The 113318-nt window shown below is 68.4% G+C and carries 114 protein-coding genes, 3 tRNA genes and 1 riboswitch (2 of these 118 cut by a window edge); of the genes, 70 read left to right on the top strand and 47 right to left on the bottom strand.

All coding sequences use genetic code 11. The features are described from left to right. Nucleotides 1–1498 carry the 5' portion of a metallophosphoesterase family protein gene (locus tag ABZ345_RS19650; protein ID WP_359850254.1) on the bottom strand. It extends 77 nt beyond the left edge of the window, so 1498 of the gene's 1575 nt are visible here — the first part of the coding sequence; it begins with the start codon at nt 1496–1498; its stop codon lies off the left edge, out of view. A 135-nt stretch (nt 1499–1633) separates the two neighbouring features. Between ABZ345_RS19650 and ABZ345_RS19645 the strand changes: the two genes are divergently transcribed. Next, nucleotides 1634–2104, top strand: coding sequence for a hypothetical protein (locus ABZ345_RS19645; protein WP_359850251.1), 471 nt, complete (start codon nt 1634–1636; stop codon nt 2102–2104). Nucleotides 2105–2110: 6 nt separating this feature from the next. Here ABZ345_RS19645 and ABZ345_RS19640 read toward each other — a convergent pair whose 3' ends face one another. The 3 genes from ABZ345_RS19640 to ABZ345_RS19630 form a co-directional block, all read right to left on the bottom strand. After that, nucleotides 2111–2872: a hypothetical protein gene (locus ABZ345_RS19640; protein ID WP_359850248.1), complete on the bottom strand. Its 762-nt coding sequence runs from the start codon at nt 2870–2872 to the stop codon at nt 2111–2113. Then, on the bottom strand, nt 2869–3366 hold the full coding sequence (locus ABZ345_RS19635) for a SigE family RNA polymerase sigma factor (RefSeq protein ID WP_359850245.1): 498 nt from the start codon (nt 3364–3366) through the stop codon (nt 2869–2871). The genes ABZ345_RS19640 and ABZ345_RS19635 overlap by 4 nt, the downstream gene beginning before the upstream one ends. Before the next feature lie 302 nt (nt 3367–3668). Then, nucleotides 3669–3744 (bottom strand) — tRNA-Arg (locus ABZ345_RS19630). Nucleotides 3745–3962: 218 nt separating this feature from the next. On the opposite strand from ABZ345_RS19630, the gene ABZ345_RS19625 reads away from it, so the two are divergent. Genes ABZ345_RS19625 through ABZ345_RS19615 form a run of 3 tightly spaced genes read left to right on the top strand, consistent with a single transcriptional unit; the run spans nt 3963 to nt 5966 of the window. Beyond that, the gene (locus ABZ345_RS19625) at nt 3963–4814 is read left to right on the top strand and encodes a hypothetical protein (protein WP_359850242.1); all 852 of its coding nucleotides are present in this window, start codon (nt 3963–3965) and stop codon (nt 4812–4814) included. A 10-nt stretch (nt 4815–4824) separates the two neighbouring features. Continuing rightward, nucleotides 4825–5559 (top strand): FkbM family methyltransferase, encoded by a 735-nt coding sequence (locus ABZ345_RS19620; RefSeq protein ID WP_359850239.1) that lies wholly within the window; start codon nt 4825–4827, stop codon nt 5557–5559. Then, on the top strand, nt 5556–5966 hold the full coding sequence (locus tag ABZ345_RS19615) for a hypothetical protein (protein WP_359850236.1): 411 nt from the start codon (nt 5556–5558) through the stop codon (nt 5964–5966). Before ABZ345_RS19620 ends, ABZ345_RS19615 begins: the two co-directional genes overlap by 4 nt. A 46-nt stretch (nt 5967–6012) precedes the next feature. On the opposite strand, the gene ABZ345_RS19610 is transcribed toward ABZ345_RS19615, so the two are convergent. After that, nucleotides 6013–9210 carry a penicillin acylase family protein gene (locus tag ABZ345_RS19610; protein WP_359850233.1) on the bottom strand — a complete coding sequence of 1066 codons (3198 nt, stop codon included), beginning with the start codon at nt 9208–9210 and terminating at the stop codon, nt 6013–6015. A 447-nt stretch (nt 9211–9657) separates the two neighbouring features. On the opposite strand from ABZ345_RS19610, the gene ABZ345_RS19605 reads away from it, so the two are divergent. After that, nucleotides 9658–10305 carry a response regulator transcription factor gene (locus tag ABZ345_RS19605; RefSeq protein ID WP_045311865.1) on the top strand — a complete coding sequence of 216 codons (648 nt, stop codon included), beginning with the start codon at nt 9658–9660 and terminating at the stop codon, nt 10303–10305. Here ABZ345_RS19605 and ABZ345_RS19600 read toward each other — a convergent pair. Together ABZ345_RS19600 and bluB are read right to left on the bottom strand one after the other, a co-directional pair. After that, nucleotides 10302–11801, bottom strand: a complete 1500-nt coding sequence (locus ABZ345_RS19600) for a diguanylate cyclase (RefSeq protein WP_359850229.1) — start codon at nt 11799–11801, stop codon at nt 10302–10304. The genes ABZ345_RS19605 and ABZ345_RS19600 overlap by 4 nt on opposite strands. A 44-nt stretch (nt 11802–11845) precedes the next feature. Further along, the gene (gene bluB / locus ABZ345_RS19595) at nt 11846–12478 is read right to left on the bottom strand and encodes a 5,6-dimethylbenzimidazole synthase (RefSeq protein ID WP_359850226.1); all 633 of its coding nucleotides are present in this window, start codon (nt 12476–12478) and stop codon (nt 11846–11848) included. Nucleotides 12479–12562: 84 nt separating this feature from the next. On the opposite strand from bluB, the gene ABZ345_RS19590 reads away from it, so the two are divergent. Next, complete coding sequence (locus tag ABZ345_RS19590) at nt 12563–12919, top strand: hypothetical protein (protein ID WP_359850224.1); 357 nt, start codon at nt 12563–12565, stop codon at nt 12917–12919. On the opposite strand, the gene rpsR is transcribed toward ABZ345_RS19590, so the two are convergent. The 4 genes from rpsR to rpmB are packed head-to-tail and all read right to left on the bottom strand — an operon-like array spanning nt 12867 to nt 13799. Continuing rightward, complete coding sequence (gene rpsR / locus ABZ345_RS19585; protein WP_359850221.1) at nt 12867–13097, bottom strand: 30S ribosomal protein S18; 231 nt, start codon at nt 13095–13097, stop codon at nt 12867–12869. The two genes, ABZ345_RS19590 and rpsR, sit on opposite strands and share 53 nt — an antisense overlap. Further along, nucleotides 13097–13390, bottom strand: a complete 294-nt coding sequence (gene rpsN, locus ABZ345_RS19580; protein ID WP_359850218.1) for a 30S ribosomal protein S14 — start codon at nt 13388–13390, stop codon at nt 13097–13099. The genes rpsR and rpsN overlap by 1 nt, the downstream gene beginning before the upstream one ends. Then, nucleotides 13390–13557, bottom strand: coding sequence for a 50S ribosomal protein L33 (gene rpmG / locus ABZ345_RS19575; RefSeq protein ID WP_359850215.1), 168 nt, complete (start codon nt 13555–13557; stop codon nt 13390–13392). Before rpmG ends, rpsN begins: the two co-directional genes overlap by 1 nt. Further along, on the bottom strand, nt 13557–13799 hold the full coding sequence (gene rpmB, locus ABZ345_RS19570) for a 50S ribosomal protein L28 (protein ID WP_359850212.1): 243 nt from the start codon (nt 13797–13799) through the stop codon (nt 13557–13559). Before rpmB ends, rpmG begins: the two co-directional genes overlap by 1 nt. Before the next feature lie 38 nt (nt 13800–13837). On the opposite strand from rpmB, the gene ABZ345_RS19565 reads away from it, so the two are divergent. The 3 genes from ABZ345_RS19565 to rpmF are packed head-to-tail and all read left to right on the top strand — an operon-like array spanning nt 13838 to nt 15131. Continuing rightward, nucleotides 13838–14722 (top strand): GTP-binding protein, encoded by an 885-nt coding sequence (locus ABZ345_RS19565; RefSeq protein WP_359850209.1) that lies wholly within the window; start codon nt 13838–13840, stop codon nt 14720–14722. After that, on the top strand, nt 14719–14970 hold the full coding sequence (locus ABZ345_RS19560) for a type B 50S ribosomal protein L31 (protein WP_359850206.1): 252 nt from the start codon (nt 14719–14721) through the stop codon (nt 14968–14970). The genes ABZ345_RS19565 and ABZ345_RS19560 overlap by 4 nt, the downstream gene beginning before the upstream one ends. After that, nucleotides 14970–15131, top strand: a complete 162-nt coding sequence (gene rpmF, locus ABZ345_RS19555) for a 50S ribosomal protein L32 (RefSeq protein ID WP_045311875.1) — start codon at nt 14970–14972, stop codon at nt 15129–15131. Before ABZ345_RS19560 ends, rpmF begins: the two co-directional genes overlap by 1 nt. Here rpmF and ABZ345_RS19550 read toward each other — a convergent pair. Then, nucleotides 15128–15772 (bottom strand): histidine phosphatase family protein, encoded by a 645-nt coding sequence (locus ABZ345_RS19550; protein ID WP_359850203.1) that lies wholly within the window; start codon nt 15770–15772, stop codon nt 15128–15130. The two genes, rpmF and ABZ345_RS19550, sit on opposite strands and share 4 nt — an antisense overlap. A 74-nt stretch (nt 15773–15846) precedes the next feature. On the opposite strand from ABZ345_RS19550, the gene ABZ345_RS19545 reads away from it, so the two are divergent. The 9 genes from ABZ345_RS19545 (at nt 15847) to lepB (ending at nt 23548) form a co-directional block, all read left to right on the top strand. Then, on the top strand, nt 15847–16164 hold the full coding sequence (locus ABZ345_RS19545) for an EthD family reductase (protein ID WP_359850200.1): 318 nt from the start codon (nt 15847–15849) through the stop codon (nt 16162–16164). Continuing rightward, on the top strand, nt 16161–16982 hold the full coding sequence (locus tag ABZ345_RS19540; RefSeq protein ID WP_359850197.1) for a 3-hydroxyacyl-CoA dehydrogenase family protein: 822 nt from the start codon (nt 16161–16163) through the stop codon (nt 16980–16982). The genes ABZ345_RS19545 and ABZ345_RS19540 overlap by 4 nt, the downstream gene beginning before the upstream one ends. Nucleotides 16983–16992: 10 nt before the next feature. Beyond that, complete coding sequence (locus ABZ345_RS19535) at nt 16993–18150, top strand: GNAT family N-acetyltransferase (RefSeq protein ID WP_359850194.1); 1158 nt, start codon at nt 16993–16995, stop codon at nt 18148–18150. Further along, entirely contained in the window at nt 18150–18935 is a 786-nt protein-coding gene (locus ABZ345_RS19530) for a class I SAM-dependent methyltransferase (RefSeq protein WP_359850191.1), read from the top strand. Before ABZ345_RS19535 ends, ABZ345_RS19530 begins: the two co-directional genes overlap by 1 nt. 37 nt (nt 18936–18972) lie before the next feature. Beyond that, nucleotides 18973–19953, top strand: coding sequence for a nucleotidyltransferase domain-containing protein (locus tag ABZ345_RS19525; RefSeq protein WP_359850188.1), 981 nt, complete (start codon nt 18973–18975; stop codon nt 19951–19953). A gap of 19 nt (nt 19954–19972) precedes the next feature. Further along, nucleotides 19973–20584, top strand: a complete 612-nt coding sequence (locus tag ABZ345_RS19520) for a trimeric intracellular cation channel family protein (RefSeq protein WP_359850185.1) — start codon at nt 19973–19975, stop codon at nt 20582–20584. Nucleotides 20585–20653: 69 nt separating this feature from the next. Next, nucleotides 20654–21349 carry a response regulator transcription factor gene (locus tag ABZ345_RS19515; RefSeq protein WP_359850182.1) on the top strand — a complete coding sequence of 232 codons (696 nt, stop codon included), beginning with the start codon at nt 20654–20656 and terminating at the stop codon, nt 21347–21349. Next, on the top strand, nt 21349–22731 hold the full coding sequence (locus tag ABZ345_RS19510; RefSeq protein WP_359850308.1) for a HAMP domain-containing sensor histidine kinase: 1383 nt from the start codon (nt 21349–21351) through the stop codon (nt 22729–22731). The genes ABZ345_RS19515 and ABZ345_RS19510 overlap by 1 nt, the downstream gene beginning before the upstream one ends. A 10-nt stretch (nt 22732–22741) precedes the next feature. Continuing rightward, the gene (gene lepB / locus ABZ345_RS19505; RefSeq protein WP_359850179.1) at nt 22742–23548 is read left to right on the top strand and encodes a signal peptidase I; all 807 of its coding nucleotides are present in this window, start codon (nt 22742–22744) and stop codon (nt 23546–23548) included. Nucleotides 23549–23874: 326 nt separating this feature from the next. On the opposite strand, the gene ABZ345_RS19500 is transcribed toward lepB, so the two are convergent. The 3 genes from ABZ345_RS19500 to ABZ345_RS19490 are packed head-to-tail and all read right to left on the bottom strand — an operon-like array spanning nt 23875 to nt 27037. After that, nucleotides 23875–24777 (bottom strand): carbohydrate ABC transporter permease, encoded by a 903-nt coding sequence (locus tag ABZ345_RS19500; RefSeq protein ID WP_359850176.1) that lies wholly within the window; start codon nt 24775–24777, stop codon nt 23875–23877. After that, on the bottom strand, nt 24774–25730 hold the full coding sequence (locus tag ABZ345_RS19495) for a sugar ABC transporter permease (RefSeq protein ID WP_359850173.1): 957 nt from the start codon (nt 25728–25730) through the stop codon (nt 24774–24776). The genes ABZ345_RS19500 and ABZ345_RS19495 overlap by 4 nt, the downstream gene beginning before the upstream one ends. Beyond that, nucleotides 25727–27037: an ABC transporter substrate-binding protein gene (locus ABZ345_RS19490; RefSeq protein WP_359850170.1), complete on the bottom strand. Its 1311-nt coding sequence runs from the start codon at nt 27035–27037 to the stop codon at nt 25727–25729. The genes ABZ345_RS19495 and ABZ345_RS19490 overlap by 4 nt, the downstream gene beginning before the upstream one ends. 242 nt (nt 27038–27279) lie before the next feature. On the opposite strand from ABZ345_RS19490, the gene ABZ345_RS19485 reads away from it, so the two are divergent. The 8 genes from ABZ345_RS19485 (at nt 27280) to ABZ345_RS19450 (ending at nt 35716) form a co-directional block, all read left to right on the top strand. Next, on the top strand, nt 27280–29262 hold the full coding sequence (locus ABZ345_RS19485) for a beta-galactosidase (RefSeq protein WP_359850167.1): 1983 nt from the start codon (nt 27280–27282) through the stop codon (nt 29260–29262). Between the two features lies 1 nt (nt 29263). Next, the gene (locus tag ABZ345_RS19480; protein ID WP_112270477.1) at nt 29264–30061 is read left to right on the top strand and encodes a DeoR/GlpR family DNA-binding transcription regulator; all 798 of its coding nucleotides are present in this window, start codon (nt 29264–29266) and stop codon (nt 30059–30061) included. After that, on the top strand, nt 30058–31140 hold the full coding sequence (gene galT, locus ABZ345_RS19475) for a galactose-1-phosphate uridylyltransferase (protein ID WP_359850163.1): 1083 nt from the start codon (nt 30058–30060) through the stop codon (nt 31138–31140). The genes ABZ345_RS19480 and galT overlap by 4 nt, the downstream gene beginning before the upstream one ends. 65 nt (nt 31141–31205) lie before the next feature. After that, nucleotides 31206–32708, top strand: a complete 1503-nt coding sequence (locus ABZ345_RS19470; RefSeq protein ID WP_359850160.1) for a trypsin-like peptidase domain-containing protein — start codon at nt 31206–31208, stop codon at nt 32706–32708. Nucleotides 32709–32878: 170 nt separating this feature from the next. Further along, the gene (locus tag ABZ345_RS19465) at nt 32879–33565 is read left to right on the top strand and encodes a response regulator transcription factor (RefSeq protein ID WP_359850157.1); all 687 of its coding nucleotides are present in this window, start codon (nt 32879–32881) and stop codon (nt 33563–33565) included. After that, a complete protein-coding gene (locus ABZ345_RS19460; RefSeq protein WP_359850154.1) occupies nt 33550–34449 on the top strand; it encodes a HAMP domain-containing sensor histidine kinase in 900 nt (299 codons plus the stop codon). The genes ABZ345_RS19465 and ABZ345_RS19460 overlap by 16 nt, the downstream gene beginning before the upstream one ends. 5 nt (nt 34450–34454) lie before the next feature. Then, nucleotides 34455–34955, top strand: a complete 501-nt coding sequence (locus ABZ345_RS19455; protein WP_045311897.1) for a molybdenum cofactor biosynthesis protein B — start codon at nt 34455–34457, stop codon at nt 34953–34955. Nucleotides 34956–35083: 128 nt separating this feature from the next. Beyond that, on the top strand, nt 35084–35716 hold the full coding sequence (locus ABZ345_RS19450; protein WP_359850147.1) for a hypothetical protein: 633 nt from the start codon (nt 35084–35086) through the stop codon (nt 35714–35716). 385 nt (nt 35717–36101) lie between these two features. Here the strand turns inward: ABZ345_RS19450 and mscL are convergent, their stop codons facing one another. From mscL to ABZ345_RS19430, 4 genes are all read right to left on the bottom strand, one after another. Further along, the gene (gene mscL / locus ABZ345_RS19445) at nt 36102–36551 is read right to left on the bottom strand and encodes a large-conductance mechanosensitive channel protein MscL (protein ID WP_359850144.1); all 450 of its coding nucleotides are present in this window, start codon (nt 36549–36551) and stop codon (nt 36102–36104) included. Further along, a complete protein-coding gene (locus ABZ345_RS19440; RefSeq protein ID WP_359850141.1) occupies nt 36551–37105 on the bottom strand; it encodes an SAF domain-containing protein in 555 nt (184 codons plus the stop codon). Before ABZ345_RS19440 ends, mscL begins: the two co-directional genes overlap by 1 nt. Nucleotides 37106–37177: 72 nt before the next feature. Further along, the gene (locus ABZ345_RS19435) at nt 37178–37474 is read right to left on the bottom strand and encodes an FmdB family zinc ribbon protein (RefSeq protein WP_359850138.1); all 297 of its coding nucleotides are present in this window, start codon (nt 37472–37474) and stop codon (nt 37178–37180) included. 94 nt (nt 37475–37568) lie between these two features. Beyond that, a complete protein-coding gene (locus ABZ345_RS19430; protein WP_359850135.1) occupies nt 37569–38135 on the bottom strand; it encodes a 5-formyltetrahydrofolate cyclo-ligase in 567 nt (188 codons plus the stop codon). A gap of 38 nt (nt 38136–38173) precedes the next feature. On the opposite strand from ABZ345_RS19430, the gene ABZ345_RS19425 reads away from it, so the two are divergent. The 13 genes from ABZ345_RS19425 to ABZ345_RS19365 all read left to right on the top strand — a co-directional run bounded on the left by ABZ345_RS19425 (nt 38174) and on the right by ABZ345_RS19365 (nt 48055). Continuing rightward, nucleotides 38174–39058, top strand: a complete 885-nt coding sequence (locus ABZ345_RS19425) for a UTP--glucose-1-phosphate uridylyltransferase (RefSeq protein WP_359850132.1) — start codon at nt 38174–38176, stop codon at nt 39056–39058. Nucleotides 39059–39075: 17 nt separating this feature from the next. Then, the gene (gene glp, locus ABZ345_RS19420) at nt 39076–40299 is read left to right on the top strand and encodes a gephyrin-like molybdotransferase Glp (protein ID WP_359850129.1); all 1224 of its coding nucleotides are present in this window, start codon (nt 39076–39078) and stop codon (nt 40297–40299) included. Further along, on the top strand, nt 40296–40949 hold the full coding sequence (locus tag ABZ345_RS19415) for a GNAT family protein (protein WP_359850126.1): 654 nt from the start codon (nt 40296–40298) through the stop codon (nt 40947–40949). Before glp ends, ABZ345_RS19415 begins: the two co-directional genes overlap by 4 nt. A gap of 155 nt (nt 40950–41104) precedes the next feature. Continuing rightward, nucleotides 41105–41836 carry a gephyrin-like molybdotransferase receptor GlpR gene (glpR, locus tag ABZ345_RS19410; protein ID WP_359850124.1) on the top strand — a complete coding sequence of 244 codons (732 nt, stop codon included), beginning with the start codon at nt 41105–41107 and terminating at the stop codon, nt 41834–41836. Between the two features lie 57 nt (nt 41837–41893). Next, nucleotides 41894–41966 (top strand) — tRNA-Ala (locus tag ABZ345_RS19405). A 255-nt stretch (nt 41967–42221) separates the two neighbouring features. Further along, nucleotides 42222–42629 (top strand): hypothetical protein, encoded by a 408-nt coding sequence (locus tag ABZ345_RS19400; RefSeq protein ID WP_359850121.1) that lies wholly within the window; start codon nt 42222–42224, stop codon nt 42627–42629. 124 nt (nt 42630–42753) lie between these two features. Further along, nucleotides 42754–43455, top strand: a complete 702-nt coding sequence (locus tag ABZ345_RS19395; RefSeq protein ID WP_359850118.1) for a hypothetical protein — start codon at nt 42754–42756, stop codon at nt 43453–43455. Between the two features lie 88 nt (nt 43456–43543). Next, on the top strand, nt 43544–44284 hold the full coding sequence (locus ABZ345_RS19390) for a hypothetical protein (RefSeq protein ID WP_359850116.1): 741 nt from the start codon (nt 43544–43546) through the stop codon (nt 44282–44284). Between the two features lie 93 nt (nt 44285–44377). After that, nucleotides 44378–44758, top strand: coding sequence for a cupin domain-containing protein (locus ABZ345_RS19385; protein ID WP_359850114.1), 381 nt, complete (start codon nt 44378–44380; stop codon nt 44756–44758). Between the two features lie 75 nt (nt 44759–44833). Further along, on the top strand, nt 44834–45184 hold the full coding sequence (locus tag ABZ345_RS19380) for a hypothetical protein (protein WP_359850112.1): 351 nt from the start codon (nt 44834–44836) through the stop codon (nt 45182–45184). Continuing rightward, entirely contained in the window at nt 45181–45537 is a 357-nt protein-coding gene (locus ABZ345_RS19375; RefSeq protein WP_359850109.1) for a DUF4383 domain-containing protein, read from the top strand. The genes ABZ345_RS19380 and ABZ345_RS19375 overlap by 4 nt, the downstream gene beginning before the upstream one ends. Nucleotides 45538–45703: 166 nt before the next feature. Further along, complete coding sequence (locus ABZ345_RS19370; protein WP_359850106.1) at nt 45704–47458, top strand: peroxidase family protein; 1755 nt, start codon at nt 45704–45706, stop codon at nt 47456–47458. 147 nt (nt 47459–47605) lie between these two features. Further along, the gene (locus tag ABZ345_RS19365; protein WP_359850103.1) at nt 47606–48055 is read left to right on the top strand and encodes a hypothetical protein; all 450 of its coding nucleotides are present in this window, start codon (nt 47606–47608) and stop codon (nt 48053–48055) included. Here ABZ345_RS19365 and ABZ345_RS19360 read toward each other — a convergent pair. From ABZ345_RS19360 to ABZ345_RS19350, 3 genes are all read right to left on the bottom strand, one after another. Next, nucleotides 48043–50010 carry a hypothetical protein gene (locus ABZ345_RS19360; protein WP_359850100.1) on the bottom strand — a complete coding sequence of 656 codons (1968 nt, stop codon included), beginning with the start codon at nt 50008–50010 and terminating at the stop codon, nt 48043–48045. The two genes, ABZ345_RS19365 and ABZ345_RS19360, sit on opposite strands and share 13 nt — an antisense overlap. Continuing rightward, the gene (locus ABZ345_RS19355) at nt 50007–50735 is read right to left on the bottom strand and encodes a hypothetical protein (protein ID WP_359850097.1); all 729 of its coding nucleotides are present in this window, start codon (nt 50733–50735) and stop codon (nt 50007–50009) included. Before ABZ345_RS19355 ends, ABZ345_RS19360 begins: the two co-directional genes overlap by 4 nt. Before the next feature lie 83 nt (nt 50736–50818). After that, entirely contained in the window at nt 50819–51478 is a 660-nt protein-coding gene (locus tag ABZ345_RS19350; protein WP_359850094.1) for a Crp/Fnr family transcriptional regulator, read from the bottom strand. 282 nt (nt 51479–51760) lie between these two features. Here ABZ345_RS19350 and ABZ345_RS19345 point away from each other — a divergent pair, with 282 nt between their 5' ends. Beyond that, the gene (locus ABZ345_RS19345) at nt 51761–53764 is read left to right on the top strand and encodes a protein kinase (RefSeq protein ID WP_359850091.1); all 2004 of its coding nucleotides are present in this window, start codon (nt 51761–51763) and stop codon (nt 53762–53764) included. Between the two features lie 51 nt (nt 53765–53815). On the opposite strand, the gene ABZ345_RS19340 is transcribed toward ABZ345_RS19345, so the two are convergent. Further along, nucleotides 53816–55936, bottom strand: a complete 2121-nt coding sequence (locus ABZ345_RS19340) for an acyltransferase family protein (protein WP_359850089.1) — start codon at nt 55934–55936, stop codon at nt 53816–53818. A 273-nt stretch (nt 55937–56209) separates the two neighbouring features. Next, the gene (locus tag ABZ345_RS19335) at nt 56210–56812 is read right to left on the bottom strand and encodes a hypothetical protein (protein WP_359850086.1); all 603 of its coding nucleotides are present in this window, start codon (nt 56810–56812) and stop codon (nt 56210–56212) included. Nucleotides 56813–56876: 64 nt separating this feature from the next. On the opposite strand from ABZ345_RS19335, the gene ABZ345_RS19330 reads away from it, so the two are divergent. Next, nucleotides 56877–57398, top strand: a complete 522-nt coding sequence (locus tag ABZ345_RS19330) for an RNA polymerase sigma factor (RefSeq protein ID WP_359850084.1) — start codon at nt 56877–56879, stop codon at nt 57396–57398. Then, complete coding sequence (locus ABZ345_RS19325) at nt 57388–58047, top strand: hypothetical protein (protein ID WP_359850081.1); 660 nt, start codon at nt 57388–57390, stop codon at nt 58045–58047. Before ABZ345_RS19330 ends, ABZ345_RS19325 begins: the two co-directional genes overlap by 11 nt. Here the strand turns inward: ABZ345_RS19325 and ABZ345_RS19320 are convergent. After that, nucleotides 58034–59572 (bottom strand): phospholipid carrier-dependent glycosyltransferase, encoded by a 1539-nt coding sequence (locus tag ABZ345_RS19320; RefSeq protein WP_359850078.1) that lies wholly within the window; start codon nt 59570–59572, stop codon nt 58034–58036. The genes ABZ345_RS19325 and ABZ345_RS19320 overlap by 14 nt on opposite strands. Before the next feature lie 24 nt (nt 59573–59596). On the opposite strand from ABZ345_RS19320, the gene rsmI reads away from it, so the two are divergent. Continuing rightward, nucleotides 59597–60442, top strand: coding sequence for a 16S rRNA (cytidine(1402)-2'-O)-methyltransferase (gene rsmI / locus ABZ345_RS19315; protein WP_359850075.1), 846 nt, complete (start codon nt 59597–59599; stop codon nt 60440–60442). Here rsmI and ABZ345_RS19310 read toward each other — a convergent pair. From ABZ345_RS19310 to ABZ345_RS19300, 3 genes are read right to left on the bottom strand one after another with little or no spacing between them, the layout of a single operon-like run. Beyond that, nucleotides 60434–61147, bottom strand: a complete 714-nt coding sequence (locus ABZ345_RS19310; RefSeq protein WP_359850072.1) for an ABC transporter permease — start codon at nt 61145–61147, stop codon at nt 60434–60436. The two genes, rsmI and ABZ345_RS19310, sit on opposite strands and share 9 nt — an antisense overlap. Next, on the bottom strand, nt 61137–62069 hold the full coding sequence (locus ABZ345_RS19305; protein WP_359850069.1) for an ATP-binding cassette domain-containing protein: 933 nt from the start codon (nt 62067–62069) through the stop codon (nt 61137–61139). Before ABZ345_RS19305 ends, ABZ345_RS19310 begins: the two co-directional genes overlap by 11 nt. Nucleotides 62070–62127: 58 nt before the next feature. Further along, nucleotides 62128–62679, bottom strand: a complete 552-nt coding sequence (locus ABZ345_RS19300; RefSeq protein WP_359850067.1) for a PadR family transcriptional regulator — start codon at nt 62677–62679, stop codon at nt 62128–62130. Nucleotides 62680–62733: 54 nt separating this feature from the next. Here ABZ345_RS19300 and metG point away from each other — a divergent pair, with 54 nt between their 5' ends. The 9 genes from metG to ABZ345_RS19255 all read left to right on the top strand — a co-directional run bounded on the left by metG (nt 62734) and on the right by ABZ345_RS19255 (nt 74863). Further along, complete coding sequence (gene metG / locus ABZ345_RS19295; protein WP_359850064.1) at nt 62734–64524, top strand: methionine--tRNA ligase; 1791 nt, start codon at nt 62734–62736, stop codon at nt 64522–64524. Beyond that, nucleotides 64521–65342 (top strand): TatD family hydrolase, encoded by an 822-nt coding sequence (locus tag ABZ345_RS19290; RefSeq protein WP_359850061.1) that lies wholly within the window; start codon nt 64521–64523, stop codon nt 65340–65342. Before metG ends, ABZ345_RS19290 begins: the two co-directional genes overlap by 4 nt. Before the next feature lie 303 nt (nt 65343–65645). After that, nucleotides 65646–67055 carry a transglycosylase family protein gene (locus ABZ345_RS19285; RefSeq protein ID WP_359850058.1) on the top strand — a complete coding sequence of 470 codons (1410 nt, stop codon included), beginning with the start codon at nt 65646–65648 and terminating at the stop codon, nt 67053–67055. Nucleotides 67056–68192: 1137 nt separating this feature from the next. Next, nucleotides 68193–69026 carry a 16S rRNA (adenine(1518)-N(6)/adenine(1519)-N(6))-dimethyltransferase RsmA gene (rsmA, locus tag ABZ345_RS19280; protein WP_359850305.1) on the top strand — a complete coding sequence of 278 codons (834 nt, stop codon included), beginning with the start codon at nt 68193–68195 and terminating at the stop codon, nt 69024–69026. An 88-nt stretch (nt 69027–69114) separates the two neighbouring features. Next, nucleotides 69115–69208: riboswitch (SAM riboswitch) on the top strand. 216 nt (nt 69209–69424) lie between these two features. Further along, nucleotides 69425–70423, top strand: coding sequence for a methionine ABC transporter ATP-binding protein (locus tag ABZ345_RS19275; protein WP_359850055.1), 999 nt, complete (start codon nt 69425–69427; stop codon nt 70421–70423). Further along, on the top strand, nt 70420–71103 hold the full coding sequence (locus ABZ345_RS19270) for a methionine ABC transporter permease (RefSeq protein ID WP_359850052.1): 684 nt from the start codon (nt 70420–70422) through the stop codon (nt 71101–71103). Before ABZ345_RS19275 ends, ABZ345_RS19270 begins: the two co-directional genes overlap by 4 nt. A gap of 29 nt (nt 71104–71132) precedes the next feature. Beyond that, nucleotides 71133–71924, top strand: coding sequence for a MetQ/NlpA family ABC transporter substrate-binding protein (locus ABZ345_RS19265; protein ID WP_359850049.1), 792 nt, complete (start codon nt 71133–71135; stop codon nt 71922–71924). A gap of 57 nt (nt 71925–71981) precedes the next feature. Further along, on the top strand, nt 71982–72944 hold the full coding sequence (locus ABZ345_RS19260) for a 4-(cytidine 5'-diphospho)-2-C-methyl-D-erythritol kinase (RefSeq protein WP_359850046.1): 963 nt from the start codon (nt 71982–71984) through the stop codon (nt 72942–72944). A 149-nt stretch (nt 72945–73093) separates the two neighbouring features. Next, complete coding sequence (locus ABZ345_RS19255; protein ID WP_359850043.1) at nt 73094–74863, top strand: ABC-F family ATP-binding cassette domain-containing protein; 1770 nt, start codon at nt 73094–73096, stop codon at nt 74861–74863. Here ABZ345_RS19255 and ABZ345_RS19250 read toward each other — a convergent pair. Beyond that, complete coding sequence (locus ABZ345_RS19250) at nt 74860–76152, bottom strand: DivIVA domain-containing protein (protein WP_359850040.1); 1293 nt, start codon at nt 76150–76152, stop codon at nt 74860–74862. The genes ABZ345_RS19255 and ABZ345_RS19250 overlap by 4 nt on opposite strands. Nucleotides 76153–76252: 100 nt before the next feature. Between ABZ345_RS19250 and ABZ345_RS19245 the strand changes: the two genes are divergently transcribed. Next, nucleotides 76253–77866 carry a fatty acyl-AMP ligase gene (locus tag ABZ345_RS19245; protein WP_359850037.1) on the top strand — a complete coding sequence of 538 codons (1614 nt, stop codon included), beginning with the start codon at nt 76253–76255 and terminating at the stop codon, nt 77864–77866. Nucleotides 77867–77965: 99 nt separating this feature from the next. On the opposite strand, the gene pth is transcribed toward ABZ345_RS19245, so the two are convergent. The 8 genes from pth to ABZ345_RS19205 all read right to left on the bottom strand — a co-directional run bounded on the left by pth (nt 77966) and on the right by ABZ345_RS19205 (nt 85500). Then, nucleotides 77966–78529, bottom strand: a complete 564-nt coding sequence (gene pth / locus ABZ345_RS19240) for an aminoacyl-tRNA hydrolase (RefSeq protein WP_359850034.1) — start codon at nt 78527–78529, stop codon at nt 77966–77968. After that, nucleotides 78519–79016 carry a DivIVA domain-containing protein gene (locus tag ABZ345_RS19235; RefSeq protein WP_359850302.1) on the bottom strand — a complete coding sequence of 166 codons (498 nt, stop codon included), beginning with the start codon at nt 79014–79016 and terminating at the stop codon, nt 78519–78521. The genes pth and ABZ345_RS19235 overlap by 11 nt, the downstream gene beginning before the upstream one ends. 71 nt (nt 79017–79087) lie before the next feature. After that, entirely contained in the window at nt 79088–79687 is a 600-nt protein-coding gene (locus ABZ345_RS19230; protein ID WP_359850031.1) for a 50S ribosomal protein L25/general stress protein Ctc, read from the bottom strand. Nucleotides 79688–79977: 290 nt separating this feature from the next. Further along, the gene (locus ABZ345_RS19225) at nt 79978–80949 is read right to left on the bottom strand and encodes a ribose-phosphate diphosphokinase (RefSeq protein ID WP_359850299.1); all 972 of its coding nucleotides are present in this window, start codon (nt 80947–80949) and stop codon (nt 79978–79980) included. 14 nt (nt 80950–80963) lie between these two features. Continuing rightward, nucleotides 80964–82433 (bottom strand): bifunctional UDP-N-acetylglucosamine diphosphorylase/glucosamine-1-phosphate N-acetyltransferase GlmU, encoded by a 1470-nt coding sequence (gene glmU, locus ABZ345_RS19220; protein ID WP_359850028.1) that lies wholly within the window; start codon nt 82431–82433, stop codon nt 80964–80966. A gap of 47 nt (nt 82434–82480) precedes the next feature. After that, nucleotides 82481–84169, bottom strand: coding sequence for a GGDEF domain-containing protein (locus ABZ345_RS19215; protein ID WP_359850025.1), 1689 nt, complete (start codon nt 84167–84169; stop codon nt 82481–82483). Between the two features lie 32 nt (nt 84170–84201). Further along, nucleotides 84202–84272 (bottom strand) — tRNA-Gln (locus ABZ345_RS19210). A gap of 88 nt (nt 84273–84360) precedes the next feature. Further along, on the bottom strand, nt 84361–85500 hold the full coding sequence (locus ABZ345_RS19205; protein WP_359850022.1) for an alpha/beta fold hydrolase: 1140 nt from the start codon (nt 85498–85500) through the stop codon (nt 84361–84363). 196 nt (nt 85501–85696) lie between these two features. Here ABZ345_RS19205 and ABZ345_RS19200 point away from each other — a divergent pair, with 196 nt between their 5' ends. The 4 genes from ABZ345_RS19200 to ABZ345_RS19185 are packed head-to-tail and all read left to right on the top strand — an operon-like array spanning nt 85697 to nt 88144. After that, nucleotides 85697–86647 carry an acyl-CoA desaturase gene (locus ABZ345_RS19200; protein WP_359850019.1) on the top strand — a complete coding sequence of 317 codons (951 nt, stop codon included), beginning with the start codon at nt 85697–85699 and terminating at the stop codon, nt 86645–86647. A 24-nt stretch (nt 86648–86671) separates the two neighbouring features. Next, complete coding sequence (locus ABZ345_RS19195; protein ID WP_359850296.1) at nt 86672–87271, top strand: TetR/AcrR family transcriptional regulator; 600 nt, start codon at nt 86672–86674, stop codon at nt 87269–87271. 43 nt (nt 87272–87314) lie between these two features. Then, complete coding sequence (locus ABZ345_RS19190) at nt 87315–87719, top strand: SRPBCC family protein (RefSeq protein WP_359850016.1); 405 nt, start codon at nt 87315–87317, stop codon at nt 87717–87719. Further along, nucleotides 87716–88144 (top strand): MarR family winged helix-turn-helix transcriptional regulator, encoded by a 429-nt coding sequence (locus ABZ345_RS19185; protein ID WP_359850013.1) that lies wholly within the window; start codon nt 87716–87718, stop codon nt 88142–88144. The genes ABZ345_RS19190 and ABZ345_RS19185 overlap by 4 nt, the downstream gene beginning before the upstream one ends. Here the strand turns inward: ABZ345_RS19185 and ABZ345_RS19180 are convergent. Then, nucleotides 88128–89234, bottom strand: a complete 1107-nt coding sequence (locus ABZ345_RS19180; RefSeq protein ID WP_359850010.1) for a PQQ-dependent sugar dehydrogenase — start codon at nt 89232–89234, stop codon at nt 88128–88130. The two genes, ABZ345_RS19185 and ABZ345_RS19180, sit on opposite strands and share 17 nt — an antisense overlap. Before the next feature lie 7 nt (nt 89235–89241). Beyond that, on the bottom strand, nt 89242–89769 hold the full coding sequence (locus ABZ345_RS19175) for a DUF4291 domain-containing protein (RefSeq protein WP_359850293.1): 528 nt from the start codon (nt 89767–89769) through the stop codon (nt 89242–89244). Nucleotides 89770–89840: 71 nt separating this feature from the next. Between ABZ345_RS19175 and ABZ345_RS19170 the strand changes: the two genes are divergently transcribed. From ABZ345_RS19170 to ABZ345_RS19155, 4 genes are all read left to right on the top strand, one after another. Further along, complete coding sequence (locus ABZ345_RS19170) at nt 89841–90251, top strand: RidA family protein (protein WP_359850007.1); 411 nt, start codon at nt 89841–89843, stop codon at nt 90249–90251. Between the two features lie 103 nt (nt 90252–90354). Beyond that, nucleotides 90355–93906: a transcription-repair coupling factor gene (gene mfd, locus ABZ345_RS19165; RefSeq protein WP_359850005.1), complete on the top strand. Its 3552-nt coding sequence runs from the start codon at nt 90355–90357 to the stop codon at nt 93904–93906. A gap of 14 nt (nt 93907–93920) precedes the next feature. Further along, entirely contained in the window at nt 93921–94862 is a 942-nt protein-coding gene (locus tag ABZ345_RS19160) for a hypothetical protein (RefSeq protein ID WP_359850002.1), read from the top strand. Continuing rightward, nucleotides 94859–95794, top strand: coding sequence for a MazG family protein (locus ABZ345_RS19155; protein WP_359849999.1), 936 nt, complete (start codon nt 94859–94861; stop codon nt 95792–95794). Before ABZ345_RS19160 ends, ABZ345_RS19155 begins: the two co-directional genes overlap by 4 nt. A gap of 94 nt (nt 95795–95888) precedes the next feature. On the opposite strand, the gene ABZ345_RS19150 is transcribed toward ABZ345_RS19155, so the two are convergent. Further along, the gene (locus tag ABZ345_RS19150; RefSeq protein ID WP_359849997.1) at nt 95889–97043 is read right to left on the bottom strand and encodes a transposase; all 1155 of its coding nucleotides are present in this window, start codon (nt 97041–97043) and stop codon (nt 95889–95891) included. 175 nt (nt 97044–97218) lie between these two features. Between ABZ345_RS19150 and ABZ345_RS19145 the strand changes: the two genes are divergently transcribed. After that, on the top strand, nt 97219–100389 hold the full coding sequence (locus ABZ345_RS19145; RefSeq protein WP_359849994.1) for a PDZ domain-containing protein: 3171 nt from the start codon (nt 97219–97221) through the stop codon (nt 100387–100389). 143 nt (nt 100390–100532) lie between these two features. Next, entirely contained in the window at nt 100533–101216 is a 684-nt protein-coding gene (locus tag ABZ345_RS19140) for a hypothetical protein (protein ID WP_359849991.1), read from the top strand. Nucleotides 101217–101398: 182 nt separating this feature from the next. Here the strand turns inward: ABZ345_RS19140 and ABZ345_RS19135 are convergent, their stop codons facing one another. After that, nucleotides 101399–102223 carry a murein transglycosylase gene (locus ABZ345_RS19135; RefSeq protein WP_359849988.1) on the bottom strand — a complete coding sequence of 275 codons (825 nt, stop codon included), beginning with the start codon at nt 102221–102223 and terminating at the stop codon, nt 101399–101401. Nucleotides 102224–102356: 133 nt separating this feature from the next. Between ABZ345_RS19135 and efeU the strand changes: the two genes are divergently transcribed. Genes efeU through efeB form a run of 3 tightly spaced genes read left to right on the top strand, consistent with a single transcriptional unit; the run spans nt 102357 to nt 105552 of the window. After that, complete coding sequence (efeU, locus tag ABZ345_RS19130) at nt 102357–103181, top strand: iron uptake transporter permease EfeU (RefSeq protein ID WP_359849985.1); 825 nt, start codon at nt 102357–102359, stop codon at nt 103179–103181. Between the two features lie 17 nt (nt 103182–103198). Then, complete coding sequence (gene efeO / locus ABZ345_RS19125) at nt 103199–104317, top strand: iron uptake system protein EfeO (protein ID WP_359849983.1); 1119 nt, start codon at nt 103199–103201, stop codon at nt 104315–104317. Then, nucleotides 104314–105552, top strand: a complete 1239-nt coding sequence (gene efeB, locus ABZ345_RS19120) for an iron uptake transporter deferrochelatase/peroxidase subunit (protein WP_359849980.1) — start codon at nt 104314–104316, stop codon at nt 105550–105552. Before efeO ends, efeB begins: the two co-directional genes overlap by 4 nt. Here the strand turns inward: efeB and ABZ345_RS19115 are convergent, their stop codons facing one another. The 3 genes from ABZ345_RS19115 to ABZ345_RS19105 are packed head-to-tail and all read right to left on the bottom strand — an operon-like array spanning nt 105553 to nt 107999. Continuing rightward, nucleotides 105553–105924 (bottom strand): tetratricopeptide repeat protein, encoded by a 372-nt coding sequence (locus ABZ345_RS19115; RefSeq protein ID WP_355552924.1) that lies wholly within the window; start codon nt 105922–105924, stop codon nt 105553–105555. A 10-nt stretch (nt 105925–105934) separates the two neighbouring features. Next, complete coding sequence (locus ABZ345_RS19110) at nt 105935–106828, bottom strand: DMT family transporter (protein ID WP_359849976.1); 894 nt, start codon at nt 106826–106828, stop codon at nt 105935–105937. Between the two features lie 52 nt (nt 106829–106880). After that, nucleotides 106881–107999 (bottom strand): MalY/PatB family protein, encoded by a 1119-nt coding sequence (locus ABZ345_RS19105; RefSeq protein ID WP_359849973.1) that lies wholly within the window; start codon nt 107997–107999, stop codon nt 106881–106883. Between the two features lie 50 nt (nt 108000–108049). Here ABZ345_RS19105 and ABZ345_RS19100 point away from each other — a divergent pair, with 50 nt between their 5' ends. Further along, nucleotides 108050–108499 carry an Lrp/AsnC family transcriptional regulator gene (locus ABZ345_RS19100; protein WP_359849970.1) on the top strand — a complete coding sequence of 150 codons (450 nt, stop codon included), beginning with the start codon at nt 108050–108052 and terminating at the stop codon, nt 108497–108499. 1 nt (nt 108500) lies between these two features. On the opposite strand, the gene ABZ345_RS19095 is transcribed toward ABZ345_RS19100, so the two are convergent. Both ABZ345_RS19095 and ABZ345_RS19090 read right to left on the bottom strand, forming a co-directional pair. Further along, nucleotides 108501–109262: a nucleotidyl transferase AbiEii/AbiGii toxin family protein gene (locus tag ABZ345_RS19095; protein WP_359849967.1), complete on the bottom strand. Its 762-nt coding sequence runs from the start codon at nt 109260–109262 to the stop codon at nt 108501–108503. Next, nucleotides 109255–109890, bottom strand: coding sequence for a type IV toxin-antitoxin system AbiEi family antitoxin (locus ABZ345_RS19090; RefSeq protein ID WP_359849964.1), 636 nt, complete (start codon nt 109888–109890; stop codon nt 109255–109257). The genes ABZ345_RS19095 and ABZ345_RS19090 overlap by 8 nt, the downstream gene beginning before the upstream one ends. A gap of 85 nt (nt 109891–109975) precedes the next feature. On the opposite strand from ABZ345_RS19090, the gene ABZ345_RS19085 reads away from it, so the two are divergent. After that, nucleotides 109976–111514 carry a BTAD domain-containing putative transcriptional regulator gene (locus tag ABZ345_RS19085; RefSeq protein WP_359849961.1) on the top strand — a complete coding sequence of 513 codons (1539 nt, stop codon included), beginning with the start codon at nt 109976–109978 and terminating at the stop codon, nt 111512–111514. A gap of 50 nt (nt 111515–111564) precedes the next feature. Then, nucleotides 111565–112305, top strand: coding sequence for an SDR family oxidoreductase (locus tag ABZ345_RS19080; protein WP_359849959.1), 741 nt, complete (start codon nt 111565–111567; stop codon nt 112303–112305). On the opposite strand, the gene ABZ345_RS19075 is transcribed toward ABZ345_RS19080, so the two are convergent. Further along, nucleotides 112254–112991 (bottom strand): alpha/beta hydrolase, encoded by a 738-nt coding sequence (locus tag ABZ345_RS19075; protein WP_359849956.1) that lies wholly within the window; start codon nt 112989–112991, stop codon nt 112254–112256. The genes ABZ345_RS19080 and ABZ345_RS19075 overlap by 52 nt on opposite strands. Nucleotides 112992–113007: 16 nt before the next feature. Between ABZ345_RS19075 and ABZ345_RS19070 the strand changes: the two genes are divergently transcribed. Next, on the top strand, nt 113008–113318 hold the start of the coding sequence (locus ABZ345_RS19070; RefSeq protein WP_359849953.1) for a cytochrome P450. It continues 928 nt past the right edge of the window; only the first 311 of its 1239 coding nucleotides appear in the window; the start codon lies at nt 113008–113010; its stop codon lies off the right edge, out of view.

The raw sequence follows: 113318 nt of genomic DNA, 5'->3' as shown, positions 1-113318 counted from the left end.
CTCCCGCGGTTTTCGGCGTCACGTCAACGACAACCAGCCCGTACCCGCGATACCGCACCCGCGACCAGGACACCTTGACGAGCTTCTCCTCGCCGTCCTCCTGGTCGACCCGCATCGTCGCCGTGGCGTCCTTGACGTTGCCGTAGAACGAATCGCCGATCTTCTCGTCGGCCCACCCGTTGACACTCTCGCCACCACCACCCGCCGTGATGTACGTCGTGCCGTCCTTGACGGGGTTGACGGTGCTGCGGATGTCGGCCTTCTTCGTGCCCTTGCCCGCCTTGATCGGATCCGTCCGCTCGTAGACGTGGTTGTGCCCGTTGAGAACCAGATCCACCTGGTACTGGTCGAACAACGGCGCCCACCGCTTCTGCGCGCCGACCTCGGACCCGTTGTTGCCAGACGTCGAGTACGTGCACTGGTGGCAGTAACCGACGATGAAGTCGATGCCCGGATCTTTCCGGAACTTCTCGAGCTGAGCCTTCAACCACACCTGCTGCTTGCCCTCGGTGTAGTCGAGGTTGGCGTCGCTGTTGTAACAGATGTCGTTGCCGTCCAAGCTGATCAGCCCGACGTTCAAGTACCGCCACGAGTAGATGCAGGTCGACCCGTCCCACGCATTGTCCGGCATCGTGAACCGAGCCCGCATCCCGCCGTACCCGTGCTTGTCGTACCGGCTCTCCATCTCGTGGTTGCCGAGCGCCACCATCCACGGCGTGGTCGCCGCCACCATCTCGTTCTGCGCGAAGAACGAGTCCCACTTCCGCGCGTCGAACGCATCCGTCTCGGGCCGCCCGCCCTCCCCGTCGTTCGCGTAGCTCAAATCGCCCATCGCAAGGTGGAACTGCGGCCCGAGCTCCTCGATGAGGCTATTCGTGGCCAGCGCGTTGTACCCGACCCCTTGATCCCCGAAGGCCGTGAAGCTGAACGCCCTGCTGCCCGTCGGCGCAGTGCTGAACCGACCCACTTCCCCTTGTGTAGCCTCAAATCCTTGGTGCCCAACCACGTAGTAGTACGTCGTGTTCGGCACCAGATCATCAAGCCGCACATGCATGTAGTACTGCGTAACGGCTTTCCCGAGGTGCGGCGAAACCGTGAACAGCGCCCCCTTCTCCTGCCAGGCCAGGTCACTGGTGAGCGCCCGAGTCTCAGCCCGCATCGCCTCCCCGTACTCCCCAGCCTTCACACCCACCCTCAGGTACGGCGCCTGGACGTTGGCCGGCACCTGCCACGACACCACCACCTGCCGCGTCGGATCCGCCCCAAAGGCCAAATGCCGCCCAAACGGCCGCAGCGCCGCCCCATCGCCCTTCAACAACACCTCAGGCGCCCGCGCCACCGCAGTGCCCGCCCCAAGCCGCGCCGAGGCCAGCACCACCCCACCCGCCGCCCCAGCCCTGAGGATGCCGCGCCGCGAGTACCTCCGCCGGGCGTCCTCGTACAACTCCTGAAGCCGCGGACCGTTCGACTGTGACCTGCGTCGCGGAGGTTCACTCATTCCACGGAAATTAGGAAACCTTGTTTCCGAAAGTCAATGACCGTTGGGGCAACACGACTTCCCGCCCACAGTTCTGCCGCCACTTCTGCCGGTGGCCGGGCTTACCATCGGTACCCGCCGACCAGGAGAACCGCCATGGTGTTCCGCCGCAACCTGGAGTCCCGCGAGACCGAAATAGCCCGCCAGGTCTTCGGCGACGCCCTGGACCTGAGCGCCCTTCGCCTGGCCGAGGGAGGCCTCCTGGGCAGCTTCGGCGTGGCCCGAACCCTCCCCAGCCTCGTCACGTTCCCCAAGGGCGTCCTGACCACCCCGCAACACCAGGCGAGGTACGAGCGCTGGCTGGTCCACGAACTGACCCACGCCTACCAGTACCAGCACGGCCGCAGCGTCCTCAGCCTGCTGCCGACCGCCATGGCCGGCTTCTTCGTCAAGGGCCTCTACGACTACGGCGGCGCGGAAGGCCTGCGCGGGAAGTCGTTCGCCGACTTCAACACCGAGCAGCAGGCCAACATCGTGGCCGACTACTACTACCTCAGCACCTACGAACCGCACCGCGACCTGTCGGCCTACGAGCCCTACATCCACCACGTGCGGTCCGGCGCCTGAGGGGCTTCACCACTTGTCCGAGGTGACGATCGCCTTCAGCTGGTCGGGGGTAAGCGGCGACTGCGGCGAGTAGATCCGACCGCCCGGCGAGTTGATAGCAGCGCCCATGGGGTCCTCCTGGTTGCTGACGTGCATGAGGACCATCGTCCCGTCGGGCCGCCTGAGGCACGCCAGGTACGACACCGCGCCGGGATCCGGCCGCACGGTCTCGGTCGCCAACTGGGAGCCGTCGGCCAGCGTGCTGACAACACAGTCCGCCGATTGGTGATTTCGGCACCACATGCCGGGCCCGGAATCGCTGGAGTAGATCGTCAGGCTGAAGCCCCCGACGCCGTCCACAGAGGTCAGAGTCCCGCCGACAAGCGCGCTGCCGTCCGGGCCGTCCAGCCTTGTCATGCCCGGTTCCGTCCCCGGTTGCTTGGACGGGGAAGCCTTGGGCACGATCACTTTCTGGGTCACCTCGAACGTAGCGGTGTCGCCGAGCACCACCCTGAACCGCGCGATCAGGTCATCCGGCGAACTGGGAACCGACCCGCGTGCCGTGGATGATCCAGTCGACGTGACCGGCGGGCTGGCGGTGTGCGTGCCGGAGTCGCCCGGCACCAGCCACATCGCACCCGCGACCAGACCCGCCACCGCGACGACGGTGGCCGCGACGGGCACCAGCCGCACGCCCCGCCGCGGCCGCACGACCGGGGCCGTGGCCGCAGCGTCGGCGCGCCGATCCAACTCGGCGAAGGCATCGTGGAGGGTGCGCAGGTCACTCATGAGGTCTCCTGAAAGTTGGGGGCGCTGGCGGTGAGGTCGATGCGCAGAGCGTTGAGTGCCCGATGGATCTGGCTGCGCACAGTCGGTTCCCGGCACCCCAACTGCGTGGCGATCTCCCTGTCGGACAGCCCCGCGTAGTACCGCAAGACCACCGCCGCACGCTGCTTCCTCGGCAGCCCGGCAAGGCGACTGATCATCGCGTCCCGCTCGGCCCGCTCGTCCGCACCGTCGGAGATCACCATCGGCTCGACCTCGGCACGCGGAGACGTGCGAGTCAACCTTCTACGCCAGGACAGGTACTCGTTGACGACCATCCGCCTTACGTAGGCGTGCGGCTCGGCCATCCCCGAGATCCGTTCCCAACGCTCGAACGCCCGGCCCAACACATCGCTCACCAACTCCTCGGCCAGCCACGTCTGACAGGTGAGGACCGTGGCGAACCGCATCAGCGCGGGACGCTGCCTTGCCACGTACTCAGTGAACTCCACCGGCAACTCCCGATCGTCTGCTCGACCTCGATTTCGCACCCCTAATGGAGAAGTGACCCCTAACGTTGCATCCGGTCTCTCAACAGCTGCTGTGAGAGCTCACCCGCACCGGCAGGAACGCGTACTTGATCCGCGTGGATCCGACCGCCATAGCCGCTAGTGGGCCGCTCCTGCTGCCCGCCAGCCGTTTCGCGGTGGTTGGTAGATGGCGGCAGACAGGGCAGATCCCCACTGACGATGACTCGCGAAAAAGATCAAGGCCTGACAGCGTTTCAGCATGTCAGGCCCTGATTTCACCCGGCGAAAGGTGGTGCCCCAGGCAGGATTCGAACCTGCGACACACGGTTTAGGAAACCGATGCTCTATCCCCTGAGCTACTAGGGCTGGCGACAGCAGTCTACCGGGGTGGCGCCACCGAGTTGACCAGCGCCCCCGCCTAGGCCTGGCCCGTGCCCCCGCCTACGCCTGAGCAGCCCCGCTCGGCGCCCAGGACCGGCCATCGCTCACGCACCGTGAGGGGCCAGACGAGATGCCTGCGGCCGTTGGAGGGAAGTGAGGCAGGCCACCTTCTGCGGGGCAGAAACGTCAGGTAGGGAGAGGGCGTGAGCAGACCCTGGCCCGACTTCCGTCCTGGACCGCTTGGCGCCCTCAAGGCTTGGTGGCGTCGGCGGGCGCCTCGGCGTGCTGAGGACTTCACCTTCGTGCCGCCGGCTAGCAGTCATCAGCAGGAGTTCGAGACGCCGTTGCCCAGTGCGGTTTACGGGCTGGACTTTCAGGTCCGGCTCACGATCGTGTGGCGGGTTGATCTGGCTACCGGGTTGCGGCACAACTCGCCCAAGAATGCTGCTGTCCATCACGTTTTGCAGCGGGCCAAGGAGATCAGCGGCAAGGCGATGTTGGTGCACCATGCGGCGTTGCAGGTGCAGTTGGGGGACGAGCTCGCCACTGAGCGGCAGGTGCCTGGGACGCATGTGTGGGCTCGGGCCGAGCAGGTCAAGGTCACCACGGACGAGGGTGATCTGGAAATGGCGCGCAAGCACATCGAGTTGTTGCGGAACTCCACGTTCAAGTTGGCTGAGCGGGATGTTGAGCGGGCCGAGATCCGGTACCTGCGGGACGAGGTGCTCACGGACGTTGGGACAGCCACGATTTGGTGGTTGCAGCGCAACGGGTACCAGGTCGAGGAGGCCGTGAAGTTGTCCGGGCACCTCGCTGAGCTGGTCAAGATCGCGCAGCAGCAGCCGAGCACTCACTGGGCCGAGTCGTTGGTCAGCAGTGTGGAGAGGGCTCTCCCGCAGCTCGAGGACGAGCATCGCAGGGATCTGAGGCAGCACCTGGCCAAGGCTTTGAGCGTTTTCGGGGGGTCGGGGGTGGCCGCTGAGTTCGCTGACCAGATCGGGTTGCCCGCGGGCGAACAGCATGCGAACGGGCAGCACACCAACGGACACGTCTAGGGTGGTTCGGGTGTTGACCGAACTTCGCAGTGCCGCTGTGGTTGCCGGGTTGCAGGCGCTTGCCCGGCTGACGCCTTATGCCGAGGCTGAGCTGATCGGGCTCCGTCGGATCGTCAAACCCGGCGATGTCTGCGTGGACATCGGGGCCGCGCTCGGCTTGTACACGGTCACGTTGTCGCGACTTGTCGGTCCACAAGGGACTGTGCACAGCGTTGAGCCGCTGGTGTTCGCGCACCCCGCCCTCAGTTACGTCCTGAGGCCGCGTGAGGGGCAGAACATCAGGCGGCACTCGGTCGCGCTCGGGAACGGGCAGGGGCGCGAGGTCATGAGCGTGCCGGTTCGGCACGGGAGTCCTGTCACCGGGCGGTCGTTCCTCACGGTGGGGGCCAAGGGGCTCGGGTCCAACGAGGAGTTCGACGAGCACTTGGACGTCGTGGTGAAGACGGACACGCTCGACCACTTCGTCGAGGAGCAGGGGATCGGCCGGCTCGACTTCGTCAAGGCGGATGTCGAGGGGGCCGAGCTGCGAGTGCTCGAGGGTGGGAAGGCGACCATCGAGCGGTTCAAGCCCGCGTTGTTGCTGGAGATCGAGGAACGGCACGTGGAGCGCTTCGGGTATAGGGCGCAGGACGTCGCGGACTTCCTGACGGAGCGCGGGTACCGGATGAGCACGTGGCAGGGCAACCGGTGGGTGCCTGTGCAGAAGATCGGGCAGACCGCGCGGAACTACCTTTTCCGGGCGTGAACGGGTTCTGGGAGCACGAGTACTTCCGCGCGCTGCGTGAGCTCGACCTGCCAGGGGAGGACTTCGCGGTCACCGGCAGTGCGGTGCTGTTCGCGCACGGGCTCATCGACGACCCGCGGGACCTCGACGTGCTGGCGCGCAACGGGGCGTGGGAGCGGGTTCGGCAGCTCGGTGAGGTCAAGCCGACCAAGCTGGCCGAAGGGTTCGAGGTGGCGCTGGGAAACCTTCAGTTCCTCGACAGCTGGTTTCCCGGCTGGGAGACGGACGAGCTCATCGACGGCGCGGACGTCCTGCACGGCGTGAGGTTCGTGCGGCTGGAGGTCGTGCGGGCTACCAAGAAGCAACTCGGACGGCCGCGGGACCTGGTCCACGTCGAGCTGATCGACCGGAAAGTCCTGGAAAAGTAGAGGACGCCGACCCCTGGGGGTGGATCGGCGTCCTCATCTCGAAGGCCTACAAGCTGTAGACCTCAAGCTCGTACAGGGAGTATCCGTAACGCGTGGCCCGTTGGGTACCCGTCATTCGGAGGTATCTCGCGTCCTGTGCTGCAAACGCTACGACATCCTCGCCTCCGTCGCCACTACTTGTGGAGAAAACGTTCCGCCAAGTCGTGCCGTCATTGGAAACGTCGATGCGGTACCCACTGCCGTAGGCCGACTCCCAGTGCAACACTGCGCGACCGATCCGTTGCACAGAGCCAAGGTCGACCTGAATCCACTGGTTGTCGCTCCAGTCGCTGGCCCACCGCGAACCCGGGTTGCCGTCCAGCGCCTGCGCAGGCGGGAGGTTGTTCGCTCCCGTCTCGTGGGACGACGCGGAAGCGGTTCCGGTCAACGCCACGTTCGCGATGTTCTGGCCTCGCCGGGACGGGAACTGCACGACCTGCTGGAAGGTCGGGCGGTTCTGCCAGTGGATCTTCTCCTGGGTGATGCCGCCCATCGCGCGGTGGATGATCGTGTCGGCACACCACTGGTCACCGGCGGCGCAGTCGGCGTCACCTGGGTAGACCTGGTTGGCGGGCCTGGCGACGGCCGCCGAAAGCGAGTTCAGCAACGCCGTGCGGCAGCCCGCGAGAGTGCCGCCGCCGCAGTAGGTCTGCGGGAACGCGCCCTGGACGGGGTCGCCGAGGACCTTGCGCAGGTCCTTGTCCACATAGCCCCACCAGCCGTACTGGAACGAGGAACCCTTGTGCGGCGCGGCACCGTGCGCGTCGGACGGGGCCTCGTCCACCTGTTGGGCGCTCACGATCGCGTCGTACAACGCGTCACCCAGCGACGGCTTGAACTCGGCCTGCACCAGAAGCGGCCACCAGGCATCAAGAATCCTGATCGCCTCGGCGTTGGCGTAGGTCTTGCTGCCCTTCGCGGTCTCTTTGCGCAACGAGCCGGAGCGCTGCCAGTCCTTCAGCTTCTGCACGACCGGGGCCAGCGTCGCGTCCACAGGCGCCGACTCCAGCACGCGAAGCAGTTCGGGCAGCACCTCCTCAGCACGGAGGTCGGCGATGGCGGCCTCGGCCATGGCGCGGGTCAACGAAGCGCGCGTGACCTTCTGGCCGGACGAGACCAGAGCCTTGACGCGAACGTCGAGCAGGTTTCCGCGGTGCACGGCGCTGTGACCGAAGCCGCCGAACGTGAAGTCCTTCGCCTGCTTGTTGTTCCACGAGACGTAGTAGTCCTGGTTGATCGAGTTCGGGTGCCCCTCGAACGGCATGTAGGAGGCGACGTTCTCGTTGCCGTCCCAGGCGACCCACTCGTACTCGGGACGGCCCCACGCTGGCAGGTTCGGGTCCACTGTGGACCGCCGAACCGGGTTCAGGCCTGAGTTGAAGTACGCCACGTCACGGGAGTCCGCGTAGAACCAGTTGAACGCGTACCCGATCTTGTTGGCCGCCCGCTGGAAGTCGGTGGCCGAACGGATGGCGCCGGGGTCGTTGATCTCCTGGAAGCCGATGATCGAGTCGACCTCGTGCATGTACGTCGAACGCAGTGCCGTGTACGCCACGACCTTGCCGCCCACGGTCGCACGGCTCATGACCAGGCCGTACTTGGTCCGCCACATCACCAACGTGTACGAGCCCGCCGCCGTGCCGTCTGCCACCGTCGGCTTCCAGGCGTTCTTGCGCTCCAGGCGTTCCATCGGCAAGCACGAGCCGTGGAACAGGTAGGACGACGAAGCCTTGGTCGGAGCAGAACCGTCCGGGTTGCACAGCTCCACGGCGTAGGTGTCGATGATGTCCTGCGCCGAAGAAGTCGCGCTCCACGAGTAGTCGACGCCACGGCCGAGCTGCACGTACATCGACACGCCGGCGAACGAGACACCGCGCGAACGGACGCCCGGACCGTTGAGCTCCTGCAGCATCAGCAACTGCGGCGCGAAGTACCCGGTCTGCGGACCCCACACGGCGATCGGGTTGCCGGAGTCGGTGTAGGCACCGGACACCGCCAGCGCGTTGGACATGCCGTGCTTCTTGTTCAGCAGGTCGGCGGGCAGCACACCGTCCTCGAAGATGCCGCGAGCTTTAGCCACGTCATCCGGCGCGGAGACAGCGACGGCAGTACCCGTGCCGCCCACCTCGTCGTAGTTCATCCGCTCGGGCGTGATGCTGCCCGCGTCCGGAAGAGCCACGCCCTGGGGCGAAGCCGGAGAGGCCGAGTACGGGAAGGACTGTCCGTTGTGGAGGGTGAGGACGGCCTCGGGGTCGTTCTGCGCCCGGAACGCCTGCCACACCTGCTCACCGACGGCAGCGCCGTACTTGTTCTGCGCGGCGAGCTTCACGAGGGCGGACTGCACCTCGCCGCCACCACCCGCACCGAACAGGCCGCCGACGACCGAGGCGATCGCCACCATGTCCGTCGACTTGAACGGCTGGATGTCGTTCCAGTTCGTGATCGAGTCGGCGTGCCCGGTCAGCACGTACTCACCGGGGAAGTTCCGCGCCGACACGGACTTCGTGATGTAGGCGTTGATCCCGGAGATGTAGTCGTTGACGTCGGCCACGGCCTGACGCCCGCGCTCACCGTTCTTCGCCGCGGCGGTGTCGATCTGCTTCTGCAGGTCTTCCTCGGTGTACGGGATCTGGTTGTAGAAGCTCTGCTCCAGCACCCGGTTCGACGGCGCACCGCCGGCGAAGCCCGAGAGCTGGCCGCGGCCGAGGTGGCGGAACAGGTCCATCAGCCACAACCGGTCCTGCGCGGCCGCGAAGCCGGCGCCGAACATCGTGCCGGACCGCGTGGTCCCGGTGATGTGCGGCATCCCGATCTTCTTGTCGCGCACGATCGTCACGTCCGCGCGCGGCTTCACCGTGCTCTCGACCTGGTCCGACGCCACGCCGAACGACGCGTCGTTGAAGAAGTTCGCGAGCTGGTCGTTCGTGAGGCTGCTGTAGCCGTTGACCAGCGCGTCGTACTTGCCGAGCTGGTCGTTCGAGTGCGCGGGCATGGTCTTGAACGCTTTGTGCGTGAGGATCTCGGCCAGAGTCGCGTTGCCGTTGTTGCCGGGCGGCACGATGTCGCCGCACTGGCCGAGGCAGTAGTCGTCGGCAGCGAACGCGGACTCGCGAGAGTCGGCCTGGGCGGCGGACGGAACGATCAAGAGGGAGGCGGTGACGGCAGCAATCGCCAACAGGGACGTCACCGGATTGGCTCTCCGCATGGCGCGAAGCTCCTCTCCGAACAGGGCAGGGGCAGGGGTGTCTTGTGACGCAGGTTACTTTCCAGTAAGGCTATTGCGAAAGACCTTCGCGTTTTCGTGACCCAACCGCGCCGCCTGTATCGGTTCAGGACATCATCAACGCCACGTATGGGCAGAAACGAAATCCGCAATCAGATTCGTCCGGCCGTATCTGTGTTTCTGGTACGACATTCCACTAAGTGAGATTTCCGTGTTTGGTCACTCAGGGTCCCGATGTCGCCCTCTAAGCCCTGGTGGCATGCCTACGCAGCGAAGTCGGCGCGCTATTCCGGTAACTGTGAACGGTGCCCGCCATCTCGAAAAACCGTTACCACATGATGAGATAACTGAGAATTAACGTGAGCTTCGGCGTGCGTACGCGAAGATCACGAACATGTGGGAGCACGGAACGCCAATGCGGGAGGCGTCGTGATCAAGGTTCTGCTGGCCGACGACGAGGATCTCGTTCGTTCCGGCCTGCGCATGATCCTGAGCAGCGTCGGGGACATAGAAGTTGTTGCTGAGTGCGATGACGGGCATCTGGTGGCCGACCTGGCGCGCCAGCACCGTCCTCACGTGGTCCTGCTCGACATCCGGATGCGCACCTCGGACGGGCTCGCGGCACTGCGGAGGCTGCGGACCCTGCCGGACCAGCCACGGGTCTGCATCCTGACCACGTTCGACGTCGACGAGTACGTTTCGGAAGCCTTGAGACTCGGTGCGTCGGGCTTCCTGTTGAAGGACACCGAACCGGAACAGCTCGTCAAAGCCGTGCGTGACCTCGCGCGCGGTGGTGCGGTTCTCGACCCCGGTGTGGCGGCGAGGGTGCTCGCGGCCGTCGCGGACGGCGAGCGGATGGCCGAGCCGGCACGCAGGCTCCTCGCGAGCCTGTCCGAACGCGAGCGCGAGGTGCTCGTGCTGATCGGCCAGGGCATGTCCAACGCGGAGATCGGCGGCACCCTGCACCTGTCGGAGGCGACGGTGAAGGGCTACGTGTCGTCCGTGCTCGGCAAGATCGGCGCGGTCAACCGCGTGCAGGCCGCGCTGGTGGCCTACCGCGGCGGCCTGATCGCCTAGTTCCCGGAGACGATCTCCGGGACCTCGTCCACCGAAGGTTCGACCTCGACCCTGTTCCGGCCGTGCCTCTTGGCGCGGTACAGCGCCATGTCCGCGGCCGCGAACAGCTGGTCCAGCTTGGCCGGTCCCGCCGCGACCCCGATGCTCACCGTCGGGCGGCGGACCGCGCCGAGCACCATCGTCCAGTCGTGGCCGTCGACGGCCGCGCGGATCCGCTCGGCCACGTTCGGGCCCACGTCCATGTTCGGCCCGGTGTCGCCCAGCAACACCACGAACTCGTCACCGGCCCAGCGCGCCACCAGGTCGTCCGACCGGCACTCACGCCGCAGCAACGCCGCGATCTCGCGCAACGCCGCGTCGCCGGCCGCGTGGCCCGCGTCGTCGTTGACACCCTTGAACCAGTCGACGTCGACCAGCACCAGCCACGGCACCCGGCCGCGTGCCGCCGTCGACTCCAGCAACGCCTGCGCGGCGCGTTCGAGCCCCAGCCGGTTCGCCAGGCCCGTCAACGGGTCCCGCGCCGCTGCCTCCTGGGCGGCGACCGCGAGTCGTTGCGCCTGAACGGCCACCCGGCGCTGCTCCAGCGCCTGGCCGAGGCCTTCCTGCAACGTCTCCGTGGCCGTGCGCGACGCCGTCATCGACCGCCGCAACGCCTCGGCCTCACCCACCGCGTCACCCAGCGCCTGGCAGATGTCCGCCAGCTCCGTGGAGAACCGCAGCAGCAGTGATGTGTCGTTGATGCGTTCGGCGTTCGTGACCGCACGGGACGCGAGTGTGCGCGCCTCGTCGAAATCACCCTGCTCACGCCGGACGACGGCCAGCACCCAGTTGCCGACGGAGATGCCCCACAGGTCATTCGCGTCCAGCGACAGTCGCAGAGTTTCGGTGCCGGTCTCCTCTGCCTTCTCCAACTGACCGACACCGGCCAAGGAACGGGCGTAGGCACCCATCAACGCGCGGCGCATGACCTCTTCCTTGACGAGCCCCAGGCCTTCGTCGAGGTAGGCCAGGGCCTCCTCGAAGATCGCCGGTGCGGCCGCGGGAGGGCCAGAGCAGGCGCGGAAGTTCAGCGAACCACCGAGGCGCTGCAGACAGTGCGCCAACGTGTCGGTGTTGCCCGCACGGCGAGCCACCTGCACCGAGAGCCGCAGCATGTCGAGCGCCGCGCGCCGGTTGCCGATGCCCTCCATGAGATAGCCGAGCGAGCCCATCGTCTGGGCGACGGCAGGGCTGTCCGAACGGTCGGCGTCGAGGTCCGTCCACCCCTCGGCGGCCAATTCCAGGGCGAGAGGAATACGGCCGAGGCGCCACGCCATGACGGCGCGGTTCACCAGCACGGCCGACCGGACCCAGCGATCGGCTCCGGGTGACACCTTGGTGACCACCTCGTCGAAAAGACTGTTCGCCTCCGGCAGGCGGCCAGCGTTGAGCAACGCGCGGACCTCCCGGTCCAACCGCGGAATCTGGCCCGCTACCAGCGGATCACGCTGCTCCACTCGTTCATCGACTCCGTTCCGACTCGCCGAGCGGCCTGCACAGGCTACCGGGACGGTCGCGCCCCGTACCGATCGTGGTGCAGGACGTCATCAAGGGGTAGTCGGTTGCGCCAACCGTGACGTTCGAGATCAGGCGTATCGGGCAGGGATTGAACCGGTCCAACGCACAGCCATGCAACCGGACGGACCCTCGTGGGGATGTCCAGCAGGCGGCGCAGCACATCTTCTCGGTAGAAGCTCACCCATCCGACACCGAGGCCCTCTTCCGTCGCGGCGAGCCACAGGTTCTGGATGGCCAGACACACGGAGTACAGACCAGCGTCCGCGATCGCGTGCCTGCCCAGCACCGCCGGCGAACCCCGGTCGGGGTCGTAGGTGACGACGATGCCGAGCGACGACTCCATCACTCCCTCGACCTTGATACGAGAGAAGGTCTCCGCTCGTTCATGATCGAGCTGAGCTGTGAAGACCGTGCGCTCGGCCTGGACGTGATCCCGGAAGGCCCGCCGAATCGATTCATCGCGCACCAGCACGAAGTCCCACGGCTGGGAAAGCCCGACGCTCGGAGCGGCATGAGCGGCGGTCAACACACGACGCAGCACGTCGGGCGGGATTTCCTCGCCGGTGAACTCAGCGCGCGTGTCCCTGCGTCGGTGCACTACTTCGTACAGGTTCATTCGTGCGATCGTGCCTCACTCGAAAGCACCAACTTCACGCTGGAGAGGTGGCGCTGATCTCATCCGAGGCGATACACCGACGTGATGAGAAGAATGAAAGGTGGTTACGGCTCCGCGCTCGGATTCGGCTGCGGAGTCGGCGTGACCACGTTCACCGGTGCCTGGCCGCTGCTGGCTCTCATCCTGCTCGCCGCCGTCGTCGTGATCGTGTCGCTGCGCACGACGATCATCGGCGCCGGCCTGGCCGCGCTGCAGTGCTGGGGCCTTTACGCGACCTTCTTGGTCGGTGTTCGTGGCGATCTGACGGTCGACGAACACACGACCTGGGCGCTCGCGTTGTTGGTGCAGCTCGCCGTGCTGGCCTTCCTGGCCAGCACGGCGGTCCGCGTCATCGCCCTTGTGACGGGTACGGCAGCAGGGCCATCTCCCGTGCGTTCTTGATGGCCGTGGCGACCTGACGCTGCTGCTGCGGCGTCAGGCCGGTGACACGGCGGGACCGGATCTTGCCCCGGTCCGAGATGAACTTGCGCAGCAGCGTGACGTCCTTCCAGTCGACGACCGTCACGCCCTCCTTCGCGAGCAGGTTCTGCCTGCGCTTCAACGGTCGCTTCTCGCGCATCACCAGCTCGCCTTCGAGACGCCGGGAAGCTCACCCCGGTGGGCCATCTCTCGCAACCGCACACGCGACAACCCGAACTTGCGGTTGAACGCACGTGGTCGTCCGTCCACGACGTCCCGGTTCCGCAGCCGGGTCGGTGACGCGTCGCGCGGCAACTTCTGCAGGCCGCGCAACGCCTCCTCTCGGGTTTCCGGGTGGCGCAGCATCTCCTTGAGCTGCGCACGCCGTTCCGCGTACCTGGCCACGACCTCGCGGCGGCGCTGGTCCGCGGCGATCTTCGACTTCTTCGCCATCAGCGCTCCTCCTTGAAGTCGACGTGCTTGCGCGCCACCGGGTCGTACTTGCGCAGCACCAGCCGGTCCGGGTCGTTGCGGCGGTTCTTGCGGGTCACGTACGTGTAGCCGGTGCCCGCGGTCGACCTCATCTTGATGATCGGCCGGACGTCGTTGCCCTTGGCCATCAGACCTTCACCCCCTGGTGCCTCAGCCGGGCGACGACTGCTTCGATGCCCAGCTTGTCGACGGTCTTGATGGCCTTCGTGGACAGCGTCAGCGTCACGAACCGGTTCAGCGACGGCACCCAGTACCGCTTCTGCTGGATGTTCGGGTTCCACCGGCGCCTCGTCTTGCGTTGCGAGTGCGAGACGCGGTTGCCGAAGCCCGGCTCACGGCCGGTCAGCTGGCAGCGCACAGGTACCTCCATGTTGAAACGACATTCGTTTTCAACTACGGTACCTCAACATGGAAACCGTTGTCGTTATGGTGGCGGGGCTGGTCGACCACGACGTCGCCGTGCGGGTGTGGCGGGACCGGCCCGGTTCGGTGCTGGTCCGGCACGTTGCCGCCGAGACGTGCGTGCGGCGCTGGGTCGACGGCATCGCGACCGACGTCGACCTGCTGCACAACTGCGTGTCGTGCACCGTGCGGGAAGACCTGCGGGAGCTGCTGCAGCAGTTCGCCGGACACACCGTCGTGCTGCACCTGGACCCGCTGCTCGAACCGGACGCCGTGCGCCGCAACCTCGGCGTCGACGTCGAGTGCGTGATCACGGTGATCGACGCGGAGACCTGGCTGGACGACGCTCTGGGCGACGCGTCCATGGTCAGCGACCAGCGGACGGTCGCGCAGGTCGTCGTCGCGCAGGTCGAGGCCGCGGATGTCCTGGTGCTGCAAGGGGATGCGGACGAACGGACGCTGGCCGTGCTGGACCGGCTGGCTCCCGGAGCGCACCGATGCACGCCGGAGACGGTCGTGGTCAGGAGCTCGACCAGGCCGCGGATGATCCCGCTCACGCCCGACTGCGGTGTCTCGACGGCGGTTTTCACGGCGGATCGGCCGTTCCACCCGGCACGGCTGGGCGAGGCGCTCGACTCGTTGCTCGACGGCACGGTGGTGCGCTCGCGCGGCCGGCTGTGGGTCGCGGACGAGCCGGATCTCGCGCTGCACCTGGAGTCCGCGGGCGGCGGGCTGCACGTCGGCGAGGGCGGGCCGCGCGACGGCAGGACGACGCAGATCGTGGCGATCACGGTCGGCGAGCCCGGCGACATCACCAAAGCCTTCGACGAGGCGCTGCTCACCGACGACGAACTGTCCTTCGTGGACTCGATCCGAAAGCTGGAGATATGAAGTCAGGCATCCACCCCGACTACCACCCGGTGGTCTTCCAGGACGCGTCCACCGGCAAGACGTTCCTGACCCGCTCGACCGCGACGTCGGCCAGGACGATCGACTGGGAGGACGGCAACTCCTACCCGCTGCTGGTCGTCGACATCACCGCCGACTCGCACCCGTTCTGGACGGGCACCCAGCGGGTCATGGACACCGCGGGCCGGGTCGAGAAGTTCAACCGCCGCTACGGAAAGCGAGAGCGCTGATGGCAGTCCCGAAGCGCAGGACGTCGCGCTCCAACACCCGGCATCGGCGGTCGCAGTGGAAGGCCACCGCGCCGGACCTCGTGCGCGTCAGGACGCTGGACGGCAAGGAACTTCTCGTGCCACGACGACTGGTCGCCGCTTACAAGCGCGGCCTTCTCTAGGGATGCTGGACCGTCCCGTCCGGTGAGTCGCGCCACTGGTCGAAGGGGCGGTCCAGCTTCCACCCCGTGCCGTCGTGATCGAGCACGCGGTTCTCGCAGGTGTCCACGTTGGACAGCGACTCGAACAGCTCGATGCTCCAGTCGAACAACCTGCGGCACAGCAACCTGATCGTCAGACCGTGCGACACGACCAGCACGGTCCGGGGGTGCGTCTCGTCCTCGTGCATCCGGACCACCAGGCCGTCCAGGAACGCGGCCACCCGGTCGTCCACGTCCGCACCGGACTCGCCGTTGGGCAGCCGGAAGAAGAAGTGCCCGAACGCGTGGCGCTGGTGCTTGAGCACCTCCTGCTCGGCGGGGTCCTGCAGGTTGCCCCAGTCCTGCTCGCGCACGCGAGGCTCGGTGACGATCCGCTCGGCGTCGATGCCCAGCAGCTCGAACGTCCTGCGCGTCCGCTTGTAGGGCGACACGTACGCCGCCACCTGGCCGTCGCCCACCAGCTCCTTGATCGTGGTTCCGGCCGCGCGTGCCTGCTGTTCGCCCAGGTCGGTCAGCGGCAGGGCGTGGTCGGGGATGCGGCAGTAGGCGAGCTCGTCGACGTTGCCGAGGCTCTGGCCGTGGCGCAACAGGATGATCCGCACGCTTCCATCGTGCCTCAGCCGGGCACCCTGCTCGGGCGTTACAGTGCTGGGCGAGTCGAGGAGGAAACCGTCACATGATCAAGTACATCGCGCTGTACAAGAAGCCCGCCGACCCCGAGGGCTTCGACGAGAAGTACTTCGGCACGCACATGCCGATCGCGGACTCGGTGCCGGGACTCGTGCGCGCCGAGGTCGCCAAGGTGCAGCGGGTGTTCCTCGCCGGGTTCCTCGGTGACACCGAGCCCTACATGATCGCCGAGCTGTACTTCGAGTCCGCCGAGTCGATGAAGGCCGCCTTCCAGACGCCGGAGTGGGCCTCGTCGGGCGCGAACCTCACCGAGATCGGCGGTATGGAGCTGGTCGCGATGTTCAGCGCCGAGGTCGTGGCGTGAAAGCCGTCGTCATCGGCGGCGGCACGATGGGTGCGGGCATCGCGCACCTGCTGCTGACCGGCTGGCACGAGGTCTGGCTCGTCGAGGCCGACGCCGAACGGGCCCACGCGGCGTTTCTCGCGGTCAAGGCGTCGCTGCAGAAGGCCGAGGACAAGGGCAAGATCCAGATCGACGAGGCCGACCAGATGATGGCGAACCTGACCGTCGGCGAGCCGCCTGCCGACGCCGAGCTCGTGATCGAGGCCGTGCCGGAGAACGTGCCGCTCAAGCAGAAGGTGCTCGGCGACGCGGCCGCGAGGTGCCCGCAGGCGATCCTCGCGTCCAACACGTCGTCGCTGTCGATCGCGGAGATCGCCGCCGGACTTCCGGGCGAACGCGTGCTGGGCATGCACTTCTTCAACCCAGTCCCGGTCCAGCACCTCGTCGAGCTCGTGCACCACGAGGGCGTCGACCCCGCGAACGTGTCCAAAGCGCGAACGTGGGCCGAAGAACTGGGGAAGACCGTCATCGAGGTCCGCGACTCGCCGGGCTTCGCGACCTCACGTCTGGGCGTCGCCGTTGGCGTGGAAGCGATTCGCATGCTGGAGGAAGGCGTCGCTTCGGCGGCCGACATCGACACCGGCATGAAGCTCGGCTACCGCTGGCCGATGGGCCCGCTGGAGCTCACCGACCTGGTCGGACTCGACGTCCGGCTCGCGATCGCCGAGCACCTGGCGGCGCAGCTGGGGCCGCGGTTCGAGCCGCCGCAGCTGTTGCGGGACAAGGTCGCGCGGAACGAGCTGGGAAAGAAGACAGGTCAGGGCTTCTTTTCCTGGTAGATAGTTGTCCGTGCACATTCGTGAGTACACCGAGGACGACCGCGACGACGTGTTCCGGCTTCGCAAGGTCGCGTTCAACGGGACCACGCCGTCCGGGCCGTTGCTCCAGCCCGGCAGGCACGGGCTGGTCGCGGAGATCGACGGCAAGGTCGCCGGGGTGCTCGGCATAGGCGAGTACGGGCAGTTCTACGGCGGCGCCGCGGTCCCGATGGGCGGGATCGGTGGCGTCGCCGTCGACGGCGCCACGCGTGGCCGAGGCGTCGCGGGCGCGCTGCTCGACACCGCGCTGACGACCATGCGGGAGCACGGTCAGCCCATCTCGGTGCTCTACGCGACCGTACCCACCCTGTACCGGGGTCGTGGCTGGGAACGCGCGGGGCTCTTCGAGTGGGTCGAGCTGCCGATGGACAGGGTGCTCTCCGTCGCACGGCCCACTGAGCTGCTACGTTCGCGTCCGGCCGATGAGAGCGATCTCACCGCGCTGCACGCCTGCTACCTCGAGGTGGCGCGGACGATCGACGGCATGGCCGACCGCCGCCCGCCGAGGATCGACCTCGAGAAGGTGCTCGAGATGGACCTGGTGAGCGTTCTGCCCGGCCCGAACGGTCTGCGCGGCTATCTGACGGCCCAGCGCGAGCCCGGCGGCGAGATGGGCCGTCTGAAGGTGCACGACCTCATCGGTGTCGACGTCGAGGCCCAGCTGACCCTCCTCGCGTCGCTCAAGTCGTGGGCGGGCACGCTCGACGCCATCGACCTGCGGATCACCGACCCGGCGACGCTCGACCTGCTCGGCGCGACGCCGATGCGGTACTCGGTGTGGACCTCGACGTGGATGCTGCGCGTCGTCGACCTGCCCGCCGCCGTGGCCGCGCGTGGCTGGCCGCGCCTGGCGAACGCCGCGGTGGACCTGGAGATCGTCGACGAGCACGCGCCGTGGCACGCGGGCAACCAGCGGATCGTCGTCGAGGACGGCACCGTGCGCGTCGAGCCCGGTGGCAGCGGTGCGGTCCGCCTGCACGCGCGGGCGCTCGGCCCGTGGTTCACGGGGTTCCAGAACACGCATGCGTTGCGGCGCGCGGGTTTGCTCGAGGGCGACCCGGCCGATGCGGTGCTGCTGGACCAGCTGGTCGGCGCCTCCGGCGTCCCGCGGCTGGCGGACTTCTTCTGATGACCGACGTCTATCACGAGGTCATGCGCGCGATCTGGGACCACAACCTGCATTTCGGGCTCTGGTCGTCCGAAGAGGACGAGTCCCCGAACCGCGTCGCGGCCGAACGCATGACCGCGCTGCACATCGACAAGCTCGGCGCGCGACACGGCTGGCGCGTTCTGGACCTGGGCCGCCGGGTCGGCACGTCGGCGTTCCGCTTGGCCGAGGCCTCGCACGCCGACATCGTGTCGGTGTCCCCGTGCGCTGACCACGTTCGTCGCGCGAACGCGCGTGCGGACGCGTTGTTCGTGGACGAACAGGTCCGGTTCGTGCACGGCGACCCGCACGCGATGCCGTTCTCCGCCGACGCGTTCGACGCGGCGTGGGCCGTGGAGACGTTGCCGCACTTGGGCGATCGGGTCAGCGTGTTGCGCGAGCTGGCGCGGGTGGTGAAGCCGTCCGGTGTGGTCGTGGTGTCCGACTTCGTGCAGCGCAGGCCGGTCGCGCAGGGGGTGCTGGACGAGCTGCAGCCGATCCTGAGCACCTACGACATCGACGAACTGCCCACGTTCGCCGCCTACCCGAAGTTGTTGGCGGCAGCGGGCTTGCACGTGGTGGAACTGCTGGACCTCACCGTGGAGACGCGCAAGACCGTGCCGCGCATGCAGGCCGGCGCTCGCACGCACTACGACGCTCTTGTTGCGGCGCATGGAGAAGAAGCGCGGGAGTATCTCGACCAGATACTTTCACCGATCGCGATCCAGCCGTCATTGGGCTATTTGATGGCGGTTGCGCGCGTCTGAACTCGTGCACGCGCTCGCGCCAAGTAAGAATGAACGTGTGACTGGGGACGACGAGGTCAGGCACGCCTACGGCGACAACATGGGTTGGCGCCTGAAGGGCTATGCGAAACGGCACAGCGGGCCGCCGGTCAGCGTGCGGGAGATCTCCCGCGCGCAGTTCCTGGAGATACGGCCGTTGTTCGACGCGGAGGACAACCCGTGGCTCGTCGACCTGCACGAGGTGAGCCGCGAGATCTGGCCGAGCGTCGAACGGGTGCTCGGCCCGCTGGACCCGGACCAGGACTACTACGTCACCGGCCATCCGCTGGACTGGGACAAGGATCCCGTCCAGGTCGCGCGTGACCTGATCGACGAACGGTTCCCGCTCGCGACGGCGGCGTTCCTCGGCGGCAGCGTCGCGGCGGGCACCTACACGGCGAACTCGGACCTGGACATCGTCGTGATCGTCAACGACCTGTCCTACGCGTTCCGGGAGACCATGGAGCACCGCGGCTGGCCGGTCGAGCTGTTCTGCCACACCGTCGAGTCGTTCCAGGACTTCGTGGCCCGTGACACCCAGGACCGGCGCCCGCCGTTGCTGCACATGTGCGCCGAGGGGTTCCTCATGCTCGACGCCGACGGCACGGGCCAGCGCATGCGTGCCGAGGCGCGCGCTCTGCTCGACGTCGGCCCTCCTGTGCCGACCGCCACCGAACTCGAAGACCGTCGCTACGGCACCACCGACCTGCTCGAAGACCTCATCGGAGCGCGGGACGACGACGAACGGCTGTTCGTCGCGGCACGGCTGCTGACCTGCGCGGGGGAGTTGGCGCTGGTCGTGCAGAACAAGTGGCTCGGACACGGGAAGTGGTTGCTCAGGCGGTTGAAAGAGGCGAAGGCCGACGAGCTCGTGGACGCGTACCGGGCGTTGGTGCGGGGCGAGGGTGCTGAGTGGTTCATCGAGGTTGTGGAGCACGTCCTCGTGTCGGCCGGCGGTCGGCTGGAGGCCGGTTACCGCCGGGACGCGTCACCCCGGTAGATCCGTATTCTCTCTGTTCGTGCTGCTCATCGTCCTGGAACTGATCGGGATCGCCGTCTTCGCCGCGTCCGGCGCGGTGGCGGCGGTGCGGGCGCGGCTGGACGTGTTCGGCGTGATCGTCCTGGCGCTCACCACGGCGCTGGGCGGCGGCATCATCCGCGACGTGCTGCTGGGCGTGCACCCGCCGACGAGCCTCAAGAACTGGCCGTACCTGCTGGTCGCCGGGGTCACGGGCCTGATCGTCTTCTGGTTCCACCCGACCGTTGCCAAGCTCCGCCGCACGGTGCTCCTCCTGGACGCCGTGGGGCTCGGTCTGTTCGTCACGTCCGGCACCACCACCGCGTTGGCTCTCGGCGCCACGCCCTACGCCGCGTGCCTCATCGGCATGACGACAGGGATCGGTGGCGGCGCGGTCCGCGACCTCCTACTCCGAGAGATTCCTCTGGTGCTGAGGAGAGAGATCTACGCCGTGGCGGCGCTCGCCGGAGCGGTCGTGGTCGCACTGGGTGAATGGGTGCGACTGCCGAAAGACCTGGTCGCGCTGACTGGAGCGTCAATAATCATCACCATCAGGCTGATCGCGCTCTGGCGGAAGTGGAATGCGCCGGTCGCGAGAGGCCTGGAGGGTTAACACTGAACTCACACCCGCTGTTAGGGCCCTTCTCAGGCGCCTCTCAGATCCCTCAGCAACACTGCCCCTATGCGCATCCTCGTTGTCGATGACGATCGGGCGGTCAGGGAGTCACTCCGCCGCTCGCTCCAGTTCAACGGCTACCAGGTCGAGACTGCCGGAGACGGCATGCAGGCCCTGGAGTCGGTGACTGCCGCCAGGCCCGACGCCATGGTGCTCGACGTGATGATGCCGCGGCTGGACGGGCTGGAGGTGTGCCGGCGCCTTCGCAGCACCGGTGACGACCTGCCGATCCTCGTGCTGACCGCGCGGGACGCCGTGAGCGACCGCGTGTCCGGTCTGGACGCCGGGGCCGACGACTACCTGCCCAAGCCGTTCGCGCTGGAGGAGCTGCTGGCACGACTGCGCGCGCTGCTGCGCCGCGCCGCCCAGGACATCGACGCCGCCCAGCAGTCCGCGGCCGTCCTGAAGTTCGCCGACCTCGAGCTGGACCCGTCCACCAGGGACGTCCGCCGCGGCGAGCGCGCCATCAGCCTCACCCGCACCGAGTTCGCGCTGCTCGAGCTCCTGCTGGCGCACCCGCGCCAGGTGCTGACCCGCAGCCGCATCCTGGAGGACGTGTGGGGATACGACTTCCCGACCTCGGGCAACGCACTCGAGGTCTACGTCGGGTATCTCAGGAGGAAGACGGAGCTGGAGGGCGAGCCGAGGCTGATTCACACGGTGCGTGGGGTGGGCTACGTCCTGCGGGAGACGCCTCCGTGATCTTCGAACCCCAGGGACGGCTGCAGAAGGCGTCGCTGCGGGCTCGGGTCACCTGGCTCGCGGCGTTCTGCGTCGCTGGAGCCGTCGCGCTGGTGTCGTTCGGTGCGTACATGATCGTTCGCAAGAGCGTGTACGACGCGCTCGACGAGAGCCTTCGCACGCGTGCCGTCGCGGTGGCGACCGGTCAGAAGATCAACACGCCGGACTTCGTCGGCAAGTACCCCGCGGCCTTCCTCGCGGCCGGCGACGTCAAGATGGGCGTGCTGCTGGCGGGTTCCGGTCAGATCCTCTACCCGGACGGCTTCGAGCCGCCGCCGACGGTCGAGGAGGCGTGGGACGTCGCCCAGGGCGAGCGCGGCGAGTACATCTGGACAGACCACAAGACCGAGTCCCGCGTCATCGCCGTGCGGTACCAGCAGAACCAGGCGATCCTCATCGCCCAGTCGATGGTGCCGCAACGGACGACCCTCGCGAAGCTCAGCGTGGTCCTGCTGCTCATCGGCGGCGCCGGCGTGCTGCTGGCGGCGATCGCGGGCACGGCAGTCGCGCGCACCGGTCTGCGGCCGGTGCAGAGACTGACCGAGGCCACCGAACGCGTGGCGAACACCGGTGACCTGACGCCGATCCCGGTGTCGGGCGACGACGAGCTGGCGCGGTTGACGCACAGCTTCAACGCGATGCTCGGCGCGGTCGCGGAGTCGCAGGAACGACAACGCCGCCTGGTCGCCGACGCGGGCCACGAACTGCGCACGCCGCTGACGTCCATGCGCACCAACCTGGAGCTGTTGCTCGCCTCAGAACGCCCGAACTCCCCGACGTTGTCCCAAGAGGACAAAACGGAAATCCAGTCGGACGTGCGCGCCCAGCTCGACGAACTGACCACGCTGATCGGTGACCTGGTCGAACTCGCCAGGGAAGACGCCCCGCAGATGGTGCAGGAACCCGTCGACCTCGTCGAGGTGGTAGAACGGTCCCTGGACCGCGCGCGCCGACGCGCCTCGAACGTCACGTTCGACGTGCAGCTGCAACCGTGGACACTTCTGGGTGATTCAAGTGCTCTCGAGCGCGCGGTGCTGAACCTCCTCGACAACGCGGTGAAGTTCAGCCCCTCGGGCTCTGCGGTGCGGCTGAGCCTGCGTCAGGTGGGCGACGGCAGCGCCGTGGTGGAGGTGGCGGACGCGGGCCCCGGTATCGCGGACGCCGATCTACCTCACGTTTTCGAGCGGTTCTACCGATCGTCTGAGGCACGGACCCTGCCGGGTTCCGGTCTGGGACTCGCCATCGTCAAGCAGGTGGCACAACGGCACGGCGGCACGGCCACAGCGGGCAGAGCGCCCGAGGGCGGTGCCCTGTTCACGTTGCGCCTACCCGGACGTCCGTAAGGTGGGGCGTGTGAGTCATCGCGTGAACGGCGATTCGTCGTCGACCTGGGAGACGACGCCTCCCTCCGAGGAAGGCACTGCGCGCTCCTCGTCGTACTCGTACGACGACGAACCAGCGCCCAGGTTCTCCAAGAAGAAGACGAAGAAGAAGCAGCCGTTCTGGAAAGAGCTGCTGGTCATCTTCAGCGTTGCGCTGCTGCTGACCGTCGTCATCCAGACGTTCGTCGCGCGCGTGTTCGTCATCCCGTCGGCCTCGATGGAGACGACGCTGCACGGCTGCACGGGCTGCGTGAACGACAAGGTGCTGGTCGAGAAGATCACGTACCTGTTCCGCGACCCCCAGCCGGGCGACGTGATCGTCTTCCGCGGCCCGCCGAACTGGACCGGCGGCAAGCAGCCTCCGAACTTCGTCGCGGGCACGCTGCAGGACCTCGGTTCGATGGTGAACCTGTCCGAGCCCAGCGGCACGGACTTCATCAAGCGCGTCATCGCGGTCGGCGGCCAGACCGTCGAGTGCTGCGACGACCAGGGCCGGGTGCTCGTGGACGGCAAGCCGCTGGACGAGCCGTACCTGAACTTCGGCGGCGGCCCGCGCCAGCAGGACTCGTTCGAGAAGGTCACCGTTCCCGCGGGCAAGCTGTGGGTCATGGGCGACAACCGCAACAACTCGTCGGACTCGCGCAAACACGGCGACCCGACGCCCGCCGACGGTGCGATTCCGATCGACAACGTGGTGGGCAAGGCGCGGGTGATCGTGATTCCCGTCGGGCGCTGGGGTTCGATCTCGGACTTCAACCCGCAGACCGGCGGCAAGTAGGGCGTAGAGCTGCGAAGGGGCGAGGGCCGGGTTGGCTCTCGCCCCTTTTGCGTTCTGCGGGAACGCGCGCCGTCGCGAAGCGGCGATGACGCGACCAAGGCCCGTCAATCCCGCCCAGGCAACCACGCTGGAACGTACGCGCGGTGGCACGAACCCGACGGCCGGTCGGGACAGGGGCGCCGCCGATCACTTGGGCGGCGTCTTGCGTTGTGCGGGGCCGGTTTCTGAACGAGGACGAACGCGTCGCCGTCGTCGTCCACCTCAACGGCCGCCCACGCGAAACGCTCGGCCGGGACATCCCAGCCGAGCGTTTTACGTGCGGGGAATCAGCCCTTCGTCGAGCCCAGCGTGAGCCCGCCGACGAACTGCCGCTGCAGCACGAAGAACACGACCAGCGTGGGCAGCGCGACGAGCAGCGACCCGGCCGCGATGAGGTTGTTGTCGGTGAAGAACGTGCCCTTGAGGTTCTGCAGCGCGGAGGTGACCGGCATCTTGTCGCCGTCCTGGATCAGCACCAACGCCCACAGGAAGTCGTTGTAGATCCAGGTGAACTCCAGCGTCGCCAGCGCGGCCAGCACCGGGCGGCACAGCGGCAACGTCAGCTGCCAGTACTGCCGGAACACCGACGCGCCGTCCACGCGGGCGGCCTCGGTCAGCTCGTACGGGATCGTCTTCATGTAGTTCGACAGCACGAACGTGCAGAAGCCGGACTGGAAGGCGATGTGGATCAGCACGACACCGACCGGCGAGTCGATCAGCGAACCGCTGTCGCTGATCCACTCCGGCACCTCGATGAGCCGGTACAGGCGCCACAGCGGCGTCACGATCACCTGCTGCGGCAACAGGTTGCCCGCGGTGAAGATCATGAGCAGCAGCAGGTTGAACTTGAAGCTGAACCGGGACACGCCGAACGCCACCATCGAGCTGAGCAGCAGCGTGACCACCAGTGCCGGGACGGTGATCAGGAACGTGTTCCAGTAGAAGTGCGGCAGGTTGCCGATCTCCCACGCCTTGGCGAAGTTGTCGAACGTCAGCGACTTCGCGATCGAGAAGTAGCCGTTGACCGACGTGTCGTCGTACGTCCGCAGCGACGCGTAGACCGCCCACAGCAGGGGCGCCAGCGTCATGAGGCACGTCAGGATCAGGAAGGTGTGCAGCGCGACCCGGGCCGGCGTGACCACGCGCTTCTTCACAGCCGGCGCAGAAGGCCGTTCCAGCGTGGCCGTCACGTCCGGTTCTCCTTGCTGAACGTCTGGTACAGGTAGGGGATGATGACGCCGAGCGAGATCGTCAGCAGGATCACCGCGACCGCGGAACCCCGGCCGATGCGCGAAGCCTCACCGATGATGTTGTCGGTCACCAGCACCGACAACAGCTCCAGACCGTTGCGCCCCTTGTTGATGACGTACACGATGTCGAACGCGCGCAGCGCCTCGATCACCGTCACGACCGCGACCACGATGTTCACCGGCTTCATCACCGGGAAGGTCACGCGGAAGAACGTCTGGGTCGCCGAGGCGCCGTCCAGCGCCGCCGCTTCCTTCAGCGCCGGGTCCACCGACTTCAGGCCCGCCAAGTACAGCAGCATGATGTAGCCGGTGTGCCGCCACGCCGCCGCGACGAGCACGGCGTAGAGGTTGATGTCCGAGTCGCCGATCCAGTCGACGGGCTTGTCGCTCAGCCCCAGCAGGGAGTTCAGCAGGCCGCCGTCGGGCGTGTAGATCAGCTGCCAGATGAAGCCGATCAACGCGAGCGACAGCACCATCGGCATGTACAGGGCGCTCTGGTAGATCCGGCTGCCCTTGATCTCCCGGTCCAGCAGCACCGCCAGCAGCAGACCGGCGCACGTCGGCACGATCAGCAGGAACGCCAGCCAGATCAGGTTGTGCTGCACCGCCGGCCAGAACCGCGGGTACTCGGTGAAGATCTCGGCGTAGTTCCCGACACCGATCCACTCGATGTCCTCGAACCCGCCGATGCCGTTCCACCTGCTGAACGACAACGCGATGGAGCCCAGCGTCGGGATCCACACGAAGAGCAGGTGCACGATCGTGGGAATGCCGAGCATGAGCCCCAGCACCAGTTTGTCCGTGCCTGCGAGGGCGGTGGCACGCTTTCCACGCCGACGAGGCGGCGGCCCCACGGGGGCCACCGCCTTCGGCTTCTCCTGCAACGCGGTCACTTGAAGATGTTCTTCGCCTGATCAGCCATGCCCTTGAGCACGGAGTCGATGTCGTCGGGGTTCTTGATGAACGCGATGAGGCCGTTGGTGGCCGCCTCGCTCGCGAAACCGGGGTCGGTGTCGCGGTCGAGGAACTGCGTGATGTGCTTCGCGTTCTTGATGGTGTCCGCGACCTTCTTCTGCAGCGCGGTGTAGCCGGAGGTGTCCGCCTTCTGGTTGGTCGCGACCGCGGTCGGGTCGGCCTTGAGGTAGGCGAGCTGCGGCTCGGCGCTCGACAGGTACTCGAGCAGCTTGAGCGCACCCTCCTGGTTGGCGGGCTTCTTCGCCATCATGTAGCCGTCGATCGGAGCCTCGACGGTGTCCTGGCCCCACTGCGAGTTGATCTCCGGGAACGGGAAGAAGTCCAGGTCGTCCTTCTCCGCGTCCGGGAACTGCTGGCCGACGAACGCGCCGAGCAGGTACATGCCGGACTTCTTCTGCTGCAACGTCTGAGCGGCTTCCTGCCACTCGCGGCCGAGCGCGTTCTCCTGGTGGAACGGCAGCAGCCGCTTCCAGGTGTCGAAGACGTCCTTGACCTTCTTGTCCTGCCAGTTCTCCTTGCCGGCCAGCAGGTCGACGTGGAACTGGTAGCCGTTGATCCGGAAGTTCAGCTGGTCGAACGTGCCCATGCCCGGCCAGCCCTGCTTCTGGGCGAAGGCGATCGGGATCAGGCCGTCGGCCTTCATCTTGGTGCAGAGCGCGACGAGGTCGTCGAGCTTCTTCGGGACCTCGTAGCCCTTCTCCTGCCACACGCTCTTCCGGTAGAACATGCCCCACGCGTACTGCGTGAACGGCACGAAGTACTGCTTGCCGTTCGTGCCGGTGGACGCCTGCTTGAGCGGGTCGGAGTAGCCGCTGCCGATCTTGCCCCACAGGTCGCTCAGGTCGCCCGTGAGGCCCTGGTCGGCGAAGAACCGCATGCGGTACCCGGCGAACCAGGCGAGCACGTCGTCCGGCTTGCCCTGCAGGTAGTTGTTGATCTGCTCCTGGTACTGCTCGTGCTGCTTGGTGTTGATCGTGACGGTCGTGCCGCCGGAGTTCTTCTCGAACGCCTTGACCGCCGCCGTGATCGCGTCCTTCGGCACCTGGTCGGACAGGTTGTTGCCGAACGTGACGACCTTCGAGTCACTGCCGGAGCTCGAACCACCGCCGCCGCACGCCGCGAGGCCACCGGTCGCGGCCACGCCGGCACCGGCCAGCATGATCCGCAACAGGGTGCGCCTGTCGAGTTGCGGTAACGGAGAGGAACCTGACGCGTACCGGACCATCTTCGCTCCTACAGGTGACACTCGCTCGTGTGCGAACCGAACAGGACTCCAACAAAGTTGCGCACAATGTGGTCCTAGGCACACATCCTGTCAAGTCCCGTTACTCAGCTGTTAAAGCCGTGCACAGCCCGTTTCTAGCACGATCCCGGTCCGTGTACCGGTCAACCGCCGAACAGACCCAAACGTGAAGTTGTGTTTGCTTGTGTTGACGTTGTGGGTGTTTGTCGTCCACTCTTGCGCCCGTGACGACTTGGCCAACTGGCATGCCGGGGCTCGGCTGGGGTGCCGACTACAACCCCGAGCAGTGGCCCGAACACGTGTGGGCCGATGACGTCGAGTTGATGCGCAGGGCCGGGGTGAACCTGGTCAGCGTGGGTATCTTCAGCTGGGCGAAGATCGAGATCAGCAAGGGTGAGTACCGGTTCGACTGGCTCGACCGCGTGCTCGACCTGCTGCACGCCGGCGGCATCCGCGTCGACCTCGCGACCGCCACCGCCGCGCCCCCTCCGTGGCTGACCACCGAGTACCCCGAGATGCTGCCCGTCCGCGCGGACGGCGTGCGGCTCTCGCACGGCTCGCGGCAGGCCTACTGCCCGTCGTCGCCCATCTACCGCGACCGTGCAACTGCGCTCGCTGCCGAGATGGCCTCGCACTACCGCGACCACCCGGCGCTGGCCGCGTGGCACGTCGGCAACGAGTACGCGTGCCACGTGCAGCGCTGCTACTGCGACACGTGCGCGGCGTCGTTCCGCGAGTGGCTGGCGGCCCGCTACACGCTCGACCAGGTGAACGACGCGTGGTCCACGGCGTTCTGGAGCCAGGGCTACACGGACTGGTCGCAGATCCTGCCGCCGCGTGTCACGCCGACGTTCCAGAACCCCGGCCACGTGCTCGACTACGACCGGTTCTCCGACGACGCGATCCTCGAGCTGTACAAGGCCGAGCGCGACGTGCTGCGGATGATCACGCCGTCGGTGCCGATCACCACGAACTTCATGGTCAACTGGACCTTCGGCGCGCTGGACTACTGGAAGTGGGCGCGCGAGGTCGACTTCGTCTCCAACGACCACTACACCGAGGCCCAGTCGCCGGACCGGCACGTCGAGCTCGCGATGTCCGCGGACCTGGTGCGCGGCCTGGCGGGCGGCAAGCCGTGGCTGCTGATGGAGCACTCGACGTCCGCGGTGAACTGGCAGTCGCGCAACATCGCCAAGCTGCCGGGCGAGATGCGGCGGCACTCGTTCCAGCACATCGCCCGCGGCGCGGACGGAGCCCTGTTCTTCCAGTGGCGGCAGTCGCGCGGTGGCAGCGAGCGCTTCCACTCGGCGATGGTGCCGCACGCCGGAACCGACACGAAGGTGTACCGCGAGGTGTGCCAGGTCGGGGCCGAGCTCGGGCAGTTGTCCGATGTTGTCGGTTCCACTGTGGACGCCTCGGTCGCGGTCCTCTACGACTGGCAGTCGCAGTGGGCGTTGAAGCAGAACGCGCACCCGACCGGGGACTTCCACTACTTCCAGCACGTCTTCGGCTACTACAAGGCGCTGTGGGAAGCCGGGGTGACAGTCGACTTCGTCGCGCCGGGCACGAACCTCTCCGCGTACTCGATGGTCGTCGTGCCGGCGTTCTACACGGTGTCCGACGCGCACGCCGCGGTGATCGCGGACTACGTGGCAGGCGGCGGTCATGTCGTTGTCACGTACTTGTCTGGTGTTGCCGACGAACACACGCGGGTGCGGCTGGACGGTTACCCCGGCGCGTTCCGCGATGTGCTCGGCGTGTGGTCGGAGGAGTTCTTCCCGCTGCGGCAAGGCGAAACCGTGTCGTTGACCGACGGCTCGACGGCCTCGCTGTGGACGGAACATCTGCACGTCAGGACCGCTGACATCGTTGCCTCCTACGCGGACGGGCCGTTGCCGGGCGTGCCCGCGGTGACACGCAACGGGTTCGGCAGCGGTGTCGCGTGGTACGTGGCGTGCGATCTCGATGGGAGCGGTCTCCGCCGAACGGTGGAAAACGCGCTTTCCAGTGCGGGCGTTGATGTGTCGCCTTCCGGGATTGAGCTTGTGAGGCGGAAGGGCGACGTATCGTGGCTCTTCGCCGTCAACCACACCGACACCGACGCGCAGATCGACGCGTCCGGTGTCGACGTGTTGTCCGGCACGCAGGTCTCCGGACGCCTCACCGTGCGAGCCGGGGACGTCGTCGTCCTCAGGGAAGAGGTGTGAGGTGCTCGCACGTCAACGGCAAGCGGTGATCCTGGAAGAGGTCAAGCGGACTGGCGCGGTGCGCGTGAGCGACCTGGTCGTCCGGCTCGGCGTCTCCGACATGACCGTGCGCCGCGACCTCGACGTGCTCGCCTCGCGTGGCCTGGTGGAGAAGGTCTACGGCGGTGCGACGTCCGTCGTCGGGCGCTCGACCGACGAGCCCGGGTTCGAGGCCAAGTCGGTCCGTCAGCTGCCCGAGAAGGAAGCGATCGCCGCGCTGGCCGCGGGACTCGTGCGTCCCGGGACGGCCATCGGGCTGTCGGCGGGCACGACGACGTGGACGTTGGCGCGGTTCCTCGACGACATCCCGGACCTGACCGTCGTGACGAACTCCATCCGCGTGGCGGACGTGCTGCAGCAGAGCGGGCGCACGGACCGCACGGTCGTGCTGACCGGTGGCGTGCGCACGCCGTCCGACGCGCTGGTGGGCCCCGTGGCCGTGCAGGCGTTGCGGTCGCTGCACCTGGACGTGGTGTTCCTGGGCGTGCACGGCATGGCCGAGCGTTCCGGCTTCACCACCCCGAACCTCAACGAGAGTGAAACGGACCGCGCGCTCGTCGACGCCGCCGGACGCGTGGTCGTGGTCGCGGACCACACGAAGTGGGGCACCGTGGGCATTTCCACGATCGCCGACCTCGACGAGGCGCACGTGCTGGTGACCGACGAGGGTCTGCCGGACGACGCACGCGCGATCCTCACCGAGCAGGTCGGTGAGTTGGTTCTGGCACATGTACCAGGAAGCGGCGAGGAGTTGGCGTGAGGCGTACCGCGGGGAAGCTGGCGGACGGCCGGGAGATCATCTACTTCGACGACAGCGCTGAGGCGCCACCGAGAGTCGCGGTGGACACACGGGATCTTCCCGTGACGCAGCCGATGTCCGAGGTGCGGCTGGACCCGTTGACCCGCGAATGGGTGGCTCTCGCCGCTCATCGTCAGACGCGGACGTACAAACCGCCGGCGGACCTGTGCCCGCTGTGCCCGTCGACGCCCGGCCGGCCGACGGAGATTCCCGAGGCCGAGTACGACGTCGTGGTCTTCGAGAACCGGTTTCCCTCGCTGGCGCAGAACGTTCCGGACGTCCCGTCCACTGTGGATGGTGAGCCGCTGTTCGTGCGCGCGCCGGGGCGTGGGCGTTGTGAGGTCGTGTGCTTCACGTCCGACCACAACAAGTCGTTCGGCGAGCTTTCGCCATCGCGCGTGCGGACCGTCGTCGACGCGTGGGCCGACCGCGTCGAGTACCTGTCCTCGTTGCCCGGCGTCGAGCAGGTCTTCCCGTTCGAGAACCGCGGTGAAGAGATCGGCGTGACGCTCTCGCACCCGCACGGCCAGATCTACGCGTACCCGTTCGTGACGCCTCGCACCGAACGGATGCTCGAAGCCGCGCTGGAGTACTACGCGGCGCACGGTCGCCCGTTGTTCGGTGACGTGCTGGAGGCCGAGCTGCGCGCGGGCGCGCGTGTGGTGGAGGAGTCTCCGCACTGGGTGGCGTTCGTGCCTGCTGCCGCGCGCTGGCCCGTCGAGGTCGTGCTGGCGCCACGTCGTCAGGTCGCGGACCTGGCCGGTCTGTCCTCTGTGGAGCGCGACGACTTCGCCGCGTTGTACCTGAACGTGTTGCACCGGCTGGACGCCTTGTACAACCGGCCGTTGCCGTACATCGCGGCGTGGCACCAGGCGCCGGTGAACGTCGGCCGTGACGAGCTGTGGCTGCACCTCCAGGTCTTCTCGGTGCTGCGGACCGCCGACAAGCTGAAGTACCTCGCGGGCTCCGAGTCCGGCGAGGCCGTGTGGATCAACGACGTGACGCCGGAGCAGATCGCGGAGCGCCTGCGCACGCGCTGAGAACCCTCACAGAGCTCCAAGGCTGGTCTAAGGGTTCTCTCAGGACGGGCCGAGAGACTATGCCCATGACCGAGAGCAACCAGCCAGCGCAGCAGCCGGACCAGCCCCACTCCGTGCCGCCGAACGCCGGTCACAGCGACTCCGGCGCGCGGGAGCAGGGCCCGCGGACGCCGGATCCCGGCCAGCCGGATCCTTTGCAGGGGGGATCCGGCCAGGCTGGGGCTCACGGGGCCCCCGCGGGCCTGGGTGACGTGCCCGCCTCCTTCTCTTCGGCCCAGCCGCAGGTTCCCTCACCTGACGCGGGCCAGGCGCAGCTCGGCGGGTCCGGACCCGGCCAGCAGCTACCTCCGACCGGGTCCGGCCAACTTCCCCCGGGCCACCCCCTCGGCCTGGGGGCGACCACCTCCCAGTTCGGCGCTGAGCCGCACGCTGGGCCGCCCACCACGGGCCAGTACTACCTCCCGCCCGGCTACCAGCCTCCGCCCGTTCCCGCGCGCCCCAAGGGCCGTGGAAAGGTCGTGGCAGGCGTCGCGGCCCTGGTGCTGCTCGTCGGCGGCCTCTCCGGCGGTCTCGGCGGCTACCTGGGCTACACGTTCGCCAACGAGTCGTCCGCGGTCAGCTCTCTCGACACGCCCCGCCCGGCCTCGCAGACCAGCAACACCCCGGCGGGCTCGGTCGAGGACGTGGCGAACAAGCTGCTGCCGTCCGTCGTCCAGATCCAGGTCGTGACGCGGACCGGCGCCGGTGAGGGTTCCGGCTTCGTCATCTCCAGCAACGGCCAGATCGTGACGAACAACCACGTCATCGAGGGCGCCGCGAACGGAGGCCAGATCAAGGTCGTCTTCCAGGACGGCAAGACGGCCACCGGCAAGATCCTCGGCCGCGACCCGAGCTCCGACATCGCCGTCATCCAGGCCGACGGCGTGTCCGGCCTGCCCGTGGTCACGCTGGGCAACTCGGGTGACATGAAGATCGGCCAGGGCGTCGTCGCGATCGGCTCGCCCTTCGAGCTCTCCGGCACCGTCACGTCCGGCATCGTCTCGTCGCTCAACCGCCCGGTCTCGGCCGGTGGCGACGCCCGCAACTCGCAGGCGACCGTGCTGAACGCGATCCAGACCGACGCCGCGATCAACCCCGGCAACTCGGGTGGCCCGCTGGTGAACATGCAGGGCCAGGTCGTGGGCATCAACTCCGCGATCTACAGCCCGAACCAGTCCGGCGGCCAGGCGGGCTCGGTCGGCATCGGCTTCGCGATCCCGATGGACCAGGCTCGCCGCACGGTCGACGAGATCGTGAAGTCCGGAAAGCCCAAGCAGACCGTGCTCGGCGTGAAGGTCGAGTCGACCGACGAGGGCGCCAAGATCTCCGAGATCACGCCTGGTGGCGCCGCCGAGAAGGCCGGGCTGAAGGCCGGCGACGTGATCACCAAGTTCGGTGACCGGCGGATCGACGAGTCGGACACGCTGGTGGCCGCGGTCCGGTCCAAGGCACCCGGCGACAAGGTCACGATCACGCTGTCCGACAACAGGACCGTGGAAGCCACCCTTGACGGCGTCGAGGTGCAGTAGGACGGGGGGTACGTCCGGGTTCTGGCATCCGCCGCCCGCCAGAACCCGGACGTGTGGACCCCTGCAGGGGCCGTAGCTGTGCACACCTGCCCCGTGCGCAGTTACGGCCCCTTCTTACGTGCTGGTGACGGTTGCGAGCCGTGGGCGCGCACGTGGCATAGCTTGGTGACGTGGTGGAACGGGTGTTGGTCGTCGACGACGACACGACGGTGCGGGACGTGGTGCGCCGCTACCTCGAACACGCCGGGTACGAGGTCGAGCTCGCCGGCGACGGGGAGACGGCGCTGCGGCTGATGGGCTCGCACGAGCCGGACATCGTCGTGCTGGACCTGATGCTGCCCGGCATCGACGGGCTCGAGGTGTGCCGGCGGATCCGGGCGCGCAGCAGCACGCCGGTCGTGATGCTGACCGCGCTGGGCGAGGAAGAGGACCGGATCGCGGGGCTGCAGATCGGCGCGGACGACTACGTCACGAAGCCGTTCAGCCCGCGTGAGCTGGCGTTGCGGGTGTCGTCGGTGTTGCGGCGGGCGAACAAGGCCTACGAGCCGCGGGTGGTGCGCGACGGGGACCTGGTGCTCGACGTGGCCGCGCACACGGCGACGCTGGACGACGTGCCCCTGCAGCTGACGACCCGCGAGTTCGACCTGCTGGCGTTCTTCATCTCGAACGCGGGCCGTGCGTTCGGGCGGGCCGAGCTGCTGGAGCGGGTGTGGGGCTGGCAGTTCGGCGACCAGTCGACCGTGACCGTCCACGTGCGACGGTTGCGCGAGAAGATCGAGAAGGACCCCGCGAAACCTCAGCGGCTCAGCACCGTGTGGGGCGTGGGCTACAGGTATGACCGATGTTCGATCGACTGAGCCGCGTCTCGCTCACCACCGTCATGACCGTCATGGTCATCGTGCCGGTGGTGGCGACCATCGGCGGCATCGTCGTGGTCAGCGGGTTCATGTTCACGCCCATGCTGAGCGCCGCTTTGGTGGCGTGCGCGGTGGTGGGTGTGATCACCGTGCCGTTCTCGATCATGCTGGGCCGGGCGATCGCGCGGCGGACCATGTGGGAGCGCGAGGCCGAGGCGGCGCGGCGGCAGCTCGTGGCGTGGATCAGCCACGACCTGCGGACGCCGCTGGCCGGGATCCGGGCGATGACCGAGGCGCTGGAGGACGGGGTCGTCTCCGAGCCCGGTGAGGTGGCGGTCTACGCGAAGCAGATCGCGCAGGAGGCCGACCACCTGTCGAAGCTGGTGGACGACCTGTTCCAGCTGTCGCGGATCACCGCGGGCGCGTTGAACCTGACGCTGCACGACGTTCAGCTCGCGGACGTCGTGAGCGACGTGGTCGCCGCGTCGCGTCCGGTCGCTCAGCTCAAGGGTGTGCAGTTGCGCGCGGACGCTCGTGAATGGCCGGTCGTGCGGGGGTCGGATCCGGAACTGATGCGTGTCGTGCGCAACCTTGTGTCGAACGCCATTCGCCACACACCGGAAGGCGGCAGGGTCGCCGTCCAGGTCGATGTGGACGGAGCCGAGGCCGTGGTGCGGGTGGACGACGCGTGCGGCGGCATACCCGATGACGTGCTGCCACACGTGTTCGACGTCGGGTTCCGCGGCAGTGCGGCCCGCAATCCGACCGGTGCCGGACTGGGCCTGGCGATCGCGCGCGGCCTGGTCGACGCGCACGACGGGACCATCGGAGCCCAGAACCACGGTCCTGGCTGCCGCTTCGAAGTCCGACTCCCGCTACGGTGATCGGTATGGAACGCAGCGCGCAGCGCCTTGGCCGCGCTTTGGTCGTGATCGTGGACGACCGGGTGGCGCACGGCGAGCAGGACGACAACTCCGGCCCTCTCGTCACCGAACTACTCGAAGAAGCGGGCTTCATCGTCGACGGCACCGTCGCGGTCGAGGGTGAGGTGGTCGACATCCGGGCCGCGCTCAACACGGCCGTCATCGGTGGCGTCGACCTCGTGGTCACCGTGGGCGGCACAGGCGTGTCCCCGCGCGACGTCACCCCCGACGCCACGCAGGGCGTGCTCGACCGTCCGATCCACGGCATCGCCGAGGCGCTCCGAGCCTCCGGTCTCGCCGCGGGCGCGGTCGACGCGGGCATCTCGCGCGGCCTCGTCGGGGTTTCCGGCAGCACTTTGGTCGTCAACCTCGCCGGGTCGCGGTCCGCGGTCCGCGACGGCATGGCGACGCTGTCGGCACTGGTGCCCTACGTCATCGAGCAGTTGAGCGGACTTGACGAAGAGTGACTCGCCGAAGCCGGCCGACGACGACGCTGCTGTGAAGCGCCGTCGCCGGCTGGCGGAGGTGTTCGGCGACGTTCTCCCGGAGACGACGTCGGACGAGCGGGGCTCCGCCGCCCCGGAAGGCGATCGTGATGCCTGGTACGTGGAGAACCGGCCGCCCCATCACGGGGGATGACCCCAAGCGCAAGGCCTCGACGGCGACCATCCTGCTGCTGCCGGAAGACGAGGCCGCGCTGCAGGCCGCCATCGTCACCGCGTATCCCGGCGTACGACTCATCGACGCGTACGCACCGTGGCCGGGCATGACGACGTCCAAGCCGCCGGTGCGCGCCTCCGTGCTCGACATCGAGCGCAGGGCCCCGCTGTGGGACCCGGAGATCCATCCGCGGCTGCCCCAGCCCAGGTTCAGCGGCCTCGCCGTGCGCTCCCCCCAGGCGGGCCGCGTGGTGCAGTGGCGCCGCAGCCGGTGCCTGGACGACGGCGTCCTCACCAGTGGCATGTTCCTCGCGGTGACGTGGGACGGCATGGACCCGCGGATGGTCACGCTGATGAGCGTGGTCTGGCGGGCGCTGCTGCGGGCCACGAGCAACTACCTCGTGCGGTGGATCGAAGGCACGGGCCAGGAACAGATCTCGCCCAGCTACCGCGTCGGGCATCACGCGCTCGCGGCTGCTCGGGAGGGCCGGATCTGCCTGAACGACAGCGACCCGAAGTGGCGGTTGCACCCGCCGAGCCAGGAGAAGGCGCGCGGGGCCGTGATCTAGCGAAGCGCGCTGGGGCCTGTGAGCTCGGGCTGGGGAGCCGGTTGCAGGGGCGAGAAGGCGCGCGGCAGTGCGTCCGCCAGGGCGCCCAGGGCTGCGATCTGGCGAGGCGAGCCTCGTGGGGCGGGCCTGCAGGTTCGAGCTGGGGGGCCGCTTGCCGGAGCGAGAAGGCGCGGTAGTTGCACCCGCTCGACGTGGGCAACGCGTGCGGGGCCTGTGATCTGGCGAAGCGCACGTTGTGGGGGCCGGGCGTGTGGGCTCGGGCGTGGGGACTCGCTTGACGGAGCGCGACTGACGGCCGTAGCCATCGGAGACCGCACCCGCCGGGCCAGGACGAGCGCGCGGGCCGTGCTGTGACGAGCCGCGCGCCCTGTCCGGCTGGTTCGAGCTAGATCTTCGGGCCGCGCACGTCGGTCGACTGCACCACCGTCTGCTGGTTCTTCTGAGCCGTGAGCAGGTCGCGGATCTCGATGAGCAGCTCGACGTCGGTCGGCTCGGCCGGGCCCGCCTCCTCGCCCTTCTTGCGGCGCTCCTGGATCTTCTTGATCGGCAGCACCAGCACGAAGTACACGACCGCCGCCACGATCACGAAGTTGATGATGGCGTTGATCAGCGTGCTGAGGTCGATGAACGTGGACTTTTCCAGCTCCGGCGTGCTGGACCTCAACGAGAAGCCGAGTCCCTCGGTCTCGGTGCTGCCGAGACTGTTGATCATCGGCTTGATGATGCTCGTGGTGAACGCGGTGACGATCGCGGTGAACGCCGTGCCGATGACCACGGCCACGGCCAGGTCGACGACGTTTCCGCGCATCAGGAAGTCCTTGAAACCCTTCAGCATCAGCGGAGAGTAACGGCTAACGCGTGATCCAGTGATAGCGCGGCCACGCGAGTTGCATTAAGTCTCGGCAACGTCAGCACAACGACCTGTCCTCGCGTCTCGCGCACGGATGCGTTCTCCGCCAGCACTTCGGCCGATGGCGACACCACGTCGACCCGGTCGCCCATCCGCACCACGCCGGCCAGGCCCTGGTCAGCCACCCGCACGGCGACGGAAGCCAGATCGGAGGAAGCTGAAGCGAGATCGAAGTCCGTCAGCGGGACCCCCGCACGCGTCGCCTCGCTCAACGTCCGGCCCACCACCGCGTCGACGCCCGGGAACGAACCCGGGACAGGGCCCGGAAAAGACACCAGCCGGAGGTCGGAAGCCGACAGCGCGGCACCGGCCGGCAGGTCGCGCGAGGCGACGACGGCGGGATGGCCCACGTCGGGCCAGAAGAGCGTCGAAGCGGCTAGCAGGACCAGGCCGAGAGCCAGAAACCGGCGCCACGCAACAGAAGGACGGCGGCGCAGCAGTGCACGGACCCGGTCGAACCGCGTGCTGGAAAGAGTCATGCCCCCGACCGTAGGGCCGTCGGGGGCATGGCAAACCGGGCTCACGCCCAAGTTGTGGACAACTCGCGATCTTCAGGAAGCCGCGGCCGCCGGAGCACTCGTCGACGGCTTCGAGGACGACTTCGTGTCCGACGACGACTTCGTGTCCGAAGAAGTCGTGGCAGCGGCGGGTGTCGTGCTCTTGGACGCGCCGGAGCGGCTGTCCGTGCGGTAGAAACCGCTGCCCTTGAAGACGACACCGACGGCGCCGAAGAGCTTGCGCAGCTTGCCCGAGCACTCGGGGCACTCGGTGAGGGAGGCGTCGCTGAACGACTGCACAGCCTCGAACCGGTGCTCACACGCGGTGCAGGCGTACTGGTACGTAGGCACTGTGTTCGCTCCTAGATCTGGCACTCGGGCGTTGTGAGTGCCAACACGATTTTCGCTCAGATCCTTCCCTAAGTGCAAACACCCCGGCTCAAAGTCACAGCCATCGCAGGCCCACCGACGGGGTCAGCACACCGTTCATCCGCACGTCGTGAGGCTCGGAAGGCACGTCAGCGAGCACCTCGGCATCCCGCACGACAGCCACCAGCGGGGCGTTGACCAGCGGCAACGACCGGTCGTAGTGCCCCTGCCCCTTCCCGAGCCGCACCCCGGACACCGACACCGCCAGCGCCGGAACCAGCACCAGTGCCGCTCCAGCGACGGCCGAGGCACCGAGCCGCGGCCCGGAGGGTTCGAGCAGCCCGAACGCGGCCGGGACGAGCCCGGCAGGTCCGGTGTGGACGGCCCAGTCGAGCGGCGAGTCGCCCGTCACGATCGGCAGCAGCACCCGGCACCGCAGCCCGTCCAGCCACGACGGCGAGCCGGGCTCCGACCCGACCGGTAGGAACGCGCACACCGTCTGATCAGGCCGAACGTCCAAAGCAGCCACGTGTGCCGCCAGTGCCGCCGCCTCCACGGCACGGTCCTCAGCAGAAACCGCACGCCGCGCGCTCAGCAACCGTGAACGCAGTGTGGCCTTCCGGTCACGAAGATCGGACGTCATGTCGGGTATCCCTCGGTATGTCGTTAGCATCGCTGCCCATGAGCAGCGCCTTCCACACCGCTATCGTGCCCGCGGCCGGTCTGGGCACCCGTTTCCTCCCCACGACCAAGGCCGTGCCGAAGGAATTGCTGCCGCTCGTCGACACCCCCGCCATCGAGTACGTGGCGCGGGAGGCGGCGGAGGCGGGCGCGACGAAGCTGGTCATCGTGACCTCGCCGACGAAGGCGTCGGTCGCGAACTACTTCGACCCCGACCCCGAGCTCGAGCAGTCGCTGACCGCCAAGGGCAAGGCCGACCTGGTCGAGAAGATCCAGCGCGCCCCGAAGCTGATCAAGGCCGAGACCGCGATCCAGGAGCAGGCGCTCGGCCTGGGCCACGCGGTCGGGTGCGCCGAGGGCAACCTGACCGGCGACGACGAGGCCGTCGCGGTGCTGCTGCCGGACGACATCGTCCTGCCCACCGACGCGCTCAAGAAGATGGCGAAGGTCCGCGAGGAGAAGGGCGGCAGCGTCCTGCTGGCGTTCGACATCCCGCGCGAGCAGATCTCCGCGTACGGCGTGTTCGACGTCCGCGACACCGGCAACGACGACGTCAAGCAGGTCGTCGGCATGGTCGAGAAGCCCAAGCCGGAGGACGCGCCGTCGACGTTCGCCGCGGCCGGCCGCTACCTCCTCGACCGGGCGATCTTCGACGCTCTCAAGCGCATCACGCCTGGTGCCGGCGGCGAGCTGCAGCTCACGGACGCCATCGCGCTGCTGATCAACGAGGGGCACCCGGTGCACGTCGTGGTGCACCGCGGCGAGCGACACGATCTCGGCAATCCCGCCGGATTCCTGCGGGCTGCGGTTGACTTCGCACTCAAGACCCCGGAGTACGGACCCGATCTGCGCGAGTGGTTGCGGGAACGCCTCGACAACTCCTGAGCGCTAGGACCAATCACATGAGGTCAGTGGACGAGCAGCTCGCTCGGGTGATCGCGGCCGCGGTGCGGCCCGCGCCCGTGCGGGTGGCGATCTCGGAGTCGCAGGGCCTGCTCTGCGCCGAGGAGGTCGTGGCGGAACGCGCGTTGCCCGGCTTCGACCAGGCCGCCGTCGACGGCTACGCGGTGCGCAGCGTCGACGTGTCCGGCGCGAACGCGAGCCCCGTGCAGCTGCCGGTCGTGGGCGAGATCCCGGCCGGCTCCCGGCAGCCGCGGCGCCTGCAGCCCGGCCAGGCCGTGCGGGTCGCGACCGGTGCGCCGCTGCCCACGCTGGCCGACGCGGTCGTGCCGCTCGGCTACACCGACGGCCACCACGCCAAGGTGACGGTCAACCGCAGCGTGCCGTCCGCCGGGTTCGTCCGCCGCACCGGCGAGGACGTCCAGACGGGCGACGTCGCCGTGCGTCGCGGCGCGTCCATCGGTGCTGCTCAGGTGGGTCTGCTGGCCGCCGTCGGCCGCAACAAGGTGCTCGTCCACCCGCGCCCGCGGGTGTCCGTGATCTCGCTCGGCGAGGAGCTCGTCGACGTCGACCGCACGCCCGGTCAGGGTCAGGTCTACGACGTGAACTCGTACGCGCTGGCCGCCGCCGCACGCGACGCGGGGGCCGAAGTCAGCCGGGTCGGCATCATGTCCGCCGACCCGCGCCGGCTGCGCGAGGTCGTCGAGGGCCGGCTGCTGCTCTCCGAGATCGTCGTCATCGCCGGCGGCGTGGGCGGCGCGATCGGCGACGAGGTCAAGGCGGCGCTCGCCGACCTCGGCGACATGGACGTCACCCGCATCGCCATTCATCCCGGCTCCGCGCAGGGCTTCGGGCGGCTCGGCCCGGACGCCGTGCCGACGTTCCTGCTGCCCGCGAACCCGATGAGCGCGCTCGTGGTGTTCGAGGTGCTGGTCAGGCCCCTGATCAGGGCCGCGCTGGGCAAGAAGAACCCGTACCGCAGGGCTGTCAGCGCACGGCTGCTGTCCCCGCTGCAGTCGACGAAGGGCCGCCGCGGCTTCCTGCGCGGCCAGCTGCTGCGCGACGCGGACAACGGCGAGTACCTGGTGCAGCCGCTCGGCACGTCCGGGGCGCACCTGCTCGCGTCACTGGCGGAGGCCAACTGCCTGATCATGGTCGATGAGGACGTCACGGAGGTCTCGGTCGGCGAAGAGGTGCTGGTCAGCTTCCTGGCGCAGCGTGGATGAGCGTTTTCGCGGACCTCGGCAGGCACCCCGGCTGGCCCGTCCGGCTGGGGCCCGTCGAGGTGCGCGCGGGAACCGTCGAGCTGCGCGGACCCCGGCTCTTCGACGGTTCCAAGTGGTCCCGGCTGCGGATTCGTGACCGCGAGTACCTGGAGAAGTGGGAACCCACAGCGGCCGAGGGCTGGGAGGAGCGCAACGCGACCCTCTCCTGGCCCGCGCAGTGGTCCTCGCTGCGCTCCATGGCCCGGCGCGGCACCACGCTGCCGTTCATGATCATGGTGAACGGCGAAGTCGCCGGTCAGATCACCGTCGGCAACATCGTGCGCGGCTCACTGCTGTCGGCCTGGATCGGCTACTGGGTAGCCGCTGATCGGGCGGGCGGTGGCGTCGCAACGGCCGCCGTGGCCTTGCTCACGGATCACGCTTTCCGCGCCGCTGGTCTGCACCGGCTAGAAGCCACGGTCCGTCCCGAGAACGCCGCCTCACTTCGCGTGCTCGCGAAATCCGGGTATCGCGAGGAAGGCCTCTTCAAGCGTTATCTGGATGTTGCCGGCCAGTGGCGCGACCACCTCTGTTTCGCGCTCACCGTCGAAGAGGTCCCGGATGGCCTAGTGCGCCGTTTGGTCGCACGCGGAGAGGCCCGTCTTCCCTGACGTTTGCGTCCATTTGTTCTAATCGCTTCACCCAAAAGTGGGTGATACACCACACTTTGGTACGCACCGAGTTCGGCGAGCCTCCGACACAGGTGTGACTGTTGTGACTAGCGTGGTGAAAGCACCACGCGTGGGCCGGGGGAGGTGAACGGGGAATGCCGAGTTCGCTGATCATCGTTGCGCTGGTCGTGGCGTGGCTGGTCGTCCTCGTCCCCATGATGGCCCGCAAGCGCCAGGAGAGTGCGCGCAGCGTGGGGGAGGAGTACGACGCCATGCCTGATGCCGAGTACGACGACATCCACGACATCGACGACGACTACTTCGACGAGGAGGAGTACGTCGAGCGCCCGTTCCGGCGCGGCCGTGGTGGCTACGACCCCGAGACCGCCGCCCTCGTGGCGCAGGCGAAGTACGCGTTCCGGCGCAGAGTCGTCGCGTTCCTGCTGTTCGCCGCCATCGCTTCCGGTGTCGTGGCCGGGGTGTTCTACACCCCGCTCTGGTACGGCCACGCCGCGATCGACCTGCTCCTCGTGGGCTACCTGACCTACCTGCGCCGGCAGGTGCGGATCGAAGAGGAGATCCGCGCACGCCGGCTCGCCAGGCTGCAGCAGGTGCGTCGCCGCCGTGCGACGGGCTCGCAGGTGCAGCAGGGCGACGAGGCTCCCGCTGTTGCGACTCCGGCGGTGCCGGTCGGCGCGGCTGTCGAGATGGCCGAGACCACCGAGGTCCAGGTCATCGACGACAAGCCCGCGCTACCACCGTTGCCGCGCTTCGAGTACCAGGTGCGTCCGGGGACCATTCCGGTCGACTCTGACGACGAGGACCCGGTCTTCGTCGAGTTAGAGGGACTCGAGTCGCTGCGGTACCGAGGTGCTGTCGGGGCGTAGTGGGGGTGGTGAAAACACCCCCGCTGGGACTGCTATAGTTCTCTCGTAACACCGCAAGGGGCTGTAGCACAGTTGGTAGCGCGTCTCGTTCGCATCGAGAAGGTCAGGGGTTCGATTCCCCTCAGCTCCACGTTCGTTCCTCGGGGCGAGTTGTGTTCACGGAAAACGTGAACCGGCTCGCCCCGAAGTGTTTTCTGGGGGCCGAGCCCCCAGACCCCACGCCGGGGGCAAGCCCCCGGACCCGCCGTGGTCTTGTTCGGCGGTAAGGGTTCTTATGCTGTGGCGTTAGGTCCAGCAAAGTACTAAATGCACGAACTCCCAGGCGGCGTAGTTTTGCGCGAGGCCGACGACGAGGTGTGCCATGGCGTTTCAGCGAGGTCGAGAGGTGGCTGCTCCCCTCGAACTGCCGCAAGGGTCCTGGTGGGACTGGGACGTGGTCTCGTGCAGCGCAGGGGAGTTGCGGCTGGGCGCCGGACATGACCTGACGTACCACCACGGTCTGGAGTTGGTGTTCCAGGACCCGGTGCTCGTCCAGTGCCCGACTTCCTTCCAGGACCCCGTGTTCCGTGCGCCGACGCCCGACGAGATGCAGGCGGTGGCCAGGCAGTTCGGTGAAGCGCCGCAGCTCCTGGTCGCATTCGAGGCCGACGCCGGTGGATCGGAACCGGCCACGTGCCTGGTGGCGGCCGGCAGCGTGGAAGTGCTTCAGGCGACGGTCTTTCGCTACTGGCGCGGTGACCTGGAACCGGGGCAGCGCCACGCGCCGTGGGTGCGTCCTCCGGAACATCAGTAGCCGGCGCGTGACCGTGCCCGCTGGTCCCTGAAAGATCTTGAACCCGGTGGGCAACCGGTTGGCGCTTGTGGCGTCTTTGGGGTGTAAGTAATTGGGGGAAGTTCTTTTCTGGGGGAATAGAGCCATGTTGAAGCGCGCCTTCTTTGTCATGCCCGCCCTCGGTTTCGGGTTGGCCGCACTCGTCGGTTGTTCGACCGCCATGCCGGATGCCGCGCCCGTGCCGATTACCACGTCTACCAGCAGTTCCGCGGCCGCGCCCACGTCGTCCAACGCGGTGGCGGAGAAGCCTCAGGCGGTGGCGGAAAAGCCGGTGGTGGAAAAGCGCGAATGTGCGATCAATCCGGCCGACGCGCAGGTGCCGGCGGCCGAGCCGTACTCGACGTTGCCCGCCGCGTACGGCGTTCAAATCAAGATCGCGGGTGTTCCTGAGGTGGTGAAGGCGGGCAAGCCGGTGGAGGTCGAGGTGACCTTGTGCAACAACTCGCCGGCGGCGTACCCGAAGGCCGGCCTGGTGTTCGGGCTTTCCCACTGCGGTTGTGCGAGCGGGCCGGTGCACATGCCGACGGTCACCGCTCAGCGGTTCGACGCTGCCCGCGGCTCGTGGGTCGAGTTGGAGCACCCCGCGGCGGGCACCGGGATGGACTACCTCGACACGTCCACGAACCAGCAGCCGCTGCCCAAGGGCAAGTCGGTGACCGTGCGGTACCGCTTCACGCTCGACAAGAGCATGGGCGACGGCGACGGCGGCATCTTCGCCGCGGCGGTGACTCCGGACGGTCCTGTGAAGATCTCCGAGGTCAGCGTGCCGTTCGCGGTGCGGCACTGAGTGGTCCGATGTGGACGTTCTGTGAAGACCGCGAAGATCTGGTGAAAACGCGTTCTGCGGTGGTCGTCCGGCCCGATACCTTGTGCGCGTGAAGAACCTTGGGGGATTCAAAGCGGTATTCGTGGCGGCGGCAGCACTTGCCGCCGTCAGTTGCACCACTGGGGACCAGCAGCCGTCTTCGGGCGCGCAGGAGAAGCATTTCGACGTCACCGGGTTCGGCAAGCTGAAGCCCGGCATGTCGAGGCAGGAAGCGCTCGCCACCGGTGACCTCGCGGCCACGGGTGCGGGCAAGTCCGGCAACTGCGAGGACTTCCGGTATCAGGGCGCACCGGCGCCGGACGCTCAGGAGCTCGCCGCGGCGAACGAGGTGGAGCAGAAGCTCGCGGCCGCGCAGAAGGCCGCGGACGAGGCGGAAGCCGCCGTTGGGCCCGCACCGGCGGCGGACGCGGGCGCTGCGGCGTTCGCGGCCCACGCGCAGAAGCTCGCGGCGTCCGCTGAACTGGGGGCCAAGGCGACCGAGCTGGTCGCCGAGTCCACGAAGTACATCGCCAAGCGGGCCGAGGCACGTGAGGCCAACGGTGGCGTGCAGTTCGCCGGGGACAAGATCCGGATGATCCTGCCGCCGCCGGGTGCCACCACGGCCAAGAACATCGGCAAGGGCGCCACGCTGGACCAGGTCAAGGCCGCCTACCCGAACGCCAAGGAGGCGGACGACAAGGGCTACGACGTGCCGGTGCCTGACCAGCAGGGTGTCGTGCTGAGCTTCCACTTCACCGGTGACAAGCTCGACGTGTTCATGCTGTTCAACAGCGAGGTCAAGTGCGGCTGACCTGAGCCGGACCGGGCCGCCCGCAGTAATGTGGGCGGCCCTTTCGTCTATATACCGGCCGTAAGCCAGTTCGGCTCCCGAAAGGCTGTGCCCATGAGCGACGCGCCGCAGGACAAAGTCACCGTCCTGTCCGCTGAGGCCCTCGAGCAGATGAAGTCGTTCCCGCTGCACGGCGACGAACGGCTGCTGAACAAGCTCCTGTGGAAGTCTCCCAACGGCGACACCATCGTCGGTCTCATCCAGATGGCACCGGGTGCGCGCGATGTCGGCCACAACCACCCGTCGGCGACGCAGCACACGTGGGTCATCAACGGCACGGTGAGCATCGGCGGCGTTGAGGCGGGCGCGGGTTCGTACGCGTTCGTGCCGCCGGGTGTCGACCACGAGACCGTTGCGGGTGATGAGCCCGTGACGATGTTCTACATCTACCAACCGTTTGCGCCCGAGCACGACCACGATCATCACGACCACTGAGTACGTCGAGCTGCGTAGCCGGGATACCGGTCGCGACTGACGACCCGCCCGGTCGAGCGGAGCACGCTTCGTCGCATGGACAACAGGGTTGCGGCGAAGGTGACGGTGTCGGCGTTGCTGGTGGCGACGGCCGGCGTGATTGCTCAGATCGTGGCGGGCGTGGACTTCCCGCCGGTACCGCCTGTCTTCTTCATCCAGCTGGTACCGGCGGCGTTCGTCTACTTCGGACGGTGGCGGTGGACGCCCGCGCTGGCCGTGGTGGCGGGGCTGTTCCTGACGGCGGGGCTGTTCGCGAGCGGAGAGGTCGCACGGCTCGTCGACACCGGTCTGCCGGGCGGGGTGGGCGGCTCGATCGGGCTGTGGGTGCAGATGGTCGCGGTGGTCGTCGCGACGGTGTCGGCGGGCGTGGCGCTGGTGCGGCGATGATCGCGGTCTGGACGTGCCGGGTGCTCGGGGTGCTCTTCACGATCGCTGGGGTGGTGACGTTCGTCGCCGGTGACAGCGGGGACTTCGCGCACAACACCATTCATCTCGTGTCGGGGATCGCGGCGCTCGGCTTTGGTTTGACGAGGTGGGCACGGGCGTTCGCCGTGGTGTTCGGCGGTGCGTACCTGATGCTCGGGGTGACCGGGCTGGCGTTGGGGGAGCTGCACGCCGGGCCGTTGCACCTGATGACGGGTGACCACGTGTTCCACGTCGTGCTCGGCTCGGGAGTGCTCGCCGCGGGTCTTCTTTCGCGGACCCGACAGGTCTTCGCGAGGACAACCCGTTCGGGGTAGCGCAGCGGAATCCAGGGGAAACCCCAGTTCAGAGCCCGTAGCGTGGAAGCGCTCCCGGGCTCTCTGTCCGACTGCTGTCGCCCGTGTGAAGAACAGTGCACGAAAGGCGAACCCGTCCTCGGCATCATCGAGAGACATGCGGGTTTTGCGTAGAACAGTGGCAGTGATGGCGATCGGAGCGCTGCTCGGCGGTGGGGTGGCCCAGGCGGAGCCACAGCTCCTCGAGATCCAGAGTCTCGACGGGCGCGGCAACAACCGCGCCCACCCGGACTGGGGGACGGTCGGCGAGGCGTACTCCCGGATCGCTCCCACGAGGTACGCGGACGGCGTCGGGCAGCCGGTGGCCGGGCCGAACGCGCGGTACGTCAGCAACCGGATCTTCGCGGACGGCAGGCAGAACTTCCTGTCGGACCGCGGCGTCAGCCAGTGGGCGCAGGTGTGGGCGCAGTTCATGGACCACACGTTCGGCCTGCGCGAGGACACCGCGACGGACGCCTCGATCCCGTGGGACAACGACGCGCCGATGGAGCACGTGCGCAACGACCTCGGCTCGATCCCCATGCGGCGCAGCGGTGTCGTGGACGGCGTCACGCCGCACGAGCAGAAGAACATCGTCAGCTCGTACCTCGACGGCTGGGCGGTGTACGGCGGCACCCAGGACCGGCTGAACTGGTTGCGCGACGGTGCGAAGTTGTTGATGCCAGGCAACATGCTGCCACGTCGCCAGGCGCGCGGCGGCGACGGTTCGGACGCGCCGGTCATGACCGGGCCGTTCGGGGCGATCACGACCGGCACCGGCGTCGTCGCGGGTGACATGCGGGCCAACGAGAACGCCACGATCACCGCCGTGCAGACGCTGTTCGCCCGTGAGCACAACAGGATCGTCGACAGGCTGCCCTCGCACCTGTCCGACGAGGAGAAGTTCCAGATCGCGCGCAAGGTCGTGATCGCGGAGCAGCAGTGGATCACCTACAACGAGTTCCTGCCCGCGATGGGCGTGAAGCTGGCGCCGTACCGCGGCTACCGGCCCGACGTGCGGACCAGCCTGGCCAACGAGTTCGCGACCGTCGGCTACCGCTCGCACAGCATGGTGCGCGGTGACTTCAAGATCGTGACCCAGGCCTCCCGGTACACCCCGCAGCAGCTGGAAACGTTGCGCGGCAGGGGAATGAGCGTGGCGGTCACCGGCGAGAAGGTCGAGATCGGGATTCTGCCGCGCCTGCTGCCGTTCAACCCGGACCTGGTCGACGAGGTGCAGATCGGCCCGTTGCTGCAGAGCTTCGGCCTGCAGTCCGAGAACCGCAACGACGAGGTCGTGGACGAGGACACGTTGCGCAGCATCATCTTCCTCATCCCCGGCTGCGTGCCGCGCTGCCTGACCGCGGTGATCGACGTGTCCGCGCTCGACGTGGAACGCGGCCGCGACCACGGCATCGCCGCCTACAACGACCTCCGCCGCGCGTACGGACTCGCGCCGAAGCCGTCGTTCCGCGCGATCTCCGGCGAGGCCACCGAGTCGTTCCCCGCCGACCCGGAGCTCACGCCCGGCGACGAGATCAACGACCCGGACAGCCTCGACTACGTGCGGCCCGGCGTCCGGCGCACGACCACGGCCGCACGCCTCAAAGCCGTCTACGGCGATGTGAACGGCCTCGACGCGATCGTCGGGATGATGGCCGAGCCGCGCCTGCCCGGCAGCGAGTTCGGCGAGCTCCAGCACGCCATCTGGAAGAGGCAGTTCGAGGCCCTGCGCGACGGTGACCGCTTCTTCTACGCCAACGACCCGGCCCTGCGCGTGATCAAGGCCCGCTACGGCCTCGACCACCGCCGGACCCTCGGCGACCTCATCGCCGCCAACACCGACGTCCACCGCGGCGATCTGGCGTACGACGTGTTCCGCACTCACCCATCTGTGGGGTGAAGTTCGGTGAGGAACGCGGCGGCCCGCAATAGTTTTCTCTGTGTGAGAACAGTGGCCGCCGCGTTATTACTCGGGGCCGTCACCTCAGGCGGAGCAGCGGCGTCGACCGCACCTCCGTCCGCGAGGTGCGCGGCCGCCCGTCCCGTAGTGACCTCGACCGACACAGCAGTAGAAGCGCGCGTTCTCACCGGCTGCACGGCCGGTGAGCTCGTCGTGTTCCGCGCGGCCTTCGTGGCCAGAGCCCACGGCACCTCCTGCACCGCGGTCGCCGAGGAGCTCGAAGCCGACCCGGCCGACGTGCCCCAGTGGGTTCGCGCCCGCCTGGAACTGGTCTGCGCGCCCAGTGAGAAGGGCCTGCTCGGCTCGCAGATCACCGTGGAGATGTTCGGCCCCCAGGACGCCCACGTCGCCACGTACGGCTTCGGCGACACCTTCCACGAGCCCAACCCCGCCGCGCGGCACCTGTGGACCGTCGACTACCTCGTCGGTCTTGGTGACCTGCCGGTGGCGGCGGATCCTGCCGTGAGGTCGTCGAGCGGGACGGCGGGCGAGGGCGGCTCACGGGCGCAGGCGGACCACGAGGTCTACGACGGCTGAACCCGTCTGGCGACGCGGAAGATCCGACGGATGTCGGCGCGCATGTACGGGTGTTGCCGGCACAGCCGCCGCACCGCCCCGCGCCGTCCCCACCAGCCCAGCCGCGGGCTGATCAACAGGGCGAACCGCACGAGTTCGGCCGCGTCCTTGCCGTCCCACGTCGCCGACATCGCCAGGTCGGCCAGGTGCCGGAGCAGGTGCGGGCCGAACCTGTCGTCGTTCAGCACGTGCTCGAGCAGAGCCGCCACCGCTTGCGGGTGCTGGGTGCTGAGCGTTTCGGACAGCTCCCGGGACTGCACGTAGAAGCCGGTGACCCACAGCCCGAGTCCGAGCGCGACCCGGTTCAGCCCGGTTCGGCTGTACTTCCGCGCCGCCCAGGACACCGCGGTGGTGAGCGCCATCTCGCGGGTGTCCGGGTTCACCAGCAGGGGCAACATGCCCGCCACCACGGCGTTCTGGGGCGTGAAAGCCGATGACTTGCCGATCTCGGTGAACATCTTCAGCACGACGTGGGGCGGCCTGTGCGGCGCGGGGGTCGCGTAGACCAGAGCGACCGTCGACAGCCGATACGCGTTCTTCTTCTCCACCCACTCCCGCATCGCCTGTTCGGCCGGGCCTCGCATGCGGGCGTTCTCGGTGAGACGCACGAGCGCCGCGACGGCAACCGTGCGGCGGCTGTTCTTCCGCTGGGACGCGAGATGTTCGACGAGCGCGAGGGGCACGCGGGCCGGCACGGTCGTGACGATCGTGTAGATCGCCCTGGCGACCGCGTCCCGTGCCTCTTCCGAGGTGTCGTCGCACATCCAGTCGCGCAGGATGTCCCGTGCGGCCGGGTACTGCTGCCACACGTGGGTGAAGACGGCAGCGGCCCAGTCCTGCCGGTCGAATCGGATCGTCTCCTCGGTCTGGCCCTCGATCGTGGGGTGCTTGCGGATCTCCGTGGTCGCCGCGATGTCGCGCAGCAGCTTGATCTTCGGCTGTTCCAGCAGACCGCGTGGCCGCAGGTTGCGGTCGAGCGGCAGCCCCGCCTCGCGGATCCGTTCGTCGAGCTCCCAGCCGCGGCGCAGCACGTGTTCGTAGGGGTGGTTCTCCAGCAACGCCACCGCGAACGAGTACGCGTGCCCTCGGACGTCCAGCTTCTCGAACCAGCGCGCGACCGCGTCGGTGGCTTCCTCCTGCAGCTTGGTGAGGGCGTCGGCCAGGTCGAGCTTCTTCTCGTGCACCTGGACGGCGAGACGTGCCGCGAACATGGCCTTGTCCGGCGACGCACCCTCCAGCGCGGGTGCGAGGTCTTCCTTGAGCACCTGCAGCAGCGCCTCGTCCACGTCCTCGCGGAGCCGCAGCGATGCCTGCGCGACCTCGACGGGTGCCGGTGCCTCCAGGACGAACGCGTGGCTCGCGGCGGCGGCCGGTGCCTGCTCGCGGTGGTCGAGGAGGACGACGAGCAGGCAGTTCGCCTGCCGCACCAGGTGAAGCCCCTGGGTGAAGGCCCAGTCCGTGATCGGCCGGTCGTTCGTGCCGCTGACGTCCAGCAGGTATCCGGCGCCCTCCTCCAGCTCATCGGGCTGAAGACGGTCGAGCGGCCGGGCGCGGTTGAGGTAGGCGAAGGTCTTCAGGCCGAGCTCGCAGGTGAGCAGCCGGCGTGCGGCGTGTGTGCGCCCGGTGTTCTTTCCGCACAACACGACCACTTTGTTCGTTTGCAGTGCGAGAAGCGCCGACGCGAAACCGGTCGGGGCGACGAAGAGGTCCTTCGCTTCCCGGATCTCCTCCGGTGAGGCGTAGCGGGCCAGGAGCTCGGCTTCGGGCTCGGCCTTGGAGGTGCCGTAGAAGTGGGCGCCACCGTTGACCGCCTGAGTCTGGAGGCCGTGGTTGTTGCCCCGGATCTCGTTGGTGGGGAGGTAGATGGGCTCATCCGGAGACGGCGACGCGGCGTCCTTGTCCTCGCTCTCGCTCACTTCTTGCGGCCCCCGTAGTAGTTCACGCCGCCGTTGACCGTGCCCGCCTGGATGCCGCCGTGCATGTTCCCGCGCACGATGTTCTGCACGCCCGCGACGGGTTGAGGCGTGGGCGCGGGGTTCGTGAACCCGGTAAGGGTGCGCGGGTCGAAGCCCGGCACGCGCACCCACGCCTCGTGCCGGTACTCCTTGTGCGCCACGGGAAGTGAGGCGAAGTCGCTGCGCCGGGCCACCCGCGTGTGGTCGCCGCTGAACGCCGTGTCGAGGGCTTCGGAGGAGACGATCAGCGCGGTGTTGGCGGTGTCCTCGGTGCCTTCGTCGTGGCAGCGCTTGATGAGGTCCTTGAACTCCGGCGCGTCCAGCAGCCGGGTGTGGGTGATGCGGGCGCGGTGGAAGCCGTCCTCGCCCACCGGGCCGACGTGCACGGCGACGCGGAGGCGTACTTCTGGCTTGTGCCAACGGTTGTGCTCGGTCGTGAGCTGGTCGAGCAGGACGGCGGCGTCGAGGACCGCGCCCAGCTGGCCGCTCGGCAGCACCATCAGCGCGCCATCGCCCGGTGACTCCAGCGACAGCACGTCGTCCGGGGTGATCCCGCTCTTGGTCAGGGCGGCGCCGACCAGCTTCATGATCGTGGTGGGGACGGCGTTCATCAGGTAGCCGGGGAGCTGGGCCGAGCCGATGACGTCGACGCCGAGCAACGCGCGGTGCTGCGGGACGGGGTTCACTCGCTGCCTCCAACTCTGCGGAAGACAGCGAGTTTGACCGTTCGGGCGGATTCGGTCACCCGGAAAACAGGGGCAACTCGTGGTCAGTTCGTGCCATCCGTGCTGGCAATGAAATGGCCGAGGCGGTCAGGTGCGGGCAGCCGGTACCAGAGCCGGCCGGTGACCAGCAGACCACGAGAGCGCAGCACGTGCAGGAACGGTTCGACGGTCTTCACCGACATCGCGACGGCGTGTGCCACGTCCAGCTGGCTGACGCCGCGCAGTTCCAGGCCGGAACCGACCTGGACGCCGTGCTCGCGTGCCCACGACAGCAGGCACATCGCGACACGCGGGGCACCGGTGCGCATGTGCCGCATCTGGTTCTCGTCGGCGTTGCGCTGCCGTTTGCGCCAGGTCTCCTCGATCAGCCGCCGGACGTCCGCGTCGTCGTCCCGCAGCGCGAGGAAGTGACTGCCCGCCACGTGCAGCGCCGTGCCCGCGACCAGGGCGATCACGTGCGCGCTGCGGGGAGCGCCGCTGGTCACGCCGATCTCGCCGAGCAGGTCGCCTGGGCCGAAGAGGCCGGTGATCGGGTCGCGGGCGTCGGAGGTCGGCAGGACGACCTTGACCAGGCCCGACTCGATCAGCAGGACCTCGTCGCTCTTCGTGCCGGCGGTGATCAGGTGCTGGCCCCGGTGGAACGGGCGCGGCCTCCTGCCGGCGCGCAAGGCCGCGCGCCCCCGGTCGGCCGACGAGTCGTCCATCAGAGGAACTGAACCTTATTAGTGCGTCCGGCCGTGTGGATCTCGTCGCCAGATGTGACGTTGTTCCGCCGTCGACCGACATCAACGGTGATGGCGGCACCGCTCAACAGGACCGAGCACAGAAGCGTTGTAGTGGGCATCGGGGCCGCGATCCTCATGGGCCCACAGCCTGGCAGAGCCGATCGCGACGGAGGTACAACGCAGTGATCATGCAAAGGGTTGCTGTGGCGTCAACCGCAGACCAATCACGCACCGTAAGCTGTCAAGGCGCCTAGGCTGGGGGTGATCGCGGAAGGGGTGGTGTGGGTCGTGGGGCTCGCGGAGTCCTTGCTCACGTGGCTGCACGGCTTCGTGGGCGCGAGTGTCTGCCCCGGTGACTGGGTGTGGACCACCACAGCGCTCGGCGCGGTGCTCGGGTTGTTCCCCACGGTCGGGGCGCTGCTGTCCATCGCGGTGCGCCGGATCGTCGGCAACTCCTACGGCGCGGTGACGGGTGCCATCTTCGCCGTGCTCGGCGTCGCCAGCTGTCTGGTGTTGCCGTGGCTGATCATGCGCGGCACCGTGCAGGGGCTGCAGAACAGGTCGATCTCCGGCTCGGACTCGCTCGACGGCGCCACCTGCTTCGGCCAGCTGCAGCAGGGCGACTACCTGGTCGACAGCACGCCGTCGATCATCGGTGTGATCCAGCGGCCGGTCGCGCAGCCCGTATTCCTCGTCGCCGCGTGCATCACCGTGGCCCTGGCGCTGCTGTGTCTGCTGTTCGTGATGCTGCAGGCCGGGTCGGCGTTCCGGCTCGGGCCGAGCTGGCCGCGCCGCGTCTTCTGGCCGCCGTTCCTGGTGCTGCTCGCAGCCACGTCGGCACTCCCCGTGACCCTGGTGGGCCATGTGCTCCTGGGCTTTCTGCCGATTGCGGTAATCGGCTCAATCGTCGTGCGGATTTTCGGGTTGACTACCGCCATGCTGAACCGCCCCGGCCGCGACCGGTCCCAGGACCGCAACTCGCAGAACCCGCCACCGCAGCCGGTGGCGCGCACGCCGCAGCCCCAGAACAACCAGTTGCCGCAGGGTCAGCCGCAGAAGAAGGCGCCGACCAAGCCGATCACGGCCGCGCAGCACCAGCCGCCGCCGCACCAGCCTTCGCAGCACCAGCCGTCGCAGCACGGCCAGAACCCGCCGCCGTACCAGCCGGCGCAGGTGCCGAAGTACCAGCCCGCGCCGATGAACCGGCCGATGCGCCCGGTCAACCAGCCGCCCGGCCAGTACCCGCCGACCCGCGTCGCCGAGGTCCTGCCGCAGCCCAAGCCCCCGCAGCCGTCCCAGCCCGCCGTCCTCGCCGACACGCCGGGCCCGCTGCCGTTCGGTCCGGGTGCCGCCAACGCCGACGCGCCCGCGCCGGTGCAGAAGTCGGGCAAGGTCTGGAACCCCGGCAACGGCCGGTTCCGCCGCGTCCGCCAGCTCGGCTCCGGCGGGTTCGGCACGGTCTGGCTGGCCGTCGACGAGCAGCTCGACCGCACCGTCGCCGTGAAGCTCGCGCACGCCCCGGACAACGACACCGAGGCGCGCATGCTCCGCGAGGCCCGCGCACTGGCCGCGGTCCGGCACCCCAACTGCGTGCGGGTGTTCGACATCGTCCAGGACCCGGACGGCCTGGCCCTGGTCATGGAGTACATCGAGGGCGCCTCGCTGTCCGAGACGGTGCTGAAGAACGGCCTGATCGACGACAAGCTCGCCGCCCGCCTGTGGCTGAACATGGCCGACGCACTGGCAGCCGCCCACGACCGCGGCGTTCTGCACCGCGACGTGAAGCCGTCCAACGTGATCGTCGACGGCCAGGGCACCGCGCACCTGATCGACTTCGGCATCGCCCGCTCCAAGGGCGACAGCACGCTGACCGCCACCGGCATGATGGTCGGCACCCCGGACTTCCTCGCCCCGGAAACGGCGCGCGGCGAGACGGCCTCCCCGGCGTCGGACTCCTGGCAGCTGGCCGCGACGGTCTCCTACGCGCTGACCGGCCACCCGCCACGCGGCTCCCGCGAGAACCCGATCTCCTCGCTGATGGCCGCAGCCCAGGGCGAACCGATCACCAAGCTGCCGCAGAACAGCGCCCACGCCCGGTTGCTGCTCGCGGCGATGGACCCGGAGCCGGGCCGTCGTCCGACGCTGGCGCAGGTGCGGGGTCAGCTGTCCCAGTACCTCGACCAGGCCGGGATGAGCAAGGAAGGCCCGGTCACGCGGATCATCAGCAAGCCGACGCCGCCGCCCACGAAGCACATGCCGATGTAGGCGCCACTGGTGCTGTGGCCAACGGTCACAGCACCAATTCAGGCTCGGGGGCTAGTTCAGGTTCAGGGCCTTCGCGATCACAGGCGCCAAGCTGAGGGCGTACTCGTTGTTGAGGTGGTCGTGGTCGTAGTAGACGGCCACGTTCCCGATCACCGAGTAGCACTGCTTCGCGTCGCAGAAGTAGTCGCTCAGGTCGACCACCGACACACGCGGGTTCTTCGACGTCCGTGCGACCTCGACCAGCGGGTCGGCCGGCTGGGCCTGCGCGCGCGGGACGGCGCAGGCCTCGGGGTACGTCGGGTTCAGGGTCACGCAGTCGGTGGAGCGGACGTCGGCGTTGTAGGGCGGGTCGCCGAGCACCACGACGCGGGCACCGGCGTCGGTCCACTTCTGCCAGCGCGGTTCCAGGCCGGCGCGGTACACCTCGGTCTGGCTGCCGCCCTTGCCCTCGGCCTTCTCGCTGCGGGCGAAGAACGACGTCAGCACCATCGCCGGCTTGTCCGCGGCGACCACGTCGGTCATCCGCTTGGTCCAGTCGTAGCAGCGGTCGGCTTCCGGGCCGGAGACCGGGTTGTGGCGGAACTCGGAGGTCCGCACGTCGGCGAACGGGCAGCCGCCCAGGTAGGCGGTCGTGAGGTGCCACTTGCGCTGGCGGGCCATCTCGAACACCGAGGCCTGGTACTGCTGGGCGTGCGAGTCGCCGACCAGCCAGACCTTCTCGGCGGTGCTGGAGCCGCCGGAAAAGTCGCAGATGGTCGTCGTGTGCTTGTCCCCGGCCTTGTAGTCCTGGATCTCCCTGCACTCGGGCGGGGTGCGCCAGTACTCGTTGGACGGGCCCATCGCGGTCGTGCGAGCCGGGCCGAACGGAGCGGTGCAGCCGTTGGTGCCGATCATGGCGCCGGCGCCGTAGCACGGGCTGCTCATGCCGGCGGCCATGTCGCGTTCGGCCTGCGCGACGTGCCGGCCGTAGGTCCACTGGAGTCCCGTGGCGAGCACGGCGACGACGACGATGCCCGCGACCATGCCCGCGAACGTCAGCTTGCTGCTGTTCTTCAGCGGGCCCCACGACATGCCGCGGTCCTCGATGAACACCTTCGACAGCCAGGCCAGCACCAGCGACAGCGCGACCAGGCCGACAAGCCAAGGCCAGGTGAGCTTGCCCTTGTCCAGGAAGGGGTTCAGCGCGAACGGCGCGAGCAGCACGACCGGCCAGTGCCACAGGTACAGCGAGTAGCTGACGTTGCCCACGAACTGCACGGGCTTTGAGGCGGTCAGCACGGTGTGCCACTGACGGCCGGGACGCAGGCCCGAGATGATGACCAGACCGGTGCCGGCCGCGGGGATCAGGGCGAGGGAGCCGGGGAACGGCGTGTGGTGGTCGTAGACGTACGCCGTCACGATGATCATCGCCAGGCCGGCGAACGCCGCGAGCTCCGCGGCCACGCGGGGCAGGACCAGCTTCGAGGCGGCCAGCGCCACACCGGCGCCGATGGCGAACTCCCAGACCCGGACGGGCGTGATGAAGTACGCCTGGTTCGGCGAGACGGCCGTGTAGTAGACGCTCAGAGCCAGCGACAGCGCGCCGAGGGCCGCGACGCCGAGCATCACCCAGCGACGCCTGCCGAGCTTGAACAGGCCGACCAGCAGCAGCGGCCAGAACAGGTAGAACTGCTCCTCCACCGACAGCGACCAGTAGTGCTGGACCAGGCTCGCGGCCGCGTTCGCCTCCGAGTAGTTCACCGACTTGGCGGCGAGCAGCCAGTTCTCCCAGTAGGAGGCGGCGGCGAAGGACTCCCAGGCGTTCGCGGTCCAGCGCGGGTACGGCAGCAGGAAGTACGCCATGACGATGCTGAAGGCGAGCACGAGCAACGCCGCCGGCAGCAGCCGGCGGACGCGCCGCGCGTAGAAGTTGCCGAGCCGCAGCCTGCCGGTGCGGACGATCTCGCGGTCGAGGTGCGAGGTGATCAGGAACCCGGAGATGACGAAGAAGACGTCGACGCCGACGTACCCGCCGGTCAGTCTGCTCGGCCAGAAGTGGTTGACCACCACGGCCAGCACGGCGATCGCGCGCAGGGCCTGGATGTCGGTGCGGAAGCCGGGTGCTTTCGGCTTGCCGCTGTCATCGGGTCCTCGGCTGCCGTGCTCCGGACGTGACTCGACGTTGGTGCTCATACCGCGCTGAACTCTCCCCAGGTCAGACCTGCACGACGACGCCGGGGCGCGGCGTACGTCCTTCGAGGTCTCTCGATTGGGTTGGTGAGCGGGCATGCTAACAAATCGGCCCTGATGGAGGCCGCCTAGGCGATCCGGGTGAACGTGGCTGGCGCGCTGTAACGGTGATTCAGCGTTCAACGACCTAGGCGGTGGTTCACCCGGAAAGCTTCGGCATCGCAGGGATGCCGCGCGAGGGGTGGTGAGGCGGTTTCCGCCGATCGCCTCACCACTTCACCTTCGCCGGACCGGCCGCAACCTCTTGCGCAGCACCACGAACAGACCTGCCGCTGCCACCACCACGAGCCCCACGAGCCACATCGGCGCGGGTTCGGAGGGTTCCGCGGGAGTCACCGCGGCAGCGGGTGCGGGAGAGGCGGACACCGCGGGTGTGCCGATCGGCGGCGCGATCTCGTCCCACGGCGAGGGCTCGGTCGAGCCCGGCATCACCAGCTGCGGGTCCGGTGGCTTGACCAGGAACGTTCCCGGCACGGTCAGCGACCCGAGCGAATGGTCCTGGAACATCCCCTGCACGCCGAAGACCTCGTACGACCCCGCGGGCAGGGTGAACGTCACGGCGTAGTGCGCGGGCTGCCCGAGCGGCACCCCGACGAACTCCCGCGAGTCCGCGCCGGACTTGAAGCGAAGCCCCGTCTTGCCCAGATCGCCGCCGGTGAACGGATGGGTACCGTGCTGCAGCACCCAGTAGCCGACGGTGTGGGTCACGGACGGCTGGATCGACGGCACCGGGTCCAGGTACGTGACCGCCCAGCCGCCCGCATGTGCGGAAGGCGCGCTGATCAGCAGGAACGCGCATATCAAGGCGAGAATCCTCATGCGGGTCCTACACCGGGAACCGAAGCGGGGTTCCCGGTGTAGGAAGGGCATCACGGACGACGCGGTGGCACGGGCGATCGCAGGTGACCAGGCGGCCTACGGCGAGCTGGTCGCCCGGTACACCGCGCTCGCGCACCGGACGGCCTACCTGCTCGGGGCGGGTGCGGACGCCGGTGACGTGGTGCAGGAGGCGTTCGTGAAGGCGTACCGGAAGCTCGGCACCTTCCGGGCGGACGCCGACTTCAAGCCGTGGCTGCTGAAGATCGTCGCCAACGAGACCAAGAACCTCCACCGCGGCCGGCGGCGCCGCAACCTGATGGAGCTCAAGATGGCCACCATCACGGAGACCGTCGACCACGACGACCCCGGCACGCTGGTCGACGACTCCCGCGCCAAGCTCCTGCAAGCCGTCCAGAGCCTGCCCGACCACGACCGCCAGGTCGTCACCTGCCGCTACCTGCTGGACCTGAGCGAGGCCGAGACCGCGCAGACGTTGAACCTGGCCAAGGGAACCGTGAAGTCGCGGCTGTCCCGCGCGCTGGCGAAGCTGCGGCCGATGCTGGAGGAGGTGGCCCGTGAGCGATAGCGACATCGAGGCCGCCCTGCGCGACCTCGGCCGGAGGATTCACGTGCCGGAACCGCCGGACGTCACGGCGCAGGTCCTGACCAGGATCAACGCCCCGAGCCGCAGAAACCGCTGGCTCGCGGCGATCATCGGCGCGGTGACCGCGTTCGCGATCGCCTTCGCGGTGTCTCCCGCGGTGCGGGCGGGCGTGCAGCAGTTCCTGGAATTCGCCGGCGTCGAGTTCCGGACGGAGGCACCGCGGAGCGTCGCGCCGCCGTTGCCCAGCCAGGAGGTCTCGCTCGAGGAAGCGAAGAACCAGATGCCGTTCGAGATCCACCTGCCGCAGGAGCTCGGCCGGCCGGACCGGATCACCGTCCACGAAGGACGGTTCGTCACGCTGCACTACGGGCAGCTCAGGCTCGACGAGTTCGACGGCACGATCAGCTCGACCATCGGCAAGCTCGTCAACCAGGACGGCGTCGAGCAGATCGACGACAAGATCTGGATCCCGTATCCGCACGCGTTCTTCTACATCGACCGCAACGGCGCGTGGCACGACGAGGAACCGCGGGGCACGGGGCAAACCCTGATCTGGCAACGAGGTCAGGTCACCCTGCGACTCGAGGGCGACCTGACCAGGCAACGAGCGCTGGAGATCAGCGCCAGCTAGGCAGCCACAGCTCCTGCTGCCACATCTCCGGTGTGATCGGGTTGCCGTTGAGGATCGGCCACAGCCACACGAAGTTCGCGACCACGATGCCGACGTACAGCGCCACGACCAGCAGTCCCGTGCCGCGGCGTTCGGAGCCCGCCGACCTGCGCCCCAGGATCTCGCCCAGCGCCAGCACGATCATCAGCACCAGGAACGGCGCCATCGGCGTGACGTAGAAGAAGTACATCTGCCGGTCGAGGTTGAGGAACCACGGCAGCAGGCCGGCCATGTACGCGACGAGCACGCCGGCGTAGCGCCAGTCCATCCTGCCGACGCTGCGGAAGACGGCCCAGCCGATCACCGGGAACGCGAGCCACCACATCGCGGGCGTGCCGATCAGCATGATCGCGCCGAGACACGACGCCGCGCCGCAGCCCGTCACGCTGCTCTCGTAGTAGTAGAGCATCGGACGCAGGCCCATCGGCCACGTCCACGGCTTCGACTCCCACGGGTGCCGGTTGGTCGCCGAGGTGACCAGCTCGACGTGGAACTTGTAGACGTTCTTCGCGTTGAACCACAGCGACTGCAGGACGTCCGGGATGTACCAGACGTCCTGGACCTTGCCGCCGACCACGTGCCGGTCGATGCCGGTCTCGCTGGCCATCCACGGGAACCACGTGGCGACGTAGACGAGCACCGGGATCGCGACGAGGCCGCCCAGCGACGGCAGCAGGTCCTTCGCGATCGACCCGAGCCACGGCTCCTCGACACCGGCCGCCCGCCGCGCCAACGCGGTCCAGACGACCGTCAGCAGCCCGAACGCGCCGATGTACCAGATGCCCGACCACTTGACGCCACACGCCAGACCGAGCGACACGCCCGCGCCGAAGCGCCACCAGCGGAAGCCCAGCCACGGCCCGAACGCCGAGTTGTTGACGAACCCCTCGCGCACGGCCACGGCAAGTCGTTCACGGACCTGTTCGCGGTCGACGACCAGACAGCCGAACGCGGCGACGACGAACAGCGCCAGGAAGATGTCGAGCATACCCATCCGCGACTGGACGTGCGAGACGCCGTCCGCGATGAGCAGCACGCCGGCCAGCGCGCCCAGCAGGTCCGAGCGGGTCAGGCGGCGGGCGATCCGGACGATCAGCAGGATCGTGATCGCGCCCGCGAGCGCCGAGGCGAACCGCCAGCCGATGCCGTCGTAGCCGAAGAGCTCCTGGCCGAACGCCATCAGCTGCTTCGCGAGCGGCGGGTGGACGATCAGCTCGTAGCCGGGGTTGTCCTCGTAGCCGCCGTTGCGCAGCACCTGTGCCGTCTGCGGCACGTAGTGCTTCTCGTCGAAGATCGGCGTGCCCTTGTCGGTCGGATACCCGAGGTTCCAGAACCGGACGACGGCTCCGACCAGCGTCACGACGATCGTCATGAGCCACCCGCGCAGGCGGTTTCCGGACGGAGGCGGGTCGAGCGCCGCCGCACGATCCGTGCGCGGTTCCTCGACGACGACGGGCGCCTCTCCTGGCTGCACGAGGACTGTCACGCCGCCGATCGTAGGGTGAAGCACGTGAGTCCTGTATCCGGTTCAGGCCGTCTTGTCCTGGCAGCCACCCCTCTCGGGGACATCCGCGACGCCTCCGCACGTCTGGTCGAGGCGTTGCAGACAGCGGATGTGATCGCCGCCGAGGACACCCGCCGGTTGCACAGTCTCGCGGCCGCGCTGCAGGTCAAACCGTCCGGACGGGTGATCAGCTTCTACGACCAGGTCGAGACGGCGCGCCTGCCGGGGCTGCTCGAGTCGCTGCGGGGCGGCGAGACCGTGCTGCTCGTGACGGACGCCGGAATGCCGTCCGTGTCCGACCCCGGTTACCGGCTGGTCGCCGCGTGTGTCGAGCAGGACCTCACGGTCACGTGCCTGCCGGGACCCTCCGCCGTGACGACCGCGCTCGCCCTGTCGGGCCTGCCGAGCGACCGGTTCGCGTTCGACGGCTTCCCGCCGCGCAAGTCCGGTGAGCGCAAGCGCTGGTTCGCCCCGCTCGCCACGGAACAACGCACCGTCGTCTTCTTCGAGGCACCCCATCGGCTCGCTGCGACGCTCGCGGACGCCGTGGAGGTGCTCGGACCGGACCGCGCCGCCGCCGTGTGCCGCGAGCTGACGAAGAAGTACGAAGAGGTCGTGCGGGGAACTCTCGCTGAACTCGCCGAGTGGGCCGTGGAAGGCGCACGCGGCGAGATCACCGTGGTGCTCGGCCCCGCCCCCGTCGAGGACAAGCCCGACCTCGACACGCTGGTCGCCGAGGTCAGGCAGCGCGTCGCCGACGGGGAGCGGATGAAGTCGGCCGCCGCCGAGGTGGCGGAGGCGGCCGGGGTCAGCAAGAAGGCCCTCTACGACGCCGCGGTCAGATCAAGCTGACTCGCGGTTGAACGTGCGGACGCCGAAGAACACACCGGCCAGCACCAGCGCGGTCACCGCGACGAGTCCGAGCAGGATCGACCCGGTGTTGAAGATCGACCGCTCGGCGTCGACGACGTGCGCCAACGGATTGATCCGAGACAGCCAGTAGAGCCACTTCGGCCCGTTCGACATCGGCAGCAGCACGCCCGAGAGCAGCATCAACGGCACGATCGTCGACGACAGCACCGACGCGAACACGTACTCCAGCTTCACCTTCAACGCGATCGCGTACGACGCCGACCCGATGGCGATGCCCAGCAACGCCACCAGACCGAGCCCGAGCAGGATCTCGCCGGCCGACGCGCGGAACCCGAACAGCATCGCCGCCAGCACGATCAGCAGGCTCTGCACGACGAGCAGCACCACGTCCTTGCCGACCCTGCCGACGAGCAGCGCGACCCGGCTGATCGGCGTGACCCGCAGTCGTTCCATCACGCCCGTCCGCACCTCCGGCAGCAGCGAGAAGCCCGCGTAGGCCGTGCCGAACAATGCCATCTGCACCAGCAGACCCGGTACGAACCACTGCCAGCCGGTGTCGCCGAGCAGCGGTCCGAACAGGCCCAGGTAGAGCAGCGGCTGGGACAACCCGAAGATCACCGCGACGGGGTTGCGCACCACCGGCAGCATCACGCGGGCGAAGACGAGCCAGGTGTCACGCAACATTTGCTTCCTCCCTCAGTGAACGGCCGGTCATGGTGAGGAACACGTCGTCCAGCGTCGGCCGGTGGACCTGGACGGAGTGCAGCTCGACGCCGATGTTGTCGAGGTCCCGCAGCAGCCCTGGCAGCGCGCGGTCGCCGTCCGGGATGCGGAAGCTGACCTTCTCGCCGTCCACGACGGCGTTCTCGAACTTGCCGGCGACCAGCGAGGCCTGCGGGCTGCCGAGCACGACCAGGTCGCCGGACACGCGGTTCTTCAGCTCGTCCGGTGAGCCCTCGCCGACGATGAGGCCGTGGTCGATCACCAGCAGCCGGTCGCTGAGGAAGTCGGCCTCGTCCAGGTAGTGCGTGGTCAGGAAGACCGTGACGCCGTCCGCCTTGAGCTGCTTGATGTGGTCCCACAGGTTGCGGCGGCTCTGCGGGTCGAGCGCGGTCGACGGCTCGTCCAGGAACAGCAGCCGCGGGTCGTGCAGCATGCCCATCGCGATGTCGAGCCGGCGCTGCTGGCCGCCCGACAGCGTGATGACGCCGCGCTTCTCCAGACCGGTCAGCTCGAACCGTTCGAGCAGCTCACCGACCTTCTTGCGGGCGTCGTGCTTGCCGAGACCGTAGAAGCGGGCCTGGAACGCCAGTTCGTCGGCGACCCGCTGGTCCGCGCCCGCGCCGTTGCGCTGCCCGACGTACCCGATGTTGCGGCGCACTCCCGCCGGGTCGGTGAGCAGGTCGTGGCCGGCGATGATCGCCTCGCCCGCCGTCGGCTGCAGCAACGTCGTGAGCATGCGCAACGTCGTGGACTTGCCTGCGCCGTTCGGGCCGAGGAACCCGACCAGTTCCCCCTCGGCAACGTCGATGTCGACCCCGCGTACCGCTTCCACCGGGCCGAACTTCGTCGTGAACCGGCGCGCGAGGCCGCGTGCCTTGATCATGACTGAATCCCCTCTAGTCAACTTTGACTAGAGGCTAGCGGGAACTAATCAAGTTTGACTAGTCCTTAAGCGCGTACTCGCCGGCCTCTAGGCGTTCGATCAACTCCTGAGTCCAGCGCACCTGGCCTTCGAGGTGGACGAGCCAGAGTCGAAACAGCTCGCTGACGTGCTGGGGCTTGCCCATCTCCGGCATCGACGTGATGCCGTGCCGCGTCGGCGCGAGCTGGCCTTCGAGGCCTGCCAGGCGGTTCTTCAGCAGCACGATCGCCTGCTTGCGGGGGACGAGGTTGATCATCGCGACGCCCGCGGACACCTCGTCGTTGCCGGCGGAGGCGTCGGCCAGGGCGTGGTTCAGCAGGTCCTGCAGCTCGTGCTCACCGGTCGCGGTGATCTTGTAGGTGGTGCGGGCGGGCCCCTCGCCGGACTCGACCCCGACCGGCTCCAGCAGTCCGTCCTTGGCCAGCGACTTCAGCGCGTGGTAGATCGAGCCCGGCTGCACGTTCGCCCACTGGTCCGCCGCCCACGACTTCAGCTCGCGCCGCACCACGTAACCGTGTGCCTCGCCGACGAGCTTGACCACGCCGAGCACCAGCATCCTGGTCGCGGACAAACCGACCTCCCACTCGGTGAAAACACCCTGGCACCGCCTCCGTAGGCTATGTGCATGAGTGCCTCCGTACTGACCGCGGTGGCCTGGCCTTACGCCAATGGCCCCCGGCACATCGGTCATGTCTCCGGTTTCGGTGTCCCGTCCGACGTCTTCTCCCGCTACATGCGAATGTCCGGACACCGGGTGCTCATGGTCAGCGGCACGGACGAGCACGGCACACCGATCCAGGTGCAGGCCGAGAAGGAAGGGCTCACCGCGCGTGAGCTCGCCGACAAGTACAACCGTGTGATCGCGTCTGACCTCCAGGGCCTCGGCCTGTCCTACGACCTCTTCACCCGCACGACGACCGGCAACCACTACCAGGTCGTGCAGGACCTGTTCGCCGCGCTGTGGAAGAACGGCTACGTCATCCCGAAGACGGAGATGGGCGCCATCAGCCCGTCGACCGGCCGGACGCTGCCCGACCGCTACATCGAGGGCACGTGCCCGCACTGCGGCTACGACGGCGCGCGCGGTGACCAGTGCGACAACTGCGGCAACCAGCTCGACCCGTCGGAACTGATCAACCCGCGCTCGAAGATCAACGGCGAGACGCCGAAGTTCGTCGAGACCGAGCACCTGTTCCTGGACCTGCCGTCGTTCATCGAGTCGTTGAGCAAGTGGATGGGCACGCGGTCGGACTGGCGCCCGAACGTGCTCAAGTTCTCGCAGAACCTGATCAAGGACCTGCGGCCGCGCGCCATCACCCGCGACCTCGACTGGGGTGTGCCGATCCCGCTCGACGGGTGGAGCGACCAGCCGATGAAGCGGTTCTACGTGTGGTTCGACGCGGTCATCGGGTACCTCTCGGCGTCCGTCGAGTGGGCGCGGCGCGCCGGGAACCCCGATGCCTGGAAGGAGTTCTGGACGGGTGACGCCCAGGGCTACTACTTCATGGGCAAGGACAACATCGTCTTCCACTCGCTGATCTGGCCGTCGCTGCTGCTCGGGCAGAACGGCGCGGGCGACAAGGGCGGCGAGCCCGGCCGGTTCGGCACGCTGAACCTGCCGACCGAGGTCGTGTCGTCGGAGTACCTGACGATGAGCGGCTCGAAGTTCTCCACCTCGCGCGGCACCGTGATCTACGTCGGCGACTTCCTGAAGGAGTTCGGGCCGGACGCGCTGCGGTACTTCATCTCCGTCGCGGGTCCCGAGAATCAGGACACCGACTTCACCTGGGAGGAGTTCGTCCGCCGGACGAACTTCGAGCTGGCGAACGAGTGGGGCAACCTGGTCAACCGGTCGGTCTCGATGGCGCACAAGAACGTCGGCGCGATCCCGAAGGCCGTCTCGCTGACTCCTGCGGACCACGAGTTGCTCGCGCAGTCGCGTGCGGCGTTCGACACGGTCGGCGCGCACCTGCGCCGGTCGCGGTTCAAGCAGGCGTCCGGCGAGGCCATGCGGGTCATCTCGGCGGCGAACAAGTACCTGTCGGACCAGGAGCCGTGGAAGCTCAAGGACGACCCGGACCGCCGCGACTCGGTGCTGCACACGGCTCTTCAGGTCGTGCAGGACGCGAACACGTTGATGACGCCGTTCCTGCCGCACTCGGCGCAGAAGGTGCACGAGGCGCTGGGCGGCACGGGCGTGTGGGCCGCGCAGCCTTCGCTGACCGAGGTCGACGACCTCGACGTGCCCGACCGCTCGTACCCGGTGCTGACCGGTGACTACGCCGGTGAGCAGGCTCGCTGGGAGTCGACGCCGATCGAGGTGGGCCGTCCGCTGGCCAAGCCGTCGCCGTTGTTCTCGAAGCTGGACAAGGAACTCGGCGACACCGGGCCCGAGTGGGCTCCGATCGTCAAGTGACCGACAAGCGTGAACGACCGCCGGTGCCGGAAGCTCTTCCGGCACCGGTGATCGACGCCCACACGCATCTCGACGCGTGTGGTGCTGTCGATGCCGCCGGTGTGGGCCTTTTGCTGGACCGGGCCGAGACGGCCGGCGTCTCGCACGTGATCACCGTGGCGGACGACCTGGCGGCCGCTCAGTGGGCCGCCGAAGCGTCCACTTGGGACTCGCGGGTCTACGCGGCGGTGGCCGTGCACCCGACGCGCACCTCTTCGTTCGGTGACGTCGAGAAGGCCGAACTGGAGCGTCTCGCTGCTTTTGATCGTGTGGTGGCGATCGGCGAGACCGGTCTGGACTACTACTGGGACTACTCGCCGCCCGCCGCCCAGCACGAGGCTTTCCGTTGGCACATCGACCTTTCCAAGCGCGTCGGGAAGCCGTTGATGATCCACGACAGGGACGCGCACGAGGACATCCTGAAGGTGCTGGAGTCCGAGGGCGCACCGTCCACTGTGGTCTTCCACTGCTTCTCCGGTGACGCGGACTTCGCCCGGCGGTGCGTCGACGCGGGGTACGTGCTGTCGTTCGCGGGCCCGGTGACGTTCAAGAACGCGCGCGCTCTTCGCGAGGCGGCCGCGCTGGTGCCCCAAGATCAGCTGCTGGTGGAGACGGATGCCCCGTTCCTGACACCGCATCCGTTCAGGGGGCGGCCGAATGAACCATATTGTGTGAATTACACAGTTCGGGATTTGGCCACGCTCCGTGGCGAAGATCTTTCTGAACTCTGCTCCGTCGTCACCCGTAATGCTCAACGAGTGTTCGGACTTGGTTACTGAGATGCGAAGTAAGACGAACGGAGCAAAGGGTTCCTACCCCCATGGGGTGACTGAGGTCACAACATTGGCGGGGGTGTTTGCGCAACGTCCGCGACCCCGTTACTGTCCCGTGACCGTGCCACCCGGACCGACCCAGTCGGTTGGGAGCACGCCCGCAGTCGGGGCGGGACCCATGCCAGAAGCGCGAAGAAGCGAGACCACGTAGGAGGAGTTGCCGGGAACCTTCGAGCTCAACCCTCGAATGATCTTTGCAGCGCCAACTGTGCGGTGGCCTCGAGCTTCCGCAATGGAGGTATCGACCCAGTGTCTGGAAGCGACAGAACTGCCGCTCCGTACGACTTCAACGACGACACCGACTGGTTCACGCCTGTCGGGAAGACCGCGGTCGGCGTCGTTGACCCCCACCCGAGCTTTCCCGCCGGTGCGCTGACCATCTCGCCCGCGGACGTGCTCGAGGTGCTCGGCCCGGACGCCGACGAGCTCCTCGCCACGGCGAACGTCGACGTCGACGAGCTGATCCGTCTCATCAACGCCGAGACGACGATCATGCCGCCCCTCGTCCTCCCGTCGGAGGAAGAGGAGAAGCAGGACCCGCAGCTCCTCGTCAGCGCCGTCACGTCCTGGAAGCGCCGCTTCCTCAAGGGCGCGGTCGCCGCGGTCCTCGTCTCCATCTCCGGCGGCGGCGTGACCGCGATGGCGATGGACAAGTCGCTGACCGTCGACGTCGACGGTGCGACGCAGACCGTCCACTCGTACGAGGGCACGGTCGGCGAGGTCCTCGCCGAGGAAGGCATCGTCGTCGGCGAGCACGACGCCCTGTCGCCTTCGCTGAACGCCCCGGTCTCCGACGGCGGCAAGATCACCCTCGACCGCGGCCGCCTCGTCAAGATGAGTGTCGACGGCCAGGCCCACGAGGACTGGGTCCGCTCGGTCACCGTCGAGGAAGCCGCCCGCCAGATGGGCGTGCCGACCGAAGGCGCCTGGTTCTCCGCGCCGGGTAGCCAGGACGTGCCTCTCGGAGGCATGAACCTGGAGGTCAAGACCCGCAAGCTCGTCAAGCTCTTCGACGGCGCCAACCCGGTCCGCGAGATCCAGACCACCGCGGTCACCGTCGACGAGCTGCTGAAGAACGAGAACCTCTCCCTCGGCCCCGAAGACGCCGTCGCCTCCGGCACGGACGTCAAGATCGCGACCGGCGCCGAGGTCTACATCTCCCGCACCGGCGTCACGGTCATCAACGTGAACGAGCCGGTCGCCCCGCCGGTCGAGAAGACCAACGACCCGAACATGAACGCGGGCGAGCAGAAAGTCACCGACCCGGGCGAGGCCGGCGAGCAGGTCTCGACCTACCGCGTGACCGTGAAGAACGGCAAGGAGATCAGCCGCGAGAAGATCGGCGGCAAGGTCACCAAGGAGCCGAAGCCCAAGAAGGTCACCGTGGGCACCAAGCCCCTCCCCGACGGCGCCGTCTGGGACCGCCTCGCCGGCTGCGAGGCAGGCGGCCGCTGGGACATCAACACGGGCAACGGCTACTACGGCGGCCTCCAGTTCAACGCAGGCACCTGGGCCGCGAACGGCGGCACCGCCTACGCCGCCCTCCCGCACCAGGCCACCCGCGAACAGCAGATCGCCATCGCCACGAAGCTCCGCGACCGCGCAGGCGGCACCTACGGCGCCTGGCCGGGCTGCCGAGCAAAGCTGGGCCTGCCGTAAAACGGCACCCACTTCGGCTGTTTCTTGACCGAGGCCGCTCCCGATTCGCTGGGGGCGGCCTTCGTCGTGTCCGGGGCCGGGCCAGGCGGGCAAGCACCCGGCCCAGGCTGCGTGGGCGGGCTCGCTGGCGGGTGGGTGGCGCCAGCCGAGATCACGCACCCGCCCAGGGGTCGAGGGCGGCTTCGCTGGCGGGATCACGCACCTGCCATAGGCGCGGTAGACAGGCCCGCTGGCAGGTGGATGGCGTCAGCCGGGACCACCCACCCGCCAGACAGCCATGGCACGGGTGCGATGGCGAGGGCTGACCACGAGCCCGCCCGGAGAATGGGCTTTTGATCGCCAGCGATGCCGAAGGCGAGCAGCCCTGCCGCCAATGGCGATGCGAAGCGAGCCGTCCGAACCTCTGCCCTCTGAGCTGCGGTGATGACGTGCGCAGCCCGGCGATTGGGGCTTGACTTCGAGTGCGAGATGCTACCGTTGAGGGAACGGCCGGGCTCCTTATGCCCGGCCTTTTAAGGCCGATGAAGCATCTCGCTAGAGGCTCGAAGTCAAGCCCCAATCGCAATCGTCGCGAAGCGGCGATGACTTGACCCGGCCCGGTATTGCCCTCGCAAGCACGCTGGAACGCGACCGGCCCGCACTGCTGGCGACCCTCCGCTGGAACGTGACCAGCCCTCGCAAGGTGACCACCCGCTCCCGGCACCCGCTCCCGGCACCCGCTCCCGGCACCCGCTCCCGGCACCCGCTCCCGGCACCCGCTCCCGGCACCCGCTCCCGGCACCCGCCCGTCCGCTGCCGCCCACCCGGCTGTCGCTCGCCCCTGCCACCCGCTCTCAGGCACCCGCCCCAGCCCACTCGCCCTATGGCTCCTGCCCCCGGCTCCCGCCCGCCCCCGGTACCCGCTGCCGCCCGCTCGCTGCCCGCCCGCTCGCTCGCTGCAGCCCGTCCGCTCGCTGCCCGTCCGCTCGCTGCCCGTCCGCTCGCTGCCCGTCCGCCCGCTTGTCGCCGGCCCGTCCGCCGCTACCCGCCCCCTGCCATTCGGCCTCCAGCACCCACCCCCTCGGCACTCCCTCCAGCCCCCACCCCGACACCCGCCCTCCATCCCCCCAACCCACCTGCGAGAATGCTCAAGTGAGCCTGCTGGGACCCGCCGAAGTGAGACGTCTGGCCGAAGAGCTGGGCATCCGACCCACCAAGAAGCTGGGCCAGAACTTCGTGCACGACCCCAACACGGTCCGCAAGATCGTCGCCGCAGCCGGCCTCACGCAAGACGACATCGTCCTGGAGGTCGGCCCGGGCCTGGGTTCCCTGACCCTCGCCCTGCTCCCCAGCGCCAAGCAGGTCGTGGCGGTGGAGATCGACCCCCCGCTCGCACACCGCCTCCCGCAGACCGCGAGCGAGATGGACCCCGAGAACGCGGCCAAGCTGCACGTCGTCCTCAAGGACGCCATGAAGGTCACTCGAGACGACCTCGTGGTCCAGCCCACCGCGATCGTGGCCAACCTGCCCTACAACGTCGCCGTGCCGGTGGTCCTGCACCTCCTGCACGAGCTCCCGAGCCTCCAAAAGGGCCTGGTGATGGTGCAGGCCGAGGTCGCCGACCGGATGGCCGCCGACCCCGGCAGCAAGATCTACGGCGTCCCCAGCGTGAAGATCGCCTGGTACGGGAAGGCGAAGAAGGCCGGGCCGGTCGGCAGGAACGTCTTCTGGCCCGCGCCCAACGTGGACTCGGGCCTGGTTTCCTTTCGCCGTCACGAAAGTCCGCTGTCCACAGTGGACCGCAAGAGGCTCTTCGGGATCGTCGACGCGGCCTTCGCGCAACGCCGCAAGACGCTCCGCGCGGCCCTCAAGGGGTGGGCGGGCGCGCACGACGTCAACATCGACGAGCTGCTCGAAGAGGCCGGCGTCGACCCTCAGGCCAGGGGTGAGCAGCTCAGCGTGATCGACTTCATCCGGATCGCGGAGGTCTAGGCCGGAGATCCATCGGCCAACAGTGTGATCTGTCGAACGAATCGGATTCTGGCTTGCGCAACCGAACGTGCGTCCGGTTGACTGCTACTTGCCATCCGGAGCGACTGAGAGACCTGGCTCTACGACGTCGCAGCAACCACCCGCTGGATGCGGGCAGGTGCTAACGCCAGGACCGATGGAGGATCACATGGGTACCACGCGAATGCTGACGCGCCGGCGAGTCGTCGACCAGTGCCGCCGCACGTCCTCTGCATGTCGTCGCCACCTCGTCTAAGGCGCCTTCTCAAAGTCCTTTGACGCGCACTCAGCCTAAGAGTGGCGCACACCTGAGCAGCAGAACTCCGACCGCGCACCGCCCACGAGGCGTGTGTGCCGTCGCGCGCAGCCGTGGAGCAGACGTGATCACAGTCGAAAACCTCACCAAGTCCTTCCAGGGTGTCAACGCCCTCAACGGCGTGACCCTCGACGTCGGGGCGGGCACCGTGCTCGGCGTGGTCGGCCCGAGCGGGGCCGGCAAGTCGACGCTCGCGCGCTGCGTTGCGCTGCTCGAGCGTCCCGACTCCGGCGCCATTCGCGTCGACGGCACGGACATCACCGCGCTGGACGGGTCGGCCCTGAGGGCCGCCCGCAGGCAGATCGGCGTTGTGCCGCAAGGGGATTCCCTCCTCAGGCAGCGCACCGCCGCCGGCAACATCGCCCTGCCGCTCGAGAGTGCGGGCATCCCCGGACCGCAGCGCCGCAGCCGTGTTGGCGAGCTGCTGGACCTCGTCGGCCTGACCGACAAGGCCGCCTCCTACCCCGACCAGCTGTCCGGCGGGCAGCGTCAGCGCATCGCGGTGGCGCGCGCACTCGCCGCGAACCCGTCAGTTCTGCTCGCCGACGAGCCCACGTCAGCGCTCGACCCGGAGACCACCGGATCCGTGCTGACCGTGCTCGACCGTGCGCGCGCTGAGCTGGGTGTGACCGTGCTCATCGTCACGCACGACATGGGCGTGGTCCGGAAGATCTGCGATGACGTCGCCGTGCTGGAGCAGGGTCGCGTCGTCGAGCATGGCAAGGTCCTCGACCTGGTCGGCGACGCCGGCAGCCGTACGAGCAGTGCGCTGCTGCCCGCCGTCGACCTGAACCCGATCAACGAGAGCGCCTACGACCGCGTCGCGGACGTCGTGCTCGTCGGGTTCGCCGCGGTCGGTGCCCTGCTGCCCGAGGTGTCGCACCGGTTCGGCGTCGAGCTGAACATCGTCGGCGGTGGCCTCACGCGTCTGGGCGAGACTCCGGTCGCGCGGTTCCGCCTCGGCCTGAACGGCGAGCGGTCCGACTCCGCGCTGGAGTGGATCAGCGAGGCCGGCGGTGCGGTGCAGAGGTCCCTGAAGGGGCCGCAGGGAGTAGCTGCGTGAGGTCTGCAACACCCTGGCCCGACGTGCTGAGCTACCTCGTCGAGGCCACCGGGGAGACGCTGTACATGGTCGGCGTCTCCACCGTGATCGCCACAGCTTTCGGAATTCCCGTCGGAGTTTGGCTGCAGCTCACCGCCAAGGGCGGGCTGCGGCCGAACCAGGCGCTGCACCGCGTTCTCGGCTTCATCACCGACCTGGGCCGCTCGATGCCGTTCATCGTGCTGCTCGTCGCGCTCACGTCGGTCACCCACCTCATCGTCGGCGGATCCATCGGTAGTACGGCGGTCATCGTGCCGTTGGCCGTGGGTGCGATCCCGTTCGTCGGACGGCTCGTGCAGAACATCCTGTCCGAGGTGCACGTGACCGTGGTCGAGGCCGCGGTGACGACCGGTGCCTCGACCATCAGGATCGTGCGCAGCGTGCTGATCCGCGAGTCGCTGCCCGCGCTGATCAACGCCATCGGCGTCACCGTGATCGCCCTGATCGGCTACTCCGCCATGGCGGGCGTGATCGGCGGCGGTGGCCTCGGCGACCTGGCGATCCGCGAGGGCTACCAGCGCTTCAACGACCGGATCCTGTGGAGCACCGTGGCGTGGCTCGCCGTGCTCACGACACTGATCCAGCTCGGCTTCACCCGTGCCGCCCGCGCGTCCGACCGGCGCAGGCACGCCTCCGTCTGAACCACTCGTAATTTCTCAAAAGGAACGTAATGCGTATTCGTGCTGCCCTGATCGCGGCTGCCCTGACTGTTTTGTCCGCTTGCTCGTCCGGTGGCGCGTCCTCTTCGGACACGTTGAAGGTCGGCGTCTCGCCCGTCCCGCACGCGCAGATCCTCAAGTACGTGGCGGAGAACCTCGCCGCGCAGAAGGGCCTGAAGGTCGAGGTCGTCGAGTTCACCGACTACGTGCAGCCCAACACCGCGCTGGTCGACGGCTCGCTCGACGCCAACTACTTCCAGACCGTCCCGTACCTGGCGACCTTCACGAAGGAGAGCGGCGCCAAGGTCGAGTGGATCGCCCCTGTTCACGTCGAGCCGCTGGGCCTCTACTCCAAGAAGGCCAAGAAGGTCGGCGAGCTGCCGCAGAACGCCAAGATCGCCGTCGCGAACGACGCCACGAACGAGGCGCGCGGCCTGAAGCTGCTCGAGGCCAACGGCCTGATCAAGCTCAAGGCCGTGGACCAGCCGACCGTGCGCGACATCGCGGAGAACCCCAAGAACCTGCAGTTCGTGCCGCTGGAAGCCGCTCAGCTGCCCCGTTCACTGGAGGACACCGACGCGTCGGTGATCAACGGCAACTACGCCATCGACGCGGGCCTCAAGCCGGCCACGGACGCGCTCGCGCTGGAGAAGGCCGAGGGCAACCCGAACGCGAACGGCCTGGTGACGAGGACCGAGCTCAAGGACGACAAGCGGATCCGCGACCTGGCGGAGCTGCTCGGGTCGCAGCAGGTCAAGGACTACATCAAGCAGACCTACAACGGCTCCGTGATCCCGGTTTGAGATCTGGGGTGACCGGGGGAGGAGTCCACGACTCCAGAACGCCCGTAGGCTGACATGGTGCTCGCAGTCGTTCCACCCCCGGTCACGGTCCGCGTCCCGGCCAAGGTCAACCTGCACCTGGCCGTCGGTGACGTGCGTCCGGACGGCTACCACGACCTGGTGACCATCTTCCAGGCGCTCTCGCTGGTCGACGAGGTCACCGTCGCCGTGGCGGACGAACCCGGCGTCGAGTGCCACGGCGAAGGCGCCGACCAGGTGCCCACGGGTGCCTCGAACCTCGCGTGGCGCGCCGTTCGCCTGCTGGCCACGCACGTCGGCAAGGACCCGGACGACCCGAAGGTCCGCGTCGTCATCCGCAAGGCCATCCCCGTCGCGGGCGGCATGGCGGGCGGCAGCGCGGACGCGGCGGCGACGCTCGTGGGCCTGTCGTCGTTGTGGCGCTTGGAGATCAGTCGCGACGAGCTGGCCGAACTCGCCGGGAAGCTCGGCGCGGACGTCCCCTTCGCCCTGTACGGCGGCACCGCGCTCGGCACCGGCCGCGGCGAGCGGATCGTGCCGGTGCTCGCGCGCCACCAGTTCCACTGGGTGCTCGCGTTCGACCGTCGTGGACTGTCCACCCCGGACGTGTTCGACGAGCTGGATCGCCTGCGGGTAGAGGGTGACCCGCCGCGCGTCGGCGAGGTCGAGGCGGTCCTGGAGGGACTGTCCTCAGGAGACCCGCGCCAGCTCGCCCTGCTGCTGGGCAACGACCTGCAGGCCGCCGCCGTCTCGCTGCGGCCGAACCTGCGCCGCACGTTGCGCGCGGGCGTCGACGCGGGTGCGCTGGCCGGCATCGTGTCCGGTTCCGGCCCCACGACGGCGTTCCTGTGCGAGGACGCCGACACGGCGGTGCGCGTGGCCGCCGAACTGGCCGGCGCCGGGGTGTGCCGGACGGTCCGGGTGGCGCACGGGCCGGTGCACGGCGCTCGCGTGATCACCACCGAGGAGCCGAAGCCGACGCCGCCCGAGGTGCACGCCTAGATCCACGCGTGTCCCGGTGCGAAGACCCCACCACGGCCGCAGCGACGACGCGTTGCGGGTCCTCTCCCTGTTCAAGGCTGGTGAGCAGGGGCTTTGGCCTCGGTAGGTAGCCTTCACCGGGGCATTTCTTCTGAAGTCGTGAGGTTTTGATGGCCAACCTGGTCAACCTGGAGTCCGTGTCGAAGTCGTTCGGCGTCCGGCCGCTGCTCGACGGCGTGTCGCTCGGCGTCAACGAGGGCGACCGGATCGGTGTCGTCGGCCTGAACGGCGGCGGCAAGACGACGCTGCTCGAGGTGCTGGCCGGGGTGGAACCGTCCGACGACGGCCGGGTCTCGCGGTCGCGCGACCTGCGGATGGCGGTCGTGACGCAGCGGACCGAACTGCCCGACGGTTCGACCGTGCGCAACGCGGTGATCGACCCGCTCGGGTTCGACGCCGAGCACGAGTGGGCGTCGGACGCCCGCGTGCGGTCCATTTTGGATGGACTCGGGATCACCGCGCTGGGCCTGGACTCCGTGGTCTCCACGATGTCCGGTGGCGAGCGCCGCCGCGTCGTGCTGGCGGCCGCGTTGATCCAGGATCTCGAACTGCTGGTGCTGGACGAGCCGACCAACCACCTGGACGTCGAGGGTGTGCGGTGGCTCGCGGAGCACCTGCTGGCCCGCAAGTGCGCGCTCGTGGTCGTCACCCACGACAGGTGGTTCCTCGACACGGTCTGCAACCGCACGTGGGAGGTGCAGCAGGGCAAGGTCGAGCAGTACGAGGGCGGCTACGCCGACTGGATCTACGCCCGTGCCGAGCGGACTCGCCTGGCCGACGTGCTGGAGGAGAAGCGGCAGAACCTGGCGCGCAAGGAGCTCGCGTGGCTGCGTCGCGGCGCACCCGCCCGCACGTCCAAGCCGCGCTACCGGATCGAGGCCGCCGAGGCGTTGATCGCGGACGTGCCGCCGGTGCGGGACAACGTCGAGCTGCTCGCGTTCGCCAAGAAGCGCCTGGGCCGCACGGTGATCGAGGTCGAGGACGTGACACTGTCCATTCCGGACCGTGTGCTGGTGCGCGACCTGACGTGGCGCATCGGTCCCGGCGAGCGGATCGGTCTGGTCGGCGTCAACGGTTCCGGCAAGACGACGTTGCTGCGACTGCTGGCGGGGGAACGCGAACCCGAGACGGGCAAGCGGATCCAGGGCTCGACCGTGAAGATCGCGCACCTCTCGCAGGAGCTGCTCGACCTCGACGGGTCGATGCGCGTGCTGGAGGCGATCGAGGAGATCGCACGGCGGGTCGTGCTCGGCAAGTACGAGATGTCGGCGTCGCAGCTGGGTGAGCGCTTCGGCTTCTCGTCGCAGAAGCAGTGGACGCCGGTGTCGGACCTGTCCGGTGGCGAGCGGCGGCGGTTGCAGCTGTGCCGGCTGCTGATGGCCGAGCCGAACGTGCTGCTGCTCGACGAGCCGACGAACGACCTGGACATCGACACGTTGCAGCAGCTGGAAGATCTGCTCGACTCGTGGCCCGGCACGCTCGTCGTGATCTCGCACGACCGGTACCTCGTCGAGCGCGTGTGCGACAAGGTCGTGGCCCTGTTCGGCGACGGCGGGCTGACCGACCTGCCCGGCGGGATCGAGGAGTACCTGAAGCGCCGCGACTCGTTGCGCGACAGGGAGAACGCCGCCGCACCCGCCGCGGACAAGACGCCGTCGAACGCCGCGGACCAGCGCGCCGCCCGCAAGGAGCTGGCACGGCTGGAGCGCCGTCTCGAGGTGCTGCACAAGAAGGAAGCCGAGCTGCACGCCGCACTGGCCGAGGCCGCGACCGACCCGGACAGGCTGCTGAAGCTCGACGCCGAGCTCCGCGCCGTGCTGGCGGAGGAAAGCGACGTCGAGGCTCAGTGGATGGCCGCGGCCGAGGTGGTGGAGGGCTAACGGCCCCTGCGGCGCAGTTCGGCGGCGAGCTGGGGCAGCAGCTCGTCGATGAACGACGTGTCGTAGCCCTGGCCGGAGAGCAGCGCGTAGCTGAAGCGCGCCTTCAAGACCTCTTCGGAGTTCGCCCCGAGCATGCCGTCGAGCGCGACGCCGATCTCCTCGAGCATCCTGTCGACCTGCGCGGTGCGGTAGCCGCGCTGGCCGGCCGCCGCCTGCGGGATCCGCAGCTGGCGCAGGTCCTTCCACGACTTCACCTGCGGCATGCTGCGCACCGGTCCGGAGAGCTGCTTCTCGATCTGACCCAAGAACCCGTCGACCTCGGTCTCGTCGTAGCCGCGCCGTCCGATGAGCGGACGGGAGAACCTCACGTCACGGATGTCCTTGCCGGTCAGGTTGTCCTGGCCGCGCAGGGTCGCCTCGATGCGGTCGAGGAACGCGTCCACCTGGGACTCCTGGTAGCCGCGGCGCCCGCGGGGAGGGCGGTGGAACGCGATGTTGCGGATGTCGTCGGCTGTGAGCTTCGGTGAGTCGATGGCCCTGGGCTGCGCGGGCTGCTGGGCCGGCGGCAGCTGCTGAGGGCGTGGCGGCGGTTGTGGACGGCGTTGCTGGGGCCTTTGCTGCTGCTGGGGCAGCTGCGTGGTCGGTGGCGCCGGCCTGGAGGGCGGCGGCGCGGTTTCGAACATGAGCACCACGAGGTCGAGGAACGTGTCGACGTCCTCCTCGTCGTACCCGAAGGTGCCGGGAGCGGTCTCGCCGAACACCGCGTCCTGGACCTGCTGAGCCGTCAGGTTGTCCTCTCCGCGCAGGGTGGCCTCGATGCGGTCGAGAAACGCGTCGATCTGGCCCTCGTGGTACCCGCGCGTGCCCGGTCTGGGCTTGTGGAAGCGCACGGCGCCCACGTCGTCAGGAGACAGTCGTACCGCGGGTCTGAGCGCCTGCGACGTGGCGTGCGCACCCTGAGCGGGTGCGGAGGCCTGCTGGCGTTGCGGAGTGGACCGCAAGGTGTCCGCGACGAGCTCCATGAAGACGTTGACCTCGTTCACGTCGTAGCCCGGATCCCGGGTCGCGGTGCTGAACTTCACGCCGAGGACGTCCTCGCGCGTGAGGATGTCTCTGCTGCGCATGGTGTCCTCGACCCGGTCGAGAAATGCGTCCACCTCGGCCGCGTCGTACCCGCGCGCGCCCTTGGGGGGCCGATGGAACGCGACGAGGGCCACGTCCTGCGCGGAGAGCAGAGGTGCCGGATGCGCGGGTAGACGATGCTGCGCTCCGGGGCCGCCCCGATCCACCAATGACCTCCTCCTGCGTACCTGTACTGGGGAGTATCGCGTTTCGCGTGGCATAACGTTTCGTCCTGATGGACCAAACGGCGCCACTACGATCGCGAACATGAGTCAGTTCGTGGATGTGATGCTGGCGACGGCCGCCAACGGCCGGGACAGGGGCATGACGACGGGTGAACCCGCCGCGCCCGTCCGCCGGACCTGGGCCGAGGTGCACGAACGCGCCCGGCGGATGGCCGGTGCGCTCGACGTGGCGCCGGGCACCGCGATCGCCGTGCTCGCCGCCGAACCAGCCGTGATCGCCCCAGCCGTGCAAGCCGCATGGCTGTGTGGTGGCAGCGTCACGATGTTGCATCAACCCACACCACGCACCGACCTGGCCGAGTGGGCCGAGGACACGCTGCGGGTGCTCGCCATGATCGACTCTCGTCTGGTCCTGCTCGGAAGCCCGTTTGACGCCTTGTCCTCCGTGCTGGACCAGCACGGAATCCCTTATCGCAAGCTGTCCGAGCTAGACGGAGAGCCGATCGCTGCTCCTGTTCCCACTCCCGAGGATGCCACGGCACTGCTGCAGTTGACGAGTGGATCGACCGCCGATCCAAAGGCGGTACGAATCACACACCGCAACCTGATGGCCAACGCGCGTGGCATGGAGATCGCCGCGGCGCTGGATCCCTCCTCTGACGTCATGGTTTCGTGGCTGCCGCTGTTCCACGACATGGGGATGGTCGGGTTCCTGACCGTGCCGATGCTGTTCGGTCTGGAATTGGTGAAGGTCACTCCTGTCGACTTCTTGTCGCGTCCGACGTTGTGGGCCGACCTGATCACCCGGTATCGCGGGACGATCACCGCTGCCCCGAACTTCGCCTACGCGATCGTGGCTCGCCGGCTGGCTTCTTCCACCGACTCCTTCGACCTGTCGTCGTTGCGGCTGGCGTTGAACGGGGCCGAACCGATCGACCCCGCCGCGGTGGAGGCGTTCGTCACGGCCGGGGCTCGGTTCGGGTTGCGGCCGGAGTCGATCCTGGCTGCTTATGGCATGGCGGAGACCACTCTGGGTGTGGCTTTCGCGCCGCTGTTCACAGGGCTTTCCGTGGACGTGGTGGACGCGGACGCCGTCGAGGCGGATCGGCGGGCTGTGCCTGCTTCGGAGGGGCGTGCGTTCCCGTTGCTCGGGCCGCCGCTGCCCGGCCTGGAACTTCGGGTGGTCTCCGACTCGGGTGACGTGCTCGGTGTTCGGGATGTCGGTGAGCTGCAGATCCGCGGTGAGGCCGTCACGCCCGGCTACCTGACCGTGAACGGTCCTCTGGCCACTCAGGACGACTCCGGGTGGTTGTCCACTGGGGACATCGGGTACGTCGTGGAGGACGGTCAGGTCGTCGTCTGCGGGCGGCGCAAGGACGTCATCATCATGGGCGGGCGGAACATCTATCCGACCGATGTGGAGCGTGCCGCCTGCTCGGTGGACGGGGTGCGGGCCGGCAACGCGGTCGCCGTGCGGCTGGACGCCGGGACGCAGCGGGAGCGGTTCGCCGTGGTGCTGGAGTCGAAGCTGGCCGGGGACGCCGAGGCGGAGAAGGCTCTCGTCAAGGAAGTGACGGCGCGGGTCGTGGACGCGGTCGGGTTGCGGCCGTTCGCTGTGGTGGTGCAGCCGCCGGGGACGTTGCCGAAGACGCCTTCCGGGAAGCTTCGCCGGTCCGCGGCGGCCGCGTTGGTCTAGCGGCCGCACTGGTCCAGCAGAGGTCGTCGAGAGCATCGGCGAGCTGTGCAGCTCCCTCGCGCTCCTGCGGGGGAGCTCGTGCCAGCAGGGTCCTGCGGCTCAGTGGAAGGCGTTTTGGGCGGCTTCCAGGCCCTTGGTGACCAGCGCCTCGGTCGCGTCCGCCGCCCGGTCGATCTCCAGCGCGAGCTGCTTGCGCTCCACCGTCGAGAAGTCCTTCAGGACGTAGTCGGCGGGGTCCTGGCGGCCCGACGGGCGGTCGACGCCGAAGCGGACGCGGTGGTAGTCCTTGGTGCCCAGGGACTTCGTGATCGAGCGGAGTCCGTTGTGGCCGTTGTCGCCGCCGCCGAGCTTCATGCGGATGGTGGCGAACGGGAGGTCCAACTCGTCGTGGATGACGACGATCAGCGTGGGCTTGAAGAACTTCGCGGCGCTCGAGACCGGGCCGCCGGAGAGGTTCATGAAGCTGCGGGGCTTGGCCAGGACCACGCGGTGGCCGGACAGGCGGCCCTCGACGATCTCGGCGCCGGACTTGTGGGCCTTGAACTTGCCGCCTACGCGGGCGGCCAGTTCGTCGAGGACCAGGAAGCCGATGTTGTGGCGGTTGCCCTCGTACTTCGGGCCCGGGTTGCCCAGGCCGACAATGAGGGCGAGGTCATCGTCCACGGAACCGCAACTCCTGCTCGAGGTCGTCCAGCAACGCGTCCACGGCCTGCACCTGGTACCCCTTGCCCAGCAGGCCGGACGTGGTGCTGAACCGGGTGTTGCGGACCTCGGTGGAGGTCATGGCACCGCGGCCGTCCAGGTTGGCCGCGGCACGGGCCACGAAGGCGTCCACTTCGGCGCGATCGTAGCCGGTGCCGGTCTTCGGCAGCTTGCGGTCGTGCAGGTCCTCGCCGGTGTTCAGGCCCGTGGGCGGCACGATGCCGTTGCGGACCTGGAACTCCAGCAGGTGCAGGACGCCGTCGACGCTCAGCGGGTCGAAGCCGTTGGGGACCGTGGCGAACCTGACGGTGCGCACGTGGTCCGGGTTCAGGCGGATCCGGCCGGCCAGGGCGTCGGCGACGATCAGCATGAACTCGTTCACCTGGTCCGGGTCGTAGCCCTGGCGCTTGCGGCGGAAGGTCTTGGCCCGGATCTCGGTCGGCCGCAGGTATGCAGACGGCGCGCCTCCCCCCTCGTGAGGGGGTGGCGCGCCGTCTGTACGGCCCGACGTGATGGGGCTCAGCTTTCCTCGGTGGCCTCGGCCGGAGCGGCCTCGTCACCCTCGAGCTGCGCCGCGGACGGCGCCTCGTTGACGGCGACCACGAGCGCGTCGGCGTCACCGGCGAGCGTGGCGCCCTCCGGCAGGTTCAGGTCGCTGGCGTGGATCTGGGTGCCGGCGGCAACCCCCGCGATCGACAGCTCGATCTGGTCGGGGATGTTGAGCGCGTCGGCCTCGATGGTGATGGTGGAGAGGTCCTGCGTCACCAGCGTGCCGGAGGCGGGCTCGCCGGAGATGACCAGCGGCACCTCGACGGTGACCTTCTCGCCGCGCTGGACGAGCAGCAGGTCGACGTGCTCGATGTAGTTCTTGATGGGGTGCGTGGTGACGGTCTTGGTGAGCGCCAGTTCACTCCCGCCGTCGAGGGCGAGGGTGAGGACGGCGTTCTGGCCGTGCTCACGGACGACACGGGCGAACTCGAGCGCCGGCAGGGCCAGGTGCTTCGGGTCGGAACCGTGGCCGTAGAGCACCGCGGGGATCTTGCCGGCGCGGCGGGTACGGCGGGCGGCGCCCTTGCCGAATTCGGTGCGCTGCTCAGCGGCGAGACGGACCTCGGACACGGTGGGGTACTCCTTACAAGTCTGGCCTTGTACGTCGGGGCGGTGCACAAGTATCAGCGTTGGGGTGGTGGCCAGCGGCGGCGAGCAGCGCGCGGAAATGAACGTCAACACGCGCGGCATCAAGCCACCGCGTCGATCACGCCGAGCATCCAAGCTCGCCCTCGCCGAGGCAACCCGACCAGTGTAGGTGAGGGGGTGTCGGTGGTGTTAATCGGGGGGTACCTCGCGAAAAGCGAAGGGGCCTCCCCGCCCGGAAACCGGACGAACGAGGCCCCGTCGAGGAGCTCAGGTCAAGCGTTGCCGTCGAACAGCGACGTGACGGACCCGTCCTCGAACACTTCCTGGATCACACGAGCCAGCAGCGGCGCGATCGAGAGCACGGTCATGTTCGGGAACCGCTTCTCCGCCGGGATCGGCAGGGTGTCGGTGAACACGACCTCGCGGGCACCGGAGTCCTGCAGGCGCTGGGTGGCCGGGCCGGACAGGATGCCGTGCGTGGCGGCGATCACCACGTCGGCGGCGCCCTCGTTCAGCAGCTGCTTCACCGCGCCGGCGATGGTGCCGCCGGTGTCGACCATGTCGTCGATCACGATGCAGAGGCGGCCCTGGACCTTGCCGACCACGCGGTTCGAGACGACCTCGTTGGGCCGCAGCGGGTCACGCGTCTTGTGGATGAACGCGATCGGCGTGCCGCCCAGCGTGTCCGCCCACTTCTCGGCCAGCTTGGTGCGGCCGGAGTCGGGGGAGACGACGGTGATCTCGTGGCCCGCGTACTTGCTGCGGATGTGGTCCGCGAGCAGAGGCATCGCCCACAGGTGGTCGACCGGGCCGTCGAAGAAGCCCTGGATCTGGGCGGTGTGCAGGTCGACGGACACGAGACGGTCGGCGCCCGCGGTCTTGAAGAGGTCCGCCACGAGGCGAGCGGAGATCGGCTCGCGGCCGCGGTGCTTCTTGTCCTGCCGGCTGTACGGGTAGAACGGCATGATCACCGTGATGCGCTTGGCCGAGGCGCGCTTCAGGGCGTCGACCATGATCAGCTGTTCCATCAGCCACTGGTTGATGGGCGCGGTGTGCGACTGGATGACGAACGCGTCGCAGCCGCGCACGGACTCCTCGAAGCGGACGAAGATCTCACCGTTCGCGAAGTCGTAGGCCTGCTGCGGGGTCACCGTGACGTTGAGGTGCTTCGCGATCTCTTCCGTCAGCTCCGGGTAGGCACGCCCGCCGAAGAGCATCAGGTTCTTCTTCGGTGTACCGGGCATCTGCGGGTTCACGATCAGCGACCCTCCTCTGTCTTCTCGTCATTCTGCTTCGCGAGGGCCTCTGCCGCTGCCTGAGCAGCGGCGGTTCCTTCCCGTCGGCTGATGACCCAGCCTTCGAGGTTGCGCTGAGGGCCACCGGACACGGCGAGCGCGCCCGGCGGGACGTTGCGGCGCAGGACGGTGCCCGCGCCGGTGTAGGCGCCGTCGCCCACGGTCACCGGGGCCACGAACATGTTGTCCGAGCCGGTGCGGCAGTGGGATCCGACGGTCGTGCGGTGCTTGTTGACGCCGTCGTAGTTGACGGTCACCGACGCCGCGCCGATGTTGCTGTGGTCGCCGATCGTGGCGTCACCGATGTACGACAGGTGCGGGACCTTCGAACCCTCGCCGATCTGCGCGTTCTTGGTCTCGACGAACGTGCCGATCTTGCCCTTCACGCCCAGCGACGTGCCGGGGCGGAGGTAGGCGAACGGGCCGACGGTGGCGTTCTCGCCGATCACCGAGTCGCTGCCGTGCGTGCGCACGACGGAGGCGCCGTCACCGATCTTCACACCGGACAGCGTCGTGTCCGGCCCGACCACGGCACGGGCGCCCACGACGGTCCCGGCGCGGAGCTGCACGTTCGGCTCGATCAGCGCGTCCTGGCCGATCCGCACGTCCGCGTCGACCCACGCGGAAGTCGGGTCGACGAAGGTCACGCCGGCGCGCAGGTGGCCCTCGACGATCCGGCGGTTCATCTCGGCACCGACGGCGGCGAGCTGCACGCGGTCGTTGATGCCCTCGACCAGCCAGGGGTCGGCCGCGATCAGCGCGCCGACCCGGCGGCCGTCACCGCGGGCGATGCCCAGCACGTCGGTCAGGTAGAGCTCGCCCTGCGCGTTGTCGGTCGACAGCCGCGACAGGCCGTCCCGCAGCACCGCCGCGTCGAACGCGTACACACCGGAGTTGATCTCGGTGATCAGCTGTTCGGTGGAGGAGGCGTCCTTCTGCTCGACGATCCGCTGCACGGTGCCGTCATTGGAGCGCACGATCCGGCCGTAGCCGACCGGGTTGTCCACCACGGCCGTCAGCACGGTCACCGCGTTGCCCGCCGACGCGTGTTCGGCCAGCAGGGCCTTGAAGGTCTGGGTGTCGAGCAACGGCACGTCGCCGTAGCTCACGATCACGGTGCCGCCCAGGTCGTGCGGCAGCTCGGCCAGGCCGCACGAGACGGCGTGCCCGGTGCCCTTCTGCTCGGCCTGCACCGCGACGGTGACCTTGCGGCCCAGCGTCTCGGCCAGACCTTCGAGATGCTCGCTCACGGCTTCACGACCGTGGCCGACGACGACGGCCAGGTGGTCGGGATCTGTGCCGGCCGCCGCGCGCACCGCGTGTTCGACGAGTGATCGTCCGGCGATCCGATGCAGCACCTTGGGCGTGGACGACCGCATGCGGGTGCCTTCCCCGGCGGCGAGCACGACAGTGCTGACAGGGCCCTCGAGCATCAATGCTCTCCCTAACAGGCTGGGTGGTTCGAAGTCCGCGGACCAGCCTAAGCCTCCGCGGACGGCTCCCCCGCCACGGCCGCGACCTGGCAGCCGCCCTGACGCTTCGCCACGTACATCGCCGAGTCGGCCCGCGACAGGGCCTGGTTCGCGGTTTCACGGGGGCGCAGCGAGATGACGCCGACCGACAGCGTGACGCCGCGGGAGAGGTCGATTGGCAAGCCTGCCACCGCATCCACGGCCCTGCCGAGTGCTGCTTCCGCGGCGTGCAGAGGGGCTCCGGGCAGCAGCACCACGAACTCGTCGCCGCCGTAGCGGGCAACCATGTCGTCGCCGCGCAACGCCTGCCGGAGTGTGCTGGCAATCACCCGAAGAACATCATCACCCTCGGCATGTGAATGCCGGTCGTTGACGCCCTTGAAGCCGTCGAGGTCCACCAGCGCGATGGAGAACGGGTCGACCTGACCGGCGATGAGCTCGCCGATCTTGTCGTCGAGCGCGCGCCGGTTGGGCAGCCCGGTGAGGGGGTCCTGCAAGGCCTGCTGCGCTATCGCACCGTGCGCGCGCGTCAGCCGTTCGTGCTCGCGTCGCGTAGTCAACGTGGCCACGCGGGACTCGCGCATCGCCCACAGTTCGGCTTCCAGCGCCGAGTTGTAGGCCTCCAGCGCGGACGTCGTGTGCGGGCCGCAGAGGTGCGCGTACTCGCGTTCCAGCGACAGCACCAGCGACGGTTCCGACGTGTCGTGCTCCATCTGCGTGCGCGTGTCGCCGAGGACCTTCAGCGCGTCGTCCAGCCGGTGCGCCTTCACGAGGCACCTGGCCAGCGCGATCGCGACGATGATCAGCTCCCGCGCGTACATCGACAGGCCGCGCAACGACCACAGCCGGTCGAGGTGGTCCTCGCTCGGGTGCGTCAACGCCTGCGCTGCACCCAGGATCGGCACCTGCTCGGCCGCGGCGAGGTCACGGCGGCCGGGGTGCAGCGACTGCCGGAACGGCACCTCGGCGGCCTCGGCCAGACCGGCGGCGAACGAGAACTGCTCCTGCGCCTGGTCGTGGAAGTTCACACGTTCGAGTCGCAGTCCCCAGCCGATCCGCAGCCGCGTGCGGTTCACCAGGTGCACGTAGATCTGGTGCGGCTGACCGCTCTCCCACAGCGCGTTGTGCGCGCGGGCGAGCACGTCGTCCGCCATCTCGTAGACGCCGAGCTGGGTCAGCACGAGCGCGATGTCCTGCAGCGTCGTGGCCAGCAGCTGGTCCCACGTCCGCTTGTCGAACACCGGGTCGGGCTCGGGTTCCTCGTCGAGCATCATCGCCAGCGCCGACGCGATCTCGGTCAGCGCCTTGTCCTCGGCGTTGCCCAGCAGGAACCGGCGGCCGCGCAACGCCCGCGCGTCCGCCTCCAGCACGATCAGGCCGTGGCGGCGGCAGTGGGCGAGCATCTCGTCGAGCTGCGGGTCGGACATGTCGACCAGTCCGGGAGTCACCAGCCGGACCACGGCTGCGGCTCTGAGCAGCTGCGCGACGATGCGAGGCTCACCGCGGCCCTGCGCCTCGGCCAGTATGTGGTCGATCTCCGACGCCGCCTCGAGCTGCGCGGCGAGGTGGCTGCTCTGGGCCACGGCGACAAGCTCGCTCGCGCGGCCCACCAGCCACGCGTCGGACATCTCGTGGTGTCGGTGGCCCACGTTGCCCTGCTCGTCGACCGTCTCCTCGGGCAGCTTCGCACCTCCCAAAGACCGAGACCCCGTGCCCTTCAAGGCCCTTGCTCCGCCACCAGGATTCGAACCTGGACCATCTGAACCAAAATCAGAGGTGCTGCCTTTACACCATGGCGGAATGGGCGAACTCGCGCCCGCCCTGCGCACATGTTGTCACGAGACGTCCTCTTCTTGTCCAACCACCACTCATCCGGCTCAGCTCAAGATCACGGCTTTGCACCGATTGACCTGGTCAGAAAGTCCGCGAGCGCATCCCGGTACGTGTCGGTCGCCACATTCCACCCGGAGGTGTGGTCGGCGCCGGGGATCTCCACGTACTGCAGCGGCCACCCGAGCCCGCTCGCCGCGGTCGCCAGGTCGCGCGAGGACTGGGTCGGGACCGTGGTGTCCGCGGAGCCGTGGAAGAGCAGCGTGGGGGGCTTGAGCGCGGGAGGGTTGCGGACCAGGTCGAACCGGTCGAAGTCGATGCCGGCGCGCCAGCCGGACACGAGCTCGGCGACCGGCGTGAGCCAGGTCGGCACGCCCCGGTTCTGCGCCTGGAGGTTCAGCGTCTGCGTCCAGTTCGTGACGGGGGAGTCGAGCACGACGCCGTTGACCGCCGCCGCGACGCCGGAGCGGGCCAGTGTCTGGCCGACGATCGCACCGCCCATCGACCAGCCGTAGAGCACGATCTTCTTGGCGCCCTGGGTCTGCGCGTACTTGATGGCGGCCTCGACGTCGTGCCACTCGGTGTCACCGAGGTGGTACAGGCCGTCCGGGGACGCGGGCGAACCGGTGTCGTTGCGGTAGGTGATCAGCAGAACGGGCAATCCTGCGGCATGGAGCTGAGGAACCACGCGCAGAGCTTCTTCGCGCTTCGCGCCCCGCCCGTGCACGGTGATGACCCACGTGTCGTTCTTCGCGGCGGGCACGAACCACGCGGGCATGTTCCCGAGCTCGCCGGGCACCCCGACCTCGCTGTAGGCCAGACCGAGCGCGGTCTTCGGGTCGCCTTCGTAGACAGCGGTCTCGACGCGCACCTTCGTGCCGTCCGGCGGTGCGTTGCCCTCCAGCAGCGGCCGTTCGACGTGGCCGTCCTTGTTCGTCGCGATGTCACCGACCTTCGCCGTGCCGCCCGGCCAGATGAGGCCGAGCGTGCCGCGCTGCACGCTCGCGACCGACTCGGCCAGCACGACGTTCTTGTCGTCCTTGCCCAGCGCCGTGTCCGGGTACTGCGCGGACCACGGGTCGGGTTCGAGCAGCTCACCGCTGTAGTACCAGCCGATACCGCCCAGAGCGGCCGTGACCAGCACGAGCAGGGCGAGCAGCGAGGTCACGGTGATCCGGATGATCTTGCGTCTGGCCATCATCCGATGATGCCGGGTCCTGGTCTCGATTCCATGCGACACAGCGTGACGAAGCTGAGAACTGGCCGTGAGTTTCCGCGAGTTTCCTCCTGGCCCCTGGCGAAAGCAGGCTGACCTAACCTACGCTTCCGTAAGTTACGGTTGCGTAGGTACATCACCCCTGAACACGCCCCCCGAACCCCCCAGAGGTATCCGTATGACCAGGACGATGGACCGGTCCACCGACCAGGGGCCGAAGCCGTTGATCGACGGGCAGCGCGGCCACGCAGAACAGCTCGGCGTGTACGTGTTCGTCATCGTTCCCTTCCTCGCCTTGCTGGCCGCCGTCCCCTTCGCCTGGGGCTGGGGCCTCGGCTGGGTCGATGTGGCGCTCTTCGTCGCCTTCTACTACCTCTCCGGCCTCGGTGTGACGATCGGCTACCACCGGTACTTCACCCACGGCTCGTTCAAGGCCAACCGCGCGCTGAAGATCGGCCTCGCGATCGCGGGCTCGATGGCGTTGCAGGGCCCGGTCATCGACTGGGTGGCCGACCACCGCCGCCACCACGCGTTCTCGGACCGCGAGGGCGACCCGCACTCGCCGTGGCTGTTCGGCACCGGCCCCGCCGCGCTGGCCAAGGGCTTCTGGCACGCGCACATGGGCTGGCTGTTCGAGCGCGACAAGACCAACCACAAGCGCTTCGCCCCGGACCTGATGGCCGACAAGGACATCGTGTGGGTCGACAAGCTGTTCGTGCTGTGGACGACGATCTCTCTCGCGGCGCCCGGTGTGCTGGGCGGCCTGATCACGTGGTCCGTCTGGGGCGGCGTCACGGCGTTCTTCTGGGCCGGCCTGGTCCGCGTCGCGTTCCTGCACCACGTCACGTGGTCGGTCAACTCGATCTGCCACATGGTCGGCGACCGGCCGTTCGCGGCGCGCGACCGTTCCGCCAACGTCTGGGCGCTGGCGATCCTGTCGTTCGGCGAGTCGTGGCACAACCTGCACCACGCCGACCCGACCTCCGCGCGGCACGGCGTGAAGCGCGGTCAGATCGACACTTCGGCCCGCCTGATCTGGCTGTTCGAGAAGCTCGGCTGGGCGACGCACGTGCGCTGGCCGAGCGAGCAGCGCCTGGCCAGGATCAGCGTCAAGAAGGAGCACCCGTAGGCTGACTCGGTGGCCAGGGTCAGGATGACGGGCAAGGAACGGCGAGAGCAGCTCCTCGACGTCTCCCGGGCACTGTTCGCGGAGAAGGGCTTCGAGGCGACCTCCATCGAGGAGATCGCGCATCGCGCGAGCGTGTCGAAGCCTGTGGTCTATGAACACTTCGGTGGCAAGGAAGGCATTTATGCCGTCGTTGTCGACCGGGAGATGCAGCGCTTGATGGATCAGATCGTCGTAGCGCTGGACGGCGGCAGCCACCCGCGTGAGCTGCTGGAACACGCCGCCTGTGCGCTGCTCGACTACATCGAGGGCTCGACGGACGGGTTCCGCATTCTGGTGCGGGACTCGCCCGTCGCTTCGTCTTCAGGGACGTTCTCGTCGCTGCTCAACGACATCGCGTCGCAGGTCGAGCACATCCTCGGCGTCCACTTCGCCAAGCAGGGCTACGACCGCAAGCTCGCCGCGTTGTACGCGCAGGCGCTGGTCGGGATGGTCGCCCTCACCGGCCAGTGGTGGCTGGAAGCGCGCAAGCCGAAGAAGGACGAGGTCGCGGCGCACCTGGTCAACCTCGCCTGGAACGGCCTCTCGGCGATGGAGCACAAGCCCCGTCTGCGCAGTCGCACATGAGTTGCCCGTTGCGCTTTAGTAAGCGCGCATATAATATGTGTGCATGACAAAATTCGAGTACGAGCACAGCGTCGAAGGTCCGGCGAGCGTGGAAACGGTGTGGGCGCTCTGGAGCGATGTGTCCAGATGGACGGAGTGGGACGAGAGCCTGGAGTCCGTGACGCTGACCGGGCCGTTCGCCGAGGGGTCGAGCGGCACGATGACGATCGAGGGCCAGGGCGCGATCCCGTTCACGCTGACGTCCGTGGATCCCGGCATCGGCTTTGTGGACGAGACGTCGGTGCCGGGCGCGCTGCTGCGTTTCTCGCACCGCGTGGAGCAGCTGTCTGACGGTGTCCGCGTCACGCATTCCGTCGTGATCGAGGGACCCGAGGCGCAGACTCTCGGGCCTCTTGTGACGGCCGACTTTCCGGACGCGGTCGAGGCGCTGGTGAAATTGGCGTCGTGACGCGGTTCTCCGGCCCTGACGACTCACCGGGCTTTCTCCTGTGGCGGGTGACGCTCGCGTGGCAGCGGGCAATGCGGGCGGCGCTGGCCCCGCACGACCTGACGCACGTCCAGTTCGTGCTGCTCGCGTCGTTGTGGTGGCTGGCCGGCCACAGCGGCGCGCCGTCGCAGCAACGCCTGGCCGAGCAGGCGGGCACCGACCCGATGATGACCTCGCAGGTCCTGCGCAAGCTCGCGGACCGTTCGCTGGTCACGCGCTCGGTCGACCCGTCCGACTCGCGGGCGCGGTTGCTGGAGCTGACCTCGGCGGGCCGGGCGCTGGTGGCCGCCGCGATGAAGGACGTCGAGGACGCTGACGTCGCCTATTTCGCGGGGCTGGGCGACGAGCAGCAGGCGTTCGTCCGCGGCCTCACACGTCTCCTGTGAGCCTGAGCAGCTTGTCGTTGGTGCCGTTCGACGACGTGATGTAGAGCGACCCGTCCGGTGCGGTGCGGGCGGCCCGAAGCCGTCCGTACTTGCCGTTGAGCTCCTCGGGGATGGCGACGTTCTGCACCTTCCCGTCCTTGTCGAGCGTGAACAGCAGCAGTTTCGAGCCCTTGAGCGCGGTGATCGCGAGCTTGCCGTTCCAGAACGCGGCCTGGCAGATCGCCTCCGTCGGCGACCCGGACGACCACACCGCCGGGATCGCGTCCGGGAACCGCTTCAGGTCGGTCATCGGCACGCTCTCGTCGTACCCGCCCTGCGTGCCGCCCTTGGACGGGTCCCACCCGTAGTTCGCCCCGGCCTTGAGCAGGTTGACCTCGTCGTCGACGTCCGGCCCGTGCTCGCTCGAGAACACCTGGCCGGAGTCGGGCCTCACGACGACACCCTGCACGTTGCGATGCCCGTAGGTGTAGATCCGCCGTTCGTTGGCGTTGCTGCTGCCCGCGAACGGGTTGCCCTTCGCGCCCTCGCCGGTCTCGGCGTCGATCCGCAGCACCTTGCCGCCGAGGCTGGTCTTGTCCTGCGGGTTGCGGCCCTGCGCGATGTCGCCCGTGGCGACGAACATCGTCCCGTCCGGCGCGAGCGTGGGCCGGCACCCTGAGTGCCTGCCGCTCGAGTTGGACGGCATGCCGGTGACGAGATCCGTGGTCTTCGTCGCCTTGGTGCCGTCGAGCCGGAACGTCACCAGCCGCACGTCCCTGGCCGTGTTGTAGCAGGCGGTGAAGCGCTGGCCGTCGGGGTGGATCACCAGCCCCATCAGGCCGCCCTCACCCCGCACCTGAACGTCGCCGAGGTCGACCTCGACGGGCGTGACCTGGCCGTTCTTGACGAGCTTGATCCGGCCGGGGCGTTCGGTGACGAGCATCGAGCCGTCCTTGAGGAACCCGATGTCCCACGCGTGCTCGAACCCCGCGGCCACCTCTTCGACCTTGAGCCCCTGCGGCGCCGGTGCCTTGGACGGCGCATTGCCGCCCGGTTCCGGCGTGGAGCAGGCCGCGACCAGCAGCACCGACACAGCAACGAGTGCGCGCATGTCCTAACTATGCGTTTTGTGCCGTGGAGGTTCCGTAAGGCCGCTCGACGGGCAGCAGCGCCCGCGCTCCGTCGAGGTCCAGCGCCCGCACCTTCTCGTGGATCTGCCTGGCCAACGGCGTGACGTCGGTGATGCTGACCGTCCACTCGTTGACGTACATGTCCACGGCCTCGCGCGTCAGGCCGATCTGGATGGACCGGTGCGGCAGGGCCTCGTGGTTCAGGCCGCGTTCCGGATCCCACTGCACGCGCACCGCAGGTTTGCCCTTGACGTTGCTCTCGACGGCGTGGGAGACCGCCCAGTCGAACCCCTCGCGGGTGATCCGCACGGCCAGCACGTGCTCCTGGCCTTCCTTCCGCGCATACCCGCAGCGGTACATCATCCAGAGGAACGACGGCTTGATCCACGTCATCCGTTCCATCCTGAACGGCGGCACGAACCGCTGCGCTTCCACCGCCGCAACCGCAATGGCAGGCGAATATGCCTGGTAAACAACGATGGACTGATCGTCGTAGTCAGCCCGGATCTCTCTCATCTGCACGCACACAGGGTGACTGCTCGATATTCGCTGGAGCGAGCCGATTTCGCCGTGACACGGTCACCCGCATGGACATCACTCGCATCAACCCCGCCGAGCTGCACGAACCGCCCGGCTACCACCACGTCACGATCGTCGAGGCCGGCAGGACCGCCTATCTGGCCGGCCAATGCCCGATCGGCCCGGACGGCCAACTCGTCGGCCCGGACGACCTGGGCGCGCAGATCGGCCAGGTCGCCGCGAACGCCCTGACAGCCCTCTCCGCGGCCGGTGCCGAACCCCGCCACGTCGTCCGTTCCGTCGTGTACGTGGTGAGCTCCGACCGGGCGGTCCTGGCCGAGGCCTGGCAACGGCTGACCGACTCCGCGATCGGTCAAGCCTTCACGACCGCGAGCACTCTGCTCGGCGTGGCCCAGCTCGGATTCCCAGGTCAGCTCGTCGAGGTCGACCTCACCGCCGCCCTGCCGCAGACCCGCTAGAGCCACCCGATAAGGGTTCGCGCGACGAGCTATGGTGGGTGGTGAGACCCCTCGTCCCAGGCAGGGGTCTGTCTGGCGTTCCGCACTCGACGGGGTTTCTCACATGCCGCTGCTCGGCCTGCTCGATGGTGTCCTGCCCGACAAAGCCCTCCGCACGTTGATCGACTCCGCCGGCGTTCCCGAGTTGGAGCTGGACGGTCCGCTGGCTGCCCGCCCGCTGGTCGCCGCCGCGTTGTCCACCGCCCGGCCCGTGCTGGCCGTCACCGCCACCGGCAGGGAAGCCGAGGAGCTGACCAACGTCCTCAAGGATCTGATCGGCGCGGACAAGGTCGCGTTCTTCCCCAGTTGGGAGACGTTGCCGCACGAACGCCTGTCGCCTCGCGCGGACACGGTGGGTGCGCGGCTGCAGGTGCTGCGGCGGCTCAAGCATCCCGAGGGCATCCCGATCAGGGTCCTCGTCACCACGGTTCGCAGCCTCATCCAGCCGATGGCGCCGGACCTGGGCGACCTCACGCCGGTGCACCTGAAGACCGGTGAGGAGCAGGACTTCGCCGAGTTGATCACGCGGCTTGCGGAGAACGCCTACACGCGCGTCGACATGGTCGAGAAGCGCGGTGAGTACGCGACGCGCGGTGGCATCCTCGACATCTTCCCGCCGACCGCCGAGCACCCGTTCCGCGTCGAGTTCTGGGGCGACGAGGTCAGCGAGATCCGGCCGTTCTCGGTGCAGGACCAGAGGTCGCTGCCCGACGAGATCGTCGAGTTCGTCGCGCCGCCGTGCCGTGAGCTGCTGCTGACCGAGGACGTGAAGCTGCGCGCACAGGAGCTGGCAGAGGAGCACCGGTCCGACGCCCACCTCGTCGAGATGCTGGAGAAGATCTCCAACGGCATCGCGGTCGAGGGCATGGAGGCGCTCATCCCCGCGCTGTGCCCCGGCGAGCTCGAACTTCTCACCGAGGTCGTGCCAGCGGGCACCCACGTCCTGCTCAACGACCCCGAGAAGATCCGGGCCCGCGCGGCCGACCTCGTTCGCACGGGCCAGGAGTTCCTCGAAGCCTCCTGGATGGCCGCGGCGGCCGGCGGCAAGGCGCCGATCGACCTCGGCCGCAGCGCGTACCAGAGCATCCGCGAGATCGCCGAGCACGCCAAGGCGAACGACCGTCCGTGGTGGACGCTCAGCCAGCTCACGACCGACGCGCCGGACGTCGTGCACCTGGACGTGAAACCCGTCGAGGCCTACCAGGGCGATGTCGATCGCGCCTTCGCGGACCTCAAGGCGCACACGGCGACCGGTGGCGCGGCGGTGCTCGTGGTCCCCGGCGCCGGTACCGCGCAGCGTGCCGTGGAACGCATGAAGGAAGCCGAGATCGCGGCTGTCCACGTGGAATCCCTCGACGAGGCACCGAAAGCGCAGACCGTCACGGTCGTGCGCGGTGCGCTCGAGGACGGCTTCGTGCTGCCGGACCTCGCGCTGGTCGTGCTGACCGAGACCGACCTGACCGGTGGCCGCGGCGGCACGTCCACGAAGGACATGCGCAAGATGCCGTCGAAGCGGCGCAACGCGGTGGACCCGTTGGCGCTCAAGGCTGGCGACTACGTGGTGCACGAGCAGCACGGCATCGGCAAGTACGTGGAGATGGTCCAGCGCACGGTCGCGGGAGCCACCCGCGAGTACCTGGTCCTGGAGTACGCGAGCGGCAAACGCGGCCAGCCCGGCGACCGGCTGTTCGTCCCGACCGACCAGCTCGACGAGGTCAGCCGGTACGTCGGCGGCGAGCTGCCGACGCTGAACAAGCTCGGCGGCAGCGACTGGAAGAACACGAAGTCCAAGGCGCGCAAGGCGGTCAAGCAGATCGCGGCCGAGCTCGTGCAGCTCTACGCGGCCCGGCAGAGCGCCCCCGGCCACGCGTTCGCGAGCGACACGCCCTGGCAGCGCGAGCTGGAGGACGCCTTCGCGTTCACCGAGACGCAGGACCAGATGGCCGCGATCGACGAGGTCAAGGCCGACATGGAACGGTCCGTGCCGATGGACCGCGTCATCTGCGGCGACGTCGGCTACGGCAAGACGGAGATCGCGGTCCGCGCGGCGTTCAAGGCGGTGCAGGACGGCAAACAGGTCGCCGTGCTGGTGCCGACGACGCTGCTGGCCCAGCAACACCTCAACACGTTCGCCGAGCGCATGCGCCAGTTCCCGGTGAACATCAAGGGGCTGAGCCGCTTCACCGACCCGCAGGAGTCTCAGCAGACCCTCGCGGGCCTCGCGGACGGTGAGGTCGACATCGTGATCGGCACGCACCGGCTGCTGCAGAAAACGGTGCGGTACAAGGACCTCGGCCTCGTGATCGTCGACGAGGAGCAGCGGTTCGGCGTGGAGCACAAGGAACACATCAAGGCGCTCCGCACGCACGTCGACGTGCTGACCATGTCCGCGACGCCGATCCCGCGCACGCTGGAGATGTCGCTCGCCGGCATCCGCGAGATGTCGACGATCCTGACCCCGCCGGAGGAACGGCACCCGATCCTCACCTACGTCGGCGCGTACGACGACAAGCAGGTCGGTGCCGCGATCCGCCGCGAGCTGATGCGCGACGGCCAGGTCTTCTACGTGCACAACCGGGTCTCGACGATCGAGAAGGCCGCGAAGCGCATCCGCGAGCTGGTGCCGGAGGCACGGGTCGTGACCGGGCACGGCCAGATGAACGAGGACAAGCTCGAACACCTCATCCAGGGTTTCTGGGAACGCGAGTACGACGTTCTCGTCTGCACCACGATCGTCGAGACCGGCCTGGACATCTCCAACGCCAACACGCTGATCGTCGAGCGCGGCGACCTGCTCGGCCTCGCGCAGCTGCACCAGCTGCGCGGTCGCGTCGGCCGCGGCCGCGAGCGCGGGTACTCGTACTTCCTGTACCCGCCGGAGACGCCGCTGACCGAGACCGCGCACGACCGGCTCGCCACGATCGCCCAGAACACCGAGCTGGGCGCGGGCATGGCCGTCGCGATGAAGGACCTCGAGATCCGCGGCGCCGGCAACATCCTCGGCGCCGAGCAGTCCGGTCACATCGCGGGTGTCGGCTTCGACCTGTACGTGCGGCTCGTCGGCGAGGCCGTCGAGGCGTTCCGCAGGCACGCGGGAGCCGAAAGCGCCGAAGAGGAGGAGCTCGCCGAGGTCCGCGTCGATCTCCCGGTCGACGCGCACATCCCGCACGAGTACGTGCCGGGCGAGCGCCTGCGTCTCGAGGCCTACCGCAAGATCGCGGCCGCCTCGGACGAACCGGCGCTGCAGGCCGTCTGGGACGAGCTCAAGGACCGCTACGGCACGCCTCCGGAACCGGTCGAGCGCCTTCTCAGCGTCGCCCGCCTGCGCCACACGTGCCGCCGCCACGGCGTCACCGAGGTCATCGCGATGGGCCAGAACGTGCGGTTCGCGAAGCTCGAGCTGCTCGACTCGCAACTGGTCAGGCTGCGCCGGTTGTTCCCCAAAGCCGTCTACAAGCAGGCCATGGGAACCATCACCGTGCCTAGGCCGACGGAGGGAGCGGCAGGCGGCCGGATGGGTGCACCGCAGCTGCGTGATCAGGAGCTGCTGGACTGGTGCGGTGCGTTCCTCGACTCACTGGCGGGGACTCCCGTGACCCCGGTCACCACGGCGTGAGAGGGTAGATCCTCGTGAGCACTGTTCTGAAGCGTTTCTCGCTGGTCGGTGTTGCTGTGGCGCTCTTGGCCACCGGCTGTGCCACCGGTCCCGCGAAGGCCGGCTCGGCCGCGATCGTCGGGGGTCAGGCGATCAACCTGGAGACCGTCCAGGGACGCACCATCACGGTGCTCAAGAAGGAGCCCGCGGCCCAGCAGATGCAGGACCAGGGCAAGCTGGACCAGGTGTCGCGCCTGGTGCTGGCCGACGAGATCACCCACAAGATCGCCGACTACGCGGCGCAGCGCGAGAACATCACGGTCGACGGGACCAAGGTGTACGACGCGATCCAGGAGAAGGGCGGCCCCGAGGCCGCCGCCAAGCAGAGCGAGCAGGACGCCTCCACGATCGAACGCCGCACCCGCGACGTGCTGGTCATGGGCGAACTCGCGAAGCGCAACCTCTCCACGCTCGAGGTCGTGATCGACTTCTTCCAGAGCAAGGACCCGAAGGAAGCGAAGGAGAAGGCCGCCGAGGTCGCGGCCGACGCCTCGAAGATGTCGCGGTTCATCCAGGAGGCCCCGCGCACCACCGGTGGTCAGCAGGCGTCGGCAACGAACCAGAGGGTCCGCGTCACCGAGAACCCGTCACTGGTGCACACCACGCTGTGGGGCGTGAAGCCCGGCACCGTCGTCGCCTTCCCGGCCGACGAGCAGCAGTCCAGCTGGATGGTCGCGCTGGTCAAGGAGCGCAACAAGGTCTCGCCGGTGCCCGGTGAGGACGACCTGTCCGAGCGCATCGACCCGCGTCTGCTCGCCGCGTTCGGCCTGCGCATCGCCCAGTTCCTGGCCGCAGACCTGGACATCGAGGTCAACCCCCGCTACGGCGTGTGGGACCCGACCGACGCGACCGTCGTGGGCAACGCGGGGGAGCGGGCCGGGTTCGTCGGCGTCACCGCGGCCAAGAACAAGTCTTGATCACCGTCATCGTCCTGAGCGAGCGGCTCGACGCCGTGCTGCCCGCTGCCGCCCTGCCCGCGTTGCGCACGGCCAAGGCCGTCTACGCGGGCGAGGGCGTGCCGCTGGAGTTCTGGTCCCCGCTCGGAGTCGACGGGCCGGCGCCGGCTGTCGTCGAGGACGGCGCGGTGGTGATCACGACCTCGGCGGACGCGTACCCGGACGCCGAGGTGATCACGACGCCGGAACCGATGGGAGCCGCTCTGCTCGACGCGGCCGCGGTGATGCACCGGCTGCGCTCGCCCGGCGGGTGTCCGTGGGACGCCGAGCAGGACCACCTGTCGTTGCGCCAGTACCTGGTCGAAGAGACTTTCGAGCTGCTCGAGGCGATCGAGGACGGCGACCGCGCGGCGATGCGCGAGGAGCTGGGCGACGTCCTGCTCCAGGTCCTGTTCCACGCTCGGGTCGCGGCCGAGGATCCCGAAGATCCGTTCGACGTCGACGCCGTCGCGTCCGAACTGGTCGCGAAGCTCGTCGGCCGCCACCCGCACGTCTTCGAGGGCCACGACCCCGCCGTGCACGACGCGACCTCGCAGCAGCACCGCTGGGAGGAGCTCAAGCAGGTCGAGAAGCAGCGCGAGTCCAGTGTGGACGGTGTGGCGCTCGGTCAGCCCGCGGTCGCGCTGGCCGCGAAGCTGGTGCAGCGCACCAAACGCGCGGGCCTGCCCGTCGACCTGCTGCCCGAGGGCGACGACACGGGCACGACGTTGTTCGCCGTGACCGCGCTGTCGAAGCTCGCGGGCGACGACCCGGAGACAGAGCTTCGCCAGATCTGTCGCCGTTTCGCCGCGAACGTTCGCGAGGCGGAGGCCAAGGCCAGGGCCGAAGGTGTGGATTCGCTGGCAGCTGAGGACTGGCGGAGGTTTTGGCCCTCGTCAACCACTCGGCTCTGAGAGGCCGGGCTCAGGGCTCGATCCTCCAGGCGTTGTTCGCGTTCCTCGTGCACGGCTGGCTGCGCGTGTCCGGGCCGCATCTACCGACGGCTGTTCAAACAGCTGTCGGGTCGGGCACGTTGACGTGTACCCACACCGACCGTGCCCGGTTTCGAACGTTCACGGCGGCGACGACGTCGGCGGGTCCAGCGAGACCACATCGGCGACAGCAGAACTGGTCCCTGCTGGGACGGTTGGCACGTTCAGCGTGCCTGCATCGCGGACACATCTGGCTGGTGTAACGGGCGTCCACGGTCAGCACTGGCACCCCGGCGCGCCGAGCTTTGTAGCGGATGTGCTGTTCGAGTTGGTGAAACGGCCAGGCGGTGAGTGTGGCTCGCTGGTGCCGGGAAACCGTGACCCGATCGCGGATACCGCCCAGGTCCTCCAGGGCGATACCGCGACCGGTGCGTTCGGCAACAGCCACAATCTGTTTGGCGATCCGATGATTCAGGTGTGTCGCGTGCCGTGCTTCACGCCGGTTGCGGCGTTTCAACCGTCGCCGCGCCGACTTCGTCCGTCTGGCCTGCAGATCGGCGCGTATGCGCGCGTGCCAGCGGCGATAGCGTCGCAGTCGACATCCCTGGAAGTTGTCCAAGTCGCTGGTGGTCGCCAGGTTCACGATGCCCCGATCGACGCCGACCCAGTCGACCGGATCGAACACGGGTTTCTCCTCGATCTCGCAGGTGGCGATCAGGAGCCAGTTGCCGTTCCTGTACGCCAGGTCAGTTTCGCCCCGCCGATACTCCCGCAGCATCTGGAGTTGATCCGGTGAACCGGTGAATCGCAGGTTCTTCACCCGACCCGTGACAGTCCAGATCGACACCGTGTTTGCGTCGTGGTGCCATGACAAGCAGCGGTCGTCGAACGGCTGCGCCGCGTCAGACCGGAACCTGATTGGTTTCGATTCCGCCTTCACACGTCGCTTGGCGGCTGCAGGGCCGAGGTTGCCGTTGCGGATGCTTGCGTGCAGCGACGTGTAGGCGTCCGCAACCTTCTTGATCACATGCTGGGCGGCCTGCGCACCCAGCCCCCGCGCCTTCACCGCAGCGTAGGTGGGCTTGCGCAACGCGTACTCACGAAACACGCCCGTCTCGAATGCCATCTGTGACACAGCATCGGCGGCGTCGTTGCACGTGTGCAGGGTCGACCGCAACGCCGCCGTCTGCTCGGCGGTCGGAAGCAGCTTCACTTGCACGGCGAGCTTCACCTCATCGACTGTACCGAACATGTGTTCGATGTGATCAGGTGGGTGGAGGCAGCGCCAGACCAACACCGCAGCGTCCTCTCAGGCCAGGACACTGCGGTGTCGAGAAACGTATGTTGCTGGCCAGGATTGCTACGTCGGCTTCGCCGGGCGGTGACGGTGGGCTAACGTCGATCTCGTGACTTACCTGCGGTATCCGCACCTTCGCGGTGACTTGGTGACGTTCGTGGCCGAGGACGACGTGTGGCTCGCGCCCGTCAACGGAGGAAGGGCCTGGCGCGCGTCCGCCGACCAGGTACCGGCCCGCTCGCCCCGGTTTTCCCCTGACGGCACGCATCTGGCGTGGGCCAGCGTCGTCGACGGTGCGCCCGAGGTGCGGGTGGCGCCTGTGGACGGTGGTCCCGCGCGCCGATTGACGCACTGGGGTGTGGGCCGCACGGCCGTGTCCGGGTGGACGCCGGACGGGCGAGTGCTCGCCGTGTCGACCACCGGGCAGATGTCCCGCAACCGCAAGCAGGCGCACGCCGTTCCGCTGGACGGCGGACCGTCCGAAGTGCTGCCGTTCGGGTGGGTCAACGACGTCTCGTTCGGTCCGGACGGGCAGGTCGTCACGTCGTCGAGCTACATGCAGGAACCCGCCAACTGGAAGCGTTATCGCGGCGGTACGGCGGGCAAGCTGTGGGTCGATCTCACCGGGAGCGGCGAGTTCGAACGGATTCTCGGTGATCTGAAGTCGACGCTGGCGAACCCGATGTGGGTCGACGGGCGCATCGCGTTCCTGTCCGACCACGAGGGCGTCGGCAGCGTGTACTCGGTGCTGCCGGACGGGTCCGACCTGCGCCGCCACACGTCCGGGGAGTTCTACGCGCGCAACGCTTCCAGCGACGGCTCGCGGGTGATCTTCCACCAGGCCGGCGAGCTGTGGCTGCTGGAGGGCCTGTCGGACCTGCGCAAGCTCGACATCAAGCTCGGTGGCCCGCGCACCGGCCGGCAACCGCACCACGTCAAGGCTTCCGGCAACATCGAGTCGTTCAGCGTCGACCACACGGGCCGCGCTTCCGTCGTTGAAGTTCGCGGTTCCGTGCATTGGGTGACGCATCGCGATGGGCCCGTGCGCGCGTTGTCCGACCGCTCGGACGTCCGTGCGCGGCTGCCGAAGGTGCTCGGCGAGACCGACCACGTGGTGTGGGTGACCGATGTCGAGGGCGAGGAAGCCCTGGAGATCGCGCCCGTTGGTGGTGTGGAGCCCGGCAACACCGCGCGTCGCGTTGCCGCCGGGCAGCTGGGCCGGGTCATGTCGCTGGCCGCCGCGCCCGACGGCTCGCGTGCCGCCGTTGCCACGCACGACGGCCGGTTGTTGTTGGTGGACATCGCTTCCGGCGAGGTTCGCGAGGTCGTCTCCGGGGCCAACGCGCACGTCACGCATCTCGCGTTCTCGCCTGACTCCGCCTGGCTCGCGTGGTCGCATCCGGGGCCGACTCCGTTGCGGCACATCAAGATGGTGAACACGTCTGATCTGTCCGTTGTGGACGTGACGCCGCTGCGCTTCGCCGACTTCGCGCCTTCGTTCACGGAGGACGGGAAGTATCTGGCGTTCCTGTCGATCCGCACGTTCGACCCCGTGTACGACGCGCACGTGTTCGACCTGTCGTTCCCCACGGGGTGCCGGCCGCACCTCGTGCCGCTGGCCGCCACCACGCCGTCGCCGTTCGCCCCGATGCACGGCGGGCGTCCGGTCGGTGACGATGACAAGGACTCCGACGACGAGGACGAGAAGGCCTCTGTCACTCGGGTCGACGTCGAGGGCCTTGCCGATCGTGTCGTGCCTGTGCCCGTGGCGGCTGCCGAGTACGTGAGCTTGAAGGCTGCCCGCGGTGGACTGCTGTGGTTGCGCCGGCCGTTGCTCGGGGTGCTGGGCGACAACCTGGCCTCTCCGGAGGCGCGACCGCCGCGCACGGTGCTGGAGCGCTTCGACTTCGTGAAGCGCAAGACCGAGTGCCTGGCGGACAGCGCGGAAGCGTTCGCGGTGTCCGGTGACGGCAAGCGGATGGTCATCGAGGACCGCGGTGACCTGCGGGTCGTGCCGTCGGACAGCAAGGTCGACGACGATTCGTCGGACTGCGTCGAGGTCGACCTGGCGCGCGTGCGGGTCGTGGTCGACCCGGCCGCCGAGTGGGCGCAGATGTACGCCGAGAACGGGCGGCTCATGCGCGACCACTTCTGGCGCACCGACATGGGCGGTGTCGACTGGCAGGGCGAGCTGGACCGCTACCGGCCGCTGGTGGCCCAGCTGGGCAGCCACGACGACCTGGTGGATCTCCTGTGGGAGGTGCAGGGCGAGCTCGGCACCTCGCACGCTTACGTCTGGGGCGAGTCGCCGCGGGTGCCCGCCTCTCGTCGTCAGGGGCTGCTCGGGGCTGATCTCGTGCGTGACGGGGACGCGTGGGTCGTTGGCCGCGTGATCCCTGGTGAGACGTCTGACCCGCACGCCCGTTCGCCGCTGGCTGCTCCTGGAGTGGCCGTGCGCGCCGGTGACGCTCTGGTGGCCGTTGACGGGCGTCCGGTCGGGCTGGCTGGTCCGGGCGCGTTGCTGGTGGGGACTGCCGGCAAGCCCGTGGAGCTGACCGTGCGGCCCGGTGGTGGTGGCGAGTTGCGTCGGGTCGTGGTGGTGCCGCTGGCTGATGAGGAGCCGCTGCGCTATCACGACTGGGTCGCGAACCGTCGCGCGTTCACTCATGCCCAGTCCGGTGGCCGGGTGGGATACCTGCACGTGCCGGACATGATGGGTGCGGGGTGGGCTCAGCTGCACCGCGACCTGCGGGTGGAGCTGGCGCGCGAGGCTCTCGTGCTGGACGTCCGGGAGAACGGTGGCGGGCACACCTCCCAGCTGGTGATCGAGAAGCTCGGTCGCAAGGTCATCGGCTGGTCGGTGGCTCGTGGGTACACCGCGTCCGAGTCGTACCCGCAGGACGCGCCCCGCGGGCCGGTCGTGGCGGTGGCCGACGAGTTCGCCGGTTCGGACGGCGACATCGTCAACGTGGCCATCAAGGAGCTCGGGATCGGACCCGTCGTCGGGGTCCGGACGTGGGGCGGTGTCATCGGTATCGACATGCTCTACACGCTCGTCGACGGCACCATGGTCACCCAACCGAGGTACGCGTCCTGGTTCAAGGGCCACGGGTGGGCGGTGGAGAACTACGGTGTCGACCCGGACATCGAGGTGGTCATGTCTCCGTCCGACCGCGTTTCCGGGCGCGACCCGCAGCTGGAGAAGGCCGTTTCGTTGGCCCTGGAAAGCCTTTCATCTTCGCCTGCTGCTCACGCTCCGGAGTTGCCTCCGCTGAGTTGAACACCCCATCGTGTGACTAAAGAACTGTGACGGACTGTTCCATGTGGACGATCAACCAGATGGAACAGTTGTCACCGTTCGGGGGTGTGTCCCAGATGAGTCATCGAGATGAGCCGCGCAGCGGTCGTGGATGCTTCGGAGCCGTGGTCGTCGTGCCCTTCCTGGCATTGGGCGGCATGTTCGCGCTGATCGCCTTGACGGGGTCACCCGACGACGCGCCACTGGCCGCGCCGCCACCGGTCCGTCCCACGTCGCAGTGGTGGACCGAGCCGTTCGCGACCGAGACGTCGTTGTCCACCGTCACGGAGACCGTGGTGATGGAGGGGGCGGCTCGGGAGGCTCGGGCCGCTCGGCTGGCCACTCAGACTCGGGTGGCCGTGTCCACGGTGACCGAGACGGTGCGGAGCACTTCGACCAAGCCGCCTGCCGCCGGGCGGAACGAGCCTCCGCCCGGGCCGGGCGAGGAGTCGCCCACCGAACCGGTGCCTCCGTCCACTTCGGACAACTCGGCTCCGCCGGTGGTCACCTCGTCCTCGGCTGTGGTGCCCGCGCCTCCGGTGCTGGAGCCGCCCGCCACTTCTGCTCCTTCTCAGCCTGCCGGGCCGGTCACCGGGACCCCGACGCCTTCGGCGCCTCGGTCCGAGGATCCGGTTCCGCCCACCACCACTCCCGCGCCGCCTTGTGAGCGCGGGGAGCCGCTGCCCTCGCAGCCGGCTGTGCCGCAAGAGCCTTCCGGTGAGGTTTCCGTCGGCGCGAGCCTGGAGTTGCCGCTGCCTTCCCCTGCCGAGGTTTCGTCCACGTCCTCCGCGCCCTCGGCAGGGGCCTGAGAGGGGGTTGGGGCTCATTCCGCCAGGCCCCAACTTCCTTCAGTCTTCAGAACGCACAGATGGTGTGTGTGCAGTGCGGGGTTGGGTGTTGCCCCTGAGCCGGTCGCCCCGACTGACCGGCCCACGTCCCCCTGGGTCACCCGGCCTGCGGGGCAGCGGTCCGCCGCTGCCCCGTTTCTGCGTTACTGGGCGGCGCTCGCCCTGGCGTAGGCGTCGGCTCCGCTGAAGACGTTCTGGCCGTACTCCACGGAGTTGTTGTAGGCCATGACCGCCGCCCACCAGCCCTGGCCGGTGCCGAGGTCTCGGGCGCCGCCTCCGCAGAGGTAACGCGCGGCCGTCAGGGCGGCGTCGTCGATGTTCTGGGGGTCGGCGGGCTGACCGTCGCCCGCTGCCCGCTTGGCCCACCGGTTCCAGGTGCCGGGGATGAACTGCATGGGGCCCACCGCGCGGTCCCACGCGGTGTCGCCGTCCAGGCGGCCGCCGTCGGTGTCCTGGATCGCCCGGACTCCCGCGGAGCCGTTGAGCGGGATGCCGATGATCGGGCGGGACGGCAGGCCGTTGTCCTGCAGACGGGAGCCGTTGATGCTGCCGTGGTGCGACTCGACCCTGCCGATGCCGGCGAGGGTGGCCCAGGAGATCCGGCAGGCGGGTGACTCGCGTTGCATAGCCACGTCCGCGGCGGCGTAGGCGAGCAGCGCGCGTTGCGGGATGTCGGTCTTCGAGGCGACTCGGGTCGCCCAGTCGGCCAGCGGGTTGGCGTCCGCCGTCGCGGTCGTGCCCGGTGCCGCGGCGCTGCCCGGTGCGGCGGCGCCTGGTTCCACCTCCTGGATGGGGACCAGGAACGGGGGCGGGCCCAGCGGAGCGGCGTCTTTGCGGTTGAGCGCGCCTAGAGCCCAGGCGCCCGCGGCCACCACGACGATCAGCAGCAGCACCAGGACGACGCGGCCGAACACGTTGCCGTAGCTGGGGCGGCGGACTGGGGTTTTCACGGGCGGCGGCGGGACCACGCGATCCAGGCTACGTGCTCAGCCGTGGGGGCGACGGAGTGAAGCGTGATGAAACCGGCACTGATGGCGGCTGGACATAGAGGTGAGGCTTACCTTAAATAAGGCCGACCTAATTTTTTCTGGAGGCGTCGAGATGTTGTTCACCAATGGGCTGATCGGGCTACGGGAAGGGCTCGAGGCCGCGCTCGTGGTGAGCATCTTGATCGCATTCCTGGTCAAGACGGACCGCAGGTACGCGCTCAGGTGGGTTTGGGTCGGCGTTGCGACGGCCGTGGCACTGTCCGTGGCAGCTGGGGCGATCATCACGTTCAGTGCTGCCGGTATGAGCTTTGAGCAGCAGGAAGCGTTCGGCGGGACCATGTCGATCATTGCCGTCGCGTTCGTCACAGGAATGATCTTCTGGATGCGCAAGGCCGCCAAGACGATCGCGGTCGAGTTGCGCGGCAAAATGGACGAAGCACTCGAAATCGGACCAATCGCCGTTGCTGTGGTGGCCCTTGTGTCGGTGGGTCGCGAAGGGCTGGAGACGGCGGTCTTCTTCTATTCCAGCGTGCAGGCCGCTGGAGGGGGTACGACGGAGCCGCTGCTCGGGTTCCTGGCGGGGATCGCGGTGGCCGTGGTGATCGCGGCGCTGCTGTACCAGGGGGCGATCCGGTTCGATCTCGGCAAGTTCTTCACCGTCACGGGTGTGCTGCTCGTGTTCGTGGCCGCCGGCGTGCTCAGCTACGGCATCCACGACCTGCAGGAAGCCGCCATCCTGCCCGGGTTGAACACGCTGGCGTTCGACGTCAGCGACACCCTGCCGGAGGACTCCTGGTACGGGGCGCTGCTCAAGGGGTTCTTCAACTACTCGCAGCGGACGTCCGTGCTGCAGGCCATCGCGTGGGTCGCCTACGTGGGGGTTGTTCTGTCCGTGTTCCTCATCCGGCCGCGCCGTCGCGCCGCCGTGGCCAACTGATCACTGGAGTAAAGATCGTGCGCAAGGCAGTAGTGATTCTCGGCTCTCTCGCGGTGCTGGCGGCGTGCAGCAACGGCAGCAGCACGAGCGGTGCGAGCGGCACCATCGCTGTCGAGGCGAGCGATGACGCGTGCAAGGTGGCCAAGACCGAGGCGGCCACCGGTCCCATCACGTTCGAGGTGACCAACAAGGGCACGAAGATGACCGAGTTCTACCTCTACGCCGAGGGCGACCGCATCCTCGGCGAGGTCGAGAACATCGGGCCCGGCCTGAGCCGCAAGCTGATCGTCGAGGCGACGGAGTCCGGCAAGTTCCAGACCGCGTGCAAGCCCGGCATGAAGGGCGACGGCATCCGCGGCGACTTCACCGTCACCGGTGACAGCAAGAAGTCCACCGACGGCAACGCGCTGCTGGCCGAGGCGACCAAGAGCTACCAGCGTTACGTGAGCTCGCAGGCCGACCAGCTGCTGGTGAAGACCGAGGAGTTCGTCAACGCCGTCAAGGCCAAGAAGGTCGACGACGCCAAGGCGCTCTTCCCCGTGTCGCGGACCTACTGGGAGCGCATCGAGCCCGTCGCGGAGAGCTTCGGCGACCTCGACCCCAAGATCGACGGCCGCGAGGACGTGATCGAGGAGGGTCAGGCCTTCACCGGCTTCCACCGTCTGGAGAAGGACCTGTGGGAGTCCGGGCTGCAGGCCGACTCCGACAAGATCGCGGACCAGCTCCTGGTCGACGTCAAGGAGATCGTGTCCAAGGCGAAGACGGTCGAGTTGACGCCCGTGGAGCTGGCCAACGGTGCCAAGGAGCTGCTCGACGAGGTCGCCACCGGCAAGATCACCGGTGAGGAGGACCGCTACTCGCACACCGACCTGTGGGACTTCCGGGCCAACGTGGACGGTTCGCAGGCGGCCATCGCGGCGCTGCGTCCTGCCGTGGAGCAGAAGGACAAGACGCTCGTGTCCACTCTGGACGCCAAGTTCAAGGCGCTCGACGAAGTCCTGGAGAAGCACCGCAAGGGTGACGGCTTCAAGTCGTACAAGGAGCTGACGCAGGACGAGATCAAGGCGCTGGCCGAAGCCGTCGACGCACTCGGCGAGCCGGTCAGCAAGGTCGCGGAAGTGGTGTCGGCCAAGTGACCGGGGTTTCCCGCCGCAGGCTGCTGGGCTACGCGGGCGCCGGAGTGGCGCTCGCGGGCGCGGGTGCGACGGCCGGAGTGCTCGCCGCCAAGCCGTCACCGGAGGTCGAGAACCTCGCCGCGGCGAAGGTTCCGTTCTACGGCGACGTGCAGGCGGGCATCACCACGCCCGCGCAGGACCACATGCACTTCGTCGCGCTGGACGTGAAGACGACCAGCCGCGAAGAGCTCGTCGACCTGCTCAAGCAGTGGACCGCGGCCGCGGAACGGATGACCGCGGGCCAGGAGGCTGCCGAGAACGGGGCCGTCGGTGGCAACGCCGCGGCGCCGCCCAAGGACACCGGCGAGGCGCTCGACCTGCCGGCGTCCGCGCTGACGATCACGATCGGCTTCGGGCCGTCGCTGTTCGACGACAGGTTCGGGCTCAAGGACAAGCGTCCGGAGGCGTTGATCGACCTGCCGCGCTTCCCGCAGGACGACCTGGACCCCGCGCGCAGCAACGGTGACATCTGCATCCAGGCCTGTGCGAACGACCCGCAGGTCGCCGTGCATGCGATCCGCAACCTGGTCCGCATCGGGTTCGGCCGGGTCGCGGTGCGCTGGTCGCAGCTCGGGTTCGGCCGCACGTCGTCGACCACGCGCGCGCAGGCCACGCCGCGCAACATGTTCGGGTTCAAGGACGGCACCCGCAACATCAAGGCCGAGGACACCGACCACCTGCGCGACCACGTGTGGGTCACCGAGGGCCCGGAGTGGATCCGCGGTGGCACGTACCTGGTGGCGCGCCGGATCCGCATGCACATCGAGATCTGGGACCGCACGTCGCTGACCGAGCAGGAACAGATCATCGGGCGCACCAAGGGCGAGGGCGCGCCGCTGGGGCAGCAGAAGGAGTTCGACGAGCCCGACCTGCACGTCAGGGGCGCGGGCGGAGTGCCGTTGATCGGCGAGGTCTCGCACATCCGGCTCGCGTCGCCGGAGTCGTTGAACGGCGTCAGGATCCTGCGTCGCGGTTACAACTTCACCGACGGCTCCGACGGGCTCGGGCACCTCGACGCCGGTCTGTTCTTCCTGGGCTTCAACCGCGACACGCGCACTCACTTCGTGCCGATGCAGCAGGCCCTGTCCACAAAGGACAAGATGATGGAGTACGTGGAGCACACCGGGTCCGCGCACTTCGCGGTGCCGCCGGGTGTGAAGGAGGGCGGGTTCTGGGGCGAGGGCCTGTTCAGGTGATCAGGTTCCCAGGGCCAGCCGGGCTTTGACCTCACCGAGCGCTTCCTGGTACTCGGGTGACGGGTTCATCGCGACCGCCATCCGCAACTGGGCGAGCGCCTCGGTGAGGCGCCCGAGCCGCTGCAGCGTCTTGCCGAGCGCGAACCGGGCGTAGTGGTCGCTCGGGTCGAGGTCGAGCACCTTCCGGAACGCTTCCTCGGCCCGGTTGAGCTGCGCGGACCCGAGATAGGCCCGGCCGGCCAGCAGTTGCACGGACGGCGCCTCCCCGGCCTCGGCCAGCACCTGTTTCAGCTCGCGGAGCGCGTCGAGAGGCCGACGCTGCGCCATCAACGCCTCCGCCTTCCGAAACGCCTCGAAGGTGCTGTCCGTCATTCGATCAACGTTACCTACCGCTCGCCGGTTCTTCGACTGCCGTCCGGGCGACAGAACCCTTCGGGGTGGCCGTCCCGAGCCAGCACGCTCCGAACCCGAGCACCAGCCCAGCCACGACACCGGCCGTCGGCGTCTGGCCGAGCAGCGGCCACGCGATCAACGCCGTGACGGACGGAACCACAGAGGACAGCGTGGTCATGGCCGCCGCGCCGCCGTTGCGGACCCCGACCAGGAACAGCGACGCCCCGCCCATCGAGTTCACCAGCACCAGGAACGCCGCGGCCAGCCAGAACTGCCGCCAGTCCGTCACCCCGGCGTTCTCGGTCAGCGCCAGCAGCCCGACCACCGGCACCGACACGGCGTGCTGCACCGCGTTGCCGCTGCGGAAGTCCGTGTCCCGGCAGAACTTCTGCTGGTAGACGCCTCCGGCGACGAACCCGAGCATGCCCAGCACCGTGAACACCGCGCCGGACCCGAACGACCCCAGCCGGTCCCAGAGCGCCGCCAGCACGGCCGCGATCCCGAGCGCCAGGCCGATGAGCTGTCTCAGTCCAATTCGGACACCGAACACCCCTGCCGACACAACGGCCGTGAGCACCGGCGTGCACGAGATGATCAACGCGGTGACGGACGCCGGCACGCCGAGCCGCAACCCGAGGTACACGCCGGAGAACTGGCACGCCTGCACGAGCAGTCCCGCCACGCACGTGTGGACGAGCGGCCATCCACGCGGCCAGCGCGCGCTCGTGGTGAGGGCCACGAGCGCCATGAGCGTGGCCGCGAGGGTGAAGCGGATGGTGGTCATCAGGAACGGGGGAGCCACGGCCACGGCGAGCGCGCCCACCGGATAGCCGGAGGCCCACACCAGCACCGTGCCCACCGCGAAGCCGGGTTTGATCCGCACGGGTTCCACGACTACCAGCCGGCGCCCTCGCGCACGAGGTCTTGTCCCGGATCTAGAGGACGGAGGCCATCCGGCGAACCGCCTCGGTGATGATCTCCGGCGAGGTCGAGAGGTTCATCCGCACGAACCCCGTGCCGCCCGTGCCGAACTCCTTCCCGGAGTTCAGCGCGACTCGGCCCTGCTGCAGGAACACCTTGCTCGGGTCGTCGCCGAGACCCAGTTCGCGGCAGTCCAGCCAGGCGAGATAGGTGCCCTGTGCCGGTTCGTACCGGACGCCGGGCAGCTGTTCTGCCAGCAGATCCTTGAGCAGTCGCCGGTTCTCGCCGAGTCCTGCGAGGAGTGCGTCGAGCCACTCGCCGCCGTCCTTCAGCGCCGCCGTGTGGGCGAGGACGCCGACGTGGCTGGGGCCGTGGCTCACCTCTTCCGGCAGGCGCTTCAGGTCTTCGGCGGCGTCCGGGCCGGCGATCGCGAGCGCGGCCTTCAGCCCGGCCAGGTTCCAGGCCTTGGAAGCCGACATCAACGACAGTCCGTCGTCCGCGACGCTCAGGTACGGCACGAACTGCGCTGTCGTGAGCGGCGCGTGGATCTCGTCGGCCACCACGCGCACGCCGTGCTTGCGCGCCAACCGGGCGACTTCGCGCAGCTCGGCCTCGGTGTGGACGGTGCCGGTCGGGTTGTGCGGGTTGCAGAGCAGGTAGACCGATCCCTTGCCCGCCCTGGTGAACGCGGCTTCGAGGTTGTCGAAGTCGATCCGGTGGGCTTCGTCGAGCGGTGCCTCGACGACGGTCCGTCCCAGCGACTCGATGAACATGTAGAAGGGCGGGTACACCGGGCAGTTGACGACGACGGGCGCGTCCCGGTGGGAGACCAGCCGGAACATCTCGACGACGCCGAGCATCACGTCCGGCACGATCGCGGTGCGTTCCACGGCCGGTGCCCAGTCCCAGCGCTTCCTCGCGAACTCCTGGAGCGCCTCGGCGTACGCGGTTCCGGCGGGATAGCCCGTGTCGCCTCTCCGTACCGCCTCGGTGATCGCGTCGGCGACCGGTGGTGCGAGCAGGACGTCCATCTCGGCGACCCACACGGGCAGCACGTCCTCGGGGTAGTACCGCCACTTCATGCTCGTGCGTTGCCTCAGCTGGTCCAGGGTGAGCTGACGTAACGGGTTCATGGGGCAAACGTAGGCTCGTCGGCTGAGGAAGTGTTTGCCATTGTTTGCGCATGGATGCCCTGGATCGCAAAATTCTTGCCGAGGTGCAGGCCGACGGCCGCCTGACCATCACCGAGCTGGCCGACCGCGTGCAGCTGAGCATCTCCCGCTGCCAGCGCCGGCTGCGCGAGCTGGAACGCGCCGGGGTGATCCGCGGCTACCGGGCCGTGGTGGACGCCGCCGCGATCGGCTTCGGCTTCGAGGCGCTGGTGTTCGCCAAGCTGCGGATCGAGTCGATGGACGACTTCGACCAGGCGTTGGTGGGGGTGCCGAACGTGGTGGAGGCGCAGCGGCTGTTCGGCAGCCCCGACTACCTGTTGCGCGTGGTCACCGCGGACCTGGCGTCGTATCAGCGACTGTACGAGGAGACGCTGGCGAAGCTGCCGGGCGTGCGGGGGCTGACCTCGACGATCGTGATGAAGCAGGTGATCGAGCCGCGCCCGTTGCCGGCCAATCCGTGACCTACCAGCCGAGTGCCTCGCCGTACGCGTTTCGCACCACTTCAAGGCAACGTTCTGGCGTGGAAAGGTCGCGAGTCTGGTGGGCGAGCTGTGACTCCCACTCGAGCCTTGAGGGCAGCGAGGCGAAGTCGTACCGCTGCACGGATGCGCCGGTCGCGTCGCGGATCAGTTCGGCCGCCTCGTCTGTCAAAGCGCCCAGCTCGGCCAGGTGGGCGAGGTCGTACAGGTCCCGTGCCGCGTGACGGTCTGCCCAGGCGAGGGTCTTCATCGCCGCGAAAGCCGGCAGCGTCGGGACTTTGAGCTCGACCTCCGCCGTGATGTCGCTGTAGCGGGTCTCGATCCGGGCGGTCTCGCTCGCCCACCGCGCCCAGTCCTCGTGGTCGATCAGTTGAACGCGGACCCGGAGATCCGCGGGGGTGACGAGCAAGCCGGGTTCGACTGCCGACTTCGCCGACCTCAGCGGAGGATCCGAACTCGTTCCAGGAAATTCCCTGCGCAGCCGTCGCGGCAGCAGCTCGTCGAGGGTGGTGGCGACCGAGTCGCGTTCAGGTACCCACAGGTCGATGTCCTCCGACAACCTGCTGCCTGCCGCTGGATCTGCGAGATGAGTCCTGGCCAAGGCGGTTCCTCCGACGAAGAGGACCTCGGGCGCTATCTCGGGCAAGGCTGCCAGCACGTGGCTGATCAGGTGGTCCCGCCGGACCTGGTCCTCGGCGACCCCGAACATGTCGGCAACCGCGACGAGTTCGTCGTGTTCAAGCACCTGCTGCCTCTTTCATCCTGGCCAGCGCGCCTGGCTTGTGCTGATCACGCGCGAGGTCCTCGGCAAGGGTCCAGTCGATCGTGCGGGCGAGTGCTCGCACGATCGGCCAGATGTCGGCGTCTTCGAGACCACCGAGCTGGGGCCGTGCGGCGATGTCGAGCGCCGTCTGCTCCGGAGTGGTCATCCAGCCGGTCGTGAGTTCTGTTTCCACACGCTGGAGATCGAGGTGCTGCACATCGCGTTTGACGAAGACCACTTCCCCGAACGCGGTCTGCAGCGGCGGGCGTTGCTTGGGCACAGCCACGACTGCTGTGCTGATGGCACGTGGCAGAGCGCCATGACGACGTGCGGCGGTGATGCCCATCAGTGCCACCGCCTCTTTGCCGTAGTCGGCTTGAGCCACTCCGAGCGCTACTGCCGCGAGATCTGGGCGCCAACGCGGATCTCCCAACCGTTCCATCGGCGCGAGTGCGTAGTAGCCGGTGCTGATCTGGCGCAACACCGCTTGTTCGAGGAGGCGGGCGAACTCTGCCCGAGGATGGGCGTAGACGTCGGCCGCGTCCCTGGGGCGCAGCACCTTGTTCGCCCTTCTGGCGAGCTTGGTCGGGATGGTGACGTGGTCCTTCAATACGACCTCCGTAGGCTCTGAGCCTACGTTCATAGTACTCATCTTCGCGGGAAGCGGGGAATGCGTTCGGTTGTTGTGCTGTTGCATGAGCCTGCGCTTCTCACTGATGGGTCCGGTACGAGCCTGGCGAGATGACGAGGAGATCGAACTGGGGCCGCGTCAGCAGCGGGCGGTGCTGGCGGCGTTGCTGCTGAACAACGGCATCCGGCTGAGCAACGACCAGCTGATCGGCATGGTCTGGGACGACCCGACGCCGAGCGCGGTCATGGCGCTCAGGACGTACATGTACAAGATCCGCAAATCCCTGCCAGAGCTGGATCTGAAGTCCCGCAACGGCGGCTACACGGTCCGGGCGGAGCTCATCGACGACTGCCGCGGCGAGCCCCTCGAAGGCCTCGAAAGCGCGTACTTCGAGGCCCAGCGGACGCGGCTGTCCCAGCACCGGTTGAAGGCCCGCGAGGACTGGCTCGAACGCGAGCTCGACATCCTCGAGCTGCAGAAGCACGTCGCCACCTTCCCGCTCAGGGAACGCCCGCGCGCACTGCTGATGCACGCCCTCTACCGCGAGGGCAGGCAGGCGGAGGCGCTCGACGAGTACCACGAGGCGCGCACACTCCTGAACGAAGAACTCGGCCTCGAACCGGGACCCGAGCTGCGCAAGGTCCACGCGCAGATCCTCAAGGGCGAGCTGACTCTGCCGCGCAGGCCCGAGCAGCTGCCGCCCGATCTGCCCGACTTCACCGGCCGCGCCGAGCAGATCGCCAAGGCGCTCCAGACGTTGCCGGGCACCCTCGGCATCACCGGTATGCGGGGCAGTGGCAAGACCGCGCTCGCCACGCACGTCGCGCACCTCGTCAGGAACCGGTACCCGGACGGCCAGATCTTCGTGCGCGGCAAGGACGTCGCGAACGAGCTGCTGCGCGCGGTCGGCGTCGAGAACCCCGTCGGTGACAAAGCCGCGCTGTGGCGGGAAAAGGCACGCGGCAGGCGGTTCCTGATCGTGGTCGACGACGTGCAGGAGCCGTGCCAGGTCAAGGACCTGCACACGCCGGGCTCGGCCATGATCCTCACGAGCGTGCGCCGGCTGAACGAGCTGCCCGGCGTGACCTGGGTGAAGACGGCGGGACTCACGCGAACCGAGGCGCACGAGCTGTTCCGGAAGGTTCTCGACCCCGCCCGCGTCAACGCCGAGCCGCAGGAGGCGGAGCAGGTGCTCGACCGCGTCTCGTGCCTCCCGAACCCGATCCGCGTGCTCAGCGGCAAGCTCACCGCCCGGCCGCACTGGACCATCGCGATGCTGCTCGCCCAGATGGAACGCGAGACCCGGCTCGGCGCGGCGATCCCGTCCGACTGCCGTTCGGTGCTGGCGCCGCTGGTCAGTGCCGACCGGGCGCTGACCGAGGGCGAACGTCACCTCATGACCTGCTTCGCGCGCAAGGATGCCGAGGTGATCAACGTCTGCGAGGCGGCCGAGATGTCCGGCAGCGAGCCCGGCGAGATCGAGGTGCTGCTGGAGGCACTCGCCGACGTGCACCTGATCGAGCCGCTGGATCTCGGCTGCTACCGGCTGCCGCGGTTCGTGCAGATGTACTTCGGGCTGCGCACACCCGCTCTGACCGGCTGATTCATCCGGAATTTATGGCCTGACGATCTGGCGCGACCACGTTCGGAGACATGTCAACCAAGGAACTCGCAGGCAAGAAGGCACTCGTCACCGGCGCGACGTCGGGCATCGGCCGCGCGATCGCGGTCAAGCTCGCGGAGGCGGGCGCCACCGTCTACCTCACCGGACGCAGGGCGGAGCTGGGCAAGGAGACCGTCGAGCTGATCGAGCAGGCCGGCGGCACCGGGCACTTCATCGTCTCGGACGTCGGCAGCCTCGACGACGTTCGCAAGCTCGCGCAGGAGGTCGGCGAGGTCGACGTGCTCGTCAACAACGCGGGCATCTTCCCGTTCTCGCCGACCACCGAGCAGTCGCCGGAGGTCTACCAGCAGGTCTTCGACGTCAACGTGAAGGGCACCTACTTCCTCACCGCCGCGCTGGTGCCGCACATGGTCGCGAAGAAGAGCGGCTCGATCGTCAACATCTCGTCGATCGGCGCCGACGTCGGCAACGCGGTCACCAGCGTCTACAGCGCCTCCAAGGCCGCCATGGACGCGCTGACCCGCTCATGGGCGATCGAGTTCGGTGCCCACAACGTCCGGGTCAACTCCGTCGCGCCCGGCCCGATCCGCACCGACGCCGCCGTCACGCAGGCCGGTGAGGTGTTCGAGGCGTTCGGCGAGGCCATCCCGCTCGCCCGCACCGGTGAGCCCGAGGAGATCGCGGAGGCCGTGCTGTTCCTCGCGTCCGAGAAGTCCAGCTACGTCAACGGAGTGGTGCTCTCGGTCGACGGCGGCTTCCTCGCCACCTGAGCCAGCAGCGCGGTGATCGACGAGGACGACTCGACGTGCACGTTGTGGCCCGTGCCGGGGAACTCGACCGGCTCGGGCACCAGCTCCTTCAGGTGCTCCTGAGGGCTCATCGGGTCGTTCTCACCCGCCGCCAGCACGACCTCGGCCTCCGCGGCCATGATCAGCCCCGGCATGTCCGGCCTGCCCACCCCGAACGCCTTCATGTCCAGCGACGGCGTCCATCCTCCATCCACTTCGGACACTCCGTGCAGCAGTGGTACGCCCGCCATCTTCGACGCGCGTTCGACGGCTTCTTCTTTCGTGGCGAAGACTTTGCCCGGCTTGGCGGCGAGCGCTGCGGCTTTCTCCAGCTCCTCGTCGGTCCACTGCACCTTGATCCCGACGCCGATGCACGTGGTCACGTCGACGCCGAACCAGCCGCTCGCCAGCGCCAGCCCGACGACGCCGCCCAGCGAGTGGCCGATGACCGTGATGGGCTCGCGCGGGATGACGTTCGCGACGGCTGCCGCGAACGAGCCGAACGAGTAGCGCTCGATGGGTGCGGAGCGTCCGTGGCCCGGGAGGTCCGGCACGAGCCAGCTGCCGTGCCACTCGCTGACGACGTCCTTCCACACCTCACCGGTCGCGCCCAGACCGTGCAGCAGCACCAGCAGTGGTCCGTTTCCGCCACGTTCGACATGGAGCACGTCAGAATCCTGTTCTATGCGGCCAGAAGGACATGGTGTCGATGCCGAGCTGATCGTCGACCCGGACACGTATACCTCGGGTGTCCCGCACGACGCACTCACCCGGCTGCGCGAAAAGAACGTCGTGCGCATCGACGACTTCTGGGCAGTCTTCCGCCATGAGGACGTCCGGACCGTTCTGAAGACGCCCGGGGTGTTCTCGTCTCATCGCGGTGCCACGCAGATCCGCGACCCGCAGCCCTCGGACCTGGCCTACGTCCAGCGCATGATGCTCAACCAGGACCCACCTTCGCACACGCGGCTTCGGCGCATGCTGACCAGGGCTTT

This window comes from Lentzea sp. NPDC005914 (assembly GCF_040629405.1).
In the GTDB taxonomy this organism is placed as follows: domain Bacteria; phylum Actinomycetota; class Actinomycetes; order Mycobacteriales; family Pseudonocardiaceae; genus Lentzea.
Note: the sequence above shows the minus strand (reverse complement) of the source record. Positions and strands in the feature narration are given on the sequence as shown.

Coding starts and splice junctions, on each gene's coding strand:
- ABZ345_RS19255 (WP_359850043.1), top strand. CDS start 73,094: ATGGCCAACCTGGTCAACCTGGAGTCCGTGTCGAAGTCGTTCGGCGTC.
- ABZ345_RS19225 (WP_359850299.1), bottom strand. CDS start 80,949: ATGCCCGGTACACCGAAGAAGAACCTGATGCTCTTCGGCGGGCGTGCC.
- ABZ345_RS19490 (WP_359850170.1), bottom strand. CDS start 27,037: ATGGTCCGGTACGCGTCAGGTTCCTCTCCGTTACCGCAACTCGACAGG.
- ABZ345_RS19440 (WP_359850141.1), bottom strand. CDS start 37,105: ATGACTCTTTCCAGCACGCGGTTCGACCGGGTCCGTGCACTGCTGCGC.
- rpsR (WP_359850221.1), bottom strand. CDS start 13,097: ATGCGCGAGAAGCGACCGTTGAAGCGCAGGCAGAACCTGCTCGCGAAG.
- metG (WP_359850064.1), top strand. CDS start 62,734: ATGAGTGCCTCCGTACTGACCGCGGTGGCCTGGCCTTACGCCAATGGC.
- rpsN (WP_359850218.1), bottom strand. CDS start 13,390: ATGGCGAAGAAGTCGAAGATCGCCGCGGACCAGCGCCGCCGCGAGGTC.
- ABZ345_RS19425 (WP_359850132.1), top strand. CDS start 38,174: ATGAGCAGCGCCTTCCACACCGCTATCGTGCCCGCGGCCGGTCTGGGC.
- ABZ345_RS19395 (WP_359850118.1), top strand. CDS start 42,754: ATGTTGAAGCGCGCCTTCTTTGTCATGCCCGCCCTCGGTTTCGGGTTG.
- ABZ345_RS19310 (WP_359850072.1), bottom strand. CDS start 61,147: ATGTTGCGTGACACCTGGCTCGTCTTCGCCCGCGTGATGCTGCCGGTG.
- ABZ345_RS19190 (WP_359850016.1), top strand. CDS start 87,315: ATGACAAAATTCGAGTACGAGCACAGCGTCGAAGGTCCGGCGAGCGTG.
- ABZ345_RS19565 (WP_359850209.1), top strand. CDS start 13,838: ATGGAAACCGTTGTCGTTATGGTGGCGGGGCTGGTCGACCACGACGTC.
- glp (WP_359850129.1), top strand. CDS start 39,076: ATGAGGTCAGTGGACGAGCAGCTCGCTCGGGTGATCGCGGCCGCGGTG.
- glpR (WP_359850124.1), top strand. CDS start 41,105: ATGCCGAGTTCGCTGATCATCGTTGCGCTGGTCGTGGCGTGGCTGGTC.
- ABZ345_RS19455 (WP_045311897.1), top strand. CDS start 34,455: ATGGAACGCAGCGCGCAGCGCCTTGGCCGCGCTTTGGTCGTGATCGTG.
- ABZ345_RS19115 (WP_355552924.1), bottom strand. CDS start 105,924: ATGACGGACAGCACCTTCGAGGCGTTTCGGAAGGCGGAGGCGTTGATG.
- mfd (WP_359850005.1), top strand. CDS start 90,355: ATGCCGCTGCTCGGCCTGCTCGATGGTGTCCTGCCCGACAAAGCCCTC.
- rpmB (WP_359850212.1), bottom strand. CDS start 13,799: ATGGAGGTACCTGTGCGCTGCCAGCTGACCGGCCGTGAGCCGGGCTTC.
- ABZ345_RS19515 (WP_359850182.1), top strand. CDS start 20,654: ATGCGCATCCTCGTTGTCGATGACGATCGGGCGGTCAGGGAGTCACTC.
- ABZ345_RS19205 (WP_359850022.1), bottom strand. CDS start 85,500: ATGGCCAGACGCAAGATCATCCGGATCACCGTGACCTCGCTGCTCGCC.
- ABZ345_RS19530 (WP_359850191.1), top strand. CDS start 18,150: ATGACCGACGTCTATCACGAGGTCATGCGCGCGATCTGGGACCACAAC.
- ABZ345_RS19350 (WP_359850094.1), bottom strand. CDS start 51,478: ATGGACGACTCGTCGGCCGACCGGGGGCGCGCGGCCTTGCGCGCCGGC.
- ABZ345_RS19085 (WP_359849961.1), top strand. CDS start 109,976: ATGAGCCTGCGCTTCTCACTGATGGGTCCGGTACGAGCCTGGCGAGAT.
- glmU (WP_359850028.1), bottom strand. CDS start 82,433: ATGCTCGAGGGCCCTGTCAGCACTGTCGTGCTCGCCGCCGGGGAAGGC.
- ABZ345_RS19450 (WP_359850147.1), top strand. CDS start 35,084: ATGCCTGGTACGTGGAGAACCGGCCGCCCCATCACGGGGGATGACCCC.
- ABZ345_RS19080 (WP_359849959.1), top strand. CDS start 111,565: ATGTCAACCAAGGAACTCGCAGGCAAGAAGGCACTCGTCACCGGCGCG.
- rpmF (WP_045311875.1), top strand. CDS start 14,970: ATGGCAGTCCCGAAGCGCAGGACGTCGCGCTCCAACACCCGGCATCGG.
- mscL (WP_359850144.1), bottom strand. CDS start 36,551: ATGCTGAAGGGTTTCAAGGACTTCCTGATGCGCGGAAACGTCGTCGAC.
- ABZ345_RS19265 (WP_359850049.1), top strand. CDS start 71,133: ATGCGTATTCGTGCTGCCCTGATCGCGGCTGCCCTGACTGTTTTGTCC.
- ABZ345_RS19100 (WP_359849970.1), top strand. CDS start 108,050: ATGGATGCCCTGGATCGCAAAATTCTTGCCGAGGTGCAGGCCGACGGC.
- ABZ345_RS19430 (WP_359850135.1), bottom strand. CDS start 38,135: ATGACGTCCGATCTTCGTGACCGGAAGGCCACACTGCGTTCACGGTTG.
- ABZ345_RS19175 (WP_359850293.1), bottom strand. CDS start 89,769: ATGAGAGAGATCCGGGCTGACTACGACGATCAGTCCATCGTTGTTTAC.
- bluB (WP_359850226.1), bottom strand. CDS start 12,478: ATGAACCTGTACGAAGTAGTGCACCGACGCAGGGACACGCGCGCTGAG.
- ABZ345_RS19590 (WP_359850224.1), top strand. CDS start 12,563: ATGAGAAGAATGAAAGGTGGTTACGGCTCCGCGCTCGGATTCGGCTGC.
- ABZ345_RS19645 (WP_359850251.1), top strand. CDS start 1,634: ATGGTGTTCCGCCGCAACCTGGAGTCCCGCGAGACCGAAATAGCCCGC.
- ABZ345_RS19340 (WP_359850089.1), bottom strand. CDS start 55,936: ATGAGCACCAACGTCGAGTCACGTCCGGAGCACGGCAGCCGAGGACCC.
- ABZ345_RS19370 (WP_359850106.1), top strand. CDS start 45,704: ATGGCGATCGGAGCGCTGCTCGGCGGTGGGGTGGCCCAGGCGGAGCCA.
- ABZ345_RS19200 (WP_359850019.1), top strand. CDS start 85,697: ATGACCAGGACGATGGACCGGTCCACCGACCAGGGGCCGAAGCCGTTG.
- ABZ345_RS19170 (WP_359850007.1), top strand. CDS start 89,841: ATGGACATCACTCGCATCAACCCCGCCGAGCTGCACGAACCGCCCGGC.
- ABZ345_RS19460 (WP_359850154.1), top strand. CDS start 33,550: ATGTTCGATCGACTGAGCCGCGTCTCGCTCACCACCGTCATGACCGTC.
- ABZ345_RS19610 (WP_359850233.1), bottom strand. CDS start 9,210: ATGCGGAGAGCCAATCCGGTGACGTCCCTGTTGGCGATTGCTGCCGTC.
- ABZ345_RS19415 (WP_359850126.1), top strand. CDS start 40,296: ATGAGCGTTTTCGCGGACCTCGGCAGGCACCCCGGCTGGCCCGTCCGG.
- ABZ345_RS19640 (WP_359850248.1), bottom strand. CDS start 2,872: ATGAGTGACCTGCGCACCCTCCACGATGCCTTCGCCGAGTTGGATCGG.
- ABZ345_RS19195 (WP_359850296.1), top strand. CDS start 86,672: ATGACGGGCAAGGAACGGCGAGAGCAGCTCCTCGACGTCTCCCGGGCA.
- ABZ345_RS19105 (WP_359849973.1), bottom strand. CDS start 107,999: ATGAACCCGTTACGTCAGCTCACCCTGGACCAGCTGAGGCAACGCACG.
- ABZ345_RS19385 (WP_359850114.1), top strand. CDS start 44,378: ATGAGCGACGCGCCGCAGGACAAAGTCACCGTCCTGTCCGCTGAGGCC.
- ABZ345_RS19375 (WP_359850109.1), top strand. CDS start 45,181: ATGATCGCGGTCTGGACGTGCCGGGTGCTCGGGGTGCTCTTCACGATC.
- ABZ345_RS19305 (WP_359850069.1), bottom strand. CDS start 62,069: ATGATCAAGGCACGCGGCCTCGCGCGCCGGTTCACGACGAAGTTCGGC.
- ABZ345_RS19245 (WP_359850037.1), top strand. CDS start 76,253: ATGAGTCAGTTCGTGGATGTGATGCTGGCGACGGCCGCCAACGGCCGG.
- ABZ345_RS19470 (WP_359850160.1), top strand. CDS start 31,206: ATGACCGAGAGCAACCAGCCAGCGCAGCAGCCGGACCAGCCCCACTCC.
- ABZ345_RS19180 (WP_359850010.1), bottom strand. CDS start 89,234: ATGCGCGCACTCGTTGCTGTGTCGGTGCTGCTGGTCGCGGCCTGCTCC.
- efeU (WP_359849985.1), top strand. CDS start 102,357: ATGTTGTTCACCAATGGGCTGATCGGGCTACGGGAAGGGCTCGAGGCC.
- ABZ345_RS19380 (WP_359850112.1), top strand. CDS start 44,834: ATGGACAACAGGGTTGCGGCGAAGGTGACGGTGTCGGCGTTGCTGGTG.
- ABZ345_RS19335 (WP_359850086.1), bottom strand. CDS start 56,812: ATGAGGATTCTCGCCTTGATATGCGCGTTCCTGCTGATCAGCGCGCCT.
- rpmG (WP_359850215.1), bottom strand. CDS start 13,557: ATGGCCAAGGGCAACGACGTCCGGCCGATCATCAAGATGAGGTCGACC.
- ABZ345_RS19560 (WP_359850206.1), top strand. CDS start 14,719: ATGAAGTCAGGCATCCACCCCGACTACCACCCGGTGGTCTTCCAGGAC.
- ABZ345_RS19545 (WP_359850200.1), top strand. CDS start 15,847: ATGATCAAGTACATCGCGCTGTACAAGAAGCCCGCCGACCCCGAGGGC.